This is a genomic window from Undibacterium sp. GW821-FHT07F11, assembly GCF_059418665.1.
This window is the reverse complement of the sequence record NZ_JBWKQH010000004.1, coordinates 173,015-273,106: the sequence shown is the minus strand read 5'-3', so window position 1 is coordinate 273,106 and position 100,092 is coordinate 173,015. Positions and strand designations below refer to the sequence as shown.

General features: G+C 51.8%; 83 protein-coding genes (1 of these 83 running past the window's edge). 53 read left to right on the top strand and 30 right to left on the bottom strand.

Going from position 1 to position 100,092, the window contains the following annotated elements; translation table 11 throughout:
- The first annotated feature begins 707 nt into the window (after window positions 1-707).
- Genes AC07OI_RS11730 through AC07OI_RS11715 form a run of 4 tightly spaced genes read left to right on the top strand, consistent with a single transcriptional unit; the run spans window position 708 to window position 5,314 of the window.
- Window positions 708-1,457 carry a response regulator gene (locus AC07OI_RS11730; RefSeq protein WP_495257344.1) on the top strand — a complete coding sequence of 250 codons (750 nt, stop codon included), beginning with the start codon at window positions 708-710 and terminating at the stop codon, window positions 1,455-1,457.
- A complete protein-coding gene (locus tag AC07OI_RS11725; protein ID WP_495257343.1) occupies window positions 1,454-3,010 on the top strand; it encodes a sensor histidine kinase in 1,557 nt (518 codons plus the stop codon). Before AC07OI_RS11730 ends, AC07OI_RS11725 begins: the two co-directional genes overlap by 4 nt.
- Complete coding sequence (locus AC07OI_RS11720) at window positions 3,007-3,273, top strand: DUF4212 domain-containing protein (RefSeq protein WP_495257342.1); 267 nt, start codon at window positions 3,007-3,009, stop codon at window positions 3,271-3,273. The genes AC07OI_RS11725 and AC07OI_RS11720 overlap by 4 nt, the downstream gene beginning before the upstream one ends.
- Window positions 3,274-3,277: 4 nt before the next feature.
- Window positions 3,278-5,314 carry a sodium:solute symporter family protein gene (locus AC07OI_RS11715; protein WP_495257341.1) on the top strand — a complete coding sequence of 679 codons (2,037 nt, stop codon included), beginning with the start codon at window positions 3,278-3,280 and terminating at the stop codon, window positions 5,312-5,314.
- A 122-nt stretch (window positions 5,315-5,436) separates the two neighbouring features.
- Here AC07OI_RS11715 and AC07OI_RS11710 read toward each other — a convergent pair whose 3' ends face one another.
- Window positions 5,437-6,438: a GlxA family transcriptional regulator gene (locus tag AC07OI_RS11710; RefSeq protein WP_495257340.1), complete on the bottom strand. Its 1,002-nt coding sequence runs from the start codon at window positions 6,436-6,438 to the stop codon at window positions 5,437-5,439.
- Between the two features lie 97 nt (window positions 6,439-6,535).
- Between AC07OI_RS11710 and AC07OI_RS11705 the strand changes: the two genes are divergently transcribed.
- Window positions 6,536-7,147, top strand: coding sequence for a LysE family translocator (locus AC07OI_RS11705; protein WP_495257339.1), 612 nt, complete (start codon window positions 6,536-6,538; stop codon window positions 7,145-7,147).
- A gap of 76 nt (window positions 7,148-7,223) precedes the next feature.
- Here the strand turns inward: AC07OI_RS11705 and AC07OI_RS11700 are convergent, their stop codons facing one another.
- Window positions 7,224-8,285: an MBL fold metallo-hydrolase gene (locus tag AC07OI_RS11700; RefSeq protein WP_495257581.1), complete on the bottom strand. Its 1,062-nt coding sequence runs from the start codon at window positions 8,283-8,285 to the stop codon at window positions 7,224-7,226.
- Window positions 8,286-8,543: 258 nt separating this feature from the next.
- Between AC07OI_RS11700 and AC07OI_RS11695 the strand changes: the two genes are divergently transcribed.
- On the top strand, window positions 8,544-9,155 hold the full coding sequence (locus AC07OI_RS11695) for a TetR/AcrR family transcriptional regulator (protein WP_422972275.1): 612 nt from the start codon (window positions 8,544-8,546) through the stop codon (window positions 9,153-9,155).
- Between the two features lie 157 nt (window positions 9,156-9,312).
- On the opposite strand, the gene AC07OI_RS11690 is transcribed toward AC07OI_RS11695, so the two are convergent.
- Window positions 9,313-9,942 (bottom strand): GntR family transcriptional regulator, encoded by a 630-nt coding sequence (locus tag AC07OI_RS11690; protein ID WP_495257338.1) that lies wholly within the window; start codon window positions 9,940-9,942, stop codon window positions 9,313-9,315.
- Between the two features lie 129 nt (window positions 9,943-10,071).
- On the opposite strand from AC07OI_RS11690, the gene AC07OI_RS11685 reads away from it, so the two are divergent.
- On the top strand, window positions 10,072-11,256 hold the full coding sequence (locus AC07OI_RS11685) for an NAD(P)/FAD-dependent oxidoreductase (protein WP_495257337.1): 1,185 nt from the start codon (window positions 10,072-10,074) through the stop codon (window positions 11,254-11,256).
- A 241-nt stretch (window positions 11,257-11,497) separates the two neighbouring features.
- Here the strand turns inward: AC07OI_RS11685 and AC07OI_RS11680 are convergent, their stop codons facing one another.
- Window positions 11,498-11,992 carry a MarR family winged helix-turn-helix transcriptional regulator gene (locus AC07OI_RS11680; protein ID WP_495257336.1) on the bottom strand — a complete coding sequence of 165 codons (495 nt, stop codon included), beginning with the start codon at window positions 11,990-11,992 and terminating at the stop codon, window positions 11,498-11,500.
- A 200-nt stretch (window positions 11,993-12,192) separates the two neighbouring features.
- On the opposite strand from AC07OI_RS11680, the gene AC07OI_RS11675 reads away from it, so the two are divergent.
- A complete protein-coding gene (locus tag AC07OI_RS11675; protein ID WP_495257335.1) occupies window positions 12,193-13,083 on the top strand; it encodes an EamA family transporter in 891 nt (296 codons plus the stop codon).
- Between the two features lie 36 nt (window positions 13,084-13,119).
- Window positions 13,120-13,737 carry a nitroreductase family protein gene (locus AC07OI_RS11670; RefSeq protein ID WP_495257334.1) on the top strand — a complete coding sequence of 206 codons (618 nt, stop codon included), beginning with the start codon at window positions 13,120-13,122 and terminating at the stop codon, window positions 13,735-13,737.
- A 25-nt stretch (window positions 13,738-13,762) separates the two neighbouring features.
- On the opposite strand, the gene can is transcribed toward AC07OI_RS11670, so the two are convergent.
- Window positions 13,763-14,428: a carbonate dehydratase gene (can, locus tag AC07OI_RS11665; protein ID WP_492702069.1), complete on the bottom strand. Its 666-nt coding sequence runs from the start codon at window positions 14,426-14,428 to the stop codon at window positions 13,763-13,765.
- 135 nt (window positions 14,429-14,563) lie between these two features.
- Between can and AC07OI_RS11660 the strand changes: the two genes are divergently transcribed.
- A complete protein-coding gene (locus tag AC07OI_RS11660; protein WP_495257333.1) occupies window positions 14,564-15,298 on the top strand; it encodes a substrate-binding periplasmic protein in 735 nt (244 codons plus the stop codon).
- On the opposite strand, the gene AC07OI_RS11655 is transcribed toward AC07OI_RS11660, so the two are convergent.
- From AC07OI_RS11655 to AC07OI_RS11645, 3 genes are all read right to left on the bottom strand, one after another.
- Window positions 15,295-16,557, bottom strand: coding sequence for an RNA polymerase sigma factor (locus tag AC07OI_RS11655; RefSeq protein ID WP_495257332.1), 1,263 nt, complete (start codon window positions 16,555-16,557; stop codon window positions 15,295-15,297). The two genes, AC07OI_RS11660 and AC07OI_RS11655, sit on opposite strands and share 4 nt — an antisense overlap.
- Window positions 16,539-16,922, bottom strand: coding sequence for a YciI family protein (locus AC07OI_RS11650; RefSeq protein WP_492702075.1), 384 nt, complete (start codon window positions 16,920-16,922; stop codon window positions 16,539-16,541). Before AC07OI_RS11650 ends, AC07OI_RS11655 begins: the two co-directional genes overlap by 19 nt.
- A 144-nt stretch (window positions 16,923-17,066) precedes the next feature.
- A complete protein-coding gene (locus tag AC07OI_RS11645; RefSeq protein WP_495257331.1) occupies window positions 17,067-17,774 on the bottom strand; it encodes a glutathione S-transferase N-terminal domain-containing protein in 708 nt (235 codons plus the stop codon).
- A gap of 163 nt (window positions 17,775-17,937) precedes the next feature.
- On the opposite strand from AC07OI_RS11645, the gene AC07OI_RS11640 reads away from it, so the two are divergent.
- Entirely contained in the window at window positions 17,938-20,100 is a 2,163-nt protein-coding gene (locus tag AC07OI_RS11640; protein WP_495257330.1) for a gluconolaconase, read from the top strand.
- A 114-nt stretch (window positions 20,101-20,214) separates the two neighbouring features.
- The gene (locus AC07OI_RS11635) at window positions 20,215-20,889 is read left to right on the top strand and encodes a hypothetical protein (RefSeq protein ID WP_495257329.1); all 675 of its coding nucleotides are present in this window, start codon (window positions 20,215-20,217) and stop codon (window positions 20,887-20,889) included.
- Window positions 20,890-20,911: 22 nt separating this feature from the next.
- Here AC07OI_RS11635 and AC07OI_RS11630 read toward each other — a convergent pair whose 3' ends face one another.
- The 9 genes from AC07OI_RS11630 to grpE form a co-directional block, all read right to left on the bottom strand.
- Window positions 20,912-21,724 (bottom strand): TOBE domain-containing protein, encoded by an 813-nt coding sequence (locus tag AC07OI_RS11630; protein WP_495257328.1) that lies wholly within the window; start codon window positions 21,722-21,724, stop codon window positions 20,912-20,914.
- Window positions 21,725-21,752: 28 nt separating this feature from the next.
- Complete coding sequence (locus tag AC07OI_RS11625; protein ID WP_495257327.1) at window positions 21,753-22,430, bottom strand: ABC transporter ATP-binding protein; 678 nt, start codon at window positions 22,428-22,430, stop codon at window positions 21,753-21,755.
- A 24-nt stretch (window positions 22,431-22,454) separates the two neighbouring features.
- On the bottom strand, window positions 22,455-23,129 hold the full coding sequence (gene modB / locus AC07OI_RS11620) for a molybdate ABC transporter permease subunit (protein ID WP_495257326.1): 675 nt from the start codon (window positions 23,127-23,129) through the stop codon (window positions 22,455-22,457).
- Window positions 23,130-23,146: 17 nt separating this feature from the next.
- Window positions 23,147-23,905 (bottom strand): molybdate ABC transporter substrate-binding protein, encoded by a 759-nt coding sequence (modA, locus tag AC07OI_RS11615; protein ID WP_495257325.1) that lies wholly within the window; start codon window positions 23,903-23,905, stop codon window positions 23,147-23,149.
- 229 nt (window positions 23,906-24,134) lie between these two features.
- The gene (locus AC07OI_RS11610) at window positions 24,135-24,737 is read right to left on the bottom strand and encodes a chalcone isomerase family protein (RefSeq protein ID WP_492702093.1); all 603 of its coding nucleotides are present in this window, start codon (window positions 24,735-24,737) and stop codon (window positions 24,135-24,137) included.
- A gap of 71 nt (window positions 24,738-24,808) precedes the next feature.
- Window positions 24,809-27,787 carry an EAL domain-containing protein gene (locus AC07OI_RS11605; protein ID WP_495257324.1) on the bottom strand — a complete coding sequence of 993 codons (2,979 nt, stop codon included), beginning with the start codon at window positions 27,785-27,787 and terminating at the stop codon, window positions 24,809-24,811.
- Window positions 27,788-28,111: 324 nt separating this feature from the next.
- Window positions 28,112-29,230, bottom strand: coding sequence for a molecular chaperone DnaJ (gene dnaJ, locus AC07OI_RS11600; RefSeq protein ID WP_492702097.1), 1,119 nt, complete (start codon window positions 29,228-29,230; stop codon window positions 28,112-28,114).
- A gap of 148 nt (window positions 29,231-29,378) precedes the next feature.
- Window positions 29,379-31,322: a molecular chaperone DnaK gene (dnaK, locus tag AC07OI_RS11595; RefSeq protein WP_492702099.1), complete on the bottom strand. Its 1,944-nt coding sequence runs from the start codon at window positions 31,320-31,322 to the stop codon at window positions 29,379-29,381.
- Between the two features lie 142 nt (window positions 31,323-31,464).
- A complete protein-coding gene (gene grpE, locus AC07OI_RS11590) occupies window positions 31,465-32,064 on the bottom strand; it encodes a nucleotide exchange factor GrpE (RefSeq protein ID WP_495257323.1) in 600 nt (199 codons plus the stop codon).
- Window positions 32,065-32,813: 749 nt separating this feature from the next.
- On the opposite strand from grpE, the gene rfbB reads away from it, so the two are divergent.
- The 15 genes from rfbB to AC07OI_RS11515 all read left to right on the top strand — a co-directional run bounded on the left by rfbB (window position 32,814) and on the right by AC07OI_RS11515 (window position 48,637).
- Window positions 32,814-33,890, top strand: coding sequence for a dTDP-glucose 4,6-dehydratase (gene rfbB, locus AC07OI_RS11585; RefSeq protein ID WP_495257322.1), 1,077 nt, complete (start codon window positions 32,814-32,816; stop codon window positions 33,888-33,890).
- A 26-nt stretch (window positions 33,891-33,916) separates the two neighbouring features.
- Window positions 33,917-34,810 carry a glucose-1-phosphate thymidylyltransferase RfbA gene (gene rfbA / locus AC07OI_RS11580; RefSeq protein ID WP_495257321.1) on the top strand — a complete coding sequence of 298 codons (894 nt, stop codon included), beginning with the start codon at window positions 33,917-33,919 and terminating at the stop codon, window positions 34,808-34,810.
- A 17-nt stretch (window positions 34,811-34,827) separates the two neighbouring features.
- Window positions 34,828-35,373 carry a dTDP-4-dehydrorhamnose 3,5-epimerase gene (rfbC, locus tag AC07OI_RS11575; protein ID WP_495257320.1) on the top strand — a complete coding sequence of 182 codons (546 nt, stop codon included), beginning with the start codon at window positions 34,828-34,830 and terminating at the stop codon, window positions 35,371-35,373.
- Window positions 35,370-36,347, top strand: coding sequence for a dTDP-4-dehydrorhamnose reductase (rfbD, locus tag AC07OI_RS11570; protein WP_495257319.1), 978 nt, complete (start codon window positions 35,370-35,372; stop codon window positions 36,345-36,347). The genes rfbC and rfbD overlap by 4 nt, the downstream gene beginning before the upstream one ends.
- Entirely contained in the window at window positions 36,344-36,745 is a 402-nt protein-coding gene (locus tag AC07OI_RS11565; protein WP_492702111.1) for a sugar 3,4-ketoisomerase, read from the top strand. Before rfbD ends, AC07OI_RS11565 begins: the two co-directional genes overlap by 4 nt.
- 186 nt (window positions 36,746-36,931) lie before the next feature.
- A complete protein-coding gene (locus AC07OI_RS11560; protein ID WP_495257318.1) occupies window positions 36,932-38,074 on the top strand; it encodes a DegT/DnrJ/EryC1/StrS family aminotransferase in 1,143 nt (380 codons plus the stop codon).
- Between the two features lie 2 nt (window positions 38,075-38,076).
- The gene (locus AC07OI_RS11555) at window positions 38,077-39,324 is read left to right on the top strand and encodes an O-antigen translocase (RefSeq protein WP_495257317.1); all 1,248 of its coding nucleotides are present in this window, start codon (window positions 38,077-38,079) and stop codon (window positions 39,322-39,324) included.
- Window positions 39,311-40,762 (top strand): hypothetical protein, encoded by a 1,452-nt coding sequence (locus AC07OI_RS11550; protein WP_495257316.1) that lies wholly within the window; start codon window positions 39,311-39,313, stop codon window positions 40,760-40,762. Before AC07OI_RS11555 ends, AC07OI_RS11550 begins: the two co-directional genes overlap by 14 nt.
- 80 nt (window positions 40,763-40,842) lie before the next feature.
- Window positions 40,843-41,634: a glycosyltransferase family protein gene (locus AC07OI_RS11545; RefSeq protein ID WP_495257315.1), complete on the top strand. Its 792-nt coding sequence runs from the start codon at window positions 40,843-40,845 to the stop codon at window positions 41,632-41,634.
- Window positions 41,635-41,637: 3 nt separating this feature from the next.
- Window positions 41,638-42,594 (top strand): UDP-glucose 4-epimerase family protein, encoded by a 957-nt coding sequence (locus AC07OI_RS11540; RefSeq protein ID WP_495257314.1) that lies wholly within the window; start codon window positions 41,638-41,640, stop codon window positions 42,592-42,594.
- Window positions 42,595-42,602: 8 nt separating this feature from the next.
- The gene (locus AC07OI_RS11535) at window positions 42,603-43,163 is read left to right on the top strand and encodes a sugar transferase (RefSeq protein WP_495257580.1); all 561 of its coding nucleotides are present in this window, start codon (window positions 42,603-42,605) and stop codon (window positions 43,161-43,163) included.
- Between the two features lie 48 nt (window positions 43,164-43,211).
- On the top strand, window positions 43,212-45,149 hold the full coding sequence (locus AC07OI_RS11530) for a polysaccharide biosynthesis protein (protein ID WP_492702523.1): 1,938 nt from the start codon (window positions 43,212-43,214) through the stop codon (window positions 45,147-45,149).
- Between the two features lie 42 nt (window positions 45,150-45,191).
- Window positions 45,192-46,568: a phosphomannomutase/phosphoglucomutase gene (locus tag AC07OI_RS11525; RefSeq protein ID WP_495257313.1), complete on the top strand. Its 1,377-nt coding sequence runs from the start codon at window positions 45,192-45,194 to the stop codon at window positions 46,566-46,568.
- A 171-nt stretch (window positions 46,569-46,739) separates the two neighbouring features.
- Window positions 46,740-47,738, top strand: coding sequence for a lipopolysaccharide heptosyltransferase I (gene waaC / locus AC07OI_RS11520; protein WP_495257312.1), 999 nt, complete (start codon window positions 46,740-46,742; stop codon window positions 47,736-47,738).
- Between the two features lie 533 nt (window positions 47,739-48,271).
- Window positions 48,272-48,637 (top strand): DUF6717 family protein, encoded by a 366-nt coding sequence (locus tag AC07OI_RS11515; RefSeq protein WP_495257311.1) that lies wholly within the window; start codon window positions 48,272-48,274, stop codon window positions 48,635-48,637.
- Between the two features lie 19 nt (window positions 48,638-48,656).
- Here the strand turns inward: AC07OI_RS11515 and AC07OI_RS11510 are convergent, their stop codons facing one another.
- From AC07OI_RS11510 to AC07OI_RS11500, 3 genes are all read right to left on the bottom strand, one after another.
- Window positions 48,657-49,100 carry a hypothetical protein gene (locus tag AC07OI_RS11510; RefSeq protein ID WP_495257310.1) on the bottom strand — a complete coding sequence of 148 codons (444 nt, stop codon included), beginning with the start codon at window positions 49,098-49,100 and terminating at the stop codon, window positions 48,657-48,659.
- 82 nt (window positions 49,101-49,182) lie between these two features.
- A complete protein-coding gene (gene kdsA / locus AC07OI_RS11505) occupies window positions 49,183-50,028 on the bottom strand; it encodes a 3-deoxy-8-phosphooctulonate synthase (protein ID WP_495257309.1) in 846 nt (281 codons plus the stop codon).
- Window positions 50,029-50,238: 210 nt separating this feature from the next.
- The gene (locus AC07OI_RS11500) at window positions 50,239-51,237 is read right to left on the bottom strand and encodes a hypothetical protein (RefSeq protein WP_495257308.1); all 999 of its coding nucleotides are present in this window, start codon (window positions 51,235-51,237) and stop codon (window positions 50,239-50,241) included.
- A gap of 410 nt (window positions 51,238-51,647) precedes the next feature.
- Here AC07OI_RS11500 and AC07OI_RS11495 point away from each other — a divergent pair, with 410 nt between their 5' ends.
- Window positions 51,648-52,550: a DMT family transporter gene (locus tag AC07OI_RS11495; protein ID WP_492702135.1), complete on the top strand. Its 903-nt coding sequence runs from the start codon at window positions 51,648-51,650 to the stop codon at window positions 52,548-52,550.
- A gap of 3 nt (window positions 52,551-52,553) precedes the next feature.
- Complete coding sequence (waaA, locus tag AC07OI_RS11490) at window positions 52,554-53,831, top strand: lipid IV(A) 3-deoxy-D-manno-octulosonic acid transferase (protein ID WP_492702137.1); 1,278 nt, start codon at window positions 52,554-52,556, stop codon at window positions 53,829-53,831.
- Here waaA and AC07OI_RS11485 read toward each other — a convergent pair.
- A complete protein-coding gene (locus AC07OI_RS11485) occupies window positions 53,826-59,120 on the bottom strand; it encodes a two-component regulator propeller domain-containing protein (RefSeq protein WP_495257307.1) in 5,295 nt (1,764 codons plus the stop codon). The two genes, waaA and AC07OI_RS11485, sit on opposite strands and share 6 nt — an antisense overlap.
- Window positions 59,121-59,847: 727 nt before the next feature.
- Between AC07OI_RS11485 and AC07OI_RS11480 the strand changes: the two genes are divergently transcribed.
- Window positions 59,848-62,337, top strand: a complete 2,490-nt coding sequence (locus tag AC07OI_RS11480) for an adenosylcobalamin-dependent ribonucleoside-diphosphate reductase (RefSeq protein ID WP_495257306.1) — start codon at window positions 59,848-59,850, stop codon at window positions 62,335-62,337.
- An 85-nt stretch (window positions 62,338-62,422) separates the two neighbouring features.
- Here AC07OI_RS11480 and AC07OI_RS11475 read toward each other — a convergent pair whose 3' ends face one another.
- The 3 genes from AC07OI_RS11475 to AC07OI_RS11465 all read right to left on the bottom strand — a co-directional run bounded on the left by AC07OI_RS11475 (window position 62,423) and on the right by AC07OI_RS11465 (window position 66,666).
- The gene (locus tag AC07OI_RS11475) at window positions 62,423-62,755 is read right to left on the bottom strand and encodes a hypothetical protein (protein WP_492702171.1); all 333 of its coding nucleotides are present in this window, start codon (window positions 62,753-62,755) and stop codon (window positions 62,423-62,425) included.
- 12 nt (window positions 62,756-62,767) lie between these two features.
- On the bottom strand, window positions 62,768-64,426 hold the full coding sequence (locus AC07OI_RS11470; RefSeq protein ID WP_492702173.1) for a tyrosinase family protein: 1,659 nt from the start codon (window positions 64,424-64,426) through the stop codon (window positions 62,768-62,770).
- A 155-nt stretch (window positions 64,427-64,581) separates the two neighbouring features.
- Window positions 64,582-66,666, bottom strand: a complete 2,085-nt coding sequence (locus AC07OI_RS11465) for a multicopper oxidase family protein (RefSeq protein ID WP_495257305.1) — start codon at window positions 66,664-66,666, stop codon at window positions 64,582-64,584.
- 350 nt (window positions 66,667-67,016) lie between these two features.
- Here AC07OI_RS11465 and AC07OI_RS11460 point away from each other — a divergent pair, with 350 nt between their 5' ends.
- The 19 genes from AC07OI_RS11460 (at window position 67,017) to AC07OI_RS11370 (ending at window position 88,566) form a co-directional block, all read left to right on the top strand.
- Window positions 67,017-68,261 (top strand): MFS transporter, encoded by a 1,245-nt coding sequence (locus AC07OI_RS11460; RefSeq protein ID WP_495257304.1) that lies wholly within the window; start codon window positions 67,017-67,019, stop codon window positions 68,259-68,261.
- Window positions 68,262-68,308: 47 nt separating this feature from the next.
- Window positions 68,309-69,694, top strand: a complete 1,386-nt coding sequence (locus AC07OI_RS11455) for a NarK family nitrate/nitrite MFS transporter (RefSeq protein WP_495257303.1) — start codon at window positions 68,309-68,311, stop codon at window positions 69,692-69,694.
- A gap of 229 nt (window positions 69,695-69,923) precedes the next feature.
- On the top strand, window positions 69,924-73,652 hold the full coding sequence (locus tag AC07OI_RS11450; RefSeq protein ID WP_495257302.1) for a nitrate reductase subunit alpha: 3,729 nt from the start codon (window positions 69,924-69,926) through the stop codon (window positions 73,650-73,652).
- Window positions 73,649-75,202 carry a nitrate reductase subunit beta gene (narH, locus tag AC07OI_RS11445; RefSeq protein ID WP_495257301.1) on the top strand — a complete coding sequence of 518 codons (1,554 nt, stop codon included), beginning with the start codon at window positions 73,649-73,651 and terminating at the stop codon, window positions 75,200-75,202. Before AC07OI_RS11450 ends, narH begins: the two co-directional genes overlap by 4 nt.
- 51 nt (window positions 75,203-75,253) lie before the next feature.
- On the top strand, window positions 75,254-75,913 hold the full coding sequence (narJ, locus tag AC07OI_RS11440; protein ID WP_495257300.1) for a nitrate reductase molybdenum cofactor assembly chaperone: 660 nt from the start codon (window positions 75,254-75,256) through the stop codon (window positions 75,911-75,913).
- A 14-nt stretch (window positions 75,914-75,927) separates the two neighbouring features.
- Window positions 75,928-76,611, top strand: a complete 684-nt coding sequence (gene narI / locus AC07OI_RS11435; protein WP_495257299.1) for a respiratory nitrate reductase subunit gamma — start codon at window positions 75,928-75,930, stop codon at window positions 76,609-76,611.
- Window positions 76,612-76,660: 49 nt separating this feature from the next.
- Entirely contained in the window at window positions 76,661-77,407 is a 747-nt protein-coding gene (locus tag AC07OI_RS11430; RefSeq protein ID WP_492702189.1) for a peptidylprolyl isomerase, read from the top strand.
- A 16-nt stretch (window positions 77,408-77,423) separates the two neighbouring features.
- Window positions 77,424-77,876 (top strand): hemerythrin domain-containing protein, encoded by a 453-nt coding sequence (locus AC07OI_RS11425; protein WP_495257298.1) that lies wholly within the window; start codon window positions 77,424-77,426, stop codon window positions 77,874-77,876.
- 45 nt (window positions 77,877-77,921) lie between these two features.
- The gene (locus AC07OI_RS11420; protein ID WP_495257297.1) at window positions 77,922-79,217 is read left to right on the top strand and encodes a hypothetical protein; all 1,296 of its coding nucleotides are present in this window, start codon (window positions 77,922-77,924) and stop codon (window positions 79,215-79,217) included.
- An 84-nt stretch (window positions 79,218-79,301) separates the two neighbouring features.
- Entirely contained in the window at window positions 79,302-80,309 is a 1,008-nt protein-coding gene (gene moaA / locus AC07OI_RS11415) for a GTP 3',8-cyclase MoaA (RefSeq protein ID WP_492702195.1), read from the top strand.
- A 19-nt stretch (window positions 80,310-80,328) separates the two neighbouring features.
- Window positions 80,329-81,024, top strand: coding sequence for a carbonic anhydrase (locus AC07OI_RS11410; RefSeq protein ID WP_495257296.1), 696 nt, complete (start codon window positions 80,329-80,331; stop codon window positions 81,022-81,024).
- A gap of 58 nt (window positions 81,025-81,082) precedes the next feature.
- On the top strand, window positions 81,083-83,020 hold the full coding sequence (locus AC07OI_RS11405) for a type IV pili methyl-accepting chemotaxis transducer N-terminal domain-containing protein (RefSeq protein WP_495257295.1): 1,938 nt from the start codon (window positions 81,083-81,085) through the stop codon (window positions 83,018-83,020).
- A gap of 36 nt (window positions 83,021-83,056) precedes the next feature.
- Window positions 83,057-83,704, top strand: a complete 648-nt coding sequence (locus AC07OI_RS11400; RefSeq protein ID WP_492702200.1) for a response regulator — start codon at window positions 83,057-83,059, stop codon at window positions 83,702-83,704.
- 125 nt (window positions 83,705-83,829) lie between these two features.
- Complete coding sequence (locus AC07OI_RS11395) at window positions 83,830-84,522, top strand: Crp/Fnr family transcriptional regulator (RefSeq protein ID WP_492702202.1); 693 nt, start codon at window positions 83,830-83,832, stop codon at window positions 84,520-84,522.
- Window positions 84,523-84,593: 71 nt separating this feature from the next.
- Complete coding sequence (ubiU, locus tag AC07OI_RS11390) at window positions 84,594-85,598, top strand: ubiquinone anaerobic biosynthesis protein UbiU (protein ID WP_495257294.1); 1,005 nt, start codon at window positions 84,594-84,596, stop codon at window positions 85,596-85,598.
- Between the two features lies 1 nt (window position 85,599).
- A complete protein-coding gene (gene ubiV / locus AC07OI_RS11385; protein WP_495257293.1) occupies window positions 85,600-86,523 on the top strand; it encodes a ubiquinone anaerobic biosynthesis protein UbiV in 924 nt (307 codons plus the stop codon).
- A gap of 6 nt (window positions 86,524-86,529) precedes the next feature.
- Window positions 86,530-86,982 carry a ubiquinone anaerobic biosynthesis accessory factor UbiT gene (gene ubiT / locus AC07OI_RS11380; protein ID WP_495257292.1) on the top strand — a complete coding sequence of 151 codons (453 nt, stop codon included), beginning with the start codon at window positions 86,530-86,532 and terminating at the stop codon, window positions 86,980-86,982.
- Window positions 86,982-87,365 carry a putative zinc-binding protein gene (locus AC07OI_RS11375; RefSeq protein WP_492702210.1) on the top strand — a complete coding sequence of 128 codons (384 nt, stop codon included), beginning with the start codon at window positions 86,982-86,984 and terminating at the stop codon, window positions 87,363-87,365. The genes ubiT and AC07OI_RS11375 overlap by 1 nt, the downstream gene beginning before the upstream one ends.
- Before the next feature lie 55 nt (window positions 87,366-87,420).
- Window positions 87,421-88,566, top strand: coding sequence for an NnrS family protein (locus tag AC07OI_RS11370; protein ID WP_495257291.1), 1,146 nt, complete (start codon window positions 87,421-87,423; stop codon window positions 88,564-88,566).
- A gap of 21 nt (window positions 88,567-88,587) precedes the next feature.
- Here AC07OI_RS11370 and AC07OI_RS11365 read toward each other — a convergent pair whose 3' ends face one another.
- From AC07OI_RS11365 to msrB, 5 genes are all read right to left on the bottom strand, one after another.
- Entirely contained in the window at window positions 88,588-88,941 is a 354-nt protein-coding gene (locus tag AC07OI_RS11365) for a gamma-glutamylcyclotransferase family protein (RefSeq protein ID WP_495257290.1), read from the bottom strand.
- A gap of 69 nt (window positions 88,942-89,010) precedes the next feature.
- Window positions 89,011-90,453: a coniferyl aldehyde dehydrogenase gene (locus AC07OI_RS11360; protein ID WP_495257289.1), complete on the bottom strand. Its 1,443-nt coding sequence runs from the start codon at window positions 90,451-90,453 to the stop codon at window positions 89,011-89,013.
- A gap of 156 nt (window positions 90,454-90,609) precedes the next feature.
- The gene (msrA, locus tag AC07OI_RS11355; RefSeq protein WP_492702218.1) at window positions 90,610-91,317 is read right to left on the bottom strand and encodes a peptide-methionine (S)-S-oxide reductase MsrA; all 708 of its coding nucleotides are present in this window, start codon (window positions 91,315-91,317) and stop codon (window positions 90,610-90,612) included.
- 24 nt (window positions 91,318-91,341) lie between these two features.
- A complete protein-coding gene (locus AC07OI_RS11350) occupies window positions 91,342-93,222 on the bottom strand; it encodes a cytochrome c biogenesis protein DipZ (RefSeq protein WP_495257288.1) in 1,881 nt (626 codons plus the stop codon).
- Window positions 93,223-93,395: 173 nt separating this feature from the next.
- Window positions 93,396-93,884 (bottom strand): peptide-methionine (R)-S-oxide reductase MsrB, encoded by a 489-nt coding sequence (msrB, locus tag AC07OI_RS11345; RefSeq protein ID WP_495257287.1) that lies wholly within the window; start codon window positions 93,882-93,884, stop codon window positions 93,396-93,398.
- A 159-nt stretch (window positions 93,885-94,043) separates the two neighbouring features.
- Between msrB and AC07OI_RS11340 the strand changes: the two genes are divergently transcribed.
- Together AC07OI_RS11340 and AC07OI_RS11335 are read left to right on the top strand one after the other, a co-directional pair.
- Window positions 94,044-94,760, top strand: coding sequence for a response regulator transcription factor (locus AC07OI_RS11340; protein WP_495257286.1), 717 nt, complete (start codon window positions 94,044-94,046; stop codon window positions 94,758-94,760).
- The gene (locus AC07OI_RS11335) at window positions 94,757-96,235 is read left to right on the top strand and encodes a HAMP domain-containing sensor histidine kinase (protein WP_495257285.1); all 1,479 of its coding nucleotides are present in this window, start codon (window positions 94,757-94,759) and stop codon (window positions 96,233-96,235) included. The genes AC07OI_RS11340 and AC07OI_RS11335 overlap by 4 nt, the downstream gene beginning before the upstream one ends.
- Window positions 96,236-96,254: 19 nt before the next feature.
- Here AC07OI_RS11335 and AC07OI_RS11330 read toward each other — a convergent pair whose 3' ends face one another.
- Window positions 96,255-97,181: a LysR family transcriptional regulator gene (locus AC07OI_RS11330; protein WP_495257284.1), complete on the bottom strand. Its 927-nt coding sequence runs from the start codon at window positions 97,179-97,181 to the stop codon at window positions 96,255-96,257.
- A gap of 109 nt (window positions 97,182-97,290) precedes the next feature.
- Between AC07OI_RS11330 and metE the strand changes: the two genes are divergently transcribed.
- Entirely contained in the window at window positions 97,291-99,612 is a 2,322-nt protein-coding gene (gene metE / locus AC07OI_RS11325) for a 5-methyltetrahydropteroyltriglutamate--homocysteine S-methyltransferase (RefSeq protein ID WP_495257283.1), read from the top strand.
- Between the two features lie 258 nt (window positions 99,613-99,870).
- A protein-coding gene (locus AC07OI_RS11320) for a phosphohydrolase (protein ID WP_492702232.1) crosses the window boundary here: on the top strand, window positions 99,871-100,092 show its 5' end (the start). The gene runs 396 nt beyond the window's last position; 222 of the gene's 618 nt are visible here — the first part of the coding sequence; its start codon is at window positions 99,871-99,873; its stop codon lies beyond the right edge, outside the window.

Genomic DNA, 100,092 nt, shown 5'->3' with positions numbered 1-100,092 from the left:
TTTGGGTTTGGGTTTGGGTTTGGGTTTGGGTTTGGGTTTGGGTTTGGGTTTGGGTTTGGGTTTGGGTTTGGGTTTGGATTTTGCAGTTGCTTTTGACTTTCGCAGTTCCCATGTGTAGCCGCCGTTTGTGCGGTACAGAAAATGGAAAGAGAAAGGCCGATGTTTGAGCCGCAGGCGAGTTTTCGGACTTTCCCATTTTTTGTACTGCACAAACGGGAACCCCGCAGGGGCGGCGACGCCTGGGTCGCCTTTCTTTGAATACGTTCTTTGGCGACACAAAGAAAGTATTTCGGCTGCCGGGCCGAGACCCGGCTTGGTTCGACGAAGCGCAATCGTTTTAATCAAAGTACGGCAAGATAACCAGCGCCACTGGAGCGCCAACCCGGTAACCTCCAGCCAAAAACACACTGGAGCGACGCCATTAAAGTCACGAATCAATTTGCAAGCTTGGCTCGGATAACAGCCAGCCAACAAAAACCCGTATCAAATTCTCCCGCTTGATGCCCCTCAACGACAATTCCTTGCCCTGGCACAAATATATCCCCACCCAATCCCAGAAAATCCTTCATATTGGGTTAAAGTTGACCCTGCATGCAGCGCAAATCTCAGCAGCGTGCCAAAATAGAAAGAGATGCAGCCGGGCAAAGTCAATTCCCTGTATGCTGGCATCCGATAACAGAGACAAACTACCGTAAAACGAATTCATCATGCGTATTTTGCTAGCAGAAGACGACAGTGTCCTGGCCGACGGGCTCACCCGTTCGCTCAGGCAATCTGGCTATGCCACTGACTGTGTTAATGACGGGGAGGCAGCGGATACCGCGCTGACCACCCAGGATTTTGATTTGCTGATTCTCGACCTGGGCCTGCCCAAATTAAGCGGGCCAGAAGTCCTGCGCCGTCTACGGGCGCGTAATTCGCGTTTGCCGGTGTTGATTTTGACAGCGGCAGATTCTGTAGAGCAAAGGGTCAAGGGCCTGGATCTGGGTGCTGATGACTACATGGCCAAGCCCTTTGCCCTGTCTGAACTGGAAGCACGTGTGCGGGCGCTGACACGGCGTGGTGCGGGCGGCGGGCCAACTGTGATCAAGCATGGGCCACTGACCTATGACCAGGTCGGGCGTATCGCCTATATCCATGAACAGATGCTGGATTTATCGGCACGTGAACTGGGTTTGCTGGAAGTACTGCTGCAGCGTACCGGGCGGCTGGTCTCGAAAGAACAGTTGGTCGATCACCTGTGCGAATGGGGTGAAGAGGTCAGCAATAATGCCATTGAAGTGTATGTACACCGCTTGCGCAAGAAAATAGAAATTGACGGCGTGCGCATCGCCACGGTGCGCGGACTTGGTTATTGCCTGGAAAAATTCTTTGTTCCTGCCACGCCTGCAACATCAGCGGCAACAGTCGCAACAGCGACGACAACCGCAGCCCCTGCAAATCCTGAACAAAAATGAGTCAACAGCCAGGCAGTGCCGACAGCGACGCAACAGCGCCTGACAGCACGGCGGGCAAGCAGCCTGAAGAAAAAATTCAGCGCTCGTTGTTTGGTGAAATCCTTGACTGGATGCTGGCCCCGCTCTTGCTCTTGTGGCCCATGAGCATTGCCATCACTTATCTGGTGGCAAAGTCCATTGCCAACCAGCCCTTCGACCGCGCGCTGGAAGACAATGTGCTGGTGCTGTCGCAGCAAGTCAAAGAAATAGATGGCCAGATCATCACCCAGCTCAGCAATCCGGCACGTGACATTTTGCGGGCCGATGACCTCGACAATATTTATTTCCAGATCAAGAATGCCAAAGGCGAAGTCATTGATGGGGACCGTGACTTGCCCATGCCGACAGAAGAAGAAAAACCACTGACCGGCACAGTGCAATTAAGAAATGCCGTTTTGCGCGGCATCGATATCCGCATTGCGTATAGCTATATTGACCTCAACAAGACTGGCAAGCGCGGTCCTAATAAAGATTCGCACAAAGATTCACTCAAAGACCCGCATCTGGCGTTGGTGCAGGTAGCCGAGACGCTGGAAAAACGTGCACTGCTGGCGAATGAAATCATCAAGGGTGTGATCCTGCCGCAATTCATCATCCTGCCTATTGCTCTGGCACTGGTCTGGTTTGCGCTGACCCGTGGCCTCTCTCCACTTGTGGAACTGCAGCAGAGAATACGCGCACGCAGGCCAGATGATCTAAGCCCCATTGATTCACGCCATGTGCCGGAAGAAATCACGCCCCTCGTTAAATCACTCAATGAAATGCTGGAGCGACTGGCGCAAACCATCGCCATCCAGAAGCGCTTTATTGCCGATGCTGCGCACCAAATGAAGACACCGCTGGCCGGTATGCGCATGCAGTCAGAACTGGCTTTGCGGCAAACTGACCAGAAAGAAATACATCAGTCACTGACACAACTGGCCACCAGTTCAGAAGCCGCCACACGCCTGGTCAACCAGCTGCTGACACTGGCCCGCGCAGAAAACCTGGCACCGACCAATCAACCACGCGAACAGATAGACTTGAACATATTGGCACGCAATGTGGTACAAGACTGGATACAGGCTTCTTTCAGTAAAAAGATAGACCTGGGATTTGAGCAGGATAAAAATGCCGTGCTGATTTTTGGCAGCCCGCTGATGCTGCGCGAAATGCTCAGCAACCTGATCGACAATGCCTTGCGTTACACCCCACAAGACCATAGTGTGACAGTGCGGGTGCGTATAGATCATGACCAGGCACTGGCGATACTGGAGGTGGAAGACAATGGCCCAGGCATACCAAAGGCAGAAAGAGAACGTGTGTTTGAACGCTTTTACCGCATCCTGGGTACTAATGTGCAGGGCAGTGGCCTGGGCCTGGCCATCGTGCGCGAAATCGCCAGCCAGCACGATGCCAGGATAGACATACTCGACAATCCCCAGCCACAAGACCCGGCTTATCCCGGTTGCGTATTCCGCATTTCTTTCCAGCTAAATCCTTTTGATGAACTTGCCATGGAGGGCCTGTCATGAACGATGCACCTGAGTTGGCTGGCAGTGTCAGCAAACAATACTGGCGTCATACCAAAAGACTGACGGTAAGCCTGCTGTGCTGCTGGGGTGCACTGTGTTTCAGCATGCTGTTCTTTGCACGTGAATTGTCAACCCTGGTTTTCTTTGGCTGGCCGTTTTCTTTCTACATGGCAGCACAGGGATTGACGCTGAGCTTTGTCTTGATACTGGTCATCTATTCTCTAGGCATGGGCTGGATAGGCCGCCGGCACACGGGGGGCTGATCACATGCCACAAAAACGCTTTACCCAAAGATTGACGCTGTACTACCTGTGGTACACCCTGCTGTTTTTCATCTTCCTGATCAGCCTGGCGATACTGGAAAAAGAAGGCGTGCCGCGTGCATGGATAGGTTATCTGTTCATGTTCGCCACCATCGTGCTGTACGCAGGCATAGGTGTGGTCAGCCGCACATCCGACATCAGTGAGTATTATGTCGCAGGGCGGCGTGTGCCTGCCGTCTTCAATGGCATGGCAACGGCGGCCGACTGGATGTCTGCCGCCAGTTTTTTAAGTCTGGCTGGTGGCTTGTATTTACAGGGGTTTGATGGCCTTGCCTACATCATAGGCTGGACTGGTGGTTTTTGCCTGGTGGCGATGCTGATCGCACCCTATCTGCGCAAGTTTGGTCAATACACGATTCCTGACTTTTTGGGTGCACGCTTTGCTGGTACGCCTGAGAATAATATGGTCAGGATCATCGCCGTGTTTGCCACCGTCTTTATCTCTTTCATTTATGTGGTGGCGCAAATTTATGGTGTGGGCCTGATCACTTCGCGCTTTACCGGTGTAGATTTTTCTGTTGGTATCTTCCTGGGTCTGGCCAGCATCCTGGTGTGTTCTTTCCTTGGTGGCATGCGGGCAGTGACCTGGACCCAGGTGGCGCAATACATCATCATCATCATCGCGTTTTTGATCCCGGTGGCGTGGTTGTCGGTCAAACACACCAACAACCCGGTTGCCCCACTATCGTATGGCTCAGTGTTGCCTGAGTTGGTCAACAAGGAAAAAAGCTTTGAGTCAGATGCAAGAGAAAAAGAAGTCAGGGCCATCTACCGTCAGCGCGCCGACGAATTACAAAAGAAAATACAACAACTGCCACAATCCTGGGAGGAAGGCCGCTTCGAATTGCAGCATAAGCTGGAAGAATTAAAGTCAGGTAATGCCTCGCTGCTGGATATCAAGGCAGCCAGCCGGGTGCTGGCGAATTATCCCAAGACACCGCAAGAAGCACAAAACCGCTGGAGCGAGATACGTAATAATTACCTGGGCAAGTCGCAACCCAGTTTTTCCAAGTACACGCCGTATGCCGCAAAAGACAAGAATGAGTCGGACAACAAACGCAATAATTTCATGGCACTGGTGCTTTGCCTGATGATGGGCACAGCCGCCCTGCCCCATGTGCTGGTGCGTTATTACACAACACCCACGGTCAAGGAAAGCCGAGACTCGGTATTCTGGTCGCTGTTCTTTATCATGCTGCTCTACATCACCATCCCGGCGCTGGCGATACTGGTCAAGTACGATATCTATAATTCCCTGGTCGGCAGTGAATTCTCCAAACTGCCCGCCTGGGTCACTTATTGGGCGAATATAGACCGCATCAATCCACTGGTGAATATCACCGACATCAACCATGATGGCATAGTCCAGCTGGCCGAGATCGTGCTGGATGGTGACATCGTCGTACTGGCCACGCCCGAGATTGCCGGGCTACCCTATGTGGTGTCTGCGCTGGTGGCGGCCGGTGGACTGGCGGCTGCGCTGTCTACCGCCGACGGCTTGCTGTTGACGATATCGAATTCACTGTCGCACGACATTTATTACAAAATCATAGATCCGCAAGCCTCCACGCAAAAGAGGGTGACGATATCCAAACTGCTGTTACTGGTAGTGGCACTGGTGGCGGCCTATGTGGCCTCACTCAAGCCTGCCGATATTTTGTCGCTGGTCGGCGCTGCGTTCTCTGTGGCTGCATCGGCCTTATTCCCTTGCCTGGTACTGGGCATATTCTGGAAGCGCGCCAACCGCCAGGGGGCCATCTGCGGCATGGTTACCGGCTTTGTGGTTTGCGTGTTTTACATGCTGTCCACTCACCCCTTATTCGGCGGCAACCCTGCTAACCAGTGGTTCAGCATCGCCCCGATATCGGCAGGTGTATTCGGCGTACCGGCAGGTTTTATTACCATGCTGGTGGTCAGCTTTTTTACACCTAAGCCGGATCAGAAGACACTGGAGTTGGTGGACTTTATCCGGCAGCCCTGAAGCAGGAAAAACAGGAAATGCCTGGCGATGGTAAAAAATAGATACTGTAGGGCACATTGTAATGCGCTCTACGTCACGGCTTACCTGGACATGTATCTGTTAATTAAAATCCACCCGCATGCTTAGAGTATTGTAAGAGCACCTGGTGATGTTTTTCGGAATTGAGCCGGTGTTTCCCCAAACCGCTTACGGAATATCTTCCCAAGATAACTGACATCAGAAATACCTGCTTCATCTGCAATTGTCGCAAGGCTATGGCTGGAATTAAGCAAGCGCCATTTCACATGTTGCAAGCGTACTTCGTTCCAGTAATTTTTCGCTGTCATACCATGGCTGACCAGGAACAGGCGATCCAGTTGTCGCCTGCTGATGCCGACCATGCTGGCAAGTTCATCTGTCGTCTTACTTGAGCTGAGCAAGCTGCGCATCAGGGCGATGGCGCGGCCTGTGTGACGACCTGTTGTAGCCTCGATATCCAATGAACGCAGTTGATGACCGCTGCTGCGGGCCTCATCAACCAGCATGTCAGCCAGTCCTTTCAAGGCACGGTTGCGGCCACAGGCACGCGCCAGTATTTCTACTGCAAGGTCTATTGCCGCCGTGCCACCGGCACATGAAATGCGGTCTCCATCAAAGCAATACATCTGCTCGCTCACAACTTCTATGCGTGGGAATGAAGCGCGAAATTCTGCTTCATGCCGCCAGTGCAGTGCGACCTTATGACCAGACAACAAACCACAGGCAGCAAGCAGAAAACATGCGTTATCAATGCAGACCAGTTTGACACCGTGTCCTGCCGCCTTGCGCAGGATATCTTTATAGCGTGGTGCCAGTGCCTGTGTCGCCTTGGCATTTCTTCCACCAAATACCACCAGATAATCAAAGTCCGCATAATTAATTTCTGCAGGCGTGATCTGTACCTGTATGTCAATCCCGCTGCTTGATTTGACACTGCCAGCATTAAGACCCAGGACATGCCATGTGCAATACCGCTGGCGACTGTAGTCTGCCTCGTCTGCGGTAAAGCGCAGCTTGTCCAGAAACCCTCCAAACGGCAGTAGCGCAAATTCGGGCAAAGGCATAATCAGTATGCGTATGTCTGCCACAGTAGTTTCAGTATGCATATGCTATATGTCCATAATTTACCTTATTAAGTCCATATAATACCATTCACAAGACATCGTATTGTCTACACTGATCGCATAGAAAACGGGAGAACACATGGCTTTGCATACCTGGATTATTTACGCGATTGCAGTATTGGGCTTATCGATTACACCGGGGCCGAATGGCTTGCTCGCGATGACACATGGCGCGATGTATGGCGCAAGAAAAGCGGTGTGGACCATCACAGGCGGCGTGGTGGGTTTTACCTGTTTGATTGCCTTGTCCATGTTTGGCCTGGGTGCCTTGCTGCAGGCTTCTTCACATGCCTTGCTTGTATTGAAGATAGGCGGCGGGCTTTACCTGGTCTGGCTTGGTATACAGTTATGGCGCGCCCCTGCGCTGCGCCTGGCACTCACGGGAAGCGCCGGTGCAGCATCCGGGCTCAGCCTGTTCCGCACTGGCTTGCTGACTGCCATTGCGAACCCAAAAGTACTCTTGTTTTATGGCGCTTTCCTGCCCCAGTTTATTGACATGCAACAGCCGCTGTTACCGCAATTTCTGATCATGACGGCGACATTTGCAGGCATGGAATTTGTAGTCGAATGCCTGCTGGCCAGGCTGGCCCACCAGATACGCCCCTGGCTGGAACGTGGCGAGAAACGCTTTAACCGCGCTTGCGGAACGCTGTTTGTATTGGTAGGTGCGGCTTTACCGATAGTAAAGTAAGGCCAGGTTCTCAACTACAGAAACGCTAGTCAACAACCTGGCCATGCCGCATTCAAGCCACATTCATGCAACCAGCTCAGTCTGCAAGCACAGACTGTAAAGACACAGGTTTGCTGGCCTGCGCCATGGGGAACAGCCACCAGCGCTTGCCGGTTTGCGGTTCGGCGATGTCAACCTCTTCACCCATCTGCGGCGTACTGATCCTGACATCATGCTGTTTGGCCAGTGCAACGATGCGTTCAAACGGCTCGAACCAGCTATGCAAAGATAAATCAAAGGTGCCGTTATGGATAGGCAGCATGGTTTTGCCACGCAAATCGATATGGGCCTGCAGCGATTGCTCTGGCTGCATATGCACATCAGGCCACATCTTGTTATAGGCACCGGTTTCTATCATCGTCAGGTCAAAAGGACCGTATTTGTCACCTATCTCTTTAAAGCCTTTGAAGTAGCCGGTATCGCCGCTGAAAAATATTTTCAGCTCAGGTGTCAGTATGCTCCAGGATGTCCACAGGGTCTGGTCACGGTCATGCAAGCCACGGCCAGAAAAATGCTGGGCAGGTGTGGCGACAAACTGCGTGCCATTGATCCAGGTGCTTTGCCACCAACCCAATTGCTGGATTTTGTTTGCATCTATACCCCATTTGATGAGGCGATCACCCACACCTGTCGGTGTCAGGATATGCTCAGTTTTTTTCGCCAGTTGCAGGATAGCGGCGTAATCAAGGTGATCATAATGATCATGCGACAGGATGATGCCCTTGATAGGTGGCAGGTCAGCAATGCTGATCGGTGGCTGGTGAAAACGTTTTGGTCCCATCCATTGGAATGGTGAGGCACGCTCAGAAAACACCGGGTCAGTCAGCCAGAATTCACCCTGCAATTTCATCAGCATGGTTGAATGACCAAGACGATAGAGTGTGTTATCCGGTGCGGCCAGCAACTGCTCTTGAGTCAGGTCAAACACGGGGATGCTGCCGCCAGGCACCGTGTCTTTTGGTTTATCGAAGAAAAACTTCCACATGATTTTCAGGTTTCCCCAAAGACCAGGCTCGCGCATTTCTTTGTCATTGACAAAACCACCCGCTGAAGCAGGCGCTTGCGTGTCAGCCTGGGCTGCCGGTGCCACTGCAGACATAACTACAGGCAAATTCTGGGCATTGCTGGGGTAAGAAACATAGGCCATGGTGATCAACACTCCTGTCATGAAGAGACTGAATACAAACCGCGAAAGTCGGGGCATAATTAATAAAATGCTTACGAAGCTGATTACTGCACTGAAATATTACACTACACAGTGTAGTTTCTAAATCTGAAAAAGTAAACTACTTAGTGTAAAATTCTTTTATCGCAGCCAGACAGGCTCAACCAGCACATCAGATAATAAAATTACAAAATGTCAGAACCCGTACGCCAGACCGACCGCAAACGCGAAGCCATCTTGCAGGCAGCCATTCATGAATTTCGCCTCAATGGTTTCGATGCAACCAGCATGGACAAGATCGCCGCCACGGCCATCGTCTCCAAACGAACGGTGTACAACCACTTCCCTAGTAAAGACGATTTGTTCGCCGCAATATTGTTAAAATTGTGGCAAAGCGCAGTTTCTCAGGATGATTTTCGCTATCAGGCCGATAAAAACCTGCGCGAACAGCTGGAAACTTTCCTTGGCAACAAGATGCGCCTGATGAGCGACACCAACTTCATCGACCTCGTCCGCGTCGCCGTTGCCGCCACCATACACACCCCGGACCGCGCCCGCGACATGGTCGAACGCATGAGCAAGCGCGAAGAAGGCATCGTCGCCTGGATCAGGGCGGCACAGGCCGACGGCAAGTTAAAAGCTGGCGACCCCTATTTCATGGGCGACATGCTGCAAGGCCAGCTCAAGTCCCTGGCCTTCTGGCCGCAGGTGGCGATGGGGCAGCCGATGCTGGAAGAGCCGCAGCAAAAAGTGTTGATAGAACTGACGGCGGGGATGTTTTTGGGGTATTACGGCGTGGCTTGATGCGAACGCATGCTGAACTTCTGCATTCAAAACAATCTACTTGCGTATGAACATTTTTACGTTGTAAGGCGCATTGCAATGCGCCTTACGTCACGGCAATTGCGAAGGAATGAACTGTGCAAAGTTCATTAGCTTAAAAATCGCAGAAGGATTCAAATCAATCATCCTGAGCAGCCAGAATCGCTTGTTGTGTATGCGCAATGTGCCCTTCCAGTAGTCTGATGGCTTTACCTTCATCACCGGCACGCAATGCATCGAGAAGCGCATAATGCTCGCGTTGCGGCTGTTCTCTTCCCACGACATGGGAGATATAAATTCTGGTGTAGCGCTGCGTCCCCAGTACCAGGTCTTCTATCATCCTGAGCAGGCGCGGTTTGCCAGCGGCGCTATACAGTGTCAGATGAAACTCAAGATTCAGTGCAGACCAGACACTGGGCTTGCTGGCCTGGTCATATCGCTCAAGTATGGCCTGGCAACTGTCGAGATGATCCGACGTCAGCCTGGGCATGGCTAATCTTAATGCCCTGGTCTCCAGGCCTATGCGTATATCCAGCATCTCGATAATCTCTGGTATTGAATGTGTGGTGACCACAGCACCTTTATTGGGCTCATGCTTGACCAACCCTTCTGCCTCCAGCTTCTTGAGTGCTTCACGGATAGGGATGCGGCTGACGCCAAATTGCTCAGCCAGTTCTTCCTGCTTCAAAGGCACGCCTGCTGAGAGCACCCCATCATAAATATTCTTTTTCAGTGAAGAGCTGATCTGGTCTGACGTAGGCTTGTTCATAAGCGCTCAATTTTTGGTATTTTTTATCAACACAAAAATTATACATTATTGGATCCAATTTAAGATACAATTTTTCATCGCCTGGGTTTGGGCTGCAGGCAGGCAAAATTTTCTCCGACAGGGATGGCAATGGACACTACAGAAAAAACTCATTATGACGCCGTGATCATAGGCGGGGCCATCATCGGTTCATGCACGGCTTACTTCCTGAAGAAGACCAGCCCGGACATGAAGATTGCGGTGATAGAACCAGACCCTACCTATGAATTTGCATCGACAGTCCGTGCATCTGGTGGTGCCAGGCGCTTGTTCTCATGCCCGGAAAATATCCAGATGTCGAACTTCAGCATTGATTTCATCAAGGCATTTCCTACAGAGATGGGCATCAATGGCGAGCTTGCGCCTATTGACTGGAAGGAGCAAGGCTATCTGTTCATCGTCCAGGGTGAGCATCTGCGCGTCATTGAAGAAAATGAAAAAATACAAACCGCACTTGGTGCAGAAATTCATCTGCTCGATCGCCAGGGATTACTCAAGCATTTTCCATCAATGAATGTCGATGATCTTGACGGTGGGGCATATTCCCCGCGCGATGGCTGGTGTGACCCGTCCAGCTTCTTGCAAGGTATGCGCAAGAAGGCGCGTTCGCTGGGGGTAGATTACATACAGGACAAAGTCGCAGGACTGAACTCCAGCAAGCATGCTGTGACCAGCGCCGTTTTAGCCAGCAAGCGAGTAGTCAGTGCCGACTACTTTGTCAACGCTGCTGGCCCATGGGCCAGCCAGATCTGCGACATGATAGGCATGCATTTACCTGTCAGCCCGCTACGCCGCTTTGAGCATTACTTCACAGGCCAAAACAAGATAGAAGCACTACCCTACGTCAAAGACAGCAATCGCCTGGCGTTTCGCCCCGAAGGTGTAGGCTATTCAGGCGGCCTGGTCAATTCTGATGAGCCACGCGGTTTCAATTTCGATGTTGATCATGACTATTTTGAGCGCGTGGTCTGGCCAGCACTGGCACACCGCTTCCCTACCGCATTTGAAGGCACAAAATGCCACCGCACATGGTCAGGCCTGTACGAACAATGCGAGCTGGACGGCAATCCCATTATTGGTAACTGGAATGGACACTTTGACAATTTCTACGTCTCCGCCGGATTCTCCGGCCACGGCATGATGCACGCCCCAGCCGCTGGCCGCGCAATTGCCGAGATGATAGTCAAGGGACATCAAGAGACAATAGATTTGTCGCGCTTGTCTTATGACCGCGTTGAAAAGAATGAACCTTATCGGGAGAACGGTATTCTTTGATTGGTAATGGGGCGGGGTGCAATTAACTTTGCGTGTCGCCCGCATAGCTCACTTTCCACCATCGCCGTAACGTAGGGCGCATTGCAATGCACCGCATGGTGCTCAAAGGTTACGCGGTAAATATTTGTGTCGTCTGCGGCGCATACATACGGCGCAATATATTGCGCCCTACGATTATCCCATTGCAATGAGCATCCGTGCGACTAGGTTCTGATAATCACACAAACTAAATTTTTTACCATTACCCTTCAACCTTCTCCAACACCGCCAACATCGCCCTCAACCCCTCATTCAAACGTTTCAACTCCCCCGCTCCCAAGCCAGACATGATGCGCCTTTCATTTTCCACATGAGCGACCAACGCACGATCTACAAGGTCTTTGCCCGTATCTGTCAATTGCACCAGCATGCTGCGGGCGTCGTCGGGGTTTTGCAGGCGTAGTATCCAGCCGCTGGCTTCGAGCTTTTGCAGTCTGTGGGTCATGGTGCCGGAGGTGACCATGAGTTTCGAGAACAGGTCGGTCGGGCTCATGCAAAAAGTGGCGCTGGAGCGTCGCAGTGTTGCCAGCATGTCGAATTCCCAGGCGCTCATGCCGAAGTTGCTGAAGGTGGATTCCAGTTCACGCCCCAACAGGTCACTGCAACGGCGCAGGCGGCCTATGTTTTCCATGGGGCTGCAATCAAGGTCTGGCCTGGCATTGCGCCACTGTTCCAGTATCTTGTCGACTGCATCCATCGTCTTTTCCCCCATCTTGCTTACTCCCTGATTATTTATTCTTTATAAGTTTCCATTATATGCGCTACCCCTGATGCTTCAGGCATTTGGCCGCTACGGCCTCTTGCTTCCTGCTGAAAGACCATACGCTGCATGGGGATTTATCTTGATATCAAGATACTTTGTGCTACCATAATTTATCTTGAACTCAAGACATTATCATGAAAACCGCAACTACCACTCCCAACCTCGCCCGCCTTGGCTTTTGGCTGGATACTTTACTGACTGCCCTGGCACCTGCCATCTGGGGGTCAACTTATATTGTCACTACGCAATTCTTGCCGCCGGACCGTCCGTTCACTGCCGCCCTGCTGCGCTGCCTGCCCAGCGGGATTTTGCTGGTGCTGTTTTGCAAGCGCCTGCCCTTGTCGCGTGAATGGGGGCGCTTGCTGGTACTGGCTGCGCTGAACATAGGTTTCTTCCAGGCCCTGCTGTTCATTGCTGCATACCGTTTGCCTGGTGGCATGGCTGCCGTGATTGGCTCAATACAGCCTTTGCTGATTATGGCAATGGTCTGGTTAATGGACAGGCGCAGGCCAGCGGTAGTGGCAATCACGGCCAGCATCTTTGCGGTGCTGGGCATGGCGGCGCTGCTACTGTCGGCCACTGCGGTGATGGATGCCGTGGGCCTGGCTGCCGCTGCGGCTGGGGCAATTTGTATGGCGGGTGGCACGTATTTGTCGCGACGCTGGCAAAGCAGTTTGCCGGTATTGGCTTTCACCGGCTGGCAGCTCCTGCTGGGTGGTTTGATCTTGCTGCCCTTGAGCCTGCTGGTGGATGCGCCGCTGCCTGCACTGAACCTGACACAGATACTGGGCTATGCCTACCTGTCCATCGTTGGTGCCTTGCTGGCCTATAGCCTGTGGTTCCGCGGCATAGCGCGTTTGTCACCAGTTGCTGTGTCTTCACTGGGTTTATTAAGCCCTATCACTGCCGTCATCCTGGGCTGGGTCGTGCTGGGTCAAAGCATGCGCGGGATGTCACTGGCGGGTTTATTGATCGTTCTGGCCAGCGTCATCGTCGTGCAAAAAAGCATGCGTAGCCAGGCCTGAAATTTTTATCTCTCTCACTTCATCAAGGAAAACAAAATGCACGCATCCATACAAGAAATTATCGAGTCCCGTGTCTCTGCCAATCATTATGAAGCCAGCCTCAAGCTCAGCCATGCCGAGATCAGCGAACTGGTGCGCCTGGCAACGCTGGCACCCTCTGCCTATAACTTCCAGAACTGGAAATTTTTGGCGGTTGTCAGCGATGAAGCCAAACAGCGCTTGCAGGCGGCAGCGTTTAATCAGCAAAAGGTCAGCGATGCTGCGGTGACTTTCATTATCTGCGGCACGCTGAATGCGCACACGCAACTGGAACCGGCCTTGCGCCCGGCTGTTGCTGCCGGGATCATCGACGATACGATGCTCAGCACCTGGGTAGGTATGGCAGAGCAAAGCCATACCAATAATGCGGTGCTGCAAAGGGATGAGGCCTTGCGATCAGCTTCACTGGCAGCGATGACGCTTATGCTGGCTGCACAAGGCATGGGCCTGGCGTCTTGCGCCCTGAGTGGCTTTGATGCGGAGGCAGTGTCACGTGAGTTTGAACTGCATGAGACGGAAATCCCGGTCATGCTGATCACGGTAGGTTATGCTGCACCAGGCAATTGGCCGCAAAAACCACGCAAGCAAGTGCATGAAGTAATGCACTTGCTATAGCACTTGTTATAGCTTCACAGTCACATCAATCGTAACGTGCGAGGCTGGCTTCCAGATGCGGAGCCAGTTCATCGGCAGAGCTGACGGTCATGCCCAATTCACTAAGCAAACCATCGCGCAAGCCATATACCCAACCATGCACGGTTAATTGCTGGCCACGGTCCCAGGCGTCTTGCACGATCGTGGTCTGACAGAGGTTGACGACTTGTTCGATGACATTCAATTCGCACAGGCGTTCGCTTTGTTGTTGCAAAGACAGTGCCTCGCCCAGGTATTTTTCATGCTTTTGATGTACATCCTGCACATGGCGCAGCCAGTTGTCGGCCAGACCAACACGGCGTTTGGTCAATGCGGCATGTACACCCGAGCAACCATAATGGCCACAAATGATGATGTGCTTGACACCCAGTACGTCAATCGCGAATTGCAATACAGACAGGCAATTCAAGTCAGAGTGAACGACGACATTGGCGATATTGCGGTGGACGAATAATTCACCAGGCAAGAGGCCCAGTAATTCATTCGCTGGAACGCGGCTGTCGGAGCAGCCTATCCATAAGTATTCGGGGCTTTGCTGTGCTGCCAGCTTCTTGAAAAAATCAGCATCTTTTGCTGTGATGGCAGCAGCCCAATTGCGGTTGTTTTCAAATAATTGCTGTGGAGTCAATCCAGTGTTGCTTGTTGCGTTCATGCTCTCGCCCATTTATTTTAGACAGGCGAGATTCTAACCGTATTGGCGTTTGGCTGCATAATATATCCTGACATGGCTAATCTGACATGAACAAAATTATCATATTGCGAAGCAAGTCTGTATAAGCAATACTTAATGAAAATAAACATCCAGCTATGGATATGGAGTTCGGGCATGATCTTGGGCAAGTATGGCAAGACAAAGACGATATGGCTTTGCGCATTCAGCATTTTTTACCTGTGCGCATCCGGGCATGCCCTGGCTCAGCAAGAAAGCATACGTATTGCCACTTTTGGCCAGGGTGGCCCTATGGAAAAAGCTGCCGCCACGTATCTGACCGAGAATTATAAAAAACTGGGTGTACAAGTAGAGTTCGTCAACCTGCCCGGCAACCGCGCCTTGCAGGAATCGAATAGCGGTCGCCTGGATGGCGAACTCATGCGCAAGGCGGGCTTGAGTGTGGAATATCCCAACCTCTTGCAAATCATGGTGCCGCTGGCGACTACCAATACTGTGGCATTTGCCCTGGATAAAAATAAATATTTAGACAAAGGCTGGGACAGCCTGCGTGAACACACGTTTTCATATGAAACCGGCACCAAGGTCATAGAACAACATACCCTGGGCTTTACTAGCGGCCATGCCGAACACAATATCAAGGCAGCCTTCCGGCAAATGTTGAACAAGCGGGTAGAACTGATCGTCATTGATGAGCAAACCGGTTTGCAACTGGTCAAGGAAATGGGACTGGAAGGCACAGTGCATATGCTGACGCCACCTATCAGCACCATCCCGCTTTACCATTACCTGCATAAAAAACATACGGACCTGGCGAACAGGCTGGAAGCCTTGTTACGCAAGAATCACTAATCCAGACTGGCACGTTGTTTTTGCAGGAAGCGCCGCACTGCCTCATCCGCTTCCAGCCCTATTGCAACATCATAAGCCTGGCGCGCTTGCGCCCATTCACCTGCACTCTTCAGCAAATACGCACGTGCCGCCCAGTATGCCTGGTAGTTTTGCAAACGAGGTTGAGCCTGCACTGTCGGCAATATCTGCAAAGCAGCTTGTGGACCGGCTGTCTCTGCCAAGGCAATGGCGTGGTTGATGGCGACCACGGGTGAATCTGTGATGCGCATTAACTGCGCATAGAGTTGTACTATCGCCTGCCAGTCAGTCTTGCCGATGGCGCGCCTTGCCGCATGGGCAGATTGTATGGCGGCTTCCAGCTGATAACGTCCGACTTGTTGCAAAGCACTGGCGCGTCTCAGGATTTTTTCAGCGGCATGAATGAGTTTGCCATCCCATAAGCTGGTGTCTTGTTGGGCCAGCGGCACATAATCCCCACCAGCATCACGGCGCGCTGGCCGTCGCGATTCCGTGTACAGCATGAGTGCCAGCAAACCCAGGGACTCGGCCTCGTCAGGTTTCAGGGCTGCCAATAAATCGGCCAGCCATATCGCTTCATCTGCGAGATTTGGCCTTTGCCCTTCTGTGCCTATAGTATCAGCCCAGCCGGCGGTATAAATAGCATAGATGGCATCGGTGATGGCATCCAGTCTTTCGCCGATGACGCTCTGGTCTGGTATCAACAGAGGTATGCCGGAATCACGTATCTTGGCTTTCGCCCTTACCAGTCTTTGTGCCATGGTCGCAGGTGAAACCAGAAAAGCCGAGGCAATTGCCGCCGCATCCAGGCCAAGGATAGTTTGCAAAATCAGCGGCGCACGCATGCTGGCGTCTATGGCCGGATGGGCGCAGGCAAACATCAACGCCAGACGCTGATCAGGGATGGCGGCGCTGTCCACTTCATCCATCAACTCATCGCTAAGCAAGAGCAAATCAGGCAAGGCTGCTGCCTGGGTTTGCCGCTGGCGTACACCATCTATCATGGCGCGTCTGGCCACGGTCAATAACCAGGCTTCGGGTTTTGCCGGTATGCCAGTCTGCGGCCAGTGTTGCAAGGCGCTTTCAAAAGCAATGGACAGAGCATCTTCTGCCCAGGCCACATCATGCGAACGAGCCGACAGGATAGCGACCAGCCGCCCATAGCTGTTACGAGCGGCGGCCTCTGCTGCCTTGATTGCCCCGGCTACAGTAACAATACTCGCTAGCTTGCTGCCGAACATTCGTCGCCAGGCATTTTTTCTGTAGGCCAGATTGGTCTGACTTCAATTGAACCATAGGCGGCACCTGGGCAACGCGCCGCCCAGTGCAAGGCCGCATCCAGGTCTGCCACATCGATGATGTAAAAACCACCCAGTTGCTCTTTGGCCTCGGCATAAGGGCCATCAAGCACCGTGGTCTTGCCTTCACGCACGCGTACCGTGGTTGCCTTGGTCGATTCGCGCAAACGCTCACCGGATACCAGGGCACCCGCCTGTATCAGGGCTTCGGTATAGGCACCATAGGCAGCAATCATCTGCACCATTTCGGCATCCGGGATTTGTTGCTCTTCGGCTTCATTTGCGGCTATCAATAACATGTATTGCATGACTTTCTCCTCTTCAACATATAACGGGCAGGATGCACCGTCATGACAATGACGTTCGGGATACGGGCAAATCGACAAAGCGCTAAAAATATTTTATAGGCCTAATCAAGTAACAAGGCAAGCAACAAATGAAGCTTATAAGTATCAACGCCCTGGTATCAGCAATCCCCTCTGCACTGCCGGGCGTCCGACAAACTCAGCCAGGGCGCGCTGTACATGTGGATAATCATTGATGCCCACCAGATCACCCGCTTCATAAAAACCGATGAGATTGCGTATCCATGGGAAAATGGCGATATCGGCAATGGTATAGGTATCACCCATGATCCATTTGCGGTCAGCCAGACGCTGGTTGACTACAGCCAGCAAGCGTTTGGACTCCGCCACATAACGGTCACGCGGACGTTTGTCTTCATAGGCTTTACCAGCGAACTTATTGAAGAAACCAAGTTGACCAAACATGGGGCCTATGCCTCCCATCTGGAACATCAGCCATTGTATGCATTCATAGCGCTCTACTGCATCCGTGGGGATGCACAGTCCGGTTTTGTCAGCCAGATACAGCAGGATGGCACCGGATTCAAACAGGGCTAGTGGTTTGTCGCCTGGGCCCTGCGGGTCGATGATGGCAGGGATTTTATTATTCGGGTTCAGCGACAAGAATTCTGGCGACATCTGATCATTGGTCTCAAAATTGACCAGATGCGGTTCATATGGCAGGCCGGTTTCTTCCAGCATGATGGAAACCTTTACGCCATTCGGCGTCGGCAATGAATACAATTGCAGGCGTTCAGGATGTTGCGCTGGCCATTTTTTGTTGATGGAAAAATTGCTGATGACAGAGCTGGACATGGTGTTTCCTTCCTGGGTTAATCTGATAGCGGCCTTTCAGCACAGAAACCAGATGCTAATCCATTTATGAATTTTCTGCGCAAGGCCGCAATGTCCATGATGGCAAGCGCGCTGTATTTGGGCTAAGCTGCACGACTTGCACCGCAATCCAATTATTTTTCCCATGCTCAGAACCATCTTCATACGACTGCTGTTTGTTATCGCATTGATTGCCATTGTCCTGGGACTGGCACGTTATCTGGGCAAGGATAATAGCGATATTGCGCCAGAAAATTTGCTGGTTAAAGTAGGTGTCATCAAAAAGCCATTAGCAACCTCATTTGAATGGCAAGCGGAACTGGATGTGTACGCTGGCGTGCCAGATATCGATGCCAGTTATTTTTCAGATCCCTACGCGGTCGCAGCAGACAAGCAAGGCAATATTTTTGTCAGCGATGCCGGTGAACATAACCTGATCATGAAGATCAGCGCTGATGGTGCAGTTGCGCCCTATGCTGGCTCTGTTGAAGGCTTTGCCGACGGCAAGGCTGATCAGGCGGCTTTCAATACACCGTCTGGCATTGCGCTGGATGGCAAGGGTAATTTGCTGGTGGCTGATACAGGCAATCACGCCATACGCAGTATCAGCCCTGAAGGCATGGTGACGACATTAGCAGGCAATGGCAAACCCGGTTTCCACGATGGCCTGGGTGCTGAAGCACAATTCAATGGCCCGGTAGGTATAGCAGTTGATGCGGCTGGGAATATTTATGTAGCAGATACCTACAATGACCGCATACGCAAGATCAGCCCGGATGGCCAGGTCAGCACTCTCGCTGGTGGCAATGGTTCTGGTTATCTGGATGGTCCGGCAGCTGATGCCCTGTTTGATACGCCAACAGGCCTTGCCTTGAATAGCAAGGGTGACATACTGATCGCCGACAGCAAGAACGACGCCATTCGCAGGTTGGGCAAAGATGGGCAGGTAACAACCATAGCGCGCGCCCAGGAGGATGAGGACAAGCCACTGATGCGCCGCCCTTTGAGCATAGTCGCCACCTACGACGATCATTTATACATAGGCGAAGGTGGCAAGGGCCGCATCATACAGATTTCGCCCACAGGTGAAATGCGCGGCGTAACAGGTGTGGGTATCAATTTTGAACCCGGGGATGAAACGACGCCACGCTTTCTCCAACCCACAGGCATAGCCCTGAATGACAAGGGTACCTTGTTCGTCAGCGATTCAGCACGCCTGCAGTTGGTGAGGATACGTGCGCACGGTACAGTTGATGCCGCGACAGAGGAAAAACCTGCGGCACCAGCACCCAAGCAAGAAATCAAGAATACCCGTCTCGACGATGAAATCAAATCCTACCCCTGGCCCATCAAGCCACAAAAATCGCCACATGAAGTGGTAGGTACCATGGGCGAAGTGCGCGGCAATTATGATGGCGAAAGCCGCGACCATTTCCATGGCGGTCTTGATGTACAGGCGAATATGGGTACGACCGTATATGCCATCGCCGATGAGAAAGTGCGAGGCACCAGCAGTAGCTGGGGTTATGCTGGGCTCAGCGAAGGCATCAAGCTCGACAGCATGGCTTATATCCACATGAAAGTGGGGCGCACCGCCAAAGATGCGCTAATTGATGAGGATAAATTCCAGCTACAGACTAACGCAGAAGGCAAACCCTATGCAGTACGTGTCAGACGCGGCACCCGCTTCAAGACTGGCGAGGCACTGGGCAGTATCAACCGCATGTTCCATGTGCATCTGGAACATAATCATGCGGGTCTCAAAATCAACCCACTGCAACTGAACTTCCCCGGCCTGTTCGATACCGTCGCACCACAAATAGAAGAGATCACGATCGTTGACGGCAGTGGTAAGGAAGTCAAAGAAAAGCAAAAAGGCCGCCTGCTCTTGTCCAGCCAGGTCAAAGACTATGGCATCGTCGTTGATGCCTATGACCAGGTAGACGGCAATGCAAAACGTCGCCGTCTGGGTCTGTACCAATTGGGCTATCAACTCCTGTACACCGACGGCAGCCCCGTGCCCGGCTATGAAAACCCGCGCATGACGATGGAATTCAACGCCCTGCCACCCGACCGTGAAATGGTGAAATTATTGTATGCAGAAGAAAGCGGCATCACGGTACACGGCGCGAAGAAAACCCGCTTTTTGTACATGACCAGCAATTCGGTCAAAGACGGGATTGCTAAAAAAGGCAGCTGGGATGTCAGCAAGTTAGCACCTGGCAATTATGTCTTGCGTATCCATGCGGCGGACTTTGCGGGGAATGCGGCGAAGGATAATCGGGACCTGAAATTCACATTGGAATAATATTATTGTAAGTCCACAGCGATTATCAGCTACGCCAACCATCCACCACATTAAAGATGTAAATTCTTAACGATGATAAATACGTATATAAGGTGTTTACTTTTTCTCGCTTTTTTGACTCAACTTTCTCGCACTGTGTTTGCTGAAATTGTTCCAGAGTCGTCTGGTCACGGCCTGGTTGGGTTCGGTGGCTACCAGACGAAGCAGGCAAAATCACTGGCAGATATCCCACAACCCGTCGTAGCGCGACTTACCGAACATCTTAAAAACCGCATGGGTGAAACACAATATGCTCATTTGAAATTTGCTGGTGTTCAGTTGCCAGACGGAAGTTCCAAAAACGAGCAAGGAAAAGTTCCAGCCTATATATTGCAGTTCGATTTTGAATTACCTGGTACACCTAAAACCATTTTTCCCGCTGAAATCTGGCTCAAGTCTGACGCGAGTGTGCTCAAGGAGATTAACCTGCCTGCTTATGCGAATTCAACAAACAAGCAAGTGTTTCATTCTTTCAAAGAGTTAACGAGCGTCATAGCCAGAAAAGGTTTTCTCGAAAAAAACCTGGCTTTCATACACGAACAAGATGAAGACGGTGCCATCATCAAGAAAGGCTTGCTCGAAAAGGACATGACTGCCAGGCTCATGTACTATGAAAAACTTGATACCCTCGCCTGGGAATATACCAAGATATTATCGGACGATGGCTACACCAAAAACATGAAATCTATTTTGGTCAATGCGTATTCAGGGAAAATTATACGGACCATAAAGTCCTATTCTACTCGTTGAAATGAGGCACCAGACCTCCCCCTCAACCCACCACGCCCAGTATCACACTGGATGCCTTGAACAAACCTGTCACCGTACCACCTACAAACAGGCCCATGCTGCTTGCGCTTTCGTTGGTGATGATAGCGGCCAGAGTTGCGCCACCTGGCAATTCGACCACTACTTCGATATTGACTGCACCAGGCAAGATGCGGCTGATATTGCCTGTAAGTTGGTTGCGGGCTGAGAGCCTGGCTTTTGGGTCTTCTTCCATGAGGATGATGGAAGAAGCCTTGATCAATGCAAAGGCTTCAGCACCTATTTGCAAACCTAGCTCCAGCGTGCTTTCATGGGTGATGATGGCGACTATCTTTTGTCCGCCGGCTATTTCGAGTTCTATTTCATCATTGATGGCACCGGGTTTGACCTGACTGACCTTGCCGAGGAACTGGTTGCGTGCGCTGGTTTTCATATTCATTTTCCTGATCAATAAAAAATCGTCGGCAATGCCCACTGCCTGTCTGTCTAACTGGGCGATGAAGTCACGGTGTTCCTGTTCTATGATCTTGAAATTATTGACCAGTTGTTCACCACGCTTCGTCAGACGTGTACCACCACCACCCTTGCCACCTGTGAGACGTTCCACCAGAGGTTCGCCTGCGAGATTGTTCATGGTGTCGATGGCATCCCAGGCGGCTTTATAGCTCATCTTGACAGCCTTGGCGGCCTGGGTGATGGAACCACTTTCGGCCAGTTGGGCCAGCAGGGCAATGCGGCCCTTGCCACCAAAGTTTTCGCCATCGACGGTCATCCATACTGAGCCTTGCAGGGCGATGGATTTATTTTTTACATTCATTGCTTTGTCGTCCTCATGCTCTTTCATGCTATACATGAGCAATATTAATGAGTTTTCCATCCTGCAAGTTCAGCACATGTTCACCAAACAGCTGGGCATCTTCTGCATCATGGGTGATGAGTATCATGGGGATATTCAATTGTCTTTGCAGGCTATCGAGTTCCGTGCGCATGCTGATGCGCAAAGGCTGGTCGAGGGCAGCAAAGGGTTCATCCAGCAAGAGTGCGCGTGGTTCAGCGATCAGGGCGCGGGCCAGAGCAGTTCTCTGTTTTTGCCCGCCGGATAATTCATGCGGCATTTGCCTCGCCAGTGCTTTTATCTGCAAAGCATCCAGCCAGTAATCGACCTTTTCATCCTGCACTCTGGCAGATGGATTGCGCCAGCCATGGGCCAGACCAAAAGCAATATTCTGCGCCACGTTCAGATGCGGGAACAAGGCGTAGTCCTGGAACAGGTAAGCCAGTTGGCGGCGCTGTGGCGGCAGGTTGATGTGGGCTGCATGGTCGAACAGGGTGCTGCCAGCGACATGGATATAACCGGTATCGGGTGTCATCAAACCGGCAATGGCTTTGAGCACCAGGCTCTTGCCTGCACCGGACGGCCCGAGTATGACGAGGCGCTGGCTATCGCTGCGAACCACGACATCAAGTTCAAAACGACGCTGGCCAGATTGCAGGCTCTTGTGTATGTGCAGGTCAAATTGCATGGTATCTACTCATATTCAAAGGCGTCACATGCGGTTGGCGATGCGACCCGGTGCAAGCTTGCCCGCCAGTAGCAGCACCGCTATACAGACCGCCGAAGTCAGCAAGACCAGGGTATTGGCGACATCGTCCTGCCCCGCTTGCACTGCTTCATAAACGGCAATCGACAAGGTCTGGGTCTTGCCGGGTATGCTGCCAGCCACCATCAAAGTGGCACCAAACTCACCTAGGGCGCGCGCAAAGGCAAGCAAAACACCGGCCAGTATGCCGCGCCATGCCAGCGGCAAAGTCACGCGGAAAAAGATCGCCATTTCACTAACACCCAAGACCCTGGCTGCCTGCTCCAGTTGCCCATCTACCGCTTCAAAAGCCGCCCTTGCCGGTTTGAATACCAGCGGGAAGGCGACGATGGCTGCCGCAATGACTGCACCCTGCCAGGTAAAAATAAAACTGAAGCCAAAGTGATCTTGCAGCCAAGCGCCGATTGCGCTACGCCGCCCCAGCAGGACCAGCAGGTAATAACCAAGCACCGTGGGTGGCATGACCATGGGTAGGGTCAACAAGGTATCGAGCAGGTCACGACCAGGAAAACGCTTGCGTGCCAGCAAATAGCCTACCCCTATGCCAAAAATCAGATTCAGCAGCGTGGCCCAGCCCGCGACTTTCAATGACAATAGCAGGGCTGTCCATGCTGGGTTCATCTATAACCTTAAGGTTTTTACGGTTTCTGGAAGCCGTATTTAGTCAGGATAGCCTGGCTTTGCGGCAAGAACAAAAAGGCGATAAAGCGTTTGGCTTCTTCCCCATTGGTACTGGCCTTGATCTTGGCGACAGGATAAGTGACAGGTATATCCAGCGGCACATTCATGACGACTTTGACCTTGTCTTTCATGACGGCCGCATCGGTAGCATACACAAAACCGCTCTCCACTTCGCCACGGGCAACATAGTCCAGCGACTGGCGCACGTTCTGGGTATAGATGGCCTTGGCTTCCAGCGCAGGCCAGAGCTTTGCTGCCGTCAGTGCATGCTGGGTATAACGCCCGACCGGCACGCTGGCAGGGTTACCGATAGCAATACGCTTGACGCCAGCCTGGTTCAAATCTTCCAGGCGTTTGATGGGCAAAGTGCTGTCTATGGGTGCAATCAGCACCAGGGTATTTTTAACGAAATCACGGCGGTCGGCGGCGATGACCAGGCCCTGCTTTTGTGCTTCATCCATGCTTTCCTGATCGGCCGAGGCAAATACATCCACCGGTGCACCTTTGGCAATTTGCTGCAGCAGCGCACCAGACGCACCAAAGTTCAGGGATACCTTGGCCTCAGGATATTGCGTCTGGTAATTTTGCGCAATTTCCTTGAAGGCATTGGTCAGGCTGGCAGCGGCAGAGACTGTCACTTCTGCGGCAAGGCTGCTGACAGAAATTGTGCAGAAAGCAATACTGGCAATTAACTTACCCAGGGTCTTGATTTGCATGAGGTATCCAGAAGAATAAGTGTCGAACAAGAAGCGTAATATACACTTATATATAGCGACTGCGAAATAGCTTCTTTTGAATACTTGATATGCGTCATGGAAATAATCGCCTCCTTGCCAAACTTGCTCCAGCATTCGATGACTAAGGAACGTGTGAGCTGATGCACGTAATAAAAAAGCGCAAGGACTCGCATCCCTGCGCTTTTCACCTGATTTTGAACTTGAAGAATTAACGACCGCGTGTATCTTCTTCAGCCAGCATGGCTTTCTTGAGGCTGCGGTCTACCGGGGATTCTCCCAGCCAGATACGCAGCAAGGCATTGTAGAAACCGAGGTCCGGATAAGGATCGCCCATTTTCTTGCCATTCAGTGCTACCACTGTGCCGACACCGGGTATCCAGTCATTGGTCATGACATCGCCTTTTTTGAGTTCAGGCACGGAGGCAAACAATTCACCGAAACGGATGAATTGTGAAGTCATTTTGGACTTTTCTGCCTTGTCGGTATTTTGTTGAATGCCGGTCATGAAACCACGTCCGAATTCTTCATTGCTGAGGTCGCGCAACATGACGATAGTCACGCGACGTGGACCTTGTGATGCCAGTACTTCTGGTACTGTGGTCTTTTTCTCTTTCAGATACAGTCCCGCTGCATAGACTTTGAAAATGGCCTTATAGCGTATGCCAGCACCGTTCAACTTCAATTCTGTGCCGCCTACCTGTACGCTTTCATCAAATTTAACTCCGGCAACTTCGGTGGCACTGGCCTGCGCACTCATACATACGGCCAGCGCCAGACCTGCCAGGCGCATTACTGTTTTGTTCAATCGCATTTGTCTCCCCTTTTATTTTAATACCACTTGTAAACTACTCGCCATCGCTTTGGGATACGATAGTCGCGACTCTAGCTTACCTGAATTTCAACTTTTGGGCTGTCGGCTTTTTGTAGCGTGTGACGGTTGCTGATGAAACGGTCAAATTCGTCTATGGGAATAGGCTTACAGAACAGGTAACCCTGATAGGCCTGGCAACCGGCCTGCAATAAAAATTCGCGCTGCTGTTCGGTTTCCACGCCTTCGGCAATCACATTCAAATCCAGGCTGGCACCCAGGCTGATGATGGTGCGGACGATGTTCGCATTGTTCACATCATCTGGCAGGTTGTGCACAAAACTGCGGTCTATCTTGAGCTGTGTCAGCGGCAAGCGTTGCAAGTAAGAAAGTGATGAATAACCGGTACCAAAATCATCCATGGAAAATCCCACGCCAAGTTTTTTGATGGCATGCATTTTTTCTATGACGATGGCGACGTCTTCAAGCACGACACTTTCAGTCAGCTCCAGTTTCAGCAAGACCGGGTTGGTACCCGTGTCATGCAAAATGCGTTTCACATCATCTACAAAACCAGGATGGCGGAACTGGCGGGCGCTGACATTTACTGCCAGTTGCATGCCGGATTTAACCGGGTCATCGGCCCAGATGGCGATTTGCTTGCAGGCAGTTTCCAGCACCCATAGCCCTATCGGCAAGATGAGACCCGTTTCTTCTGCCAGGGGGATGAAATCCAGTGGAGACACCAGTCCGCGGTTGGGGTGATGCCAGCGCAATAAAACTTCTGCACCTATGGGGTCACCAAGGGCGCTGACTTGCAATTGATAATGCAGGACAAACTGATCATGCATGAGGGCATGGCGCAAATCAGTTTCCATCGCAGTGCGGAACTCCAGTGCTGCCTGCATGCTGGGATCAAAGAAGCGCACACTGTTTTTACCCAATGCCTTGGCCTGGTACATGGCCATGTCGGCACGGCGCAATAATTCATCGATACCAACAGCCTCGGCACCAAACATGGTGATACCTATGCTGCCTGAACTTTCATAATCGATATGACCAAGATTGATGGTTTGGCTCAGGGTCAGGCGGATTTTTTCAGCGACGTTTTCAGCCAGACTGGCGGCATATTGCTGCTCTTCATGCAGGCCTTCGAGCAAGACCACGAATTCATCGCCACCAGTGCGCGAGACTGTATCATCAGCGCGCACACAGGCATGGATGCGCTTGCCTATCTGGGTCAGCAGCAAGTCACCCATATTATGACCCTGGGTATCATTCAGGGTTTTGAAGTTATCCAGGTCTATCATCAAAATCGCACCGTAACGCAGATGCCTGCGGCTCAGTGACAAGGCACGCGCCAATCTGTCCAGCAAAAGACGGCGATTCGGCAAACTGGTGAGTGGATCAAAAAAAGCCAGCTGATGAATTTTTTCTTCAGAGACCTTGTGCTCGGTAATGTCATTGAAAGAGCCGACATAATTACTGACCTTGCCATCCTCATCCAGCACGGCAGACACTACCAGCCGTTCGGAATAAATTTCACCATTCTTGCGGCGATTCCACAGCTCACCTTGCCAGCGATGATTACGGCGTATCTCGTCCCACATCTGGCTATAGAAAGACTCGTCGTGACGACCAGATTGCAGCAAGCGTGTGCCCTGACCTATCGCCTCGCTGGCTTCATAACCGGTGATGCGGGTAAATGCCTTATTGACGCGCAAGATGATGAGGTTGGCATCAGTGATTAATATGCCTTCTTCAGTTTCAAATGCCATGGCGGCAATTTCCAGCTCTTTGTCGGCCAGTTTTTTGTCGGTAATGTCACGCAACAGGGCGACGTATTGCTGTAATCTGGCTTGCTGGTCGTAGACGGGGGTGAGCAATAACTCCAGCCACAGTAACTGACCATTGTCACTCAGTCTGCTGTATTCCAGTGTCAGTGGTTTTTGCTCTTCATTATCCTGGGCCAACATGCTGGTAACAGCGGGAGCAAATAAATCACCGAGTTTTTTTTCATGCAAGACATCTTCTGCATATCCACTCAAATGGCAAGCTGCCTCATTGACATAATTGATATGGCCATCGCTGCCGGCGATCATCACACCTTGCGAAGTAGCGCTCAGGGCTTCATTGCGCAGACGCAGCAAGGCCTCACTTTCACGCAGCTCTTCTGCATTCAGTTCACGTTGCCTGCGTTTGATGGTGGATTGATAGCTGAGCATCCAGGCCATGAGGCAAACAATGAGGCCAAAAACTTCGATGAATCTCGATAACCTGGTCGTGCCTTGCCAGCCACCGTGCGGCAAGGCGGCCAGCTCCCAGCTACCGCCAGGCAGCATGATGCTCTGCCTGACCGCATCACCAGTGAACAAACTGCCGTCACCGAGAAACACTTCTCCCTTGCTGCCTTTGGCATCACGGCCACGTATGGACAGATTGATTTCATTTTGCATCTGTGCGACGCCAGCCTGTTCCAGCAACTGGTCATAATTGACCACCATCGCGATCGAACCAAGAAATTCATCGCGGTTTTCATGCTGGTAGACGGGGATGCGCACTACCAGGCCGACACCGCCCTGCACCAGCGTCAATGGCCCGGCAATTTGTATGGTGTGTTCTTCTATCATGCGCTGATAGACTGGCCATTGCTTGGGTAACTGGCGATAATCGACACCGAGGATTTTTTCATTCCCTTTATAAGGATAGACATAGCTGGCCACCGTGCCTTTGACGAGAACCAGATTACGGATACTGGGATTGGCACTGGCCACTTCAGCCGCCAACACCTTGAATTCCTGTTCAGACAAATCCGGCTTGGTAGCGAACGTGACGGCCAGTACGCGGGCGGCAGAAATATTTGAAGTCATGCCCGTACCAAGCTTGGTACGCAAGACCACCAGCTTTTCTATGATGTCGACTTTTTGCTTCTGGATGGCCAGTTCACGTTCATTATTGTCAATGGCCCATAAACCCAGAAACACAATCAGAGCTACACCCAGAGCAAAAAGCCTGGGATATCTGGATGACAACCCGATATATGATTTATCCATCAAGGCGGTATGAGTCCTGAAAACAGGTTTTAATGTACTGTTTTTTGTTTTTGTGCTGTTTGTGCTGTTTGTGCTGTTTGTTCTGTCTGTTAACGACTTGTTCTTGGTTTGCTTATAACTCAGGAGCAACAATATTCCACTCTTCTCATAGTAGCAGAATGCCATAGGGGTGACAGGCAGAATTGCGGCACTGATATGCAAGAAATGGTTTCGCGGTATATGAGCAACAAAAAAGCCTGCCAAAACAAGTTTGGGCAGGCTTTTAAGTAGAGCTTATAGCGCTTTTTGCCGGTTTTTTTGCAAAACTAGCAGAACTGATCGTGTCTATTCAAAGAATTTCTTGACCTTGTCCATCCAGGTTTTGCTTTGTGGATTGTGCTTGGGCCCACCTTCCACCGTCAGCTTTTCAAAATCACGCAAGAGTTCTTTTTGTTTTTCTGTCAGCTTCACCGGTGTTTCGATGACAACGTGACAGAACAGATCACCGGCATAACCGGAACGAACACCCTTCACACCCTTGCTGCGCAGGCGGAAAGTCTTGCCGGACTGGGTGCCTTCAGGCACGGTGAAAGATGCCTTGCCGCTCAGGGTAGGTACTTCGATATCCCCCCCCAGTGCTGCCTTGACAAAGGAAATCGGGATTTCGCAATGCAGATCGTCTCCATCACGCTGGAATACCGGATGCTGCTTGATATGGATTTCCACATACAAGTCACCCGGAGGGCCACCATTCACACCCGGTTCACCGTTACCGGATGAGCGGATGCGCATGCCATCATCAATACCTGCAGGGATTTTGACTTCCAGCGTCTTGTTACGCTTGATACGGCCAACGCCTGAGCAAGTAGTACAAGGATCAGGAATCATCTTGCCTGTGCCATGACATTTAGGGCAAGTCTGCTGTATGCTGAACAAGCCTTGCTGCATGCGCACCTGACCATGGCCACCGCAAGTTGTACAAGTGACTGGCGAGGTGCCTGGTTTGGCACCGGAGCCATGACAGGTATCGCAAGAATCCCAGCTAGGTACACGGATGGTGGTATCAAAACCGTTGGCAGCCTGTTCCAGCGAGATTTCCAGGTTATAGCGCAAGTCAGCACCACGATATACTTGCGGGCCGGCATTGCGACGGCCACCACCAAAAATATCACCAAAAATATCGCCGAAGGCATCAGCAAAACCACCTGCACCGCCACCGCCGCCGCCGCCCATATTCGGGTCGACACCGGCGTGACCATAACGGTCATAGGCATCGCGCTTCTGGCTGTCGGAAAGCATCTCATAAGCCTCTTTGGCTTCCTTGAATTTTTCTTCCGCGACCTTGTTATCCGGATTGCGGTCCGGATGGTACTTCATCGCCATTTTGCGATAGGCCTTTTTGATTTCGTCTTCGGTGGCGTTTTTGCCCAGCCCAAGAATCTCGTAAAAATCACGCTTCGCCATCTCTTGTTAACCTCAGTATTGTTCTTGAACTTAAGTCTAGAATTTCTAGCATCGACTTAAGCATCAAACTTAAGCGCAAACGCCGGGCAGCATCGCAAAGCGAGCCACCCGGCGCGTCATGACGGGCGCAGACCCGTCAAACTAGGTATTACTTGCCGTCTTTGACTTCTTTGAAGTCAGCGTCAACTACATCATCATCTTTAGGTTTGGCATCTGCACCGGCCGCGCCTGCACCACCAGCAGTTGCGCCTGCGGCAGCCTGTTGTGCCTGCATGTCAGCGTAGACTTTTTCACCCAACTTTTGCGATGCAGTGGACAGTGCGCCCAGCTTGGTGTCAATCTCAGCCTTGTCACCGGATTTCAATACGTCTTCCAGTTCCTTGATGGCGGCTTCGATCTTCTCTTTTTCGCCAGCTTCCAGTTTGTCGCCATGTTCAGCCAGCGCTTTTTTGGTGGAATGCACCAGAGCGTCGCCCTGATTGCGGGACTCGGCCAATTCCTTGACCTTTTTGTCTTCTTCCGCGTTCAGCTCGGCATCTTTCACCATTTTCTGGATTTCTTCTTCCGTCAAACCAGAGTTTGCCTTGATCGTGATCTTGTTTTCTTTGCCAGTGGCTTTGTCTTTTGCACCTACGTGCAAGATACCATTGGCGTCGATGTCAAAAGTCACTTCAATCTGTGGCGTGCCACGGGCTGATGGTGGAATACCTTCCAGGTTGAATTCGCCCAGGCCTTTATTGCCGGCAGCGATTTCACGTTCACCCTGGTAAACCTTGATGGTCACTGCAGGCTGGTTGTCGTCTGCAGTAGAGAACACCTGGCTGAACTTGGTCGGGATAGTCGTATTCTTCTGGATCATCTTGGTCATGACGCCGCCCAGGGTTTCGATACCCAGAGACAAAGGTGTCACGTCCAGCAGCAACAGATCTTTACGGTCACCAGACAGAACAGAACCTTGAATCGCTGCACCAACGGCAACGGCTTCATCAGGATTCACGTCTTTACGTGGTTCCTTGCCGAAGAATTCTTTAACGATGTCCTGAACCTTGGGCATACGTGTCATACCACCAACGAGGATGATGTCATCGATGTCTGTGGTTTTCACGCCTGCATCCTTGATCGCCATGCGGCAAGGCTCGATGGTTTTCTGGATCAGTTCTTCTACCAGAGCTTCCAGCTTGGCACGTGTGATTTTCAAATTCAAATGCACAGGTGCGCCATTTGCCATGGCGATGTAAGGCTCGTTGATTTCTGTCTGTTGCGAGCTCGACAATTCAATTTTTGCACGTTCGGCAGAGGCCTTGATACGTTGCAAAGCGATAGGGTCTTTGGACAAGTCCAGACCATTGATCTTTTTGAATTCGTCGATGATGTAATCAATGATGCGTTGATCGAAATCTTCACCACCGAGGAAAGTATCACCGTTAGTGGACAATACTTCGAATTGCATTTCGCCATCTACGTCAGCGATTTCAATGATGGATACGTCGAAAGTACCGCCACCGAGGTCATATACCGCAATCTTGCGATCGCCTTTTTCTTTTTTGTCCAGGCCAAAGGCCAGCGCAGCAGCTGTTGGCTCATTGATGATACGTTTGACATCCAGACCAGCGATACGGCCAGCGTCTTTGGTTGCCTGACGTTGTGCATCGTTAAAGTAAGCAGGAACAGTGATGACTGCTTCTGTCACTTCTTCACCGAGGTAGTCCTCAGCAGTTTTTTTCATTTTGCGCAAAACTTCAGCAGAAATTTGCGGTGGTGCCAGACGCTTGTCGCGCACGGATACCCATGCATCGCCATTGTCAGCTTTGGAAATGGTGTAAGGCATCAGGCCGATGTCTTTTTGCACTTCTTTTTCTTCGAACTTACGACCGATCAAGCGTTTGACCGCGAACAGTGTGTTCTTGGGATTTGTTACAGCCTGGCGTTTGGCGGATGCACCAACCAGGATTTCGCCATCTTCTTGATAAGCAATAATGGAAGGCGTAGTACGCGCACCTTCTGCATTTTCGATCACTTTTGGCTGGCCGCCTTCCATGATAGCAACGCAAGAATTGGTTGTACCCAAATCAATACCAATCATTTTTCCCATGATAATTCCCTCAGAATGTAGATTTTTTTGTCAATGTTGGTGAGTCAGTGCGCTTTTTTATTGCAACTGAACTCGTCTGTTTCGGATATATGGTAAAAAACACGCTTTTCAAGCCATTTTTGCGTGTTTTTTTACGCTTTTCTTACTTTCCTTGCGCTACTGTCACTAAAGCCGGACGCAATAAACGGTCGGCAATGGTATAACCTTTTTGCAATACAGTCACGACTGTGTTGGCATCTTGCTCAGCTGGCACCATGGAAATAGCCTGATGCTTCATAGGATCAAGCTTGTCGCCCTGCACAGGACTGACTTCATTCAGGCGATTTTTTTCAAATGCAGCACTAAGTTGCTTCAATGTCATTTCCACGCCTTCTTTCAGCGCTTCTATAGACGGTGTGTCAATCTTCAGGGCCATTTCCAGGCTGTCCTTGACTGGCACCATGGCTTCGGCAAAACCTTCAATCGCAAACTTGTGCGCCTTGCTGATATCTTCCTGAGCGCGGCGGCGAATATTTTCACCTTCGGCCTTGGCGCGCATGAAAGAATCTTGCAATTCTTGCACTTTTGCTTCGAGCTTGGCAATCACTTGCTCAGCAGTATCCTGTGCAGGTACTGCTTCCTGGGCTGCTTCTGGTGCAGACGTCTGCACTGTTTCACCTTGAACAACGCCATCCAGTTGAACTTCCGGCGCGGCTTCTTTTATTTCTACCTTTTCCGCTTGCTGGTTTTCTTGCTCTTGCATACTTACTCTCCCGATCAAAAACATACATTACCCCTGCATTTGGGGATATATCCTTACGATTTCAAGGCTTTATCTTCAAATTTTCCTGAATTTCTCTTATTCGCGGTGACCTGATCCAACATTGGGGTGGCCCGGCTCTAAGCAAGCTCTATTTCAAGCTACATTTGATGTACAAATAAACACATTTCGTAACAAAGTAAGAACAATTCATTACTGGAATATGCTGCGTCGCATCCTAAAATGATGCGTAAGAACCTGTTTACGATCTGTAGCGAGCGAGTATCAGCGGGGTCAAGGCAACATAAAACGCAGCGCAAAAAGCGGAATGTACTCTACTACATGAGCATTTTGAGCAGCACATGAGCCCCGCACGAACTCCGATTGCGCTCGCGTAGTAGGATAGTAAGCAGGTTCCAAGAAATATCTTCATTGGAGGTATAACCATGAAACTCTCACTCATCTCCCTCATCTTGCTGGCCTACACCGTCGCCACTGTCGCCTGGATCTGCCTGTCCCAGACAAATACCCTGGCTTCGTAAGCTGATACGGCACAACGACATTTCAATAGTGGCAAGTTTTCAAACTCGCCAGCAGGTTTGTCGGTCGCTATCTATATAAAACAATTGCCAAAACATATTAAATAAACGCATAGATTAGTAGTCCCCTTCAACGAAAGCAGCCTCTTCTCAAGTAAAATCGCCTGTTGCAAGCAATTCAGCAGATTTCAGCGATTATTAGAGGAGTGAGGCATGATTTTTGTCACAGGAGGCGCGGGTTTCATCGGTGCCAATTTTGTTCTGGACTGGCTGGCCCAGTCGGATGAGTCTGTCCTCAATTACGACAAACTGACCTACGCTGGCAATTTGAACAACCTGACCAGCCTCAATAATGATGCGCGCCATGTGTTTGTCAAAGGCGACATCGTCGACAGTGCCCATCTGTGCGGTTTGTTTTTTGAATATCAGCCGCGGGCCATCGTACACTTTGCAGCAGAAAGCCATGTAGACCGCTCCATCCTGGGCCCGGCCGCCTTTGTCACAACCAACGTGAATGGCACCTTCAATCTTCTGGAAGCAGCACGCACTTACTGGCAAAGCCTCGAAGGCGAAGATAAAGCCAACTTCCGCTTCCTGCATATATCCACGGATGAAGTGTATGGCACGCTGGCTGCAGACGATGCGGCCTTCACCGAAACCACGGCTTATGCACCGAACAGCCCCTACTCGGCTACCAAGGCTGCATCCGATCATCTGGTACGGGCATATCACCATACCTATGGCCTGCCGGTACTGACGACCAATTGTTCAAACAATTACGGGCCTTACCATTTCCCGGAAAAACTGATACCGCTGATCATAGCCAATGCCCGCGCCGGCAAAGATTTGCCGGTGTATGGCGATGGCTTGCAGGTACGTGACTGGCTGTATGTGAAAGATCACTGCGCGGCAATCCGCCGCGTACTGGAAGCTGGCAAACCCGGTGAAACCTATAACGTCGGTGGCTGGAATGAGCAAACCAATTTGAGCGTAGTACATACCCTGTGTGAATTGCTGGACGAATTGCAACCCAAGGCGCAAGGCAGTTACAAAGACCAGATCAAGCACGTCACCGACAGGCCAGGACATGACCGCCGTTATGCAATCGATGCCAGGAAGATAGAAAAAGAACTGGGCTGGAAGCCAAAGGAAACTTTCAGTACCGGCCTTAAAAAAACCGTGGAATGGTATCTCGCCAATGATGACTGGACCAGGCAGGTACAATCGGGCGAATACCTGAAATGGGTAGCATTGCAATATGAAGATGATGAAGACGGGGACGTAGTATGAGCGGCAGTAACAAGATAAACAGTAGCATGGCCAATACATCTGCACGCAAGGGTATCATCCTGGCTGGTGGCTCAGGCACACGCCTGTATCCCGTGACGCAGGCCATATCCAAGCAATTGCTGCCTGTGTATGACAAGCCCATGATTTATTACCCGCTGACATCGCTGATGCTGGCGGGGATACGCGACATCCTGATTATTTCCACCCCCCAGGATACGCCGCGCTTTGCCGAGTTGCTGGGCAATGGCAATCAATGGGGCATACAGCTCAGCTATGCAGTCCAGCCGTCACCTGATGGATTGGCGCAAGCCTTTATCATCGGCAAGGACTTTGTCGGTAATGCCAATACAGCCCTGATACTGGGTGACAATATTTATTATGGCCACGACTTTGAACCGCAATTGCGCCAGGCTGATGCGCAACAAAGTGGCGCAACCGTATTTGCCTATCATGTACAAGATCCTGAACGCTATGGTGTCGTTGAATTCAATGAGCAACGCCAGGCCATCAGCATAGAAGAAAAGCCAAAAAAACCGAAATCCAATTACGCTGTCACTGGCCTGTATTTCTATGATAACCAGGTCTGCGATATCGCGGCCAATATCAAGCCGTCAGCACGTGGCGAGCTGGAAATTACCGATGTCAATAATGAATACCTGAAGCACGGTACGCTGAATGTGGAATTGATGGGCAGGGGTATGGCCTGGCTGGATACCGGCACCCATGAATCACTGCTCGAAGCCGGACAATTCATCGCCACCATAGAAAAACGCCAGGGCCTGAAAGTAGCCTGCCCTGAAGAAATTGCCTACCGCCGCCATTACATCAGCGATGCCGACCTCGAAAAACTCGCGCAGCCGCTGAAGAAAAATGAATATGGCCAGTATCTGTTGAAGTTACTGGACAAGAAAGCGTATTGATAGATGAGAGTTTTACGATGAAAGTTGTAGAAACCGGCTTGCCCGGCGTACTGATACTGGAACCCCGGGTTTTTGGCGATGACCGTGGTTTTTTCTATGAAAGCTTCAATGCCCGCACATTTGCTGAACTCACGGGCCTGAATGTCAATTTTGTGCAGGATAATCATTCCAAATCAGCCAAAAATGTCTTGCGCGGCCTGCACTACCAGATACAACAAAGTCAGGGCAAACTGGTGCGTGTGATTGCCGGTGAGGTCTTTGATGTGGTTGTCGACCTGCGCAAGTCTTCACCGACTTTTGGCAAGTCTGAGGCTGTCGTCCTGTCTGGAGAAAACAAGCGCCAGTTGTGGATACCGCCGGGCTTTGCCCATGGCTTTTTAGTCACCAGCGACAGTACAGAATTTTTGTACAAGACCACCGATTACTGGGCACCAGAGCATGAACGCTGCCTGCTGTGGAATGACCCCGTACTGGATATCAACTGGCCCTTGCAGGATGCGCCATTGCTGTCTGGCAAAGACCAGTTGGGCAAACTGCTGGCAGATGCCGAGGTCTTTGCATGAGGATATTATTGACTGGCACGAACGGGCAACTGGGTCATGCCCTCCTGCCGCACTTGTCACGCTTGTCTGCAACTGCCACCATCCATGCGCCGCAAAGAGCAGAACTGGATTTGAGCAATGCCGCGCAATTGCGACTGTGCATCAACGACTTCAAGCCAGATCTGATTATCAATCCGGCTGCTTATACCGCGGTAGATCTGGCCGAGAGCGAGGCAGAAAAAGCCCATGCCATCAATGCGATAGCACCTGCCATCATGGCTGAAGAAGCACGCAAGCTGGGTGCTGGTCTCATCCATTACTCAACGGATTATGTCTTCGCCGGTGACAAGGCAGATGCAGAAGGCAACTGGCAAGCCTATGCAGAAACTGATGCAACAGGCCCCTTGAATGTCTATGGCAAAACCAAGCTGGCTGGTGAACAAGCCATTATCGCCAGTGGCTGCGCGCATCTGATCTTGCGCACCAGTTGGGTCTATTCAAACTTTGGCAAGAATTTTTTCCTGACCATGCTGAAGCTGGCGCGTGAGCGTGAGCAATTACGCGTCGTTAATGACCAGTGGGGCACACCCAATTCTGCTGACTGGCTGGCCGCGACTACTTGCGGGATACTGGAGCAATTACAGCAATCCAAAGATGCGGTAAGCTGGTGGCAGCAATTTGGTAGTGTGTATCACCTGAGTGCTGCGGGCGCGACCAACTGGTTTGCCTTTACCTCAGCCATCATAGAACTGGCAGACCAGCAAAACAAACTGGGCAAAGCCGCACCGCAGATCAGCGGCATACCAGCCAGTGAATATCCTGTGCCCGCGCGTCGTCCGTATAACTCTTTATTGAATACAGAAAAATTGCAGGCTGCTTTTGGATTGTCCATACCGGACTGGCGCATCCCCCTGGCTGGCTGCATGCAAAGCGTGCAAGCGCCTGTTTATGCATCACCCCATACAACAACTCAAGCTCAAGGTCAGACCACGTGAAACTGCAAATGATACCTATGCGCGTGCTCGGTGATGAGCGCGGCAGCCTGGTCGCCGTCGAGGCCAACCAGGACATCCCTTTTCCTATTGCTCGGGTTTACTATATTTTTGGTACGCTCGAAGGTGTGGAACGCGGCTTTCATGCCCACAAGACCTTGCAGCAGGTGGCAGTGGCCGTACGCGGTTCCTGCACCATGGTGTTTGATGATGGCAAAGAGCGTGTAGAACTCGAACTCGATTCGCCGGCCAAGGGTGTTTATATCGGCACACGCATCTGGCATGAAATGAAAAATTTCACCGAAGATTGCGTCTTGCTGGTGTTTGCTGACCAGCACTATGAAGAAGCAGATTATTTGCGCAAGTATGATGAGTTTTTGAAGTTCATAGAAACTGACTGATATCAGTCAATCTGGAAAAGACCTCTCACAACAGAGGCACAGAGGAAGGAATAAACTTTTGCAAAAGTTTATCGTTGCGCAAGCAAGCGACATGTCGCTTGAAATCCTTGCTTCACCACAGAGAAATCAAGAGAAAATCTGTCTTAGTGCAGTCCTTCTTACACGTGAAATAAGTGAATGGATAATATGAAACCTATACCTTATCTGGAACTCAAGCCTCAGCATCAGGATTTGCGTACAGAGTTGAATCAGGCTTTTAATGAAGTATTGGATAGCGGCTGGTTTATCCAGGGCAAACAGCTGGAAGCCTTTGAAGCTGAGTATGCCGCGTATTGCGGCAGCCAGTATTGCGTTGGTGTCGGCAATGGCATGGATGCGCTGCACCTGATTTTGCGCGCCTATGGCATAGGCGAAGGCGATGAAGTCATCGTGCCTTCGAATACTTATATCGCCAGTTGGCTGGCGGTGTCGTATGCAGGTGCGACGCCAGTTGCAGTGGAGCCGGATCTGGCTACTTACAATATCGATCCTGCAAAAATCGCGGCGGCCATTACTCCCAAAACCAAAGCCATCATGGTCGTGCATCTGTATGGTCAAATCGCAGACATGGACCCGGTTATCGCCATCGCCCGTGAACATGGTTTGAAAGTCATAGAGGATGCAGCGCAATCGCACGGTGCAACATATAAAGGGCGTGTCTCTGGTGGCCTGGGTGATGCTGCTGCCCACAGTTTTTATCCGGGCAAGAACCTCGGCGCACTGGGCGATGCTGGTGGAGTCACTACCAATGATGCAGAACTGGCCAAGCAATTAAAAGTCTTGCGCAATTATGGTTCGCAAATCAAATACCATAATGAAGTCAAAGGTTACAACTCACGCCTTGATGAATTACAGGCTGCACTACTAAGAGTAAAACTGGGCAGACTCGATGGCTGGAATGTGCAGCGCCGTGCATTGGCACAGCAATATCATGAAGGCTTGAAAGACTTGCCTGGCCTGGTGATACCGTTTGTGCCTGAGTGGTCCGAACCGGTCTGGCATATCTATGCCGTGCGTCATGCCAAGCGCGATGCCCTGCAAAAACACTTGCAGGACGCTGGCATAGGCAGCCTGGTGCACTACCCCATCCCGCCGCATCTGCAACCGGCGTATACTGAATTGCAACTGGGTGTGGGCAGTTTCCCGCTGTCTGAACAAATCCATGCAGAAGAATTGAGCCTGCCGCTAGACCCATATCTTGCACCGGAAGATGTCAGCCGCGTCATCGCCGCAGTTCGCGATTTCGTCCTGCAAGCTGGCTCAACTAGTTCAACTGCATCAGCTACCTGACAATGACACTGGTACGCACCAGCCTGTTGAATGCAATTGCTGTCATCGTCAGGATGCTGACCATGCTGGGCCTGAACAAATTGCTGGCAGTATATGTGGGGCCAGGTGGTTATGCCGTCATAGGCCAGTTCCAGAATGCCGTGACCATGATCTTGTCATTTGCCAGTGGCGCAATTTCCACCGGCGTGACCAAGTACACAGCTGAACATGGCGACGATGCCGCCGCCCAGCAAAGAGTATGGGCCAGTGCGGCGCGTATCTCTGTCTATTGCTCACTGGCGGCCTCTGCCTTCATTGCGGTATTTCACCAGCAACTGGCGGTATTGCTATTAAAAGATGCGCAATATGGCAGCGTGTTTTTATGGCTGGCAGCCAGCCTGGTGCTGTTTGTCTTGAATACGCTCTTGCTGGCGATTTTGAATGGCAAGAAAGCAGTCGCTGCCTATGTAGGAGCCAACATCGCGACCAGCATAGTCACACTGATGGCAACCTGGTTGCTGGCCAGCGTCTGGGGCCTGTATGGCGCACTGGTAGCGCTGGCAGTGAACCAGTCTTTCGTCGCCATCATCACACTCATCCTCTGCCTGCGCAGCAAGTGGTTCAGCTTTGGCATGCTGTTTGCAAAGGCAGACAAGGACATGCTGCGCAAACTGGGTGCATATGCATTGATGGCTGTCGTCACTGCCACGGTCGTGCCGTTGAGCCAGATGCTGATACGTAATCACCTGGTGCAGGATTTTGGATGGCAAGAGGCCGGTTACTGGCAGGCTGTGACACGCATCAGTGATATTTACCTGATGCTGATCACTACCACGCTGACGGTGTATTACCTGCCGCGCCTGGCAGAAATCAAGGCAGCAGCAGAATTGAAAAAAGAAATCGCCCGCGTATATCGCTTCGTTTTGCCTTTGACAGCACTGGGTGCAGTCATGGTCTATCTCTTGCGTGATCTCATGCTGTGGCTGGTATTCACAGAAGAGTTCCGCCCCATGTTACAGCTACTGGCATGGCAACTGGTGGGGGACTTTATCAAGATAGGCAGCTGGGTGCTGGGCTTTGTCATGCTGGGCCGGGCGCTGACCAGGCCTTATGTGATTACCGAGATCGTCTTCAGCCTGTCGCTGGTTGTGCTGACTTATCTGCTGACCCCTACATTTGGTTTGCAGGGTGCAGTGATTGCCTTTTGCATTAACTATGTATTGTATTGGGCATGTATCGCCTGGATTTTAAAAAAATATGCCTACCGCTGAACGCCCACTCAAGCTCGCCAGTTTTATACAGGCATGCGTCGCCCGCATACTCGCGACGGGAGAACTCGATAGTTGCATGCGGCGTGCCCGCGCGCTTGGCGAGCTGCTATGGAAAAACAATCTGGGTCAGTATGCTCTGCCTGAGCTGGAACAGACCTTGCTGCAGCGTTATCAGCATTTGTTCACAGCACCAGCACAGCAAGGCATCAAGGCAACTTATCTGCATGTATTGAGCCAGGCTTATACCGCCAGCGGCCATACCCGCGTAGTTGAGCACCTGATAGCCAGTCAGGCCTTGCAGGATTCTGCGGTATTGGTGACAGAAAAAGCACCACATGCTACCTGGGAAAAATTGAGTACGCCTGGCCATCCCTGCATCTGTCTGCCCAAATTCAGCAACAGGCAAGAAAAGATACAGGCCTTGTTGAATCACTTTGCACAATACAACACCCTTGTACTGCATATCCACCCCTACGATATCGATGCCGTCATCGCTGCTGGTTTAGCCAGGCAATTGTGCGGCACCCGCATCTATATGTACAACCATGCCGACCATGTATTCTCTTATGGTCACGGCATCGCAGACGTAGTGCTTGAACTCAGTTATTTTGGCTGGGAACTCAGTAAACTGCGTGGCAGCCATGAGAAATGCGTGTTTGCAGGCATCCCGTTAAAGTTGCCTGATACCACTGCCGAACGGCCAGAAAATGCCACAGGCCATATCGCCAGCGCAGGCTCAGCTTATAAATACAAGCCAGGCGGTGAGTATTCCTTCCCTGATTTTGCGGTACGCCTGCAAGCCAGGACGGGGCGCAAACTGATGTTGATAGGCCCCAACCTGAAAACCAACTGGTGGTGGTGGAAGCCTGCACGACAAATGGGCAAGCAGGCGATTTTCCACAAACGTATGGCTTATCAGGATTATCTGGTCTGCATGCGCGACGCCAGTGTCTATGTCGATAGCTTCCCCCTGACCGGTGGCACGGCCTTCCCGGAAATGGTGGTCAAGGGTCTGCCCTGCTTTGGCATATTGACCGGCGCGCATGGTTATTCTCCTGCGGATCAGCTCAAATCAGGCAGTCAGGATACCTTGCTGGACGACATGAGCTATTATTTACAGCAAACCCGGCAGCAAACGCCACAACAAGCGCAACAGCAACGCCCAGGCTTGGACCAGGCTGCGATACTGCAAGAAATCAGGCAAGCGCATGATATAGAACAGGTGGCACGGCGCATCAGTATGGCAGAAACAGCGAATGCGCAAGAAAAACAACCGCCATGGTTAAATCCCGCACCTATAAACTGTGATTTCTATGAGAAAATCTGGTACACAAGAAAATTGTTCACGCCGCCCATCCATAACTTCCCTGACTGGAAATTGGGCGTATTATTTTTAAAGTATTGGATACAAAGTCGCCAGCTTAGTCACCAGGCTTAATTGCTAGCTAATTGCTAGTTTAATCGCCAGCTCAGTTGCCAGCTCAGTGCCAGACCCTATGCAGCATCACTTAGTAAACTATGATACATGTCGCAATCGTCAGTCACGGCCATGAAAATCTGCTTATCGCAAGCGGCATGGGTGGCTTGCGCGATGCCGCTGCGAACATGCATGTGTGGATCAAGGATAATCACCCTTCCCCGGAATTAAAAGCCTATTGTCTGCAACATGGCGTTTCTTACATAGACGATAAACCTGGCCTGGGTTTTGGCGAAAACAATAATTACCTGTTTGACCTGATCAGCAGCAGCATCGGTTTTGCCGAAGGTGACAGTTTTATCGTCATGAATCCTGACATCACCATCAGCGCTGACACCATTCTCACCCTGGTTGAGAACATGCGGAGCGACGCTTTTCCTGTAGCCACCATCAATCTCTATCGTGATGAACAACATCTGTATGTGGATGCGAATGTACGCCGTTTCCCGAATGTGATTTCATTATTGCGCATGGTGGCGGTGCGCTCCCTGTCCGAACCGTATGACAAGAAGACCATGACAGAAACCTGCCATGTTGATTGGGCCTCTGGTGCCTTCCTGGCTTTTGATGCGCTGCACTATCAGGCTCTGCAAGGCTTTGATACACGGTATTTCATGTATTTTGAAGATGTGGATATCTGTTACCGTTCCAAGCAATTGCTTGGCAAGGGCATACGTTTTTATCCACAACTAAACGCTACTCATACAGCCGCCCATAAAAACCGCAACCTGGTGTCACGCCATGCCAGCTGGTTTTTCCGCAGTTTCCTGAAATTCCTCTCGCGCCGCTATTTTGTCTATGACAGGCGGTCGAATTTGCCTGCTGCCAAATAAAGTATGAAGCAGCAAATCTTGTTGACCGGTGCCAGCGGCTTTGTCGGCCAGGCTATTGCCCGCGCATGTCTGTCTCAGGGTATCGCCCTGATTTGCCCTGGCCGCCGCCCTTTGGATTGGCAGGCCGCGGACATGCACAATCCCATAGTCAGCGACATGACTCCTGACACTGACTGGTCTGCCCATCTGCAAGGAGTGGACATCGTCATCCACAGCGCTGCGCGGGTGCATGTCATGCAAGAGACAGCCAGCGACCCTCTCGCGCAGTTCCGTGCCGTCAATGTGGGCGCCAGCCTGCAACTGGCACGCCAGGCTGCAGCTGCGGGCATCAAGCAATTTATTTATCTGAGCTCGGTCAAGGTGAATGGTGAAGCGACCCTGCCTGGTCATCCTTACACTGCCGATGATCAACCCATGCCTCAGGATGCCTATGGTATTTCCAAAATGGAGGCCGAACAGGCTTTACTGCAACTGGCACAGACAACTGGCATGGCTGTCACCATCATACGCCCGCCGCTGGTGTATGGGCCGGGTGTCAAAGCCAATTTCCTGAGCATGCTGCGCATGGTGCGCCGTGGCCTGCCTTTGCCATTGGGTAGCATCCATAACCAGCGCAGCTTTGTGTATCTGGATAATCTGGTTGACCTTATCCTGCATTGCCGGCTGAACGAAGCGGCGCGCAACCAGATATTCCTGGCCTCCGATGGCAGGGATTTATCGACGACAGAATTATTGCGCCTGTGCGCGCAGGCTTTGCAAGTTAAATCCCGCTTGCTCCCTTTCCCGGTGGGCTTGCTGACACTTGCTGCCAGCATACTGGGCAAAAGAAATGTCGCGGACCGTTTATGCCAGTCGCTGCAAGTCGATATCAGCAAAACCAGAAAGCTGCTGGCCTGGTCACCACCTTATACCGTAGAACAAGGCTTGCAAGCCACGGCTGCAGCCATACCTGTTGAATGAAGAATATGTTGAAGCGCCTTTTCGATCTCGTCCTTGCACTGACAGCCAGCCTGTTTTTGATCATCCCTTTGATCATCGTTGCCATCTGCGTCAAGCTGACTTCACGTGGGCCGGTCGTCTACTGGTCCGATCGTGTCGGGCGCAATAATGCCATCTTCAAGATGCCCAAGTTTCGCAGCATGCTCATCGACACACCTGCGGTTGCCACCCATCTGTTGAGCAATCCTGATCAATACCTGACACCCATCGGTTCTTTCCTGCGCAAATCCAGCCTCGATGAATTACCGCAATTGTGGAGCATACTCTGTGGTGACATGAGTTTTGTGGGGCCACGCCCTGCCCTGTACAATCAGGATGACCTGATCGCCCTGCGCACAGAAAAGCAAGTACATACTATCCCACCTGGCTTGACAGGCTGGGCGCAAATCAATGGCAGGGATGAATTACCTATTCCTGTCAAAGTGGATCTGGATGCGTATTACCTGCAGCATCAATCCTTCATGCTGGATATTCGCATCTTGTTCCTGACCTTCTACAAGGTGATGCGTCGTGATGGTGTTACACATTAATGAGCATTCATAAGATTAACAAGCAATGAATCGAGATATGCAATCATGATGCAATCCCTGCTCAATCTGCCGCGTCTGCAAAAACAGGTGATTGCTGCCCTGGCTGATGCCGTCTGCCTGCCACTGATGTTTATCCTGGCGATCTGGCTGCGCTATGAAACCTTTAATCTCAGCCTGTTCAATCATTACTTCTGGCTCATCGTTTCTTCTTCCCTGATAGCCATACCGGTATTCATACGCATAGGTTTATACCGTGCCGTGATACGTTTCATCGATCAGAAAATCATCAGCGTAGTCGTCTTTGGCGTCACCCTGTCGGTGCTGTTCATGGCCTTTGTGGCGGTGATGCTGCATATCACGCCATTATCGCGGGCAGTGTTTGGCTTTTTTTGGGCAGGCTCCATCTTGTATGTGGGTGCCAGCCGTTTTCTGGCCAGGGCCTGGCTGTTACAGGCTGACATGGCTGAAAACGCCACCCGCATTGCCATTTATGGCGCTGGCAAAGCCGGTGCGCAACTGGCCACTGCCCTGCGTGCAGGTGGTGAATATGTGTGCGCCGCCTTCATCGACGACAACAAGTCCGTGCAAGGTTCGACCATAGGCGGCGTCAAGGTATTTGCACCTGAGCTATTGAAGGACCTGGCCGACCGCCACGACATACGCGAGATTTTGTTGGCCATGCCCAGCATCAGCAAGACAAGGCAAAAGCAGATACTTGATCAGCTTGAGCCGCTGAAGCTCAAGATCAAAGTCACGCCATCGATACAAAGCCTGGTCAATGGCGAACTGCGTGTGCAGGACATACGCGAAGTCGAGATAGAGGATTTGCTAGGCCGTGACCAGGTTGAACCCGATGCCCGCCTGCTGAGTATCTGTATCACCGGCAAGCGTGTCATGGTAACTGGTGCAGGTGGTTCCATCGGTTCTGAACTATGCCGCCAGATCTTGCGCCAGCGCCCCACCAAACTGGTCCTGCTGGAAATGTCGGAATACGCCCTGTATGCCATAGAACAGGAATTGACTGGCCTGCGCCAGCAATTAAAGCTGGATGTAGAGATTTTGCCCTTCCTCGGTTCGATACTCGACAGCGCCAAACTGGACCGCATCTTCACCACCTGTGAAATAGAAACCCTGTACCATGCGGCCGCCTACAAGCATGTGCCGCTGGTCGAGCATAATCCGGCAGAAGGCATACGCAATAATGTGTTTGGTACACTGTCCGTGGCGCAAGCTGCCATGGCTGCAGGGGTCAAGAATTTTGTATTGATCTCGACTGACAAGGCGGTGCGCCCTACCAATGTCATGGGTGCGACCAAGCGCCTGGCAGAGCTGATCTTGCAAGCCTGCTCACGTCGCCAGCAACATACGCGTTTTTGCATGGTGCGCTTTGGCAATGTGCTGGGATCATCCGGCTCGGTCGTACCGCTGTTTCGTAAACAAATCATGGCGGGTGGCCCCATTACCCTGACCCACCCTGAGATCACCCGTTACTTCATGACCATACCCGAAGCTGCACAACTGGTCTTGCAGGCCGGTGCCATGGGTGAAGGTGGAGATGTGTTTGTGCTGGACATGGGTGAACCGGTACGCATCATTGATCTGGCAAGACGCATGGTGCATCTGAGCGGCCTGGAAGTGAAAAGTGAAGCAACGCCAGACGGCACCATAGAAATCCAGCATGTAGGCCTGCGCCCCGGTGAAAAACTGTATGAAGAATTGCTGATAGGCGACAATGTCGAAGGTACTTCGCACCCGCTGATCATGCGCGCCCAGGAAAATGAATTGCCATGGGATCAACTGAATGCCCTGTTGCAAAACCTGCATACTGCCTGCACCGCCTTTGATTATGAGCAAATCCGCGCCCTGTTGCTGCAAATAGTGGCAGAATATGAACCACAATGCGGTATTGAAGACCTGATCTGGCAAGCCCAGCAAGTTGGCACTGAAGAGCAGGCCACAAAGGCCAGCGCTGGCCTGCTCCACTGAAGCATTAGATTAATTAGCTAATTTAGATAAAGAAGAAAAATCATGTCCCTACTTTCCCCCAGCATATTCAAAGCCTACGATATTCGCGGCATCATCGACAAAACCCTGGATGCAGAAGTTGCTCACCTGATAGGCCAGGCCTTTGGCAGCGCAGCCATCGCCAAGGGTGAGAAAGCTGTGGTCATAGGCCGTGATGGCCGCTTGTCCGGCCCGGACCTCATCACAGCGCTGGCCAAGGGTTTGCAATCAACTGGCATTGACGTCATCAACCTGGGCGTAGTTGTCACCCCCATGGTGTACTTTGGCACCAATGTATTGGGTGCTACCTCCGGTATCATGGTCACAGGCAGCCACAACCCACCTGACTACAATGGTTTCAAAATGGTGCTGGCTGGTGAAGCGATTTATGGCGATGCCATACAAGCGCTGTACCAGACCATCCTGAACAAGGATTTCAAACAAGGCAGCGGCAACTACCGCACGCATGACATCAAGGCGACTTATCTTGAGCGCATCATCGGTGACGTCAAGGTCGCCCGTCCTTTGAAAATTGCCGTCGATTGCGGCAATGGCGTGGCAGGTGCATTTGCCGGTGAATTGTATCGCGGCATGGGTTGTGAAGTCATAGAACTGTTTTGCGAAGTCGATGGTACTTTCCCTAACCACCACCCTGACCCAGCACACCCAGAAAACCTGCAAGACCTGATACGCTGCCTGCAAACCACTGATGCAGAAATAGGCCTGGCATTTGATGGCGATGGTGACCGTCTCGGTGTCGTCACCAAGGATGGTCAGATCATTTACCCTGACCGCCAGCTCATGCTGTTTGCTGAAGACGTGTTGACACGCAACCCCGGTGCGCAAATTTTGTATGACGTCAAATGCACACGCCATATCGCACCTTGGGTAAAAGCACGCGGCGGTGTACCGCTGATGTGGAAAACCGGCCATTCCCTGGTCAAGGCCAAGCTGCGCGAAACAGGCTCACCACTGGGTGGTGAAATGAGTGGTCATATCTTCTTCAAAGACCGCTGGTATGGTTTTGATGATGGCCTGTATGCTGGTGCACGCTTGCTGGAACTCGTCAGCCGCGTAGCTGACATGACAGCCACACTGAACAACTTGCCGCAATCGACTTCGACACCAGAACTGCAATTGCAACTGGCCGAAGGCGAAAACTTCAAGATCATCGCTGCCATGCAAGCCAATGCCAGCTTCCCTGGTTCCGATGAAATCATCACTATCGATGGTTTGCGCGTTGAATACCCGGACGGCTTCGGCCTGGCCCGCTCATCCAACACCACCCCCGTCATCGTCATGCGCTTTGAAGCCGAAAACCCCGAAGCACTGGCACGCATACAGGGCGCAATGAAGCAGGCTGTGCTGGCTGTTAAGCCAGATGCGAAATTGCCGTATTAATTTTATTTAAACCTAAAACATAAAAGCTCATCACAGAGATACAGAGAAAAACAAGAGAAAATCTTTTAAGCTAAAAGTGTTTGGCAATGACTCTTCACGCCTTTGCTTTTTCTCTGTGCTACCTCTGTGTCTCCGTGCCTCTGTGGTGAGAATTCCGGTCTTACTATCCAAGTGAAAATCCTTCTTGTTCGTGTCTCGTCGCTGGGCGATGTTTTGCATAATATGCCCATCGTGAATGACTTGCGCCGCCAGTTTCCGCAGGCGCGCATAGACTGGGTTGTTGAAGAAGCCTATGTGCAACTGGTGAGACTCAATCCCGGTGTCGATCAGATATTCCCCTTCGCCTTGCGTCGCTGGCGCAAGAGTCTGGGACAGGCGGCAACACGACAAGAGATCAAAAATTTCTTTCGCCAGCTAAGGCAAGAGCAATATGACCTGGTGCTTGATACCCAGGGCTTGCTCAAAACCGGCATCATCATGGGCCTGGCAAAAACCGTCAAAGGCGGCAAAAAAGTCGGCCTGGCAAATGGTACTGAGGGTTCAGGCTATGAAGGCATTTCCAGAATTTTCCACGACATCAGTGTACCCGTAGACAAGCGCACTCACGCCGTCTTGCGCGGTCGCCTGGTTGCTGCTGCCGCTGGTGGCTATACCGTCAACACGCCAGCCAGTTTTGGCTTGCGGGCACCGGAGATACCCGCTGATCAGCGTACATGGTTGCCAGCTACGCCGTATGCGGTGTTCTTTCACGGCACCGCAGGTGCGGCAAAAAAATGGTCGCGTGAGAATTGGCAAGCGATTGCCGCAGAATTGAAAAACTACGAATTACCGATACTGCTACCCTGGGGCAGCGCAGCTGAAAAAGCTGAAGCTGAAGCCATGGCTGCCGTCATGCCTAACGCCAGCGTCTTGCCTGCACTATCCATGCAGGCCGCAACCCTGCTGGCGCAAAAGGCACACCTTGCCATCGGTGTCGATACCGGCCTGACGCATATCGCTGCAGCTTACGAAACCCCAACCATAGAAATCTATTGCGCTTCGCCGCGGTGGAAGACTGAAGGCAACTGGTCGGACAGGATTATTAATCTTGGAGATAGCGGGGAGCCTGCGACTGTTGACGAGGTTCGAGGCGCGATTGGAATATTACTAGGGTCAAAGAGCAAACAGTAACTTGCTTACCATCAAATATTACAGCAATCGCCTTAACGTCATTCTTGGGTGACTTTGGCAGGAATCCAGTGGCATTCGTAGCAAGTTATTGCGTGAGTTAATTTCAGAACCGCATTATTTTACGTACTTGCTTTTCAAATACGTACCCATGTAATTTAAGATCACAGGCCGGGGGTAGCCCGGCAGCTACTCACTTTTCTTGTCTCGCCAAGAAAAGTAAGCCAAAGAAGGCGACCGAGGCGTCGCTGCCCCCTAAAGGGGGACCCCTTTGCTGCAAGTCAAAAAATGGGAAATGCCCGAAACTCGCTGCGCTCAAACAGCGGTATTTCTTTCTCCATTTTCTGCCTTGCATCAAAGGCATCGACACATCGGAACGGCAAAAGTCAAAAACAGCGTCATCGCGTCCAATACTCACGTTTTTTTTGATCAGATAACTATTCATCAAAATAAATTCAACGAATCTTAATCATTGTCGTCAAACGCAAATTAAATTATCCTTCAGTGAACAACTCAAATCTAGCAAGCAAACAAAAATGAATGCCATCAACGTAATCGCCCCCTACAAATACCTCGACATGTGGGTATTTGATGATGAACGCGTAGGTCTTCTGCAAGAGCCATTCGTCAGCGGTGCTGACACCATGATAGATCAGGTAGTTGCCACGATTCCTGATCCGGAATCGGGTTTCATCATGCTGTTCTCCGCCACCCCATTTCCTGGCCACCAGATCAAACTTTCCTGGCGCAGGGCAGACAGCAATGGCAATTGGTATTTTTCAGAAAAACTGAATATGGAAGGATGGCTGTGCCCGGCCTTGCTCAAATATTTTGAGCAGCCACCAAAAGAAATTTATGTGCAGGTCAAAGCAAAAAACAATCCGCTTATAAAGCCAGTTTAAGCAAACTCAAATTGATAAACTAATGCCTGGCGAATTTGCTCTGATGTCGTAAAAGCACGGGGCGAATAAGTGGACTGATCGAAAACATATAATCAGGGTTTTCAATATCGGCTTCAGGCTTGTCAACACTGGACCAGTACCAGACAAGATAAATATGTATCTCTATATCTTGTTCAAGCAAGTCCAGAAAGTGCTTCCAGCTTGCACTATTCAAAAATGCCTTGCCTTCATCCAGTGCGTCCCAAAATGACTGAAAAAGCATGACCATGAGCGTGAATTTTTCATCATCACTTAACTCACCACTATCATAGGCCGCGAGAAATTCATCGATCCTGTTTGCATCAGCAACTTCATATGCCCAATCCTGCATATTTTTTGTATTGGGCAGATTGAAGCGTAGTGCCAGTGCGTCGATAGCGGCCCTAGTAGGAAAGCGGTAAAGATGATCGAGGTTTTCGTACATACAAATAAAAAGGCATATTCATTTGCAGACTGGGTTACATTTGCCATCCAGTCTGCTCAGAGTCACATCTATAACAACCGCCTTAAATCTCCAACGTCTCAAACGACTTCACCAAATCATCCAACGATTTCAATTGCGCCAGGAAAGGTTCCAGCTTATCCAGCGGCAAAGCGCTGGGACCATCACATTTGGCCTGCGCCGGATCTGGATGCGCTTCGAGGAACAGGCCAGCCAGACCAGTCGCCATGCCAGCGCGGGCCAGTTCGACGATTTGTTCGCGGCGGCCGCCTGAGGCTGAGGCGCCAGCTTCGCGTTGTTGCAGGGCGTGGGTCACGTCGAAGATGACGGGCAGGTTGTTCGTCACTTTTTTCATGACGGCAAAACCGAGCATGTCGACCACCAGGTTGTCGTAGCCGAAGCAGGTGCCGCGGTCGCAGAGTATCAGTTGGTCGTTGCCTGCTTCCCTGAATTTTTCGACGATGTTTTGTACTTGGGAAGGACTCAAAAATTGTGGCTTCTTGATGTTGATGACGCGGCCGGTTTTGGCCAGCGCCACGACGAGGTCAGTCTGGCGTGCCAGAAAGGCTGGCAGTTGCAGGACATCGACGACTTCAGCCACTTGTGCGGCTTGCCATGGTTCGTGCACGTCAGTGATCAAGGGTACGCCAAATTCTGCCTTGATGGCTTCGAATATCTTCAAGCCTTCTTCGAGGCCAGGGCCACGGTAAGAATGGATGGAAGAACGGTTGGCCTTGTCAAAGCTGGCCTTGAAAACATAAGGGATGCCCAGCTTGCTGGTGACACGCACGTATTCTTCTGCAACGCGCAAGGCCATGTCTTTGGATTCGAGCACATTCATGCCACCGAACAGGACGAAGGGGCTTTGGTTGCTGGCTTGAATTTGTGGGGTGATGGCTACGGTAGTCAAGATGATTCCAATTCTTTTAAATAGGCTGTTAAAACTATATGTACAAGCGATTTATTTTCAGCATTACCTTAGAGGCTGTTGCAAAGTTAAGATGGCTAGGCGCCCCCGGCTAGGTGCCCCCGGCTAGGCGCCGTCGACGCAGACAGTACTTTAGTACCGGGTTTTACATCTGGGAGGCGCAACAACGCCAGATTAATTTTGCAACAGTCTCTAAGAAACCCAGCGCAGGTAGTCTTGCCATTGTGGATCAAATTCGCTGCTGATATCAAACTCGAGCGGGGCGAAGTTTTTTGCCAGTTTTTGTGCCTTGGCCAAGGCAGTTTCTACATCGCTGACATGCCAGTTCATGCTGCGCACATTGCCATGCAGCGTGATCTGGCTGGTGATGCCTTCCTGGGTTTGCATGAGCAGGGTTTCGAGCTGGTCTTCAAACTCGCGTGCGGCTTCCAGATCATCTTTATGATCCAGCACCACATCGACTTGCACACGCCACAGCATGTCTGCCCTGCCTACCAAAGACATGGCAGATTCATTGCGTTGTACCAGCAATTTGTCGTCAGGGTCGGTATTGCTGACGAGCTCAAAACCTGTCCATTCATTCTCACCGGTGGGGAACAGGGCAGTATGCCCAAGGTCATCACGCCAGAAGTTATCCAGCACTGGCGGGAAGGCAGCCAGGCTGACGGTAGCCTGTTCGGGTGCATCGTCCATGAATTCTACCGGACCTATCTTGATGGCGAAATCATATTCACCGATGGCATGGTCAAGCAGGATGAAGGACATGTGCCTGGCATGATCGATCATGTCTTGCGGTATCGGTTTGGCAAACCATAATTGCAGACCCACCCTGCCTGTGTCGGCATAATGGCCAACCAGGACATCGGCCGGGCTGAGGCTGAAATTGTCCATGGACATGCCAAAATCGCCCATTTCTGTACGCGCCCGGAAGGCGGTCACATTAGGGAACATGGTCAGTTTGGGGGCTGTCTGCGTGAGCGACATGACATCCTGAAAATGCTCGGTAGCACCATGGGCAGTGATGATCAGGTCATACACACCATCTTCCGGTTTGCCCTGCAGTTCTGCTGCCAGGTTGGGAAAGTGGGGTTGCAGCAATTCATTGATGGCTTCCATTGCATCGCGGGCCTCCATTTGCTGCAACTGAGGCTGTGCGTTTGAAAGTGCTTGCCAAAAGATATCTGTGCTCATCTATTCATTTCCAAGATGGGTAGGTGGCTCAACATGTCCTTGCATGTTGTTTAAGAGGCATAGGATATCATTTTATGGGAGTGGTTTTGCAGAACTGCAAAGTGCCTTGTTGAACTATGCCCATTTTTCAAGTTCTTGCCTGATGACGAAAACCACTGGAGCGTCAGCCCGGTAGCCTCCTGCCTGCGCAGGAGCGACGGCTTTGCGTTCTCGCTTTATTAAGCTGTACAGTTTACAGAGTGGCAAAAAGTTACCTATTGGACAATCAATTATCTAGTTTATTTGGCTCAACTTTCTTGCTAAATTATAAAAATACATACTCCACCCGGCATTTACAGCAAGCAAGACATACACCCCTGCACACCGTTTTCAGGTATATTCCCACCTCTTCGCCCACACTCCCAAGCTTGATGTCCGCTCAACGTAAAAATCTTGATGGTTTTGCCATATCCCTGATGCTGATACTCTGTCTGTGCTGGGGTTTGCAGCAAGTGGCGGTTAAGTTGGCGGCACCAGTGATTAGTGCCAGTATGCAACTGGGCTTGCGTTCTGGTTTGGCGGCAGTGCTGGTGTTATTACTGATACTTATCAAAAAGATTCCGTTTTCCCTGCGTGACAAGCATGTAGTACCGGGTATTGCGGCAGGCCTCTTGTTTGCCATCGAATTTTTATGCATATCGCTGGGTTTGAAATACACAACGGCTTCGCATATGTCGGTGTTTTTATATACAGCGCCTATTTTTACGGTGCTGGGCCTGCACTGGCTGATCCCTGCTGAGCGTTTGCAATCAACACAGTGGCTGGGTATCTTGTCAGCCTTTGCAGGTGTGGCAATCGCCTTTTCTGGCGCCTTCAGTAGCAACCAGCGTGATGTGGCAGATATGCTCATCGGTGACAGCTTTGGGGTCGCCGCAGCCATACTATGGGCGGCAACAACGATTACCATACGCAAGTCCAGCCTGTCTGAAGCAGAGCCGACGACGACCTTGTTTTATCAACTGGCAGTGGCTGCGGTGATTTTGCTGGCATTTGTCTTGCTGCGTGGCGAGAGTTTGCCTGCACAATGGGATATGACCAGCATCGTCAGCCTGATTTTCCAGACCGTGGTGATTGCCTTTGCCAGTTACCTGACCTGGTTCTGGCTGATGAGGCGTTATCTGGCATCACGTCTTTCTGTATTTTCTTTCCTGACACCCTTGTTCGGCGTGGCCGCTGGTGTCATTCTTATGCACGATCCCATTAGCCCGCGCTTTGCGCTGGGTGCAGTACTGGTCTGTGGTGGTATTGTATTGGTGAATTTCCGTCGGACATAAAGCATGCGTCTTCTTTACTCTCTGGTATGGGGTCTGTCCCTGCCGTTTGCCCTGTTCCGCCTTTGGTGGCGTGGCCGCCTTGAGCCTGGCTATCGCCAGCATATAGGCGAGCGCCTGGGGTTTTACCCAGCCTCTGTCAGCGTACCAACGATCTGGGTGCATGCTGTCTCTGCCGGTGAAACCCGTGCGGCAGAACCACTGATACGCGCCCTGCTGGCACGTTGCCCTGAACACCGCATCCTGCTGACGCACATGACAGCTACAGGGCGTGAAACAGGCGACAAACTGTTTGCCGATGTCGGCCCACGCCTGCAACAGGCGTTTTTACCGTATGACATCAACTGGATGATCGTACGCTTCTTGCGGCACTTTTCTCCTCAACTGTGCATACTGATAGAAACAGAAGTCTGGCCCAACCTGATCGCCCAGTGTGAGGCCAAGTCCATACCGGTAGCGCTGGTGAATGCCCGCCTGTCAGAAAAGTCTTTGCGCAAGGCCCAGCGCCTGGCTTCGCTGATATTGCCTGCGGCACGTGCGATCAGCAGTGTGGCTGCGCAATCAAATCCTGATGCCCTGCGCCTGCATGAGCTGGGCATAGAGCAACCAGGTGTGACCGGCAACATGAAGTTTGATGTGACACCACCACCTTTGATGGCAGAACGCGGCGCAGCCCTGCGCCGCAGCTTTGGTGAGCGCCAGGTAATCTTGTGTGCCAGTACCCGCGACGGCGAAGAAGAATTGATACTGCAAGCCTTTGTCGAGCAAGTGCCTCTATTGCAAACCAACCCGCTGCTGATCATCACACCACGCCACCCGCAACGCTTTGACCATGTTGCCAGCCTGCTGGAATCCCATGGCATCAAATACCTGCGCCGATCCAGCCTGAACCATGAAGAAATCGCTACTATAGGTGAAGACATACGGGTCGTACTGGGTGACAGCATGGGTGAGATGTATATGTACTATGCTGCCTGCGATATCGCCTTTGTTGGTGGCAGCCTGGTGCCGCTGGGCGGCCATAACCTGATCGAAGCCTGCGCCATGGGCAAGCCTGTACTGACGGGCACGCATACCTTTAATTTTTCTGAAATCACTGATCAGGCCATTGCCAGTGGCGCTGCTTTCCGTGTCGATGGCGCACTGAGCCTGTTCCGCCAGGCCCATGCCTTGCTGACAGACAAAAAGCAATGCCTGCGCATGGGTGTAGCGGCCCATGCCTTCTTCCTGCAGCATCAGGGGGCGACTGCGCGCACCATGCAGATGCTGGAGAAATATCTATAAAGTAGCACTGTCTGCAGGAGCGACACTGTCGAGTATCTGCAAGGCGATTTCAAAGTCAAACACTTGCAGCGACTGCACAAACTCTTCAGCCTGCGCCCCCAGCACCTGGCGCATGCTGAGATTATGGGTATTGAAATAATCCAGTGCCTCGCTGTCTGATTCCTCCAGATACTGGCGCAGCATGGCAAATAGCTGGGCTACTTCTGTTGCCTCTGCGGCATCAGCATCCTTGGCTGCTGCTTTATGTTTCTCTTCAGCTGCGGCCTCAGTTGCTGCCTTAGCCGTCTGCTCCACTAAAGCCTGCTTCAATGCATTGATCAGTTCCGCACTGGCAGCGGTGAATTTTTGTATCAGCGCCTCGTTCTCTTCAGACTTTTCAATTGCCAGTTCCAGCTCGGTTGATACCGCCGCCAGCGTGGTCGCGCCGATGTTGCCAGCGGCACCGCGCATGGTGTGTGCTTCGCGCTCGGCAGTGCCACGGTCGCCCTTCTCCAGCGCCTGCCTGATCTTGTCTGGCGTGGATGCGGCACTGTCGACAAAGATTTGCAGCAGACGCAGGTAGAGGTCGAGATTTTGTCCGCAGCGACGCAGGGCTGGCGCGACATCGACACCAGGTATGGTCAGATCATGAACAACGACTTCTGGCTTCGCTGGCTCAGCTTTGCTTACCGCTGCGGTAGTGGTAACTGAGGTCTGCGTAACTGAGGCTGGCGGTTGTATGCCTGTGCTGGCTGGCAGATCAGTCTGGTAGCCAGGCATGCGACGGCCACACCAGCGGCTCAGGGTTTCAAAGAAACTGTCCGGGTCTATCGGTTTGGCGATATGGTCATTCATGCCTGTGTCCAGGCAGCGCTGCCTTTCTTCGTTCATGGCATGGGCTGTCATGGCGATAATGGGCAAGTCCAGCCATTCAGGGTAAGAACGAATGACGGTAGTGGCGGCATAGCCATCCATCTCGGGCATTTGCAAATCCATGAGCACGATGTCATAAGGATTGCCACGATTCAGCTTGTCGATGGCGATGCGGCCATTGTCGGCCACTTCAACGATGATGCCTGCCTCAGTCATCAGTTCTGCAGCAATTTGCTGGTTGATGTGATTGTCTTCGACCAGCAGGATGCGCAAGCCTTCAAAGCGGCAGTCGTTGTGCGTCTCGGCTGCGGTGCTGACCGGCGCTTCACGCGATGAAGCGCTGATACGCAATAAAATCTCCAGCAAGCCTGCCATGCCTGTGGGCTTGGACAGATAGGCAAGCGGTGCATAGGTCCTGGCCTGCATGGTGGTTTCATCAAAGCTCATGGTGGTCAGCATGATGACTTGCGGTGCTTCCTTGCCCATGCTGGCGGCAATCGCATTCATGGTGGTGGCACCATCCATGTCTGGCATATGGGCATCGAGCAAGAGCAAATCATATGGGTGACCAAGTACCCTGGCTTCACTCAGCATGTGCAGCGCCAGCTTGCCGCTGTTGGCAGCATTCACGGTCAAACCCAGTTGCTGCCCCAGTTTTTGCAAATGCAGGCGTGCCACGTCATGGTCATCCACGACCAGCAGTTTCAGGTTTTGTACTTGCGGCGGCAAGATGATTTGCGGTGCCGGGCTGGCAAAAGCGAACCAGCAAGTGAAATGGAAATGACTGCCTTTGCCTACCTGGCTTTCGACCCAGATAGTGCCACCCATGAGTTCAACCAGGTGCCGCGATATCGTCAGACCCAGACCCGTGCCGCCATATTTGCGCGTGGTGGAACTATCTGCCTGCGTAAAGGCCTGGAACAGGTTTTCTTGCTGTTCTTCTGTCATGCCAACGCCAGTATCCTGCACACTGAATTGCAGTTGTACCTTGTCGACTTCGGCCTGCACCTGTTTGACCAGGATGATGACAGAACCCCGGTCAGTAAACTTGATGGCATTGTTGACCAGGTTGGTAATGATCTGCCCCAGGCGCAAAGGGTCACCGCGCATGCTGTGGGGGACATGAGTGTCGATATCAAATACCAGCTCTATATCTTTTTCTGCGACATTGTGGCTGACGATGGTGGCGACATCGTCGATGACATCGGCTAGTACAAATTCGGCAGATTCAATATCGAGCTTGCCTGCCTCTATCTTGGAAAAATCCAGGATGTCATTCACCACACCGAGCAAAGAAGTACCGGCGCTATGGATTTTATCGATGTAGTCGCGCTGCTTCAGCGTCAGGCGAGTTTTCTTGGCCAGATGCGAGAGACCGATGATGGCATTCATGGGCGTGCGGATTTCATGGCTCATGTTCGCCAGGAAGTAAGACTTGGCAACAGTCGCCTGTTCAGCCTGTTCCTTGGCTTCACGCAGCTCGTCTTTTTGCAGATAGGTTTCCGTTTCATCTATCCAGAAACCATTCCATATCCAGTCGCCATTGACACGCTTGGGAGCCACGGTTTGCGAACGCAACCAGCGCACCTTGCCATCCACCAGGACGCGCTGGTGGAAATTGCTGGAAGTGCGGTTATCGACAGCCCGGTTCAGGCTGATCTCGGCAGCTTCCCTGTCTTCAGCCAGCGTGGTGCGCCAGCGGGCGTCTTTGTCGGCCAGCAAGTCTGCTGCCGGTACACCCATGACGTTTTTAACATTCTCGCTGACGTAGGCGTATTCCCTTTGGCCATCCGGTCTTTCACGATACTGGTAGACTGACAGCGGCAAGACATCGGTGAGGTCAGTCAAGCGTTTGCGCTCACGGTCAGCCTCGGCAGTTCTTTGCCTGACCAGTTCTTCCAGCAGAATTTGTTGGTCAGAAAAGCGACTGACACGCCAGCGGTACACCAGGTAGATAAGTCCCAGTAAAATCAGGCTGACGATAATCCTGAACCACCATTCCATCCAGAATGGCGGTGTGATGGTGATGAGCAGGCTAGCGCCTTCATCATTCCATTCACCATCCTTGGTGGCAGCCCTGGTTCTGAATACATACTCACCAGCGCCCAGATTAGTGTAGTTGGCTGCGCGGTGGGCGCCATCTATCTGTACCCAGTCTTCATCAAAGCCATCGAGCTTATAGGCATAGCGATAATGCTGGGGGTCTGAATAATTCAGCGCCGCAAACTCTATCGACACGACACTGTGTTTGTAAGAAAGGGTGATGGATCTGGCATCAGAAATATTGCCATCCATTTTCACGCCAGCGGGCAATTTGCCGCCGCGCACAGACTGGTTGAAAATCTGAAAATCAGTAATCGTCGTGACCGGCTTGGCATTATTGTCGCGTATGGCTTTCGGATAAAACCAGGCCATGCCCTGAAAGCCGCCAAAGTACAAGGCACCATCGGTATCGCGATGGCTGGCCCCGACTGTGAAAGTGCCATCGACCAGGCCATCATCGGCAGTATATTTCTTCAGCGTTTTCCTGTCCGGCCCCAGTTTGTACAAGCCACCATCGGTGCTGATCCACAGATTGCCTGCCTCATCTTCTGCAAAGCCAGCGGTCGCATCATTGCCCAGCGCGCCGCCATAGCGAATGAAACTGATCTTGCCATCAGCACCCTGCACCATCTGATTCAGGCCACTTGCCGTGCCTACCCAAATTACGCCGGCCTTGTCTTCATACACGGCATACACGCGGCTATGGCTAAGGCTATTTGGATTGTCCGGTTCATGATGATGATGTTCGAAACGTCCGGTACTGCGGTCAAGCTTGTCGAGCCCGCCAAAACTGCCCACCCACAACTGGTCGCGATGGTCAAACAGGAGAGACACTACCCGGCCATGACTAAGACTGTCGCTGTCTTTGGGGTTATGCATATAGCGTTTGAACCTGGCACCCTGCATGAGATTCAAGCCGTCATCACTTGCCACCCATAGATTACCTGCTTTGTCATATGCCAGTGAATGCACGATGTTGGAGCTGATACTGTCAGGCTGTTTGGGATCATTCTGGAAGTGCTGTGCACGTTCAGTCACGGTGTCAAACAAATTCAAGCCATCTTGCGTACCTACCCAAAGCTTGTCTTCCGGTGCCAGTTTCAGGGCCCTGATCTTGCTATTACTCAGACTGAGTGGCTGCCGGTCCTGATGCTGGTAAGAACGTATCTGACCGCTGGCCTTGTCCAGACGATTCAAACCTTCACCTGTACCTATCCACACCACACCACCCTTGCTGGTAATAGCTGACACAGTGTTATTACTCAGGGTTATGGCTTCACCAGGCAAATGCAACAGGCGCTCAAAACCACCGCTGGAAAGATTGGTACGGCTGGCCCCACCCAGCCAGGTGCCTACCCATAAAGTACCGGTACGGTCTTGCAATAAGCGGGTGACGCGGTTGTCAGCCAGGCTATGCCTGTCGCTGGCATGATGGCGGTATGAAGTGAATTTGTTGTCGGCAGCGTTCCAGCGTTTCAGGCCGTCATCCGTACCTATCCAGATGACACCATCGCGGTCTTCCAGCAGGGAGGAAACAGGGCCAGGGCCCAAGCCTTCAGCCAAACCAAGGCGTCGTTTTTTGGTGCGTTCTTTAGACCAGATTTCCAGACCGGCAGAAGTGGCTATCCACAGATTGCCCTGCTTGTCGCTGAGTATGCTTTGTACATTATTGTGGCGCGGGTCTGGCTTGCCGTCACTATCGAGACGGAAATTCTCGAAAGCGGTCTTGCCCCGGTACATGACGCTCAAACCGGCATTGGTGCCCGCCCATAGATTGCCGTCTTTATCCAGACTCAGTGCACTGACCTGATCACTGGCAATGCTGGTGGCATCCTTGTCATCGTGACGCAAAATCTGGAAGCGGGCAGTGTCGGGGTCAAAATGCGCCAGACCATCGCCGGTCGCCAGCCACAAACCAGAACTGCTGTCACTGATGATGGCCTGTATCTGGTTACCGCCAGAACTACGGATATCTGCCAGGTTACGTTTATACCTGACCATGGTTTCGGTCGCCATGTCATACCTATGCAGGCCACCATTGCGCGTACCTACCCAGATCCTGCCCTTGTCATCCTGATGCAAAGCCCAGACCCAGTTATCGGTGAGGCTGTCTGTACGGCTGGGGTCATGGCGAAAAAATACCACCTTGGAACCATCATACCTGTGTAGGCCACCCTGGGTACCAAACCACATATAGCCCTGGCGGTCTTGCAGCATGGATTGCACGGATTCATGCTGGAAACCCTGGTCACGCCCGACTTGCTCAAAGCGCAGGCTTTGTACACTGGCCGCCTTAACAGGCTGGCAAAATAGCAAAGAAGTCAGCAAGAGCGCCAGACAAAGCAAGCTGGTACAGGCGAACAGAAACTGAGGATAAAGATATCGCTTAGCCAAACTGTCCTGCCTCATTATGTGCCCTCTGCATTTACTGGATTTTTTAGTTCAATTTTTTGTTCAAGTATATGTTATTCAGTCATTAAGAAATCACTGTTATCCCTGAGTTTCACAGAGTTTTTCACAGTTTGTAGGGAAATCGCGAAAAAGCGGCAATATTGACAAGACTTACTGACATCAGACCAATATTGGAAACGATGGACTAACTATTTAGTTTGTAAAAACATATATCTGAATAGCAAGCTCCATGGCGAATTTTTTTGCAGGTAAACATCCCGCAATGTCATATACCCATGCTTGCCATAAAGATCAACTTCAGGCATTGCTATCCAAAAATCCCGTATCACTCCTGCAGTTTCCATTAACCGCAAAAATCAGTGATTTTCAAGGGAATTTCAGCTTGGTAATTTTGCTATGACTTGCCCTGAGGATTGTCCTTATCTAGATTCAGCTCAAGAAAAAATGTGGCGACGGGGTTTATAATGGGAGCCATCAGACATCAGGATGCCTGGCATTTCGATGCCTTAATTTCAATAGAGCAATAATAGAACAATACTTGTAGGGTTTGTTTTTTATAATGAAAATGTGCCCCTGCGTCTTCACCTTTCTTAAAAAGTCCCGAACGACATAAATCAGCCTGGTATTTGGTATTCGCCTTGCTTTTTTATCCTGATTGGCGAGCTTTCGGAATCATCTCTGCAACAAGTAACAAAGAAAACTTTCTCACATGAACGCAAACGAAAAAATTTTAGGATTGACGGAAATGTCTCCTCAAGAAATCTCCCTCGATGTCTTGCTGGAAAAATACGCCAAAGGCGATGAAGTCACCATCCACGACGTGCAGTCTCGTGTTGCCAAAGCACTGGCCAGCGTGGAGCAACCAGACTTCCAGGCGTATTACGAAGAAAAATTCTTATGGGCGCAAAAAAATGGTTTCGTGCCAGCAGGCCGCATCAATTCTGCCGCTGGCATGGACTTACACGCCACCCTGATCAATTGCTTCGTACAACCGGTAGGTGATTCTGTTTCCAGCGCCACCGATGGCAAACCCGGCATTTATACAGCCCTGGCAGATGCAGCAGAAACCATGCGTCGTGGTGGTGGTGTAGGCTATGATTTTTCTACCATACGCCCTAAGGACGCACTGGTGCGCGGTACGCGTTCACGCGCTTCCGGCCCGGTGTCTTTCATGCAGGTATTCAATGCATCCTGCTCTACCGTAGAATCTGCCGGTGCCCGTCGTGGCGCGCAGATGGGTGTCTTGCGTGGCGACCATCCTGACATCCTTGATTTCATTCGTTCCAAAGACCAGGGCGGTTTGACGAACTTCAATATCTCCATCGGCGTCACCGATGAGTTCATGGAAGCAGTTGCCAAAGATACAGACTACTGCCTGGTACATAAAGCTGAACCTGGCGAAGATAAAAAAGAAGCCGGTGCCTATCAGCGTGAAGACGGTCTGTGGGTGTATGAAACCGTACGTGCGCGTGATCTGTGGGATGAGGTCATGAAATCGACCTACGACCATGCAGAACCGGGCATCCTGTTTTTGTCGCGCATGAATGCCGAGAACAATCTCTACTATTGCGAAAAAATCGAAGCCACCAATCCATGTGCAGAACAACCATTGCCTGATTATGGTTGCTGCTGCCTGGGTTCGATCAACCTGACGCGCTTCATCAAGGGTGCATTCACTGATGCAGCCGAATTTGATTTCACTGCCTTTGAAGCAGTGGTGACGGTAGCGACACGCATGCTCGACAATGTGCTGGATGCCACGGCCTGGCCTTTGCCTCAGCAAAAAGCCGAAGCCATGTCCAAGCGCCGCGTCGGTCTGGGCTTCCTGGGTCTCGGTAGCAGCCTGGTCATGCTGGGTCAGCGTTATGATTCCGATGCCGGCCGTGCATTCGCACAAAAAGTATCTGAAGTCATGCGTGATGCCGCCTACCTGGCATCAGCAGAACTGGCTAAAGAAAAAGGCCAGTTTCTATTGTTCGACAGCACAAAATACCTGTCCGGTACTTTCGCCAAACGCCTGCCAAAAAATGTACGCAATGCGATTTCCAAACATGGTTTGCGCAATTCCCATTTGCTATCCATCGCCCCTACCGGCACCATCACCCTGGCCTTTGCCGACAATGCATCGAATGGCATAGAACCGGCGTTCTCCTGGGTGTATAACCGCAAGAAACGCATGGCAGTTGGCGATGCCAAAGTCTATGAAGTGGCTGACCATGCATGGCGCCTGTACCGCCATCAGGGCAACGACGTTTCTGATGACAGCAAGCTGCCAAAGCAGTTTGTCACAGCCCTCAATATGTCTGCCAGCGACCACATGAAGATGTTGCAGGTCGTGCAGCCGTATATTGATTCTGCAATTTCAAAAACCGTCAACGTACCGGCAGATTATCCTTACGAAGATTTCCAGAACCTGTACATGGATGCCTGGCGCGCTGGCCTCAAAGGCCTGGCAACTTACCGCCCAAATAATATCCTGGGCAGCGTCCTGTCTGTCTCTACTGAACCAGCACCAGAAGTCAAACATATTCCCGATGATGACCTGCTGCGGAAGCAATTCGATGGCCGCCCGTTTGGTGATCTCGAATCTGTGACATCCAAAGTGCAGTACATGACTTATGAAGGAAAAAAGACAGTCTACCTGACAGTCAGCTTCATCCACATAGACGGCATGGTCGGTGGCGAGCGCGTGACGATAGAACGCCCGTTTGAATTCTTCATGCCTGCAGGACAAAAGAACGATGGCCAGCAATGGATCTCAGCCAGCATGCGTTTGCTGTCAATGGCAGCGCGCTCTGGTGGTTCGATTGCCAAGGCACTGGCAGACATGCGGGAAGTGGTGTGGGACAAGGGTACTGTACGATGCGGCATGATCACCAAGGATGATGGCTCACAGGCACCGCTGTTCCATGAATCCGAAGTCGCCGCCATCGGTTACTCGCTGCAACGCATACTGATGAAACGTGGCTTCCTCGATGCTGCCGGTAACCAGATCCCTATCACCGTACTGGCAGAAAAGTTCAAGCAAAGAAGCCACCACTACGGCATGGATGACCTGGCCTATGAAGGCGAAACCGCAGCACCGATCAGCTATATCCCTACCGGCAAAAAATGTCCTGATTGCGGCGCGCATGCCCTGCAAAAAATAGATGGTTGCAGCCGTTGCGTGTCTTGCGGTTACGTCGGAGCTTGCGGATAATTTTAACTAAGCTCATTGAGCTTATTGAGCTAAAACCTGCCGGGTTTTTGGATAACTCCATAAACCCGACCAGGTGATCAATGAGTCAGGGTTGCATGCCTTCTTTTATCCATTGGTCATATAAATCAATTTTCTTTTGATCCATGCGGTTTTTTTCTCCTCCAGGCGGCATGGGGTGTGAGGCTTTGACGGGTTTGCCTTTGTCGGGGCCGTCTTTCACAAGCAGGGGCGGTGCGCCAACTGCCTCGTCATAGCCATGGATCGCCACCTGTACCTGATAATAAAAACGTTTTACGCATTCATAGTCGTCAAGTTCAAGGTTGGCTGTGCCTTGTGTATCACCTAACACTACCCTTTTCATACAGGCTGTGTAGCGGGCAAAAATTGGTTTGATGTCACGGTTAAACGAAACCATCATGCACTCCTGATTTTATTTGCTGTAATTGATGACGGGGGCGCTGAAGGCAAATTTGCCGGACGGATTATCACGCGAACTGATCGCTAGCGTGACAGTCCATTCCTGGCCATCCTTGCCGCCGAGACGCAGGTTGTTGATATCCTTGCTGATATCCTGGGTCAATCTCAAAGGCACACTGCTGCCTGCATCATCATGATGGTGATGATGCCCGGACAAGGCCCAATAGCTGGCACTCAAGACCAGGTAGCGCTTGCGGAAATTTTTATTACCAACATCGGCTGCAACGTCTTGCGGATGGAAGTAGACATCCGCCTGATAACTGTAATCGTCGCTGCCAGCCTCACGCACGATATCGATGAGGGCTTTGCTTCCATCCAGCGACTGAATCTTGACTTTGCCCTGGATTATCGCATTGGGACGGGATGCAGGGCCATGTGCGCCATGGCTCATCAACTCACTGAACAGGCTTTGCGGATTGTCTCCCAGGGTTGCACCTGGCAGATTATGTTTGGCAACGATGGCGTCAATCTGGCTCTTGGGGACAAACTCGCCAAAGGCACCGGACTGATAGGCATAACCCTGTTTTTTGGTGTCGTAATACAGTTCTGCCCGTCCCATGTTTTTGGTGTAATTGCTGTACGGCTCGCGTTTTTTTCCAATACCTTCTTCAAACCCGACCGGCAATTGCAGGCGCGCATCCTGTTCGCCGCGCATGAACCAGTTGCCACCTGTGATCGTCTCGCTGCCGTGCTCTTCTATCCATTTTTCCAGGGCATAGTCAATGAAGGCATGGAAGGAATAAAACAGGGGATCAAGACCAGCAGTAGCGGGGTTACGCAAGTAACCATGCACATACTCGTCGTGCATGGTATCGTGGATTTGTGATTCAAATGAGCCCGAGTTACCGGCACCACCCAGGGAATACCCACCAAAGGACTGCCAGTCCTGCTTGTAAATCAGGTAGGCCATCAGATAAGGTGAAGTGTAACTGGGCATGGCAGGTTTGCTGCCAGCTGGATTCTGCAACCTGTGCTTGAACCATAATGGCGATGCTGAATCTTCAAAAGCTTTAGGATAACGATTGCCCGTTGGGGGCTTGGTGAAGTTCCAGTATGGGACGGTAACGTTTTTCGTACTCGGGCCAGACAAACCCTCGGGGTCAGCATCTTGCAGGGCTTTTTCGTAAAAATAAAACTCAGCTCTGTGCCACTGGAAAAAAGTGTCTTTCCTGTGTTCGCACATGCCCGGATTTTCATAGGTAATGTTGCCAGTACCTTTAACCTGTTCGTCAAATTTACAACCGTTGAACGGGTTGCTTAAGGTGTCGTTAATCTCATTACCGACATTCAGTTGCCCGTTAATGACTTCATACAATTGCTTGTCGTCACCGCTACCCAGCGCATGGTGGCGCTTGTCATTTACCGCAACCGAAGTGCAATTGTGGACCCAGGCTTGCCATAAAAATCCAGTTCTGTCATAAATGTTTTTCGCGCTCTTGATTTTCATCATCTTCACAGCGTGCTCGAATGCAGCCAGTTCCTCGGCACTGAGTTCATCAATGTTCTTGCGATACTGGATTTCCCGGGGCACTGAAATTTGTGCGCTGACATTGATGGTGAAGCAGCTGGCGAGCAGCAGGCCCGCGAGCAATCGATATCTTGAGGTGTTCATTTTGTATCTTTCATTCTTGATGCCCAAACCTGAAGGCAGGTGCAGCAGTGTGGCTGCCTGATTACCGGATGTTCGATTATCCGATTATTCGTATGCAACCACACTGTGTATTCAGGAAGTCTGCTTAATAACGAGTATGTGGGTCAATGTACACATCAATGCGAACCATGTGCTCCATGTCCACCTGTGGATGCACCGCCATTACCATCCGGCAGCACGACCTTGACGTTTTGCATCATGCCCTGGTCTTCATGATCAAGGATATGGCAATGCAATACGTACTCACCGATATAGCGCTGATAGCGGGTACGGGTCTTGACGGTGTAGCCTGGCGTCGCCATGATGGTGTCTTTCCATACTCCCTGCATACCGGCATATTGCCCTATCGTCGGCGCTGTCGTATCTTTGAGTGCGCTGACATCGACGCCGTTTTTATCGGTGATGCTGATAATCTGATAGGGATTGACGTGGATGTGGAAAGGATGCTGTATCGGTGCTTCACCGGTGTCAGTCGGGTTGTAAGACTTGATATGCCATTCCTGTACCTGACCCAAAATCAGGGTCTGATGGACTTCAGATGGTACATAGGGTGCACCATTGACGTCAAAGGCAATTTTGCCGCCGCGCTGATCAATACCCAGTACCAGATCGACTGGTTTTTGTGGGTCAGTGAGTTCGGATTCGGGGATGGCTTTATGCGGCACGAATTTCGTCAGTTTCAAGCCATCTTTCAAATCCCTGATGATGGTATCGCGCACACTTCTCGACAATAAGCCAGCTGCACGTACCAGTTCTTTGGTCACGAATTGCGTCTGATCACCGCTGGTCTTATTGCCGGTAGCATGGATCACCGTAATCACCTTCGCATTATTCGGCTGGGCAGAAACAAAGTCAGGCGCGCCGGAATCGCTATAGACGCAATAATCACCTTTTTCTGGCAGACTGAACAAGATATCGCTGCGATAGCCCGGTTGCAAGGTATTGGTCACCTTGGCAAAAGCACTGGGGCGTGTCAGGCCATCGGTTGCGACTTCAAACTGCAATACGTCAATGCCGTTGCAGGCATTTTTAACCTCGGCTTGCAGTGCCTCTGGTGTATTGGCGGCTGGTGTCAGCTTGCTGATGTCGTTGATTTTGCGGATACGTAAAACGATGGACTCACGTACACCTGCATCTATCAAACGCCAGCGATACAGTTTGCCAGCTTCCATCACCAAAGGTTTGGCAGGATTACGTGCGAAACCGTTGATCAGGGTATGGCGGCCAGATTTGGTCCAGGCAGTGGGGGCGAATTGCGCCTTAAAGTCTTGCACTATGCCTATGTCTCCCTTTTTGCATAGCCAGGTACCATCAGGGTTGGTCTGTATGACGTCTATTTCTTTGCCAGGGTTCTTGGGGTCAGGTCCCTTGATAAAGCAGGCATAGGGAATCTGCTGCATGAGCATCACTTCGCCATAGCTGCCCGCGGCAGGTTTGAAGGGATTGAGCAAGGTGTCGAGATCACCATTGCTGAGTACGGTAGGCTGCCTGTCGCCTTTGACGATCAGGGCACCGGCCATGCCACTGCCAACTTGTATGGCAGTAGATCCATGCACATGCGGGTGATACCAGAAAGTGCCAGCCGGGTGATCTCCTGGCACATTGTATTCATATTCAAAATTGACCTTGGGCTTGATCGCCAGCAGCACATTGTCGCTATTACCCGATGGAGAAATCCACAAACCATGCGAATGCAGATTGGTGGTGTTGTAGCAATGCGGGGTATTGACATTGTCTTTCGCGACCAGCTCGCAACCTGGTTCCTTGTCGAGCCGGTTACTGAGGTCAAAGCGCACGGTCTGTCCTGGTTTCATGACTACCGTAGGTGCAACAAAGTCGGGGCGCAGCAGATTAGGCACACCAGAAACATTGCGGCCATACGAGCGCAAGGACACCTGGTCATATTCGCCAGTAGAGGGATTGTAGATAAACCCTGGCGTCATCTGTATTGGCAGGAAATAGCGTATTTCACGGCCCGATCTTTCCACCATCTTGCGCTGCTCACCGCTCAGCAGATTGGCTGCGGGCTTGATCAGGTCTGCGGCTACATCGCGGTCATCGATCTGACTGGCCAGCGGCGGTGCTGGTGGCGTCTCTTTGATTTTGGCTTCTTGTGCCAGAACCGCATGACAGAACATGCTGGCCCCGGTCACGGTGGCGACACCAGCCAGGCGGCGCATTTGTTTTAATTGTGTATGCATAAGGTGATCTCAAATCGGAGTGAGGAGAGTGTGAAAGGATATCAATGGTATTTACTTGCCATTTCAGTTTATAAAATTGACATGCATCTTGCAACAAAGCCAAGCAATCGCTAGCACAAATTTGTTGTTTTTTCGATAAATTTTTCAATTACTTGCAATTGATGCACTAATCGTGTCTGCGCCGACTGCGTGACCTGCATGGTTTGCTCCGGTCCGGCTCTTCAAAAGAACTAGTTCTTCCAGACATGCGTCCCCTCCTTTTGCATGGAAAACAGCAACCGTCAGACGAATTTCTAAATACCCCTACTCTTTGTAAGCTGATAGCACCTATAAAAGTAAAAGGAGCTGTCATGGCCAGTCAGGGCAAAGCGTATGCGGTGCTGGGTTCCAGCACGCTGGCGTTCACTGTATGTTTCACCATCTGGATGATGTTTGGCGTGATTGGGATACCCATCAAGACCGCCCTGCATCTGAATGAAACCGAGTTTGGTTTGCTGACGGCCATGCCGGTGCTGACCGGTTCGCTGATACGCGTACCACTGGGCATCTGGACAGACCGTTTTGGCGGTCGCATCGTCCTGTTCCTGCTGATGCTGTTCACAGTAATACCTATCTATCTGATCAGCTATGCGACGGCTTACTGGCATTTTCTGGTGCTGGGTTTGTTCGTTGGCTTGGCAGGCGGTTCTTTTTCTGTCGGCACGCCTTATGTTGCCCGCTGGTTCAAAAAGGACAGGCAAGGTCTTGCCATGGGCATCTTTGGGGCCGGCAATTCTGGTGCGGCGGTGAATAAATTCATCGCCCCGGCATTGATCGCAGCAGCTGGCTGGACTCTGGTGCCCAAGGTGTATGCAGTCATGATGCTGGCTGCAGCCCTGATCTTCTGGGTATTCTCTGCCACTGATCCCAGCCATAACGTCAAATCAAACATCAGCTTCCTGGCCCAGCTGAAAATGCTGAAAGACCCCAAGGTCTGGCGTTATTGCCAGTACTACTCCGTCGTCTTCGGTGGTTATGTGGGCTTGAGTTTGTGGATGGTCAAGTACTACGTGACTGAATATGGTTTTGACATCAAGAGCGCTGCCCTGCTGGCCGCCTGCTTCTCTTTGCCTGGCGGTGTCCTGCGTGCCTTTGGCGGCTGGCTGTCCGATAAATTTGGTGCCTATAAGGTGACCTGGTGGGTCATGTGGGTGTGCTGGGTAGCATTCTTCTTGCTGTCTTATCCACAAACTGATTTTACGATCAAGACCATCAACGGCATGCAGACATTCCATATCGGCCTGACACCAATGCTGTTCACGACCATCCTGTTTGTCGTGGGTATTGCCATGGCGGTGGGCAAGGCGTCTGTCTTCAAATTCATCTCGGATGACTACAGCAGCAATATCGGTGCCGTCTCTGGCGTAGTTGGTTTGGCCGGTGGTCTTGGAGGCTTCATCTTGCCGGTCTTGTTCGGTGCGATTGTTGACATTACCGGTGTGCGCAGTTCCTGTTTCATGCTGTTGTATGGCACCGTCTGTGTGTCCCTGGTGTGGATGCATTTCCAGTTCCGCAGAGAAGGCATGCTGGCAGCGCAGGCCGCTATGCCAGCCTGACATCTGTGAGCACTTTTTGATTACAAGTTATTGAAAACCAGGAGCATATGATGAGTCATGTATTAAACCGGTGGGAGCCAGAGAATCTTGAGTTCTGGCGCAAGGAAGGCAGCTCCATTGCCAATAGAAATTTATGGATATCCATACCCAGTCTGATGCTGGCATTTACAGTATGGATGCTGTGGAGCGTGGTTGCGGCTAATCTGGACAAGGCTGGATTCCATTTCAGTAAAGACCAGCTGTTTTTCCTGACGGCTTTGCCTGCCTTGTCAGGCGCGACCTTGCGGATTTTCTATTCTTTCCTGGTGCCCGTATTTGGTGGCCGTAAATGGACGGCGATTTCCACAGCAAGTTTGTTGATCCCCGCTATTGGCATGGGCTTTGCATTGCAGGATCCAACTACAAGCTATTCGACCTTATTGATACTGGCGCTGCTGTGCGGTTTTGGTGGTGGTAATTTCAGTTCCAGTATGGCGAATATCAGTTTCTTTTTCCCAAAATCACGAAAAGGTTATGCAACCGGGATGAATGCGGGCATCGGTAATCTGGGTGTTTCTGTAGTTCAGTTTGTGACGCCTTTCGTGATTTCTTCAGCCATGTTTGGTGCCAGCATATCTGGCGATGGTTTCCTGTTTCATAATGCCAAAACAGGTGCAGACAATATGTTCTGGCTGGCGAATGCCGGATTTATCTGGGTACCGTTTATTGTCGTGGCAACTCTGATGGCCTGGTTTGGCATGAATGATATCGCCTCGGCCAAAGCTTCTTTTGCGGATCAGGCGGTGATCTTCAAACGCAAACACAATTGGCTGATGTGCTGGTTGTATATCGGTACCTTTGGTTCTTTCATCGGCTTTTCTGCCGGATTTGCGATGCTGATCAAGGCGCAGTTTCCTGAAATTGATGTCGCGAAATTTGCCTTTCTCGGGCCTTTGGCCGGTGCACTGGCAAGACCAATTGGTGGCATGATCTCTGACAAAATAGGTGGAGCCAGATTAACATTCTGGGTCTTTGTCGCCATGGCAGCCACTATAATAGCAGGCATTTTGCCCGCTTTGCATGAGCATCAGTTTATGACGTTCTTGGTGTCTTTTATCATCATGTTCATTTTGACTGGCCTGGGAAATGGTTCAACCTTTTGCATGATACCGATCATTTTCCAGACCGACCGTGAACGCGCAGCCAAGGGCAAGGGCGAGCCAGCCTTGAAACAAGCCAGGCTGGATGCCGCCAAAGAATCCGCCGCTGTGCTCGGCTTTTCTGGTGCCATAGGTGCATACGGTGGTTTCTTTATCCCGCAAAGCTTTGGTACTTCCATCAAGATGACGGGAGCACCTGATATGGCGCTGTATGTGTTCATCGCCTTCTACGTCAGTTGCATGGCTATCACCTGGTGGTATTACTCGCGCAAAGGTGCAGAGATGCCTTGCTAATTTTCGCTAACTACTAGTGTCAAAAAAACCTCACCCTGTGCCACCACAGGGTGAGGTTTTTTCATGGGCCAGGCAATGCCCTAGTTCTAAAGGACTAGACGGACTAGTGCGAATGCGCAAGGACTTACACCGCACCGAAGAATGGGCGAAAGCACCTTGAATCCCTACACTCTCAATATACAAGTAAAGAAAATGTGGGTACATCGCCCACCTGATATGGAGAGTTACGATGAGTCATTTTCTGGATAGATTGAAGTTCATGTCGCGGGTGAAATCTACCTTCTCCGATGGTCATGGTGCCGTGGTCGAAGAAGACCGCAAATGGGAAAATGGCTATCGCAGCCGCTGGCAGCATGACAAGATCGTGCGCTCTACCCATGGTGTCAATTGCACCGGTTCCTGTTCATGGAAGGTCTATGTCAAAAACGGTTTGATTACCTGGGAAACCCAGCAAACTGATTATCCACGCACCCGCCCTGACCTGCCGAATCACGAACCACGCGGCTGCCCGCGCGGTGCATCTTACAGCTGGTATGTGTATTCTGCCCAGCGCGTCAAATACCCGATGATACGTGGCCGACTCATGGAAATGTGGCAGGAAGCACGCAAGACCATGGGACCGATAGACGCTTGGGAAGCCATCAGCCAGAACCCTGAAAAAGCCAAACGCTACAAATCCATACGCGGCCTTGGTGGTTTTGTCCGTGCTGACTGGGATACAGCACAGGAAATCATTGCTGCATCGAATGCCTACACCATCAAAAAATTCGGCCCCGACCGTGTGGTTGGTTTCTCGCCTATTCCGGCGATGTCCATGGTGTCTTACGCTGCTGGTTCACGTTACCTGAGTCTGATAGGCGGCGTACCGCTGTCCTTCTATGACTGGTATTGCGATCTGCCACCAGCCAGCCCACAAATCTGGGGTGAGCAAACTGACGTACCTGAATCTGCTGACTGGTATAACTCGACTTACCTGATGGTGTGGGGATCGAATGTGCCACAGACCCGTACACCAGATGCGCACTTTTATACTGAAGTTCGCTACAAGGGTACCAAGACGGTAGCTGTGTCATCCGACTTTGGTGAGATGGTCAAGTTTGGCGACATCTGGATGGCCCCAAAACAAGGTACTGACGCCGCATTGGCCATGGCCATGGGCCATGTGATACTGAAGGAATTCCATCTCGGTAACAAGTCTGCCTACTTCCGCAGCTATGTCAAACAATATACTGATATGCCCATGCTGGTGCGCCTGGTAGAGCGCAATGGCTGCTATGTACCAGACCAGATGCTGCGTGCTTCGCAATTGCCGGGCAACCTGAACGAAGCCAATAATCCAGACTGGAAAACACTGGCTATCGATGAAATCACAGGTGACATCGTGTCGCCCAATGGCTCTATCGGCTATCGCTGGGGTGAAGGTAAATTCGATGAAGGTGCCAAAGTCGGACGCTGGAACCTGGAAGCCAAAGACGGTAATTCTGGTCGTGCCATCGACCCGCAACTGAGCCTGATAGCCAAGCATGACGAAGTGGTCACGGTAGGGTTCAATTACTTTGGTGGCACTGATGCCAATGATATGTTGTTGCGTCATTTGCCAGCAAAACGCGTCACTCTGGCCGATGGCAGTACTGCACTGGTAGCCACTGTTTATGACTTGTCAATGGCAAATTATGGTGTTGACCAGGGTCTGGGCGGTGCTGTTGCCAGCTCATATGACGATGATGTCCCCTATACACCAGCCTGGCAAGAAAAACATACCAGCGTCAAGCGTGATCTGGTGATACAGGTAGCGCGTGAGTTTGCGCAAAATGCCCATGATACCGAAGGCAAAAGTATGGTAATCGTTGGTGCTGCCTTAAATCACTGGTACCACAACGACATGATTTATCGCGGCATCATCAATATGCTGATGATGTGCGGTTGCATAGGAAAATCCGGTGGTGGCTGGGCGCATTATGTCGGGCAAGAAAAACTGCGCCCACAATTTGGCTGGGCACCGCTGGCCTTTGCCAGTGACTGGGTACGCCCTGCACGCCAGATGAATGGCACCAGCTTCTTCTATGCCCACACCAGCCAATGGCGTCATGAAAAACTGGCGATGGATGAGATACTCGCACCGACTGCAGACAAGTCCAAGATCAGCCACATGAGCATGATAGACATGAATGCCAAGTCTGAGCGTTTGGGCTGGCTGCCATCAGCACCGCAACTGGAAACCAATCCTCTGGATGTTTGTGATGCGGCAGAAAAAGCAGGCATGACACCTCAAGATTATTTGAAGAACAGCCTGAAATCAGGCACAGTCAACATGAGCTGTGATGATCCGGACAATCCCAAGAATTTCCCGCGCAATATGTTTGTCTGGCGCTCGAATATCCTCGGTAGTTCTGGCAAAGGGCATGAATACTTCCTCAAGTATTTGCTGGGCACGCAAAACGCCTTGTTTGATGATCCTGATGAAGCGGTCAAGCCATCTGAAGTCAAATACCGCCCTGTGGCAGCAGAAGGCAAGTTGGACTTATTGGTAGTGCTCGACTTCCGCATGAGTACAACTTGTTTGTACGGCGACATCGTCTTGCCGACAGCTACCTGGTATGAAAAGGATGACCTCAATACCTCTGACATGCACCCTTTCATCCATCCATTGAGTGAAGCAGTGCAACCGCTGTGGGAAAGCAAGACAGATTGGGAAATCTATAAAGGCATCGCCAAAAAATTTACTGAAATTGGCGGTGAATATCTCGGTACCCGCAAGGACATCGTATTGCAACCTTTGATGCATGATACCCCTGGTGAACTTGGTCAGGCTTTTGAACCCAAGGACTGGAAGAAAGGTGAATGCGATCTGATACCCGGCAAGACTGCCCCTAATTTCTTCGTAGTAGAACGCAACTATAAAGATATCTACAAGAAGTTTACTTCGATAGGGCCATTGCTCGACAAACTGGGCAACGGCGGTAAAGGCATCAACTGGAACACCGAACATGAAGTCAAGGAAATCGGTGGCATTACCAAAGTCGTGACTGAAGAAGGTGTCAGCAAAGGTCGCCCACGCCTGGAAAGCGCCATCGACGCCTGCGAAATGATACTCACCTTCGCACCAGAAACCAATGGCCATGTCTCCGTCAAGGCATGGGAAGCGCTGGGCAAGATTACCGGTCGTGATCACACCCATCTGGCCGTTGGCCGTGAACATGACAAGATCCGCTTCCGCGATGTGCAGGCACAACCACGCAAGATCATCTCTGCACCGACCTGGTCTGGCCTGGAATCTGAAGAAGTCAGCTACAACGCCGGTTACACCAATGTGCATGAATACATACCCTGGCGCACGTTGACTGGTCGCCAGCAGTTCTACCAGGATCACCGCTGGATGCTGGATTTTGGTGAGGGCCTGTGTGTCTACAAACCGGCGATTGATACCAAGACCGTGGCACCGATGCTGAATAAATCACCGAATGGTGAAAAAGAGATCGTTCTCAATTTCATCACACCGCATCAAAAATGGGGTATCCATTCCACCTATTCAGACAACCTGCGCATGCTGACCTTGAGCCGTGGTGGCCCGCATGTCTGGATATCTGAAGGCGAAGCAAAAGAAGCCGGTCTGGTCGATAACGACTGGGTTGAAGTCTTTAACAGCAATGGCACTTTGACCGCTCGCGTCGTGGTCAGCCAGCGCGTGCCCAAAGGCATGTGCCTGATGTATCACGCTCAGGAAAAAATCGTCAATACACCGGGGGCAGAACTCAGCGGCAAACGCGGTGGCATCCATAACTCGGTCACACGCGCAGTCCTGAAACCTACCCACATGATAGGCGGCTATGCACAACTTGCTTATGGCTTCAATTATTACGGCACCGTAGGCAGTAACAGGGATGAGTTCATCGTCTTGAGAAAAATGAAGAAAGTAGATTGGCTGGAAGGCAAACTGGAAGAGGAGTCAGCATCATGAGAATACGCGCACAAGTCGGCATGGTGCTGAACCTGGACAAATGTATAGGCTGCCATACCTGCTCAGTCACTTGCAAGAACGTCTGGACCAGCCGTGACGGTGTTGAGTATGCCTGGTTCAATAACGTGGAAACCAAGCCTGGCATAGGTTATCCCAAAGAATGGGAAAACCAGCAGAAATGGAAAGGCGGCTGGCACCGCACTGAGGCTGGCAAGCTGGAACCAAGACAGGGCGGCAAGTTGCGCATACTCGCCAATATTTTCGCCAACCCGAACTTGCCTTCGATTGATGATTATTACGAGCCATTCACATTTGACTATGAGCATCTGCAAAATGCGCCCCTGATGCAGACCCCGCCGACAGCACGCCCTATCTCTGTGTTGACTGGCAAAAAAATGGACAAGATAGTCTGGGGCCCGAACTGGGAAGATGATCTCGGTGGCGAGTTCAGCTCACGCAGCAAGGATGCCTTGTTTGAAGGTGTGCAAAAAGAGATGTACAGCACCTTTGAATCCACCTTCATGATGTATTTACCACGTCTGTGCGAACACTGCCTGAATCCGGCCTGCGTTGCGTCCTGCCCCTCAGGTTCTATCTACAAGCGTGAAGATGATGGCATCGTGCTGGTCGATCAGGATAAATGCCGTGGCTGGCGCATGTGCATTTCCGGTTGCCCCTACAAAAAGATTTACTACAACTGGAGTTCGGGCAAGGCAGAAAAATGCACCTTCTGCTACCCACGCATTGAGGCCGGTCAGCCTACTGTATGTTCAGAAACCTGCGTAGGCCGCATACGCTATCTGGGTGTCTTGCTATATGACGCGGACAAGATAGAAGCTGCTGCCTCGGTACCGGATGAAAAGGATTTGTATGAAGCGCAACTCGGTTGCTTCCTTGATCCGCATGACCCGGCAGTGATCGCCGAAGCGCGTAAGCATGGGATACCTGAAAGCTGGATACAGTCGGCGCAAAAGTCGCCTGTCTACAAAATGGCGATGGAATGGAAGATAGCTTTCCCCCTGCACCCTGAATACCGCACCCTGCCCATGGTCTGGTATGTACCGCCTCTGTCGCCTATACAAAAGGCAGCTGAGGCAGGTCACATGGGCATGAATGGCATCATTCCTGATGTGAAGTCCTTGCGCATACCTGTGCGTTACCTGGCGAACTTGCTGACGGCAGGTAAGGAAGAACCGATCACCAACGCCCTGGAACGCATGCTGGCCATGCGTGCCTACAAGCGTTCTGAAACTGTGCACGGACAACTCGATCATGAGGTCTTGAAGCAGGTCGGACTGAATGCCGCCCAGGTGGAAGACATGTACCAGACGCTGGCGATTGCCAACTATGAAGACCGTTTCGTAATCCCGTCTTCACACAAGGAAATGGTGGAAGACAGCTTCAATGAAAAAGGCAGTTGCGGATTTACTTTTGGTAATGGTTGTTCGGGCGGCACCTCGGATGGCGCCTTGTTTGGCAAGAAACCACAAGGCAGCGTGATTTTTGTGGAAATGCCCAAGTCGCGCAAGAAAATGTCGACCACCGAATAATTTGTCAGGGCGCAAAAAATGCGCCCTGACCTGACGTAAAAAGGAAATCGTATGCAAATTTATCGCATTTTATCGGCATTGATGAGCTACCCGCAGCCAGATCTTATTGCCGCCTTGCCAGAGATCGAGCAGGCGCTGCAAGACGAGCCAGTATTTCTGGATGCATTGCAGACCTTATTGAACTATCTGAAATCAAACAACCTGATTGCGCTGCAAGAAAATTATGTAGGCACCTTTGACCGCACGCATTCTTTGTCACTGCATCTGTTTGAGCATATTCATGGTGAAAGCCGTGATCGTGGGCAGGCCATGGTGGATTTGATAGAAGAATACCGCGCCCATGGCTTTGAACCTGAGGCCAGCGAATTGCCGGATTTTGTTCCACTGTTCCTGGAATTCCTGAGCCTGATGGACGAAACTACTTCAGAAAAATTGCTCGGTGAAGCCATCCATGTACTGGCTGCGATAGGCATGCGTCTGCAACGCAAGGAAAGCCCCTACGCCAATCTGTTTTTGTTGCTGACAACATTGACTGATGTGGTGCCACATGAACAGGGTGAGCCTCCAGTGCGCGATATGGATGACGCAATGGAAACTTTTGGCCCCGGTGCGGATGGTGTCGAGCCTTTGTTGAAGCCCAATTTGTCGGGCACGCATACCGTGAATTTTTATCCCAGACAGCCTAAACAAGGGGCTGCTGCAGCCCAATAATCAGGGAGACCATCATGACTTATCTGCATCAATTTATTTATGGGATTTATCCCTACATCGCGTTGGCCATTTTTCTTTTTGGCAGCCTTGCACGTTTTGAACGTGAACAATATACCTGGAAGAGTGATTCATCTCAGATGCTGCATACCGGCAATCTGCGACTGGGAAATATCCTGTTCCATGTGGGGATACTGGGTCTTTTCTTTGGCCATCTGGTGGGTTTGCTGACGCCTGTCATCGTGTGGGACACGCTGGGCATCAGCCACAGCTTCAAGCAAATGATCGCCATTGTTGCTGGTGGCATCTTTGGCACGCTGTGCATGCTGGGCCTGCTGATCCTGTTGCACCGTCGCCTTACCGATGCGCGTATCTCTGCAGTGACAAAAACAGGGGACAAGGTCTTGTTGTTATGGATATTCGTCACACTGGGTCTGGGCCTGTCGACGATTTTTGAATCAGCGAATCATAGCGATGGCCACATGATGGTCTTGCTGATGACCTGGGCTCAGCACATCGTCACTTTCAAGGGTGATGCTGCCGAGTTCATCGTTGCTGCCCCTTTGCTGTTCAAGCTGCATTTATTCATGGGACTTAGCCTGTTCGTGATCTTCCCATTCACCCGCCTGGTACATGTCTGGAGTGGATTTGCTTCAGTGACTTATATCAGCCGTGCATGGCAACTGGTAAGGTCGCGCTGATTTATCCATAGATTCAATAAGCTTAGTAAGTTACGTTAGGGAGAACAATATGCCAGTCATTGTCAATGATTACGAACTGACAGATGCCGATATGGAGAAGGAATTGCCTGCACACCAAGATGCAGCAGATGCGATGAAAAGCGCCATGACCGCACTGGTGTTGCGCCGTGTCTTGCTGGATGAGGCGCAGCATCTGGGCTTGCAGCATGAAGATGATGACGCCAGTGTCGAGGCTTTGCTGCAACAAGAAGTCAAGGTGCCGACACCAGGGCGTGAGGAATGTCTGCGTCAGTATCATGCCTATCCTGACCGCTTCAAGGTCGGTGAGTTGGCAGAAGCCTGTCACATCCTGTTTCAGGTGACACCTGGTGTAGACCTGGATGCCTTGCGCAAGCATGCTTCTGTGGTACTGGCAGATTTGCTGGAAAATCCGTCCCTGTTTGCCGAATATGCGAAAGCAAATTCAAATTGCCCTTCGAGCGAAGTAGGCGGCAGCCTGGGGCAGATAACACGCGGTGCGACAGTGCCGGAGTTTGAACAAGCCGTATTTGCGGCAGAGCCTGGGCGCATTATTCCCAAGCTGGTAGAAACCCGCTTCGGTCTGCACATCATCCTCGTGGGTCGCAAGATGGATGGAAATTTACTGCCCTTTGAAGACATAGAAGGCAATATCGCGAAGGCTATGCACCAGGCCAGCCACGATCATGCTTTGCGCCAGTATCTGCAATTGCTGGTGGGGCGTGCAAAGATTTCTGGAATAGATATACAAGGCGCAGATACTCCATTAGTCCAATAGTCAGGGAAATAAAATCATGTCGCAAGCAATGAAACAACTCGTACTTCAGCACACAGAATGCGATGAGCAATTGAATCGCTGTGAAGCTGCTTTGCACAAAGGTGATATGGCTGCTGCCCAAAGGAATTTCCGTTTATTCAGTGAGCAACTGAATAGCCATTTTTCTGTAGAAGAAGAAAAGCTTTTCCCGGCTCTCGAAAAAGCAACCGGCATGCTGCATGGCCCTACGGTGGTCATGCGCGCCGAGCATATAGAAATCCGCAATTTGCGCGACGAAGCAAATGTTGCGATTGAAGCCGGGCAGGCAGAACAGGCGCTGGCTGTGCTGGATACACTCAATGTCCTGATACAGCAACACAATATCAAGGAAGAGAATATTCTGTATCCCATGTGTGGTAGCAGTATCCCCAATCTGGAAGCAGTTCTGGGCATGGGTAGTACATGTTGTGGTGCCTGTTCTTGCGCCTAAAGAGTCTCGCTGTTGCATACTTAAGCAATACACAGATTGCCATTTATGGCTGGCGTAAAAATTCTTAACTACGAGCTGTCTCCTTCGCCAGCCACTATCTTTGGCTGTTTATTGCCTGCGCCCTGGATGGGGGCGCTGACAGGCTTGTTGCTGGCATTTGGCCCACAGCAAGGCTTGCCAGACCGGTTTGCGCCTTTGGCTTTGGCGCTGACTCACTGCCTGGTGCTGGGGATGCTGGCCCCCATCATGATAGGCGCGCTGTTTCAATTGATGCCTGTGGTGGCAGGGCAGGCAGTAACAGGCGCACGCAAGATAGCACCTTTTGTGGCGCTTGGCTCTGCCTTGATCGCAGTTGGCCTTAGCCTGGGATTTTTGCAGGGTATCACCGCTGGATTTACTTTGGCCGGCATCCTGGGCGCACTACTGTACGGTGCCGTCACCGTCTCTTTGCTGATAGCAGCCTGCAAAGTCGTGGTCGTCGATAGCACTACCCGTACATTGCGCTGGATAGCACTGGCGTTCTTGCTGGTCGTGACGCTGGGTATCAGCCTGGCAGGTAATTTTGCTGGCTGGTGGCAACTTGATGTCATGTACTTGCTGGACTTGCATGTGGGTTGGGGGTTAGCAGGCTGGATAGCGACGCTGGTAGTTGGTATCGCATCGACGACGGTCCCCATGTTCTGGCAAACCAAACGCCCGACAGCGTATTGGCAAAAGGCTTTGCCCGGTGTGCTGTGGCTGCCTTTGTTATTGGCAATCTGGCCAGCGTTGCAGCAGTTTGCCTTGTTATTCGCTTGCCTGGTGATTTTCGTGCTGGCATCAATTGCTTTCATGACGCTGTGGCGTGCCAAGCGCCGTTTTGATCCGGCATGGGGCTTATGGCTGGTATGTACGGCCAGCTATGTCTGTGCCGCGCTAGTGGCCGCCCTGCCTTCTGTGCTGAAACATGCTGGCGGACTAATTTTGCCGGGGTTTATCTCGCAGGCACTATCCTGGTGGATAGCTGTACTGGTTCTGGTCGGTGGCGCGGTGTTGCCAGTCAATGCGATGCTGGGCAAGATTATTCCCTTCCTGGTATTCCTGCATTTGCGCAGGCAGATACCGATGGGACAGCGTGTCCCCACCATGCAGGCAATATTGGCACCGCAACGTCTGCTATGGCAAGCACGTCTGGTATTACTGGCGCTTGGTTTGTTGCTATTACTGCCACTGGCACCGGGCTGGCTCCCTGTTGTCGCAGGACTTGCTTTTTCTATATCCCAAGGTTATCTGGGTAGCTTGTTGATCATGAGTTTGTTGCGTTACCGGCACGAGTTAAAGCTGATATTCAAAACTGAATGAGTCTTTCATATACGCCGAAAGAACTATGTCCCTTTAGCTTGGCGGCGAATTGTGCTGTTGCCAGTCTCCAACCACAATGCAGGTATGGAAACTCCTGCCCCTCCTTCAACTGTACCTGCACTGACAGACCGTTTTGGCCGCCGGGTCAGTTATTTGCGCCTGTCTGTCACTGATCGTTGTGATCTGCGTTGCAGTTATTGCATGCCCAAAGGTTTTTCTGGCTTTGAAGAACCTGAGAACTGGTTGCGCTTCAATGAAATCACCAGGGTTGTCGCTGCATTTTCCCGTATGGGTGTAGGGCGTGTGCGTCTGACGGGTGGCGAACCTTTGCTGCGCCGCGGCTTGCCACAGTTGGTGGCACAGCTATCCGGCTTGCCGGGTTTGCAAGACATTTCGCTGTCCACCAACGCAACGCAATTGCACAAGCATGCACAAGTCTTGCACGATGCAGGCGTGCGCCGCATCAATGTCAGCCTGGACAGTCTGGACCGAGCCTGCACGGAAAAAATCACCGGGCGCGACAGTTTCGCCAGCATCATGGCCGGGCTGCAGGCTGGCAAGCAAGCGGGGTTTGACCCTATCAAGCTGAACATGGTCGTGATGCGTGGTATCAATGACCATGAAATCATGCGCATGGCACAATTCTGTTTTGAAGAAGGCTTTATCCTGCGCCTGATAGAAGCCATGCCCATGGGTGAGACAGGTCGCAACAGTCAGTATATGGATATAGGCCCTATCCGCGATCAATTGGTCAGCCGGTTTAATTTGGTTCCCGCAGCGGCAGAACTCGGTGGTGGCCCGGCCCGCTACTGGACCACGGACGACAGCAAAGGCACGATAGGTTTCATCTCCCCCATCAGTCAGCATTTTTGCGCCACGTGCAACCGGGTGCGTTTGTCGGTAGATGGCACCTTATACATGTGCCTGGGGCAGGAAGAAAAATTTGAACTGCGGCCCTTGCTGCGCTCCGGTATCAGTGACCAGCAACTGGATGCTGCCATACGGACAGCGATAGAATTAAAGCCGGAGCGCCATGAATTCAAGGAGCAGCCGCATAAGATCATCCGTTTCATGTCACAAACTGGCGGTTAGCAGAATGATGGAGTAGCAAATGGAAGTCAGAAATATCCAGCAATTCATAGAAGGGTTCCAGCGTTTTCAAAGCAAATATTTCACAGGAGAAGACCGCCTGTTTGAAAAGCTGAATCACGGCCAGAATCCCACCACCTTATTGATAGGTTGTTGCGATTCACGGGTAGATCCTGCCTTGCTGCTGGATTGCGATCCTGGCGATATTTTTGTAGTCCGCAATGTCGCCAACCTGGTGCCACCCTGCAATGAATCAGCACAGCAACATGGCGTGAGTGCCGCCATACAGTTTGCCGTCGAGGCGCTGAATGTAAAACGCATCATCGTCATGGGACATGAAAAATGTGGTGGTATACGGGCGCTGATGCAAGGTTACCAGCCTAGTCGCAAGATAGATTTCATCGGCCGCTGGATGAAGATAGTTGAACCAGTCAAGCAGCAAGTGCTGCAGCAACTGGCAAATTGTTCAGAACCGGAACAGATACGCGCCTGTGAATTGGGAGCAATCATCAATTCCTTGAATAATTTGCGCAGTTTTCCCTGGATATCAGAGCGTGAGGCCAGAGGCGATATTGCTTTGCATGGCTGGTATTTTGATATGAGCAAGGGTGCCTTGCTGGCTTATTCAGAGCGGTCGGATACTTTTTTACCCATGGTATGCCCCCTGAACATTGCCAGCAAGGCTGTCATAAAAGAAGTCTCGTATAGCGAACCATGAAAAATGGCCTGCAATGCGCTTATACTACATCTGACACATACCAGCTAAAGCATCCATCATGAACCCTATCTCAGGCTCACCTTATACCTTGCCAGTAGGCAAGCGCCTGACTTTCAGGATATTGCTGACGACACTGATAGGTCTGGGCCTTACGCTGGCGGCAGTTGGCTACACCTTGTTGCTGTCATGGCAACTGGAGGGTGGTGGCGCTGCGATCAATGAAGCAGGCAGTTTGCGCATGCGTTCTTACCGTTTGGTCATGCAACTTGAGCACGATCACGCAGCGACCAGGATTGAGCAGGAGCTGGATGATTTCAATCGTACTTTAACGGATTTGCAGGCCGGTGATGCGAAACGGCCTTTGTTCCTGCCTGCTTCCAAGCCCATTCGTGAGCAAATGCTATTGGTACAAAATGAATGGCAACAACATATACAAGTCTATGCCAGAACAGTACTGGCAGAGAAGAATCCACAAGCAAAGCAGGCGGCACTGGCCCTCTACACCAAAGAATTACCTGTTTTCGTGGACAGCATCAATAAACTGGTATCACTGGTTGAAGTCGAACTGACAGAGAAAACGACCTGGTTGCGTTTATGCCAGACTGCCCTGATTTTTTTATCACTCGCTGCCAGTATTGCGCTGTTATATCTGCTGTATTTATGGATAGTCGGCCCGGTCACACGCATGCAGGCAGGTATCGCACGCATGTCCAAAGACGACTTGAGCGTGCGCCTGCCAATTGAGACTGAAGATGAGTTCGGCGTCCTGGCACAAGCCTTCAACCAGATGGCTGACCATGTACAAAGCGTACACCGCACTCTGGAAGAACGCGTTGCAGAAAAAACCGCCAGACTGCAGGACCAGAATCATGAGATCAGCACCTTGTATGAAATTGCCGGTTTCCTGGCAGGACCGCATGCGATAGAAGAATTATGTCGCGGCTTCCTGCACCGGATAATGCAGAGAATAGAAGCCGATGGCGGTACCGTGCGCATACTCGATAACCAGAGCGATAACCTGCATATAACGGTACATGAAGGTATCTCGGAGCAAATGATAGAAGAGGAACATTGCATCAAAAAGGATGATTGTCTGTGCGGTGCTGCTACCCACCAGGGCATCATCATTGTCCGCGACTTCCGCAAGATGGACCAGCAGCGCCGTTATCGCTGCCAGGAAGAGGGCTTTTTCTCGCTGGCGGTTTTCCAGATACTGGCGCGCGAACAAGTCATAGGCAGCTTCTCGCTACATTTTTCCAGGGAACGTGACATCACCAGCGAAGAACGGCGCCTGCTGGAGACACTGGGTAAAAACCTGGGTATTGCCATTGAAAACCAGCGGCTGATCGCCAGAGAAAAAGAATTTGCCGTATCGAATGAACGCAATCTGCTGGCGCAAGGCCTGCATGACAGCATTGCGCAAGGCTTGAATTTCCTGAACCTGCAAGTGCAGATGCTGGAAGATTCCTTGAGTCGTAATGATGTAGAAGAAATCAAGGATATCACCCCCATGCTCCGTGCCGGAGTGCAGGAAAGCTATGAAGACGTAAGGGAGCTATTGCTTAATTTCCGCACCCGCCTGCAAGACAGTAATCTGGAATCAGAAATGCGCAATGTCGTCGGCAAATTCCAGCGTCAGACTGGTGTGCATGGTGAGATTGAGTTCGTCGGAAATGGCGCACCTCTTGCGCCAGAACAGCAATTACAAGTGCTATTCATTTTGCAAGAAGCTTTGTCGAATGTGCGCAAGCATGCACAGGCCAGTGAGGTCAGGATCAAAGTACAGAATGAACGGGATTTTTCCCTGACTGTGACAGATGACGGTGAAGGATTCAACATGGACAGCGTTCATGAAAAAGGTGAAGCACATGTAGGCTTGCGCATCATGCAGGAAAGAGCAGAGCGACTGGCCGCCAAATTCGATATCAAGAGTCAGGTTGGTGAGGGCACTACCATCGCACTGGAATTGTTGCGGCAAGAACGTCTGGTAGCATAAGCATTATTTATAAAAAACCGGGGACACTGAATACCAATGCCAATCAAGATTTTACTGGTGGATGACCACACTCTTTTTCGCAGTGGTGTACGCTTATTGTTGCAGCGTAATCCAGAGTTTGAAGTGGTCGGTGAAGCTGTCGATGGTCTCGATGGTGTCAAACGCGCCAAGCAATTACGTCCCGATGTCGTATTGATGGACTTGAATATGCCAGGCTTGTCCGGTCTGGAAGCCATGCAACTCATCGTTGAAGACTTACCCGATACCGCTGTCCTGATGCTGACCGTTTCAGAAGAGGCCGAGGATTTGACTACCGCCTTAAAAAATGGCGCACGTGGCTATTTATTAAAAAACATAGAAGCTGAATATCTGACGCAGGCCATTAAACGCGCTGCTGCCGGTGAGCCTGTGATTGCCGAATCCATGACAGCCAAACTGGTCATGCAATTTCGCTCCGGTCTTAATCAGAATAACATACCCAAAAAAGAAAAACTGACGCCAAGGGAGCGCGAAACCATGGTCTGTCTGGCACGCGGTGAAAGCAATAAAGAAATTGCCCGCAATCTGGATGTGGCAGAAAGCACCGTCAAAATCCACGTGCAAAATATTTTGAAGAAACTGAATCTGACCAGCCGTGTGCAAATTGCTGTGTATGCAGTCGAACACGGCATGGATAAAAATTAAGTGTTCAGTACTTACGCAAAACCACTTCTCATCCCTTTGCAGCAGCGGCCTAGTCCTCCCGGCGTATAGGCATATCAGCACATCACTTCTACACTTGATCTCAATCAGTTTGCCGGAGATCTGTGATGACGAAAATAAATTTGTTGGGCCTGCTGCAAAATCATGCCTTGTTCCGCCATATTTCGCAGGAAGATGTCAGGGAATTGCAAAAAGAAGTTGTCAAGCTGGAGCTGGACAAAGGTGCAATGCTGTTTCGTAAAGGCGATATGGCAGAAGCCACCTACATCGTGGTTTTTGGCCTGGTCAAGCTGTGCCTGCCTTCATCGCAAGGTAACGACAAAGTCCTGGAGTTGATACGCGGTGGACAAAGCCTGGGTGAAGCCATGATGTTCCTGGATGAACCCTACCCTTTTTATGCAGAAGCTCTGGAGAACACGCTACTGTTGAAAATACCCCGCCAGGCCCTGCTGCAATTGCTGGATCGCTCACCATTGATATCCCGGCAAATGCTGGCCGGATTATCTTATCGCCTGTTGGGTTTTATCCGCAATGTAGAGCGTTATTCCCTGCAAAACGCCACCCAGAGAGTGATTGATTATCTGTTGCAGCTATCCGCCTCGCAGCATAGCAATGACATCCGTCTTGAACTCAAAAAACACCTGGTCGCCTCACTGCTGAATTTGTCACCAGAAACCTTGTCCCGTGTTTTGCATCAGTTGATGGATGAGCATTTGATCAAGGTATGTGGTGCCAGCATACATATATCATCCGAGGAAGCACTCAAGTCTTATCAGAAAAATATTCATGCATTGGCTTGAAGTCTGAAGAAACGCCGCTTTCTTGACCCAGCACAATGACCCAGCGAATAATTTTCATTACCATCTGATTCATGAAACCTATAGATCTGGTGGCTCCTGCCGGTAGTCTGCTCGCACTGAAGGCAGCGGTAGATAAAGGGGCGAATGCGGTATACCTTGGTTTGCGCAATGCGACCAATGCACGCAATTTTGGTGGCCTTAATTTTGGCGATCATGAGATACGGCAAGGTGTCGCCTATGCCCATGCGCGTGGCCGGCAAATTCTTTTTGCCATCAATACTTATCCGCAAGCGCGTGCCGTCGCCGAATGGCGGGCGGCAATTGACACTGCGGTACAAATGGGTGCAGACGCGGTGATCCTGGCTGACCCCGGTCTGATGGCCTATGCCCGTGACCGCTACCCGGATTTACGCCTGCATTTGTCGGTGCAGGGTTCTGCGAGTACCCTGGATGCAATCGAGCTCATGCGTGAGCAATTTGCGATCAAACGTGCAGTACTACCCCGTGTCCTGACCCTGTCAGAAATTGAAAAAATTATTCGCCAGACCAGCGTGGAAATCGAAGTCTTTGGCTTTGGCAGCCTGTGTGTCATGGCGGAAGGGCGCTGCCTTTTATCCAGCTATGTCACCGGCGACTCACCAAATAATAAAGGCGTATGTTCGCCAGCCCATGCCGTAAGCTGGGAAGAACAAGACCAGACCATGTATGCACGTCTGGGCGGCACCCTGATAGATCGCTATGCACCCGGTGAAGCTGCCGGTTATCCAACCTTGTGCAAAGGGCGCTTTGAAGTGGAAGGTGAAATCGACTATGCACTGGAAGAACCAACCAGCCTGAATGCCATAGGTCTCTTGCCCAAGCTGATCAATATGGGTGTTGCCGCGATCAAGATAGAGGGCCGCCAGCGCAGCCCGAATTACGTCAGCCAGGTCGTTGGTACCCTGCGTGCGGCACTCAATGCTGCACAACGCGACCCGGAACGTTATACACCCCGCACAGACTGGCAGGCCAGCCTGGCCCGCCATGCCGAAGGTGCGCAAGTGACTCAGGGCGCTTTTGAACGTCCGTGGAAATAATATGACTGCCAGCTTACCCGCTACCACAGCCCTGCTTTCCCTCGCACCCCTGGCCTATTACTGGTCCAGGCAGGATACGTTAAGTTTTTATGTCGAAGCCATGCAATGGCCGGTCGATATTATCTATCTCGGTGAAGTCACCTGCTCGCGCCGTCATCTGATGAAACTGGATGACTGGCTGGCGCTGGGCAAGGAATTAAGGGACGCCGGCAAGCAGGTCGTGTTGTCCAGCCTGACCCTGATAGACAGTGAAGCCGACCGGCGCAATATGCACAGGATGATAGAACGTGCCTGTGCAGAAGACTTCCTGGTCGAGGCGAATGACTACAGTGCCGTGCGCGCCATGCAGGGTAAGGCCTTTGTCGCCGGGCCGCATCTGAATATCTACCATGCAGACAGTCTGGCATGGCTGGCCAGCCTCGGTGCTTGCCGCTTTTTACCACCGCTGGAAATGGGGCGCGATGCGCTGGCAGCCTTGCAACAGCAACGCGGTGAACAGATGCAGACTGAAGTACAGGTCTGGGGGCGCATGGCACTGGCTTTTTCATCACGCTGCTTCACTGCAAGACATCATCGCCTGCGCAAGGATAGTTGTGAATTCCGTTGTGAACTATACCCGGACGGCCTGCCCCTGGCCACCCGTGACGGCAAGGATTTTTTGACCATCAATGGCATACAGACCCAGAGTGCCAGTTGCGTCGATCTGGGTGCGCAATTACCTGAACTGGCCGCCATGCAGGTGGATATCTTGCGCCTGCAGCCACAGTCACAAGACATGGCAGAAGTGATTGCAGCATTTGACAGCGCCAGAACGGCAAAGCTGGCTGCCGATGTCAGCGAGACCCTGCTGCCACCCCACGCGCAGCGCAGCAATGGTTACTGGATGGATAAACCCGGCATGCAATGGCTGGCGGGGGAAGGATAAATCAACATGGACCTGAGTAATTTCCGTTTTCCCCAGAGTGTACAAAAACTGGGCAGCTATTTACCTGCACCACTGGCGAATGCCCCTTTGATGCTGCTGCTTGAACTCGCCAGGCGGCGGGCACTGCTGGTCGCACCTGAGAGCCTGTACGGCAAGAGTTTTCGTATCAGGGTAGAAGACCTCGGTTTGTCGCTGTGTTTTTACTGCGAGGCTGGCAAATTCAAGCCACTATCATCTTTGCCCCAGCCGGATGTCAGCCTGTCTGCCAGCGCCATGGATTTTTTAAAACTGGCAACTGGCCAGGAAGATGCCGACACCCTGTTCTTCCGCCGCCGTTTGAAGATGGAAGGTGACACTGAGCTGGGCATCGCCGTCAAATACTGGCTCGATGCCAGCGAACGCCCGGCCTGGCTCGCCCGCTTTGGTCAGCGCTTCATGCATGCAGGTGAAGGTGTGTGATGAAAACCGTGCCACTGCCTCTGGTGTATTCCTGCTCTGGCTGTTCCAGTGTCGCGCAACTGGCCAATGATTGTGCGCTCAGGCTGGACCGCGAGCAAAAGGCACAGATGTCCTGCATCAGTGGCGTTGGTGGTGGCGTTGCCAGCCTGGTTAAACTGGCGCAATCTGGCAGGCCTGTACTCGCACTGGATGGCTGCGCACTGGCCTGTGTCAAAGCTTGCCTGCAACAGGCAGGTGTTGTCCCTGATGTCCATCTGGTGCTGAACCAGCAAGGCGCGCGCAAGCGCTTCCATGCTGATGCCACTGAAGATGAGAGGGAACATATCTGGCAACAGGTCGAAGATGCAGTGCAGACACTACAAACCCTGGAGCCACAAGCATGATACCAGGCTTATATTTTGCGGGGCCTCCCTGGCCCCACCCAAGGGATACATGATCATGAAACGTCTTGCCACCGCCCCCCACAGGCTGTATTTCTTTCTCGGTACTGTGTCTGTCTTTATCCTGTTTTTCTGGTGGTGGTTGCAGCTACAGCATCCGCAAACCATGGCCATACCTTTGCATGCCTTGTTGATGCCGCTAGGTGTCTTCCCCTTGTTCATTTTGGGTTTTACTTTCACTGCCGGGCCTAAATGGCTGGCTGTCAGCGCTGACGATGATTACTTCCTGCTGCATGGAGCCACCTATTTTTGCGGCCTGCTGCTGGCCATGCTGGCAGCCAGCCTGGGCTTGTCACCTTTGCGCAGTTCGGGTTTTGCACTGATGCTATGCGCCTGGCTGGCAGTGACCTGGCGCTGGGCCGGTTTGATCAAACGCAGCACGGTGCCGGATAAAAAACATGCGATTGCCATTCTGCTTGCCATGTGCGGTGGAGCATGTGCACTGGCAGCGACCCTGATGTGGAGTTGTGGCTGGACGGATGCATGGATCGTCGCCCGGCAATGCGCCTTCTTTGGTTTTTTACTGCCCGTGTTCCTGACAGTCTGCCATCGCATGCTGCCATTTTTTAGCGGCAATATCATCAAGCCTTATGTGGTCTGGCGTCCTTACTGGTTGCTGCTTGCCTGGTTAAGCGGCTCTGGTTTGCTGGTGATCAGCGGCAGCCTGCAATGGCGCTGGCTGGAAGCAGGCGCGGCCACAACGATGAGCCTGAGTTTCATGTACACCTCTTGGCGCTGGGGCCTGTTGCGCAGCATGGCAAACCGGCTGCTGGCCATGCTGCATCTGTCGTTTGCCTGGCTTGCCATCGTCTTTGCCCTGCAGGCTGCGGGCGCGTATGGCGTATCAGTAGGGTCTGCGCCCGTGCATGCGCTGGCCCTGGGTTTCATGGGTACCATGCTGGTGGCATTTGTCAGCCGGGTTACTTATGGCCACAGTGGTCGCCCGCTGCAGGCCTCCGGCCTGTTATGGGGTATTTACCTGGGCTTGCATATTGCCGCCCTATTGCGCATTTTGGGAAGCCTGCTGTCATACAGTTTTCTCATCACGGTCTCTGCAAGCGCCTGGCTCGCCCTGCTGGCCTGCTGGGTCGCCATGATGTTGCCCATCTACCTGAAGGCAAGGTCAGATGGGCAGGCTGGTTAATTGTAAAGCCCATAAAAAAAATCAGGCGCGTATATACACCCAGGCTTGCTTGCCAGACTTCAGGGATACCGAAACACGCTTGTAGTCTGCCACTTCATAGGCGTCTGCGGCTGCAAGCTCTTGCGCGGTGATCGTAAAGACAGTGCCAGCAACTTCATCAGCGGGGTTGGCGCTGGCCTGGACGATGGGGTGATGCGTCTTGCCACTGGTTGCCACGACATCAGGATCAGCTATGGCGAGCATTGTTTGCGCATAGCCAGGCAGGGAATCTGGCTTGCCTGCAAGTTCACGGCCAAAATTGGCAAGTTGCACCGCCTTATCTTGCAGGGTTCCATAAGAAAATAGCAGTACTCCAGTATCTTGCGACAAAGTCATGTTTACTTTTCCTCAAATTAATGATGTGAATTGGTGATGCAAGTCGATAAGGTATGTAGAAATTAATTCTCAGCCTATGAGCTTTAATAACTTCAGCATGCGTGCAAAGGTTTTTCCGTAAGGCGGATAAAGCAGGTGCATGCCATTCAGGCTGCTTTGATAGAACACAGGCTTCTCCTTGCTCAGCGCACGGAAACCCCATTCGCCATGGTAGGCACCCATGCCGCTGGCACCAACGCCACCGAAAGGCTGTGATTCCTGACTCAGATGCCACAGGCAATCATTGATGGTCACACCACCAGAGACGGTTTGTTGCAGCACCAGGTCGCGGTTACGATTGTCAGCGCCGTACCAGTACAGGGCCAGCGGACGCTCTCTCTCAATGATGAATTCTATCGCCTCTTTGATGTCGCCCTGATAGGTGATGATCGGCAGCAAGGGGCCAAAAATTTCTTCCTGCATGATGCGCATGTCTGGCGTGGCATTCAAGACCAGCACCGGTGCCTGTTTGCGTGCGGCTGTCATGCCTGCAGACTGGGCAGTGCTGGTGAGTGGCAGCAATTGCGCACCTTGCTCGACTGCATCATTCAACAAGCCTTGCAGGCGCTGGTAATGATGGTCGTTGATGATGGCGGTGTAGTCTGGATTGTCTTCCAGCACCGGGTACATTTTGCCCGTGGCGGCCATCAACGCTGCCACCAGTTCATCACGCTTGTCTGCTGGCACCAGCACATAATCCGGTGCCACGCAGGTCTGGCCTGCATTGAGTAATTTGCCAAAAGCCAGACTGGCTGCGGCGGTCTTGATATTGGCGCTGGCATCCACTATGGCCGGGGATTTGCCACCGAGTTCCAGCGTTACCGGTGTCAGGTTTTTGGCTGCAGCAACTGCCACATGCCTGCCGATTGCGGTTGAACCTGTGAACACCAGGTGATCGAAACGCAGTTCAGAAAATGCTTTCGCTACATCGGCACCGCCAGTGACAACCACCATTTCATCCTCAGAGAAATAATCAGCAACCAGCTTCGCCAGCAGTGCTGAATAATGTGGCGTCAGTTCTGACGGTTTGAGCATGACGCGGTTGCCTGCGGCAAAGGCGGCAATGGTAGGCCCCAGCGCCAGTTGATGCGGATAATTCCATGGCGAGATGATGCCAACCACACCCAGGGGCTGGCTCAGCAGCCTGTTCTTTGCAGGCAAATATTGCAGGGCGGTAGCAGCACGCTGTGGCTTCATCCAGCCAGCAAGGTGGCGCCTGGTGTGCTTGATGGAAGAAACAATCAACGATAAATCTGCCAGTTCGGTTTCATGTGCAGAGCGATGCCCAAAATCCTTGCTGATCGCCTTGTTGATTTCAGCGCCATGTTGCACGGTTATTTTTTCCAGGCGATTGAGCCAGTCCAATCGTTGTTGCAGATCAGGATGAGGCTGGGCGCGGTAGGCGACACGCAAACGCTTCAGCGTTGCTTCCAGGGTTTGTGCAATGACTTCGGGTGCCAGATTTATTTCCATACCGGTCTCCTGAACATAAGTGAGCATTAATGCAATTTTGCCATTATGCGTCAAATTTCAAGCGGATCAAGGTATAAATGTATGAGCAGCCTTACATATCAAAAATGCGCATGGAAACCAGCCAGCATCACCTGACCGGTTTTTGACATCATCTACTCAAATACCCTTGCGCACCAGAACCGGATCAGGCCTATATACCGCTGGCATGACACGCTTGAGGTTCTCGACCTTGGGCAAGTCGTTGATCGCAATGTATGGCTCATTAGGATGCAGGGTCAGGTAATTCTGATGATAGCCCTCTGCCGGAAAAAATCCTGTGTCTGCTTCCAGGGTAGTCGCCAGTTTGCTACGGAAAGCATGCGAGGCATTCAGTTGGGCCATGTATTTTTCAGCTACATCGCGTTGCATCAGCGTGGCTGGAAAAATCGCGGAACGGTATTGCGTGCCACTATCCGGACCCTGGCGGTTCAACTGGGTGGGGTCATGTGCAACTGAGAAAAATATCTGCAGCAGCTTGCCATAACTGATCTGGGTGGGGTCATAGGTCACCTGCACTGCTTCTGCATGACCAGTTGCGCCTGAACCTACCAGTTCATAATGCGCAGTAGCTGCCTTGCCACCGGCATAGCCCGAGACTGCATTGGTGACGCCACGTACATGCTGGAAAACGCCCTGCACACCCCAGAAGCAACCACCGGCAAACACTGCGGTCTCCGTCTTGGCGCTGCCTGCCGGTGCATCCGCCACTGGGGCGGCAATGATGACTGCTGCCTCACCGGCCCTTACCTGACCATTCAAAACCAGTGCTGCGGCGACACTGCCTATGCCCAGCACCAGTGCTGTGAATCTGTTTGCTATTTTCATGCCGTACTCCTTGTAGAAGGAAAATCAACCAAAAGTGAAGGCGTAGGCCTCTACTCCCGGATCAAGAAACTCTATGCTGAAAGTGTGCCCGACGACTTTACCGGATTGCCGCACCAGTTGGTACAAGCGCTGTCCAGTTACGGTGCCGGCACCGTCGGCTGCTATGTCGCTGCCATGCGCTGCACCAGGTGCAGCGCCGTCAATAGTGACGCGGAAACGCACGGGCTTGCCGTCTTTGCCTGGACCCAGCACCAGATGCAGGTCACGGGCATGGAAGCGGTAAGTGATGCGCCCACCCTTCTGCGTCAGGGCGGCATGCTCTTCCTGTACCTTCCAGTTACCTGCCAGACCCCATTGATTCAGCGTCAGTTGCGCTGGCAAGCTGTAATCGGCATTGCGGTTTTGCTGTACACCGCCAGTTGACACAAAGTTTTGCACGCGGCTGTAACCAAGATAGGTTTCTGGTGATTTGACCTGGCTATCGTCCGCTGCCATTTGCGCACCAGCCGCCCCCGTCTCGATGACGACATCATTGGCAACATTTTTCTGCCCTGCTTCTTCCAGCAATTGCTGTATCACCTGTTCAGATTGCACATATTCACCTTCACCAAAATGATGGTGGCGGATGCGGCCAGTGGCATCGATGAAATAATGTGCAGGCCAGTATTTGTTGCCAAAGGCACGCCAGATTGCATAATTGTTGTCGATGGCAACCGGGTAGCTGATACCCAGGTCACGCACGGCCTTGCTGACATTGGCAGGGTCGCGCTCAAACGCAAATTCAGGCGCGTGCACACCAATCACGACCAGGCCCTGGTCACGGTATTTTTTCGCCCATGCCTGCACATACTGCAGGTTGCGCAGGCAGTTGATGCAAGAGTAGGTCCAGAAGTCGATGAGCACGACCTTGCCTTTGAGCTCTTGCGCAGTCAGTGGTTTGGAATTGAGCCATTGTGTTACACCATCCAACGCTGGCATGCGCCCTTCTTCTGGTAAAGCGCCTGCTGTAGCTGCATTGCTACCTTGGGCAGACATCATGGCATTCGATGGTGCCATGATGTTAGATGTCATCTGCTTGTTCGATGCCATCATGGCATTGGACGCCATCATCGCATTCGAGGCAGTCATCGTTCCCTGTTGCGGTGCGGTCTGTGCCTGCGCTGGATTGGCTTGTACATCCGGTGAATTTGGCGCATAGCGGTCTATCAATTGCTGTTCCAAACCTGAGGTGGCAACAGTAGATAAGCGTGTCAGCAGGCCAGTATCCAGACCCAGCGCAATCGCAGCAACACCGGCTATCATCGCAGCACCCAAAATGCGGCGTACCCATTCACCAGCACCCAGTGAGCGTTTCATCACGGCAAATACCTTGCCACCTATCAGCAAGGCCACTGCCAGTGAAGTCGCGGCACCGGCAGCATACGCCAGCAGCAGGAAAGTTGTCTGTACACTCGCACCATTGAGTGCTGCGCCAGTGAGCAGCAGACCAAGTACCGGCCCGGCACAGGGTGCCCACAACAGGCCAGTCGCCACACCAAGCAATAACGATGAACCTATGCCACCGCCATCTGCCTGTGCCGTACTTGATAAACGGTCACCAGCAGCCACCAGTGGCTTGGTGAGCTTGTCAGCCAGGTGTGGGAACAATAGCATCAGCCCAAAGAAAGCCAACAAGGCCATCGCCAGCCAGCGGCCATATTGATTGGTCTGCAACACCCAGTTACCGCCCACCGCAGCCAATGTCGCAACGGCAGCAAAGGTCAAGGCCATGCCCACCAGCAATGGCAAACCACTGCGGCGGAAAGGCTGACCAGTGCGGGCGAAGACAAAGGGCAGCACTGGCAGGATGCAGGGGCTGAGTATGGTCAGCACGCCACCAAGATAAGAAATAAGTATCAACAACATGTTTGCTTTCTGTGTACAGTTCAGAACGTGTTTACGATCTATAGCGAGCGGGGGTCAGCGGAGTCAGGTTAACAAAACGCAGCGCAAAAAACGGAATGTACTTGTAGTACATGAGCATTTTGAGCAGCGCATGAACTCCGATTGCGCACGCGCTTTAGATCGTAAGCAGGTTCTCAGGCTTTGCCGGGGGTGAATGTCATCGCCACGCCATTCATGCAATAACGTAGGCCAGTAGGACGCGGGCCGTCATCAAATACATGGCCGAGATGACCACCGCAGCGGCGGCACAGTACTTCTGTACGAAGCATGCCAAAGGTGGTGTCGGTCACATTGTTGACTGCGCGCTCCAGCGGCGCATAAAAACTGGGCCAGCCAGTGCCGCTGTCAAACTTGGTTTTCGATGAAAACAGCGGCAACTGGCAACCAGCGCAACTGAACTGGCCACTGCGATGTTCATCATTGAGTGGACTGGTAAAGGCCCGTTCGGTCGCGCCACGGCGCAAGACCTCGTATTGCATGCCGGTCAGCAGACGACGCCATTCGGCATCGGTGCGCTGGACTTCAAACGCAGTGTTGGATGAATTACCGGCGGGGGCTGCTGATAACATGGGGCTCATGGCCAGCATGCTGCCAGCCAGTAAAAATTGACGTCGGTTTTGCATAAATCCTCCTTGGTGTTGGTTCCACTCCTGTACCATGATTCTTATTGTGCGCCCCAATCGCTGTCCAAGTCTTCACGTAAAGTTAAACGATTTGTGATACTTTTTTACCCGCAAATCCTGCACAATGACAACATTAAAGCAGCCTGCAGGAGCCTTGCCTTGGATACAGTAAAACGTATATTGATCGTGGAAGATGATATGCCCATCGCCGACCTGCTGCGCCTGCACATGAAGGACGAGGGCTATCAGGTCACGCATTGTGCTGACGGCAAACAAGGTCTCGCACAATTGCGTACTGGTAAATGGGATGCCCTGATACTCGACATCATGCTGCCCGGTGTAGATGGGCTGGAGATTTGCCGTCAGGCGCGCGCCATGGAAAACTATGTTCCGATTATCATCATCAGCGCCCGTTCCAGCGAAGTGCACCGCATTTTGGGTCTGGAACTGGGGGCTGACGATTACCTGGCCAAACCTTTCTCGGTGCTGGAACTGGTGGCCCGCGTCAAGGCCATGCTGCGCCGTGCCGATGCGATGGACAAGAGCCGCCGCACTGAAGCCGGTGATGTAGCCGTAGATGGCGTGGCCTTGTCACCAGTGACACGCGTTGCCACTGCCGATGGCAAGTTGCTGGACCTGACCCCGCGCGAATTTGACTTGCTATATTTTTTTGTACGCCACCCCGGCCAGGTATATTCGCGCCTGGATTTGCTCAACAAGGTCTGGGGTTATGAGCATGAGGGGTATGAACATACAGTCAATACCCACATCAATCGCCTGCGCGCCAAGATAGAGAGCAATCCGGCTGAGCCTCACCGCATACTGACGGTGTGGGGCAAAGGTTACCGTTACGCGCTGCCGGGAGAGGTGACGTGAAGCTGACACTATCACAGCGCTTGTCGCTGGTTTTTTCTGTATTGTTGCTGGCCAGTTGCGGTGTTTCTGCCTGGTTGCAGATACGCGCCAATGATATGCGTGAGATGGAAGTGGTGCAGGGCCTGTCACGCGGCCTGGCAGGCAGCATTGCAGTCAATGCGCAATTGACGGGTACAGAAGAAATGGGGCCTGATTCTGTACGTCGCCTGTTCGATCAATTGATGACCGTCAACCCCAGTGTAGAAGTCTATCTGCTCGATGAAACCGGCAAGATCATCGGCAATGCGGCACCGCCTGGCCGTCTGAAGCGCCAGCAAGTTGATCTGGCACCCATACGCAAATTCCTCGATGGACGCATGCTGCCCATACTTGGTGACGACCCACGCAGTGAAAGCAGGCGCAAGGTATTCAGCGTAGCGGCATTGCGCAGTAACAGGCCTGAAGCACATTACATTTACGTGATTTTGCAGGGTGAAGAGCATGACCGCTATGCCGCTCACGCAGGTATCAATGCCGTACTGCGTGTTACCTTGTTTTCGATGGCGCTGGTGGCCCTGCTGACCCTGGTGGCAGGCTGGGCTGCACTGCGCTGGGTCACTCGCCCCTTGCATAAACTGGCAGACACCATGCGCCGTTTTGATACCCAGGCTGAACAACCCGTCGTACCGCCACCGTCAGCACAGACCACTAATCAGCGCGATGAAATTGCGGTGCTGGAAACCAGCTTCGGACAAATGGCGGCGCGCATCAATGAGCAATGGCATACATTGAAACAGATGGACCATGACAGACGCGAAGTGGTTGCCAATATCTCGCACGACCTGCGCACACCGCTGACATCAATCCACGGTTATCTGGAAACCCTGGCCGCCAGAGATGCGACGCTGGATGCGGCTGAGCGCCAGCGCTATCTGGCAATTGCACTGGGCCAGAGCCGCAAGGTTGGCCGCCTGGCGCAAGCCCTGTTTGACCTGGCGCGTCTCGAACATGGCGGGGTAGAGCCAGAACCGGAAGCCTTCATGCTGAATGACCTGATACAGGACGTGTTCCAGAAGTTTGAACTGCAGGCACAAAACGGCCAGGTCAGGCTGGAAGCAGAACTGGATGGCAATGCCATGGTCATGGCAGACCTTGGCATGATAGAGCGGGTGCTGACCAACCTGATCGACAATGCCATACGCCATACACCGGCAGGCGGCGTGGTGACTGTGGCAGTAACAAAACGCTTGCAGGCAGTGGAAATCTGCATACGCGATACCGGCCCCGGCATACCCGTTGAATTACTGGACAAACTGTTCAAGCGGCCATTTGCGCTCAGTGGTGAAAGGCACGGTGGTGGTGGTCTGGGCTTGCTGATCGTGCACCGCATATTGCAATTGCATCACAGCAGCATAGAGTTGCGTAATGATGCAAGCAATACGGGTGCTTGTTTTTGCTTTGAATTGCCATTGGCGACAAGCCCAGGTGGAGTCTGACTTATCTAACTTACTTGACCTATTTTCCTGCTTTCTTCTTCACCTGACTTGAGCCACTAGCTTGCTTTGAATGCCGTGCCAGTTCAACGAAGGCCTTCAAATAATCGATATCCACATCAGCTTCTCGCGCCCCTAAAAATATCTGCTTGGCGATACCCTGGCGGCCCAGGCGTACCGCCACTACATCCATTTTTTCTGCATATTCTTCTGCCAGCCAGCGCGGCAAGGCGGCAACGCCGCGGCCACTTTCCACCATCTGCAACATGATGTCCGTCGTCTCTATGGTCTTGTGTCGCTGCGGGCTGATCCCGGCTGGCATCAGGAACTGATTATAGATGTCCAGCCGGTCTATCGCCACGGGATAAGTGATGAGCACTTCATCAACGAGCTGTGCTGGCTGCGCATAAGCGACCTTGGCCAGCCCATGTTTGCGGCTGACGACCAGCACCTGCTCGTAATCAAATACAGGTTCAAAATGCAGGCCAGGTTTGTAGAGTGGGTCAGGTGTCACCAGCAAATCAATTTCATAACCAAACAAGGCACCAATGCCGCCAAACTGGAATTTCTGTTTGACATCGACATCAACATCGGGCCAGCTTGCCAGGTAGGGTGACACCACTTTCAACAACCACTGGTAACAGGGATGGCATTCCATGCCTATGCGCAAGGTACCGCGTTCACCACAGGCGTACTGGCTCATGCGTTCTTCTGCCATTGCCAGTTGCGGCAGCACGCGATTGGCGACGGCCAGCAGATATTCACCTGCCTGCGTCAGTCGCAGGCTGCGCCCTTCACGCAGCCAGATATCGGTACCCAGTTGCTGCTCAAGTTTTTTGATGGCATGGCTAAGCGCTGACTGGGTCAGGAACAAGGCAGACGCTGCAGCGGTCAGCGAGCCCTGTTTTTCTACTTCCTGGATGATGGACAGATGTATGCGTTCAAGCATGATGTATGAGCAAAACTAATCGAATAATGAGAAAACATCATTTTACTTCATGATTTGCTGACTATAGCATAGCCCTCATTCAATAATCTCAAGGAATGAAGACAACATCATGGTCACTACACATAATCTGGGCTTTCCCCGCATTGGTGCCAAACGCGAACTCAAGTTTGCGCTGGAATCTTACTGGAAGGGTGAATCTTCACGCGATGCACTGAAGGGTCTGGGTGCAGAACTGCGCCAGCGTCACTGGAGTCACCAGTCTGCACTGGACCTGACACCGGTTGGAGACTTCGCGTTTTACGATCAGATGCTGGACATGAGCTTCACGCTGGGCAATTTGCCTGAACGTGTCAGCGGTTTTCATGGCGATGTGCTGGACAATTACTTCCGCGTTGCCCGTGGCCGTTCTGCGAAAGGGCTGGAAGATCACAGTGCCTGCTGTGGTGCAAATGGGAGTGGAAGTGATGGTGTCGCGGCTGGTGAAATGACCAAATGGTTTGACACCAATTATCACTACATCGTCCCTGAATTTACTGCCGATACAAAGTTTGCGCTGGATGCTACACGCCTGCTGGAACAACTGGCAGAAGCCAAACGCCTGGGTGTGAAAGCCAAGCCAGTCGTCATTGGCCCAGTCACTTACCTGTCTCTGGGCAAGGCCAAGGATGATACTGACAAGCTGGCCCTGCTACCACGCCTGCTGCCTGTCTATGTAGAATTACTGAGCCAGCTTGCCGCTCAGGGTGTGGAATGGGTGCAAATTGATGAACCCATACTGGTCACCGAATTGGCGACAGAATGGAAGGATGCGATCAAGACCGCATACACCATATTTGCCAGGCAGACGACAGGTAAAATCAAGCTGCTGCTGGCAACTTACTTTGGTCAGTTGCAAGACAACCTGGCGCTGACATGCCAGTTGCCTGTGCAGGGCCTGCATCTGGATGCCATCAATGCGCGTGCAGAAGTCAGCGCTGTCGTTGAACAATTGCCACAAGACCGCGTGTTGTCACTGGGTGTCATCAATGGCCGCAATATCTGGAAAACTGATCTCAATGCCGTGCTGGAATGGCTCACACCTATAGCAAAAAAACTGGGCGACCGTCTGTGGATAGCACCTAGCTGTTCATTGCTGCATGTGCCAGTTGATCTGAACAGTGAACAAAAACTGGATGCCGATATCCGCTCATGGCTGGCTTTTGCGATCCAGAAGCTCGATGAACTCAAGGTCTTGGCAACTGCCCTGAATCAGGGTAGTGCCGCCGTCAAAAATGAACTGGAGGCCAACCAGGCAGCCATTACCGCACGCCGCACTTCACCACGGGTGAACAATGCTGCCGTCAAAGCCGCCGTTGCCGCCATTACTGCAGGCATGGGACAACGCCAGAGTGCCTATGCACAACGCGCCAGCAAGCAAGCCACATTGCTGAAGCTGCCAGAGTATCCGACGACGACTATCGGCTCTTTCCCGCAGACGGCAGAAATCCGTCATGCACGTAGTGAATTCAAGGCGGGCAGACTGGACGAAGCTGGCTATAAAGTCGCCATGCAGGCCGAGATTGCCCGCAGCGTGCGTGAACAGGAGGCACTGGGCCTGGATGTGCTGGTACATGGCGAAGCCGAGCGCAATGACATGGTTGAATACTTTGGTGAGCAGCTTGAGGGTTACGCCTTCAGCCAGTTTGGCTGGGTACAGTCATATGGTTCACGTTGCGTGAAACCGCCCATCCTGTTCGGTGACATTGCCCGCCCCAAAGCCATGACGGTGGAATGGAGCCGTTATGCCCAGTCGCTGACTGCAAAACCGATGAAGGGCATGCTGACTGGTCCGGTCACCATTTTGAACTGGTCCTTCGTGCGTGATGACCAGCCGCGTTCTGTGTCCTGTTATCAGCTTGCGCTGGCAATCCGCGAAGAAGTGCTGGACCTGGAAAAAGCAGGCGTGCGCGTGATTCAGATTGACGAGGCAGCATTGCGCGAAGGCTTACCGCTGCGTAAAGCACAATGGCAAGAATACCTGGGCTGGGCAGTAGAATCTTTCCGCATCACCGCCAATGGTGCGCAGGATGAAACCCAGATTCATACCCATATGTGCTATTCAGAATTCAATGACATCATTGAATCTATCGCTGGCATGGATGCTGACGTGATTACCATAGAAACTTCACGCTCTGACATGGAGTTGCTGGATGCATTCGATCACTTTAACTACCCTAACGAGATTGGCCCTGGCGTCTATGACATCCATTCACCAAATATCCCGACCCAGGCGCATATTGAGCAATTGATGAAGAAAGCAGCTGAACGTATCCCGGCTGAACGTCTGTGGGTCAATCCGGATTGTGGCTTGAAGACACGCGCATGGGAAGAAGTCATCCCCGCGCTGACCAATATGGTGGCAGCGGCTAAAGCGCTGCGTAATGCAGCATAAGCGTGCTGCATACCCCCTGTAACGCTGTATAAAAAGTAAGGCTATGGCATATGGCGGTTGGCATCACTCATTGCGTGACACCAACCGTCAACGTCGTAAAACTGGCACGGAGAGGATATCGATATGCATTAAATTTGATCGCAAAGACGACTTGCTTTCGGCTTACCGGACTGTCATTTTCCTCAAGATCAGTAAGCCTGAATAAGTTAAGATAGTAGTTTTCAAGCTGCGCATTTTGCACGGCATCAGGACAAACTATTGAAAACACGAGCATGGATCAGGCTGCCATCAGGCAAGCATCTTGATCTGATCAATCCCGATCCCCAGGCATGGCTGGACAGCGACCTGGCAGACAGACTGTCCCGCACTTACCGCTGGGGCGGTGAATCCTGCTGGGCCAGGCCGCTGTCAGTCGCACAGCATAGCCTGAATGTGCTGGCCTTGCGCAGTACCATGACAGACTCTGCCTTAAGTGCCGGT

Coding starts and splice junctions, on each gene's coding strand:
- narH (WP_495257301.1), top strand. CDS start 73,649: ATGAGAATACGCGCACAAGTCGGCATGGTGCTGAACCTGGACAAATGT.
- AC07OI_RS11705 (WP_495257339.1), top strand. CDS start 6,536: ATGGCTTTGCATACCTGGATTATTTACGCGATTGCAGTATTGGGCTTA.
- AC07OI_RS11560 (WP_495257318.1), top strand. CDS start 36,932: ATGAAACCTATACCTTATCTGGAACTCAAGCCTCAGCATCAGGATTTG.
- AC07OI_RS11395 (WP_492702202.1), top strand. CDS start 83,830: ATGACGAAAATAAATTTGTTGGGCCTGCTGCAAAATCATGCCTTGTTC.
- AC07OI_RS11640 (WP_495257330.1), top strand. CDS start 17,938: ATGCTCAGAACCATCTTCATACGACTGCTGTTTGTTATCGCATTGATT.
- AC07OI_RS11655 (WP_495257332.1), bottom strand. CDS start 16,557: ATGTTCGGCAGCAAGCTAGCGAGTATTGTTACTGTAGCCGGGGCAATC.
- AC07OI_RS11700 (WP_495257581.1), bottom strand. CDS start 8,285: ATGTCTGCAGTGGCACCGGCAGCCCAGGCTGACACGCAAGCGCCTGCT.
- AC07OI_RS11650 (WP_492702075.1), bottom strand. CDS start 16,922: ATGCAATACATGTTATTGATAGCCGCAAATGAAGCCGAAGAGCAACAA.
- AC07OI_RS11525 (WP_495257313.1), top strand. CDS start 45,192: ATGTCCCTACTTTCCCCCAGCATATTCAAAGCCTACGATATTCGCGGC.
- AC07OI_RS11460 (WP_495257304.1), top strand. CDS start 67,017: ATGGCCAGTCAGGGCAAAGCGTATGCGGTGCTGGGTTCCAGCACGCTG.
- rfbA (WP_495257321.1), top strand. CDS start 33,917: ATGGCCAATACATCTGCACGCAAGGGTATCATCCTGGCTGGTGGCTCA.
- AC07OI_RS11605 (WP_495257324.1), bottom strand. CDS start 27,787: ATGGATAAATCATATATCGGGTTGTCATCCAGATATCCCAGGCTTTTT.
- grpE (WP_495257323.1), bottom strand. CDS start 32,064: ATGCAAGAGCAAGAAAACCAGCAAGCGGAAAAGGTAGAAATAAAAGAA.
- ubiT (WP_495257292.1), top strand. CDS start 86,530: ATGGACCTGAGTAATTTCCGTTTTCCCCAGAGTGTACAAAAACTGGGC.
- AC07OI_RS11410 (WP_495257296.1), top strand. CDS start 80,329: ATGGAAGTCAGAAATATCCAGCAATTCATAGAAGGGTTCCAGCGTTTT.
- AC07OI_RS11375 (WP_492702210.1), top strand. CDS start 86,982: ATGAAAACCGTGCCACTGCCTCTGGTGTATTCCTGCTCTGGCTGTTCC.
- narJ (WP_495257300.1), top strand. CDS start 75,254: ATGCAAATTTATCGCATTTTATCGGCATTGATGAGCTACCCGCAGCCA.
- AC07OI_RS11625 (WP_495257327.1), bottom strand. CDS start 22,430: ATGCAATTTGACCTGCACATACACAAGAGCCTGCAATCTGGCCAGCGT.
- AC07OI_RS11690 (WP_495257338.1), bottom strand. CDS start 9,942: ATGAACAAGCCTACGTCAGACCAGATCAGCTCTTCACTGAAAAAGAAT.
- rfbB (WP_495257322.1), top strand. CDS start 32,814: ATGATTTTTGTCACAGGAGGCGCGGGTTTCATCGGTGCCAATTTTGTT.
- AC07OI_RS11730 (WP_495257344.1), top strand. CDS start 708: ATGCGTATTTTGCTAGCAGAAGACGACAGTGTCCTGGCCGACGGGCTC.
- AC07OI_RS11715 (WP_495257341.1), top strand. CDS start 3,278: ATGCCACAAAAACGCTTTACCCAAAGATTGACGCTGTACTACCTGTGG.
- rfbD (WP_495257319.1), top strand. CDS start 35,370: ATGAGGATATTATTGACTGGCACGAACGGGCAACTGGGTCATGCCCTC.
- AC07OI_RS11530 (WP_492702523.1), top strand. CDS start 43,212: ATGCAATCCCTGCTCAATCTGCCGCGTCTGCAAAAACAGGTGATTGCT.
- ubiU (WP_495257294.1), top strand. CDS start 84,594: ATGAAACCTATAGATCTGGTGGCTCCTGCCGGTAGTCTGCTCGCACTG.
- AC07OI_RS11550 (WP_495257316.1), top strand. CDS start 39,311: ATGCCTACCGCTGAACGCCCACTCAAGCTCGCCAGTTTTATACAGGCA.
- AC07OI_RS11500 (WP_495257308.1), bottom strand. CDS start 51,237: ATGAGCACAGATATCTTTTGGCAAGCACTTTCAAACGCACAGCCTCAG.
- msrA (WP_492702218.1), bottom strand. CDS start 91,317: ATGAAAATAGCAAACAGATTCACAGCACTGGTGCTGGGCATAGGCAGT.
- AC07OI_RS11510 (WP_495257310.1), bottom strand. CDS start 49,100: ATGTACGAAAACCTCGATCATCTTTACCGCTTTCCTACTAGGGCCGCT.
- AC07OI_RS11350 (WP_495257288.1), bottom strand. CDS start 93,222: ATGTTGTTGATACTTATTTCTTATCTTGGTGGCGTGCTGACCATACTC.
- narI (WP_495257299.1), top strand. CDS start 75,928: ATGACTTATCTGCATCAATTTATTTATGGGATTTATCCCTACATCGCG.
- AC07OI_RS11725 (WP_495257343.1), top strand. CDS start 1,454: ATGAGTCAACAGCCAGGCAGTGCCGACAGCGACGCAACAGCGCCTGAC.
- AC07OI_RS11695 (WP_422972275.1), top strand. CDS start 8,544: ATGTCAGAACCCGTACGCCAGACCGACCGCAAACGCGAAGCCATCTTG.
- AC07OI_RS11515 (WP_495257311.1), top strand. CDS start 48,272: ATGAATGCCATCAACGTAATCGCCCCCTACAAATACCTCGACATGTGG.
- metE (WP_495257283.1), top strand. CDS start 97,291: ATGGTCACTACACATAATCTGGGCTTTCCCCGCATTGGTGCCAAACGC.
- AC07OI_RS11360 (WP_495257289.1), bottom strand. CDS start 90,453: ATGGAAATAAATCTGGCACCCGAAGTCATTGCACAAACCCTGGAAGCA.
- waaA (WP_492702137.1), top strand. CDS start 52,554: ATGCGTCTTCTTTACTCTCTGGTATGGGGTCTGTCCCTGCCGTTTGCC.
- msrB (WP_495257287.1), bottom strand. CDS start 93,884: ATGCAAAACCGACGTCAATTTTTACTGGCTGGCAGCATGCTGGCCATG.
- AC07OI_RS11470 (WP_492702173.1), bottom strand. CDS start 64,426: ATGAACACCTCAAGATATCGATTGCTCGCGGGCCTGCTGCTCGCCAGC.
- AC07OI_RS11660 (WP_495257333.1), top strand. CDS start 14,564: ATGAAAATAAACATCCAGCTATGGATATGGAGTTCGGGCATGATCTTG.
- AC07OI_RS11495 (WP_492702135.1), top strand. CDS start 51,648: ATGTCCGCTCAACGTAAAAATCTTGATGGTTTTGCCATATCCCTGATG.
- AC07OI_RS11480 (WP_495257306.1), top strand. CDS start 59,848: ATGAACGCAAACGAAAAAATTTTAGGATTGACGGAAATGTCTCCTCAA.
- dnaK (WP_492702099.1), bottom strand. CDS start 31,322: ATGGGAAAAATGATTGGTATTGATTTGGGTACAACCAATTCTTGCGTT.
- AC07OI_RS11630 (WP_495257328.1), bottom strand. CDS start 21,724: ATGAATGTAAAAAATAAATCCATCGCCCTGCAAGGCTCAGTATGGATG.
- AC07OI_RS11370 (WP_495257291.1), top strand. CDS start 87,421: ATGAAACGTCTTGCCACCGCCCCCCACAGGCTGTATTTCTTTCTCGGT.
- AC07OI_RS11710 (WP_495257340.1), bottom strand. CDS start 6,438: ATGCATACTGAAACTACTGTGGCAGACATACGCATACTGATTATGCCT.
- AC07OI_RS11420 (WP_495257297.1), top strand. CDS start 77,922: ATGGCTGGCGTAAAAATTCTTAACTACGAGCTGTCTCCTTCGCCAGCC.
- AC07OI_RS11645 (WP_495257331.1), bottom strand. CDS start 17,774: ATGTCCAGCTCTGTCATCAGCAATTTTTCCATCAACAAAAAATGGCCA.
- AC07OI_RS11450 (WP_495257302.1), top strand. CDS start 69,924: ATGAGTCATTTTCTGGATAGATTGAAGTTCATGTCGCGGGTGAAATCT.
- AC07OI_RS11465 (WP_495257305.1), bottom strand. CDS start 66,666: ATGCATACACAATTAAAACAAATGCGCCGCCTGGCTGGTGTCGCCACC.
- can (WP_492702069.1), bottom strand. CDS start 14,428: ATGAACGCAACAAGCAACACTGGATTGACTCCACAGCAATTATTTGAA.
- AC07OI_RS11545 (WP_495257315.1), top strand. CDS start 40,843: ATGATACATGTCGCAATCGTCAGTCACGGCCATGAAAATCTGCTTATC.
- rfbC (WP_495257320.1), top strand. CDS start 34,828: ATGAAAGTTGTAGAAACCGGCTTGCCCGGCGTACTGATACTGGAACCC.
- AC07OI_RS11330 (WP_495257284.1), bottom strand. CDS start 97,181: ATGCTTGAACGCATACATCTGTCCATCATCCAGGAAGTAGAAAAACAG.
- AC07OI_RS11670 (WP_495257334.1), top strand. CDS start 13,120: ATGCACGCATCCATACAAGAAATTATCGAGTCCCGTGTCTCTGCCAAT.
- AC07OI_RS11425 (WP_495257298.1), top strand. CDS start 77,424: ATGTCGCAAGCAATGAAACAACTCGTACTTCAGCACACAGAATGCGAT.
- AC07OI_RS11720 (WP_495257342.1), top strand. CDS start 3,007: ATGAACGATGCACCTGAGTTGGCTGGCAGTGTCAGCAAACAATACTGG.
- AC07OI_RS11365 (WP_495257290.1), bottom strand. CDS start 88,941: ATGACTTTGTCGCAAGATACTGGAGTACTGCTATTTTCTTATGGAACC.
- AC07OI_RS11455 (WP_495257303.1), top strand. CDS start 68,309: ATGATGAGTCATGTATTAAACCGGTGGGAGCCAGAGAATCTTGAGTTC.
- dnaJ (WP_492702097.1), bottom strand. CDS start 29,230: ATGGCGAAGCGTGATTTTTACGAGATTCTTGGGCTGGGCAAAAACGCC.
- AC07OI_RS11540 (WP_495257314.1), top strand. CDS start 41,638: ATGAAGCAGCAAATCTTGTTGACCGGTGCCAGCGGCTTTGTCGGCCAG.
- AC07OI_RS11475 (WP_492702171.1), bottom strand. CDS start 62,755: ATGATGGTTTCGTTTAACCGTGACATCAAACCAATTTTTGCCCGCTAC.
- modB (WP_495257326.1), bottom strand. CDS start 23,129: ATGAACCCAGCATGGACAGCCCTGCTATTGTCATTGAAAGTCGCGGGC.
- moaA (WP_492702195.1), top strand. CDS start 79,302: ATGGAAACTCCTGCCCCTCCTTCAACTGTACCTGCACTGACAGACCGT.
- AC07OI_RS11405 (WP_495257295.1), top strand. CDS start 81,083: ATGAACCCTATCTCAGGCTCACCTTATACCTTGCCAGTAGGCAAGCGC.
- AC07OI_RS11400 (WP_492702200.1), top strand. CDS start 83,057: ATGCCAATCAAGATTTTACTGGTGGATGACCACACTCTTTTTCGCAGT.
- AC07OI_RS11675 (WP_495257335.1), top strand. CDS start 12,193: ATGAAAACCGCAACTACCACTCCCAACCTCGCCCGCCTTGGCTTTTGG.
- AC07OI_RS11555 (WP_495257317.1), top strand. CDS start 38,077: ATGACACTGGTACGCACCAGCCTGTTGAATGCAATTGCTGTCATCGTC.
- AC07OI_RS11430 (WP_492702189.1), top strand. CDS start 76,661: ATGCCAGTCATTGTCAATGATTACGAACTGACAGATGCCGATATGGAG.
- AC07OI_RS11680 (WP_495257336.1), bottom strand. CDS start 11,992: ATGGATGCAGTCGACAAGATACTGGAACAGTGGCGCAATGCCAGGCCA.
- ubiV (WP_495257293.1), top strand. CDS start 85,600: ATGACTGCCAGCTTACCCGCTACCACAGCCCTGCTTTCCCTCGCACCC.
- AC07OI_RS11685 (WP_495257337.1), top strand. CDS start 10,072: ATGGACACTACAGAAAAAACTCATTATGACGCCGTGATCATAGGCGGG.
- AC07OI_RS11610 (WP_492702093.1), bottom strand. CDS start 24,737: ATGCGATTGAACAAAACAGTAATGCGCCTGGCAGGTCTGGCGCTGGCC.
- modA (WP_495257325.1), bottom strand. CDS start 23,905: ATGCAAATCAAGACCCTGGGTAAGTTAATTGCCAGTATTGCTTTCTGC.